At 36.3% G+C, this 103,953-nt stretch carries 94 protein-coding genes, 2 pseudogenes and 1 riboswitch (1 of these 97 cut by a window edge); of the genes and pseudogenes, 27 read left to right on the top strand and 69 right to left on the bottom strand.

Annotated features, from left to right (window positions below; genetic code table 11):
- Window positions 1-298 precede the first annotated feature (298 nt).
- The gene (locus ACN0U3_RS07160; protein WP_417265663.1) at window positions 299-2,554 is read right to left on the bottom strand and encodes a YfbK domain-containing protein; all 2,256 of its coding nucleotides are present in this window, start codon (window positions 2,552-2,554) and stop codon (window positions 299-301) included.
- Window positions 2,555-2,925: 371 nt separating this feature from the next.
- Here ACN0U3_RS07160 and mtaB point away from each other — a divergent pair, with 371 nt between their 5' ends.
- Both mtaB and ACN0U3_RS07150 read left to right on the top strand, forming a co-directional pair.
- Window positions 2,926-4,245, top strand: coding sequence for a tRNA (N(6)-L-threonylcarbamoyladenosine(37)-C(2))-methylthiotransferase MtaB (gene mtaB / locus ACN0U3_RS07155; protein WP_417265662.1), 1,320 nt, complete (start codon window positions 2,926-2,928; stop codon window positions 4,243-4,245).
- 154 nt (window positions 4,246-4,399) lie between these two features.
- Complete coding sequence (locus tag ACN0U3_RS07150) at window positions 4,400-6,226, top strand: T9SS type A sorting domain-containing protein (protein WP_417265661.1); 1,827 nt, start codon at window positions 4,400-4,402, stop codon at window positions 6,224-6,226.
- A 73-nt stretch (window positions 6,227-6,299) separates the two neighbouring features.
- On the opposite strand, the gene ACN0U3_RS07145 is transcribed toward ACN0U3_RS07150, so the two are convergent.
- The 6 genes from ACN0U3_RS07145 to ACN0U3_RS07120 form a co-directional block, all read right to left on the bottom strand.
- Window positions 6,300-7,067, bottom strand: coding sequence for an outer membrane beta-barrel protein (locus ACN0U3_RS07145; protein ID WP_299204068.1), 768 nt, complete (start codon window positions 7,065-7,067; stop codon window positions 6,300-6,302).
- Between the two features lie 2 nt (window positions 7,068-7,069).
- On the bottom strand, window positions 7,070-7,471 hold the full coding sequence (locus ACN0U3_RS07140) for a hypothetical protein (RefSeq protein WP_299204069.1): 402 nt from the start codon (window positions 7,469-7,471) through the stop codon (window positions 7,070-7,072).
- On the bottom strand, window positions 7,456-8,043 hold the full coding sequence (locus ACN0U3_RS07135) for a nitroreductase family protein (protein WP_299204071.1): 588 nt from the start codon (window positions 8,041-8,043) through the stop codon (window positions 7,456-7,458). The genes ACN0U3_RS07140 and ACN0U3_RS07135 overlap by 16 nt, the downstream gene beginning before the upstream one ends.
- Before the next feature lie 136 nt (window positions 8,044-8,179).
- Window positions 8,180-8,905: an ABC transporter ATP-binding protein gene (locus ACN0U3_RS07130; protein ID WP_417265660.1), complete on the bottom strand. Its 726-nt coding sequence runs from the start codon at window positions 8,903-8,905 to the stop codon at window positions 8,180-8,182.
- Window positions 8,905-9,903, bottom strand: coding sequence for a FecCD family ABC transporter permease (locus tag ACN0U3_RS07125; RefSeq protein WP_299204077.1), 999 nt, complete (start codon window positions 9,901-9,903; stop codon window positions 8,905-8,907). The genes ACN0U3_RS07130 and ACN0U3_RS07125 overlap by 1 nt, the downstream gene beginning before the upstream one ends.
- Window positions 9,904-10,025: 122 nt before the next feature.
- Window positions 10,026-11,141, bottom strand: coding sequence for an ABC transporter substrate-binding protein (locus ACN0U3_RS07120; protein ID WP_417265659.1), 1,116 nt, complete (start codon window positions 11,139-11,141; stop codon window positions 10,026-10,028).
- Between the two features lie 150 nt (window positions 11,142-11,291).
- Here ACN0U3_RS07120 and ACN0U3_RS07115 point away from each other — a divergent pair, with 150 nt between their 5' ends.
- The 6 genes from ACN0U3_RS07115 to ACN0U3_RS07090 all read left to right on the top strand — a co-directional run bounded on the left by ACN0U3_RS07115 (window position 11,292) and on the right by ACN0U3_RS07090 (window position 19,612).
- On the top strand, window positions 11,292-12,002 hold the full coding sequence (locus ACN0U3_RS07115) for a hypothetical protein (RefSeq protein WP_417265658.1): 711 nt from the start codon (window positions 11,292-11,294) through the stop codon (window positions 12,000-12,002).
- A 110-nt stretch (window positions 12,003-12,112) separates the two neighbouring features.
- Window positions 12,113-12,304, top strand: a riboswitch (cobalamin riboswitch).
- Between the two features lie 137 nt (window positions 12,305-12,441).
- Window positions 12,442-13,410: a DUF4465 domain-containing protein gene (locus tag ACN0U3_RS07110; protein WP_417265657.1), complete on the top strand. Its 969-nt coding sequence runs from the start codon at window positions 12,442-12,444 to the stop codon at window positions 13,408-13,410.
- A gap of 11 nt (window positions 13,411-13,421) precedes the next feature.
- The gene (locus ACN0U3_RS07105) at window positions 13,422-15,404 is read left to right on the top strand and encodes a TonB-dependent receptor (RefSeq protein WP_417265656.1); all 1,983 of its coding nucleotides are present in this window, start codon (window positions 13,422-13,424) and stop codon (window positions 15,402-15,404) included.
- Window positions 15,391-16,440, top strand: coding sequence for a YncE family protein (locus ACN0U3_RS07100; protein ID WP_417265655.1), 1,050 nt, complete (start codon window positions 15,391-15,393; stop codon window positions 16,438-16,440). Before ACN0U3_RS07105 ends, ACN0U3_RS07100 begins: the two co-directional genes overlap by 14 nt.
- Window positions 16,433-17,431 carry a T9SS type A sorting domain-containing protein gene (locus ACN0U3_RS07095; RefSeq protein ID WP_417265654.1) on the top strand — a complete coding sequence of 333 codons (999 nt, stop codon included), beginning with the start codon at window positions 16,433-16,435 and terminating at the stop codon, window positions 17,429-17,431. Before ACN0U3_RS07100 ends, ACN0U3_RS07095 begins: the two co-directional genes overlap by 8 nt.
- 138 nt (window positions 17,432-17,569) lie before the next feature.
- Window positions 17,570-19,612, top strand: coding sequence for an OmpA family protein (locus tag ACN0U3_RS07090; RefSeq protein ID WP_417265653.1), 2,043 nt, complete (start codon window positions 17,570-17,572; stop codon window positions 19,610-19,612).
- A gap of 2 nt (window positions 19,613-19,614) precedes the next feature.
- Here ACN0U3_RS07090 and ACN0U3_RS07085 read toward each other — a convergent pair whose 3' ends face one another.
- Complete coding sequence (locus ACN0U3_RS07085; RefSeq protein ID WP_417265652.1) at window positions 19,615-20,907, bottom strand: mechanosensitive ion channel family protein; 1,293 nt, start codon at window positions 20,905-20,907, stop codon at window positions 19,615-19,617.
- Between the two features lie 35 nt (window positions 20,908-20,942).
- Here ACN0U3_RS07085 and ACN0U3_RS07080 point away from each other — a divergent pair, with 35 nt between their 5' ends.
- A complete protein-coding gene (locus tag ACN0U3_RS07080) occupies window positions 20,943-21,497 on the top strand; it encodes a CPBP family intramembrane glutamic endopeptidase (protein ID WP_417265651.1) in 555 nt (184 codons plus the stop codon).
- Between the two features lies 1 nt (window position 21,498).
- Here ACN0U3_RS07080 and msrA read toward each other — a convergent pair whose 3' ends face one another.
- Both msrA and ACN0U3_RS07070 read right to left on the bottom strand, forming a co-directional pair.
- Complete coding sequence (msrA, locus tag ACN0U3_RS07075) at window positions 21,499-22,032, bottom strand: peptide-methionine (S)-S-oxide reductase MsrA (protein ID WP_417265650.1); 534 nt, start codon at window positions 22,030-22,032, stop codon at window positions 21,499-21,501.
- Between the two features lie 66 nt (window positions 22,033-22,098).
- On the bottom strand, window positions 22,099-23,382 hold the full coding sequence (locus ACN0U3_RS07070) for a tetratricopeptide repeat protein (RefSeq protein ID WP_417265649.1): 1,284 nt from the start codon (window positions 23,380-23,382) through the stop codon (window positions 22,099-22,101).
- Between the two features lie 207 nt (window positions 23,383-23,589).
- Between ACN0U3_RS07070 and pruA the strand changes: the two genes are divergently transcribed.
- Entirely contained in the window at window positions 23,590-25,218 is a 1,629-nt protein-coding gene (gene pruA, locus ACN0U3_RS07065; protein WP_299204112.1) for an L-glutamate gamma-semialdehyde dehydrogenase, read from the top strand.
- A gap of 155 nt (window positions 25,219-25,373) precedes the next feature.
- Window positions 25,374-25,661: a septum formation initiator family protein gene (locus ACN0U3_RS07060; RefSeq protein WP_299204115.1), complete on the top strand. Its 288-nt coding sequence runs from the start codon at window positions 25,374-25,376 to the stop codon at window positions 25,659-25,661.
- A gap of 66 nt (window positions 25,662-25,727) precedes the next feature.
- Here ACN0U3_RS07060 and ACN0U3_RS07055 read toward each other — a convergent pair whose 3' ends face one another.
- The 5 genes from ACN0U3_RS07055 to ACN0U3_RS07035 form a co-directional block, all read right to left on the bottom strand.
- Window positions 25,728-26,228, bottom strand: a complete 501-nt coding sequence (locus ACN0U3_RS07055; protein ID WP_417265648.1) for a hypothetical protein — start codon at window positions 26,226-26,228, stop codon at window positions 25,728-25,730.
- 9 nt (window positions 26,229-26,237) lie between these two features.
- A complete protein-coding gene (locus ACN0U3_RS07050) occupies window positions 26,238-27,518 on the bottom strand; it encodes a Glu/Leu/Phe/Val family dehydrogenase (protein WP_417265647.1) in 1,281 nt (426 codons plus the stop codon).
- A 221-nt stretch (window positions 27,519-27,739) separates the two neighbouring features.
- A complete protein-coding gene (locus ACN0U3_RS07045) occupies window positions 27,740-28,213 on the bottom strand; it encodes a nucleoside deaminase (protein ID WP_299204124.1) in 474 nt (157 codons plus the stop codon).
- A gap of 112 nt (window positions 28,214-28,325) precedes the next feature.
- A complete protein-coding gene (gene dnaJ, locus ACN0U3_RS07040; RefSeq protein WP_417265646.1) occupies window positions 28,326-29,447 on the bottom strand; it encodes a molecular chaperone DnaJ in 1,122 nt (373 codons plus the stop codon).
- Window positions 29,448-29,455: 8 nt separating this feature from the next.
- Window positions 29,456-30,022: a nucleotide exchange factor GrpE gene (locus tag ACN0U3_RS07035; RefSeq protein WP_299204130.1), complete on the bottom strand. Its 567-nt coding sequence runs from the start codon at window positions 30,020-30,022 to the stop codon at window positions 29,456-29,458.
- Window positions 30,023-30,207: 185 nt separating this feature from the next.
- On the opposite strand from ACN0U3_RS07035, the gene yaaA reads away from it, so the two are divergent.
- Window positions 30,208-30,972, top strand: a complete 765-nt coding sequence (yaaA, locus tag ACN0U3_RS07030; protein WP_417265645.1) for a peroxide stress protein YaaA — start codon at window positions 30,208-30,210, stop codon at window positions 30,970-30,972.
- Between the two features lie 502 nt (window positions 30,973-31,474).
- On the top strand, window positions 31,475-32,719 hold the full coding sequence (gene rocD / locus ACN0U3_RS07025) for an ornithine--oxo-acid transaminase (RefSeq protein WP_417265644.1): 1,245 nt from the start codon (window positions 31,475-31,477) through the stop codon (window positions 32,717-32,719).
- A 335-nt stretch (window positions 32,720-33,054) separates the two neighbouring features.
- On the opposite strand, the gene ACN0U3_RS07020 is transcribed toward rocD, so the two are convergent.
- The 5 genes from ACN0U3_RS07020 to ACN0U3_RS07000 form a co-directional block, all read right to left on the bottom strand.
- Window positions 33,055-35,307: a penicillin-binding protein 1A gene (locus tag ACN0U3_RS07020; RefSeq protein WP_417265643.1), complete on the bottom strand. Its 2,253-nt coding sequence runs from the start codon at window positions 35,305-35,307 to the stop codon at window positions 33,055-33,057.
- Between the two features lie 162 nt (window positions 35,308-35,469).
- Entirely contained in the window at window positions 35,470-36,942 is a 1,473-nt protein-coding gene (locus ACN0U3_RS07015) for a hypothetical protein (RefSeq protein WP_417265642.1), read from the bottom strand.
- Between the two features lie 196 nt (window positions 36,943-37,138).
- Window positions 37,139-38,221, bottom strand: a complete 1,083-nt coding sequence (locus tag ACN0U3_RS07010) for an NADH:flavin oxidoreductase (protein ID WP_417265641.1) — start codon at window positions 38,219-38,221, stop codon at window positions 37,139-37,141.
- A 145-nt stretch (window positions 38,222-38,366) separates the two neighbouring features.
- Window positions 38,367-38,675 (bottom strand): hypothetical protein, encoded by a 309-nt coding sequence (locus ACN0U3_RS07005; protein ID WP_299204150.1) that lies wholly within the window; start codon window positions 38,673-38,675, stop codon window positions 38,367-38,369.
- A gap of 234 nt (window positions 38,676-38,909) precedes the next feature.
- Window positions 38,910-39,617, bottom strand: a complete 708-nt coding sequence (locus tag ACN0U3_RS07000; RefSeq protein ID WP_417265664.1) for a DsbA family oxidoreductase — start codon at window positions 39,615-39,617, stop codon at window positions 38,910-38,912.
- A 460-nt stretch (window positions 39,618-40,077) separates the two neighbouring features.
- On the opposite strand from ACN0U3_RS07000, the gene ACN0U3_RS06995 reads away from it, so the two are divergent.
- The gene (locus ACN0U3_RS06995; protein WP_417265640.1) at window positions 40,078-40,464 is read left to right on the top strand and encodes a hypothetical protein; all 387 of its coding nucleotides are present in this window, start codon (window positions 40,078-40,080) and stop codon (window positions 40,462-40,464) included.
- On the opposite strand, the gene ACN0U3_RS06990 is transcribed toward ACN0U3_RS06995, so the two are convergent.
- The 9 genes from ACN0U3_RS06990 to ACN0U3_RS06950 all read right to left on the bottom strand — a co-directional run bounded on the left by ACN0U3_RS06990 (window position 40,429) and on the right by ACN0U3_RS06950 (window position 51,626).
- Window positions 40,429-40,923, bottom strand: a complete 495-nt coding sequence (locus ACN0U3_RS06990) for a MepB family protein (protein WP_417265639.1) — start codon at window positions 40,921-40,923, stop codon at window positions 40,429-40,431. The two genes, ACN0U3_RS06995 and ACN0U3_RS06990, sit on opposite strands and share 36 nt — an antisense overlap.
- Window positions 40,924-40,957: 34 nt before the next feature.
- On the bottom strand, window positions 40,958-41,461 hold the full coding sequence (locus tag ACN0U3_RS06985) for a hypothetical protein (protein ID WP_417265638.1): 504 nt from the start codon (window positions 41,459-41,461) through the stop codon (window positions 40,958-40,960).
- A 3-nt stretch (window positions 41,462-41,464) separates the two neighbouring features.
- Window positions 41,465-41,998: a hypothetical protein gene (locus tag ACN0U3_RS06980; protein WP_417265637.1), complete on the bottom strand. Its 534-nt coding sequence runs from the start codon at window positions 41,996-41,998 to the stop codon at window positions 41,465-41,467.
- A gap of 3 nt (window positions 41,999-42,001) precedes the next feature.
- Window positions 42,002-42,739 carry an AAA family ATPase gene (locus ACN0U3_RS06975; RefSeq protein ID WP_299204164.1) on the bottom strand — a complete coding sequence of 246 codons (738 nt, stop codon included), beginning with the start codon at window positions 42,737-42,739 and terminating at the stop codon, window positions 42,002-42,004.
- A gap of 869 nt (window positions 42,740-43,608) precedes the next feature.
- Window positions 43,609-45,012: a glycosyltransferase gene (locus ACN0U3_RS06970; protein WP_417265636.1), complete on the bottom strand. Its 1,404-nt coding sequence runs from the start codon at window positions 45,010-45,012 to the stop codon at window positions 43,609-43,611.
- 364 nt (window positions 45,013-45,376) lie between these two features.
- The gene (locus ACN0U3_RS06965) at window positions 45,377-46,753 is read right to left on the bottom strand and encodes an MFS transporter (protein ID WP_367182434.1); all 1,377 of its coding nucleotides are present in this window, start codon (window positions 46,751-46,753) and stop codon (window positions 45,377-45,379) included.
- Between the two features lie 9 nt (window positions 46,754-46,762).
- Complete coding sequence (locus tag ACN0U3_RS06960; protein WP_417265635.1) at window positions 46,763-48,766, bottom strand: alpha-ketoacid dehydrogenase subunit alpha/beta; 2,004 nt, start codon at window positions 48,764-48,766, stop codon at window positions 46,763-46,765.
- 227 nt (window positions 48,767-48,993) lie between these two features.
- Window positions 48,994-49,425, bottom strand: coding sequence for a lipocalin family protein (locus ACN0U3_RS06955; protein ID WP_417265634.1), 432 nt, complete (start codon window positions 49,423-49,425; stop codon window positions 48,994-48,996).
- A 269-nt stretch (window positions 49,426-49,694) separates the two neighbouring features.
- Window positions 49,695-51,626 (bottom strand): Na+/H+ antiporter NhaC family protein, encoded by a 1,932-nt coding sequence (locus tag ACN0U3_RS06950; protein WP_417265633.1) that lies wholly within the window; start codon window positions 51,624-51,626, stop codon window positions 49,695-49,697.
- A 141-nt stretch (window positions 51,627-51,767) separates the two neighbouring features.
- Here ACN0U3_RS06950 and guaB point away from each other — a divergent pair, with 141 nt between their 5' ends.
- From guaB to ACN0U3_RS06910, 8 genes are all read left to right on the top strand, one after another.
- Window positions 51,768-53,240 (top strand): IMP dehydrogenase, encoded by a 1,473-nt coding sequence (gene guaB, locus ACN0U3_RS06945; RefSeq protein ID WP_299204178.1) that lies wholly within the window; start codon window positions 51,768-51,770, stop codon window positions 53,238-53,240.
- A gap of 92 nt (window positions 53,241-53,332) precedes the next feature.
- Window positions 53,333-55,294: a peptidylprolyl isomerase gene (locus tag ACN0U3_RS06940; RefSeq protein WP_417265632.1), complete on the top strand. Its 1,962-nt coding sequence runs from the start codon at window positions 53,333-53,335 to the stop codon at window positions 55,292-55,294.
- Window positions 55,287-56,144 (top strand): hypothetical protein, encoded by an 858-nt coding sequence (locus ACN0U3_RS06935; RefSeq protein WP_417265631.1) that lies wholly within the window; start codon window positions 55,287-55,289, stop codon window positions 56,142-56,144. The genes ACN0U3_RS06940 and ACN0U3_RS06935 overlap by 8 nt, the downstream gene beginning before the upstream one ends.
- A complete protein-coding gene (locus tag ACN0U3_RS06930; RefSeq protein ID WP_417265630.1) occupies window positions 56,110-57,495 on the top strand; it encodes a peptidylprolyl isomerase in 1,386 nt (461 codons plus the stop codon). The genes ACN0U3_RS06935 and ACN0U3_RS06930 overlap by 35 nt, the downstream gene beginning before the upstream one ends.
- A 26-nt stretch (window positions 57,496-57,521) precedes the next feature.
- Window positions 57,522-58,475 (top strand): AAA family ATPase, encoded by a 954-nt coding sequence (locus tag ACN0U3_RS06925; protein WP_299204191.1) that lies wholly within the window; start codon window positions 57,522-57,524, stop codon window positions 58,473-58,475.
- Window positions 58,476-58,537: 62 nt separating this feature from the next.
- On the top strand, window positions 58,538-61,183 hold the full coding sequence (locus ACN0U3_RS06920; protein ID WP_417265629.1) for a TonB-dependent receptor: 2,646 nt from the start codon (window positions 58,538-58,540) through the stop codon (window positions 61,181-61,183).
- A gap of 182 nt (window positions 61,184-61,365) precedes the next feature.
- The gene (locus tag ACN0U3_RS06915) at window positions 61,366-62,232 is read left to right on the top strand and encodes a TolB family protein (RefSeq protein ID WP_417265628.1); all 867 of its coding nucleotides are present in this window, start codon (window positions 61,366-61,368) and stop codon (window positions 62,230-62,232) included.
- A gap of 27 nt (window positions 62,233-62,259) precedes the next feature.
- Window positions 62,260-64,251 (top strand): peptidoglycan DD-metalloendopeptidase family protein, encoded by a 1,992-nt coding sequence (locus ACN0U3_RS06910; RefSeq protein WP_417265627.1) that lies wholly within the window; start codon window positions 62,260-62,262, stop codon window positions 64,249-64,251.
- Window positions 64,252-64,635: 384 nt separating this feature from the next.
- On the opposite strand, the gene ACN0U3_RS06905 is transcribed toward ACN0U3_RS06910, so the two are convergent.
- The 3 genes from ACN0U3_RS06905 to ACN0U3_RS06895 all read right to left on the bottom strand — a co-directional run bounded on the left by ACN0U3_RS06905 (window position 64,636) and on the right by ACN0U3_RS06895 (window position 69,392).
- Window positions 64,636-64,851, bottom strand: a complete 216-nt coding sequence (locus ACN0U3_RS06905) for an RNA-binding S4 domain-containing protein (RefSeq protein WP_417265626.1) — start codon at window positions 64,849-64,851, stop codon at window positions 64,636-64,638.
- An 88-nt stretch (window positions 64,852-64,939) separates the two neighbouring features.
- A complete protein-coding gene (locus ACN0U3_RS06900; RefSeq protein ID WP_417265625.1) occupies window positions 64,940-67,555 on the bottom strand; it encodes an oligopeptide:H+ symporter in 2,616 nt (871 codons plus the stop codon).
- Between the two features lie 22 nt (window positions 67,556-67,577).
- Window positions 67,578-69,392 (bottom strand): peptide MFS transporter, encoded by a 1,815-nt coding sequence (locus ACN0U3_RS06895; RefSeq protein WP_367182435.1) that lies wholly within the window; start codon window positions 69,390-69,392, stop codon window positions 67,578-67,580.
- 198 nt (window positions 69,393-69,590) lie between these two features.
- Here ACN0U3_RS06895 and ACN0U3_RS06890 point away from each other — a divergent pair, with 198 nt between their 5' ends.
- Window positions 69,591-71,468 (top strand): M1 family metallopeptidase, encoded by a 1,878-nt coding sequence (locus ACN0U3_RS06890; protein WP_417265624.1) that lies wholly within the window; start codon window positions 69,591-69,593, stop codon window positions 71,466-71,468.
- Window positions 71,469-71,677: 209 nt separating this feature from the next.
- Here ACN0U3_RS06890 and ACN0U3_RS06885 read toward each other — a convergent pair whose 3' ends face one another.
- From ACN0U3_RS06885 to ACN0U3_RS06845, 9 genes and pseudogenes are all read right to left on the bottom strand, one after another.
- Window positions 71,678-72,118, bottom strand: coding sequence for a thioredoxin fold domain-containing protein (locus ACN0U3_RS06885; RefSeq protein WP_417265623.1), 441 nt, complete (start codon window positions 72,116-72,118; stop codon window positions 71,678-71,680).
- A gap of 147 nt (window positions 72,119-72,265) precedes the next feature.
- Window positions 72,266-74,566, bottom strand: coding sequence for a TonB-dependent receptor (locus tag ACN0U3_RS06880; protein WP_417265622.1), 2,301 nt, complete (start codon window positions 74,564-74,566; stop codon window positions 72,266-72,268).
- 257 nt (window positions 74,567-74,823) lie between these two features.
- A complete protein-coding gene (locus tag ACN0U3_RS06875) occupies window positions 74,824-75,450 on the bottom strand; it encodes a hypothetical protein (protein ID WP_299204218.1) in 627 nt (208 codons plus the stop codon).
- 241 nt (window positions 75,451-75,691) lie between these two features.
- Entirely contained in the window at window positions 75,692-76,333 is a 642-nt protein-coding gene (locus tag ACN0U3_RS06870) for a hypothetical protein (RefSeq protein WP_299204222.1), read from the bottom strand.
- Window positions 76,334-76,531: 198 nt separating this feature from the next.
- Window positions 76,532-82,480: an alpha-2-macroglobulin family protein gene (locus ACN0U3_RS06865; protein WP_417265621.1), complete on the bottom strand. Its 5,949-nt coding sequence runs from the start codon at window positions 82,478-82,480 to the stop codon at window positions 76,532-76,534.
- A gap of 110 nt (window positions 82,481-82,590) precedes the next feature.
- Complete coding sequence (gene yidD, locus ACN0U3_RS06860) at window positions 82,591-82,842, bottom strand: membrane protein insertion efficiency factor YidD (protein ID WP_417265620.1); 252 nt, start codon at window positions 82,840-82,842, stop codon at window positions 82,591-82,593.
- A gap of 369 nt (window positions 82,843-83,211) precedes the next feature.
- Window positions 83,212-83,274 (bottom strand): annotated as a pseudogene (gene yidD / locus ACN0U3_RS06855) (membrane protein insertion efficiency factor YidD); the annotation flags it as partial.
- 244 nt (window positions 83,275-83,518) lie between these two features.
- A pseudogene (yidD, locus tag ACN0U3_RS06850) lies at window positions 83,519-83,581 on the bottom strand (membrane protein insertion efficiency factor YidD); the annotation flags it as partial.
- A gap of 103 nt (window positions 83,582-83,684) precedes the next feature.
- Window positions 83,685-85,295: an FMN-binding glutamate synthase family protein gene (locus ACN0U3_RS06845; RefSeq protein WP_417265619.1), complete on the bottom strand. Its 1,611-nt coding sequence runs from the start codon at window positions 85,293-85,295 to the stop codon at window positions 83,685-83,687.
- Window positions 85,296-85,968: 673 nt separating this feature from the next.
- On the opposite strand from ACN0U3_RS06845, the gene rpsF reads away from it, so the two are divergent.
- Genes rpsF through rplI form a run of 3 tightly spaced genes read left to right on the top strand, consistent with a single transcriptional unit; the run spans window position 85,969 to window position 87,098 of the window.
- Complete coding sequence (gene rpsF / locus ACN0U3_RS06840) at window positions 85,969-86,328, top strand: 30S ribosomal protein S6 (RefSeq protein ID WP_299204231.1); 360 nt, start codon at window positions 85,969-85,971, stop codon at window positions 86,326-86,328.
- 31 nt (window positions 86,329-86,359) lie between these two features.
- Window positions 86,360-86,620, top strand: coding sequence for a 30S ribosomal protein S18 (rpsR, locus tag ACN0U3_RS06835; protein ID WP_299204234.1), 261 nt, complete (start codon window positions 86,360-86,362; stop codon window positions 86,618-86,620).
- 31 nt (window positions 86,621-86,651) lie between these two features.
- Window positions 86,652-87,098 carry a 50S ribosomal protein L9 gene (rplI, locus tag ACN0U3_RS06830; protein WP_417265618.1) on the top strand — a complete coding sequence of 149 codons (447 nt, stop codon included), beginning with the start codon at window positions 86,652-86,654 and terminating at the stop codon, window positions 87,096-87,098.
- A gap of 62 nt (window positions 87,099-87,160) precedes the next feature.
- Here rplI and ACN0U3_RS06825 read toward each other — a convergent pair whose 3' ends face one another.
- Together ACN0U3_RS06825 and ACN0U3_RS06820 are read right to left on the bottom strand one after the other, a co-directional pair.
- Window positions 87,161-87,640 (bottom strand): RNA methyltransferase, encoded by a 480-nt coding sequence (locus tag ACN0U3_RS06825; protein WP_417265617.1) that lies wholly within the window; start codon window positions 87,638-87,640, stop codon window positions 87,161-87,163.
- Window positions 87,641-87,666: 26 nt separating this feature from the next.
- A complete protein-coding gene (locus ACN0U3_RS06820) occupies window positions 87,667-88,074 on the bottom strand; it encodes a DoxX family protein (RefSeq protein WP_417265616.1) in 408 nt (135 codons plus the stop codon).
- A 151-nt stretch (window positions 88,075-88,225) separates the two neighbouring features.
- On the opposite strand from ACN0U3_RS06820, the gene ACN0U3_RS06815 reads away from it, so the two are divergent.
- Window positions 88,226-88,792: a hypothetical protein gene (locus tag ACN0U3_RS06815; RefSeq protein WP_417265615.1), complete on the top strand. Its 567-nt coding sequence runs from the start codon at window positions 88,226-88,228 to the stop codon at window positions 88,790-88,792.
- A gap of 81 nt (window positions 88,793-88,873) precedes the next feature.
- Here the strand turns inward: ACN0U3_RS06815 and ACN0U3_RS06810 are convergent, their stop codons facing one another.
- The 26 genes from ACN0U3_RS06810 to rplP form a co-directional block, all read right to left on the bottom strand.
- Window positions 88,874-89,488, bottom strand: a complete 615-nt coding sequence (locus ACN0U3_RS06810; protein ID WP_299204249.1) for a deoxynucleoside kinase — start codon at window positions 89,486-89,488, stop codon at window positions 88,874-88,876.
- Window positions 89,489-89,543: 55 nt separating this feature from the next.
- Window positions 89,544-90,362: a hypothetical protein gene (locus ACN0U3_RS06805; protein WP_417265614.1), complete on the bottom strand. Its 819-nt coding sequence runs from the start codon at window positions 90,360-90,362 to the stop codon at window positions 89,544-89,546.
- Entirely contained in the window at window positions 90,359-91,894 is a 1,536-nt protein-coding gene (locus ACN0U3_RS06800) for a GH3 auxin-responsive promoter family protein (protein ID WP_417265613.1), read from the bottom strand. Before ACN0U3_RS06800 ends, ACN0U3_RS06805 begins: the two co-directional genes overlap by 4 nt.
- Before the next feature lie 192 nt (window positions 91,895-92,086).
- Window positions 92,087-93,391: a ribosome biogenesis GTPase Der gene (gene der / locus ACN0U3_RS06795; RefSeq protein ID WP_417265612.1), complete on the bottom strand. Its 1,305-nt coding sequence runs from the start codon at window positions 93,389-93,391 to the stop codon at window positions 92,087-92,089.
- A 2-nt stretch (window positions 93,392-93,393) separates the two neighbouring features.
- Window positions 93,394-94,269, bottom strand: a complete 876-nt coding sequence (gene era, locus ACN0U3_RS06790) for a GTPase Era (RefSeq protein WP_417265611.1) — start codon at window positions 94,267-94,269, stop codon at window positions 93,394-93,396.
- A gap of 105 nt (window positions 94,270-94,374) precedes the next feature.
- The gene (gene rplQ / locus ACN0U3_RS06785) at window positions 94,375-94,995 is read right to left on the bottom strand and encodes a 50S ribosomal protein L17 (protein WP_417265610.1); all 621 of its coding nucleotides are present in this window, start codon (window positions 94,993-94,995) and stop codon (window positions 94,375-94,377) included.
- Between the two features lie 21 nt (window positions 94,996-95,016).
- A complete protein-coding gene (locus ACN0U3_RS06780) occupies window positions 95,017-96,009 on the bottom strand; it encodes a DNA-directed RNA polymerase subunit alpha (RefSeq protein WP_299204268.1) in 993 nt (330 codons plus the stop codon).
- Between the two features lie 16 nt (window positions 96,010-96,025).
- On the bottom strand, window positions 96,026-96,631 hold the full coding sequence (rpsD, locus tag ACN0U3_RS06775; protein WP_299204273.1) for a 30S ribosomal protein S4: 606 nt from the start codon (window positions 96,629-96,631) through the stop codon (window positions 96,026-96,028).
- 75 nt (window positions 96,632-96,706) lie between these two features.
- A complete protein-coding gene (gene rpsK / locus ACN0U3_RS06770; protein ID WP_299204275.1) occupies window positions 96,707-97,093 on the bottom strand; it encodes a 30S ribosomal protein S11 in 387 nt (128 codons plus the stop codon).
- Window positions 97,094-97,104: 11 nt separating this feature from the next.
- The gene (gene rpsM / locus ACN0U3_RS06765) at window positions 97,105-97,479 is read right to left on the bottom strand and encodes a 30S ribosomal protein S13 (RefSeq protein ID WP_299204278.1); all 375 of its coding nucleotides are present in this window, start codon (window positions 97,477-97,479) and stop codon (window positions 97,105-97,107) included.
- Between the two features lie 16 nt (window positions 97,480-97,495).
- Window positions 97,496-97,612 (bottom strand): type B 50S ribosomal protein L36, encoded by a 117-nt coding sequence (gene ykgO, locus ACN0U3_RS06760; protein ID WP_299204281.1) that lies wholly within the window; start codon window positions 97,610-97,612, stop codon window positions 97,496-97,498.
- Between the two features lie 36 nt (window positions 97,613-97,648).
- A complete protein-coding gene (gene infA / locus ACN0U3_RS06755) occupies window positions 97,649-97,867 on the bottom strand; it encodes a translation initiation factor IF-1 (RefSeq protein ID WP_299204284.1) in 219 nt (72 codons plus the stop codon).
- A gap of 10 nt (window positions 97,868-97,877) precedes the next feature.
- Window positions 97,878-99,182, bottom strand: coding sequence for a preprotein translocase subunit SecY (gene secY / locus ACN0U3_RS06750; RefSeq protein WP_299204287.1), 1,305 nt, complete (start codon window positions 99,180-99,182; stop codon window positions 97,878-97,880).
- Between the two features lie 26 nt (window positions 99,183-99,208).
- Window positions 99,209-99,655, bottom strand: coding sequence for a 50S ribosomal protein L15 (gene rplO / locus ACN0U3_RS06745; protein WP_299204290.1), 447 nt, complete (start codon window positions 99,653-99,655; stop codon window positions 99,209-99,211).
- 21 nt (window positions 99,656-99,676) lie between these two features.
- Window positions 99,677-99,859: a 50S ribosomal protein L30 gene (rpmD, locus tag ACN0U3_RS06740; RefSeq protein ID WP_299204293.1), complete on the bottom strand. Its 183-nt coding sequence runs from the start codon at window positions 99,857-99,859 to the stop codon at window positions 99,677-99,679.
- An 11-nt stretch (window positions 99,860-99,870) separates the two neighbouring features.
- Window positions 99,871-100,389, bottom strand: coding sequence for a 30S ribosomal protein S5 (gene rpsE, locus ACN0U3_RS06735; protein ID WP_299204296.1), 519 nt, complete (start codon window positions 100,387-100,389; stop codon window positions 99,871-99,873).
- Between the two features lie 5 nt (window positions 100,390-100,394).
- Window positions 100,395-100,748: a 50S ribosomal protein L18 gene (rplR, locus tag ACN0U3_RS06730; protein ID WP_299204299.1), complete on the bottom strand. Its 354-nt coding sequence runs from the start codon at window positions 100,746-100,748 to the stop codon at window positions 100,395-100,397.
- 20 nt (window positions 100,749-100,768) lie between these two features.
- Window positions 100,769-101,320, bottom strand: coding sequence for a 50S ribosomal protein L6 (gene rplF, locus ACN0U3_RS06725; RefSeq protein WP_299204302.1), 552 nt, complete (start codon window positions 101,318-101,320; stop codon window positions 100,769-100,771).
- A gap of 21 nt (window positions 101,321-101,341) precedes the next feature.
- Complete coding sequence (gene rpsH / locus ACN0U3_RS06720) at window positions 101,342-101,740, bottom strand: 30S ribosomal protein S8 (protein WP_299204305.1); 399 nt, start codon at window positions 101,738-101,740, stop codon at window positions 101,342-101,344.
- 18 nt (window positions 101,741-101,758) lie between these two features.
- Window positions 101,759-102,028 (bottom strand): 30S ribosomal protein S14, encoded by a 270-nt coding sequence (gene rpsN, locus ACN0U3_RS06715; RefSeq protein WP_299204308.1) that lies wholly within the window; start codon window positions 102,026-102,028, stop codon window positions 101,759-101,761.
- 1 nt (window position 102,029) lies between these two features.
- Window positions 102,030-102,584 carry a 50S ribosomal protein L5 gene (rplE, locus tag ACN0U3_RS06710; protein WP_417265609.1) on the bottom strand — a complete coding sequence of 185 codons (555 nt, stop codon included), beginning with the start codon at window positions 102,582-102,584 and terminating at the stop codon, window positions 102,030-102,032.
- Complete coding sequence (rplX, locus tag ACN0U3_RS06705; protein WP_299204314.1) at window positions 102,584-102,901, bottom strand: 50S ribosomal protein L24; 318 nt, start codon at window positions 102,899-102,901, stop codon at window positions 102,584-102,586. The genes rplE and rplX overlap by 1 nt, the downstream gene beginning before the upstream one ends.
- A gap of 12 nt (window positions 102,902-102,913) precedes the next feature.
- Window positions 102,914-103,282: a 50S ribosomal protein L14 gene (gene rplN, locus ACN0U3_RS06700; protein ID WP_299204316.1), complete on the bottom strand. Its 369-nt coding sequence runs from the start codon at window positions 103,280-103,282 to the stop codon at window positions 102,914-102,916.
- Window positions 103,283-103,292: 10 nt separating this feature from the next.
- Window positions 103,293-103,550, bottom strand: a complete 258-nt coding sequence (gene rpsQ, locus ACN0U3_RS06695; RefSeq protein ID WP_299204319.1) for a 30S ribosomal protein S17 — start codon at window positions 103,548-103,550, stop codon at window positions 103,293-103,295.
- A gap of 26 nt (window positions 103,551-103,576) precedes the next feature.
- The gene (gene rpmC, locus ACN0U3_RS06690) at window positions 103,577-103,771 is read right to left on the bottom strand and encodes a 50S ribosomal protein L29 (RefSeq protein ID WP_299204322.1); all 195 of its coding nucleotides are present in this window, start codon (window positions 103,769-103,771) and stop codon (window positions 103,577-103,579) included.
- 8 nt (window positions 103,772-103,779) lie between these two features.
- Window positions 103,780-103,953 carry the final stretch of a 50S ribosomal protein L16 gene (gene rplP, locus ACN0U3_RS06685; protein WP_299204324.1) on the bottom strand. 255 nt of this gene lie beyond the right edge of the window, so 174 of the gene's 429 nt are visible here — the last part of the coding sequence; its start codon lies off the right edge, out of view; its stop codon occupies window positions 103,780-103,782.

Raw genomic sequence — 103,953 nt, 5'->3', positions numbered from 1 at the left:
AAGCCTTTTTCTATTCTTTTTTTTGAAGGGCAAATCTAACTTTGCCTAACGTGCTAAAAACCTATTTGTTACATGATGAAAAAAAATGAAAGTTTTTCAAATAAAAACAAGCTCTGTAAGGTCGATAAAAAAGTCTAGTCTATATATTAAGGTATAAAACTCAAAAAGTCAATTACAGAAAGAAGGTAACTGCCTTCAATGATAAATAACTCAAGTTAATATTAGACATAGTCAAAAAAACCCGTAAACCATTGACTTGCGGAATTAAGAATGAATTATAGTTTATCGCTTAAAAAAATTAATCGTGATCATAGAGTTTAAGTATTAGTTTTTTCAACTCCACCTCTCTTTCCGTTCTTGCCACAAAGTTTTTAGCTTGTAATAGCAATACATCTTTCGTCAAATCACCTTTAAAAGCGGAATCACGCAACTCCAACCCTAAAGCAATAACAAGTTTAAGTAATTCAATGTCCTCCTTGGGTTGATTATTGAAAAGTTGGTAGTCTCTCTGAACACTAATTGAATCTTCGAACGGCTTGTAGCGCAATTTGACATGAGCAAGTTGTGAAGTCCCAAATCTCGGTCTTTGCTTAACAAAATGATTATCAACCGAAGTCGCTTCTCCTTTTTCTATTTCGAAAACAGCAGTTACATAATGTCCATACCCTAACTCGCCACCATCTTTACTATCATCTGTAAAATCTTCGGGTTTTAGGAGCCTATTTTCATAACCTATTAAACGGTAGTTAGAAACGAGTCTTGGATTAAACTCAACATTTAGTTTTACGTCACTTGCTAAGTTAATTAAATTACCTGTATTACTCAAAACATCATCCAAATCTTCTAAGAATTGAATGTAGAAATGATTTCCATCTCCTCTTTTAGCCAAAGTCTCCAATGTACTGCTCTTGTAATTCCCCATACCTACACCCAATGCCGTTAAATAAATTCCTTGACCTCGTTTTTCGGCAATATAGTTCTCTAAATCACCTGGACTATTGATTCCAACGTTAAAATCTCCATCTGTGGCGAGTATTATTCTGTTATTAAAAGCAGGATCAAAATTCAATTCAGCCTGATGGTAAGCTTCTTGTATTCCTCCAATGCCGTTTGTGCTACCTCCGGCCGTTAAACTCGACAGAGCATTTAAAATAACTTTTTTATTCTCACAACTTGTTGACTCAAGAACAACACCGCTTTGTCCCGAATACGTAACGATAGCAACTCGATCATTGGGTTTCAAGTCATCTACAAAATTGTAAAGTCCTTCTACGATTAAAGGAAGACGATTACTAGAATTCATAGAACCAGACACATCCAATAGAAAAACAAAATTGTGCGGCTTTCTAATACTATCAATGGGGAATTCTTTTGCTTTCAAATGAATTGTCACAAGTTCGTTAGTATTATTCCAACTGCATTCGGATCTTGAGAGTTCGACATTAAACAATTCACTTTCTGGAACCACTACATTTTTGTATTGAAATGCATTAATCATCTCTTCCAGTTTTATCGCATCACGCTGAATGGTCTTGCCCGTTTTTACTGAATACTTCAGATATTCCCAAGCTGCCTGATCAACGTCTAAGCCGAATGTAGCGTTTGGATGATTTAAAGTTGACAAGAACTCATTTTCGTAGATAGGTAGGAACTCATCATAATTGAACGTTTCTGTTCCATGTAAATCAAAGTCTAAAAAACTCCCAGAAACAGAAGATAAAGATTGAGTCTTGTAGTCCGAAACGCGTTTCATTTGAATCGACTTGGATTCAATGCTAATTACACCACCTGTCACATCTCCGTAATTCGCAGGAATAGATCCATTAAAAACAGTAATTTCACCGATATATGATTTTGGTAATTGAGAGGATCCAAGTATTTTAACCCCATCTACAAAATAGTGATTTGCATTTTCTCTTGCTCCTCGGAAACTCAATGCCGCTTCGTCTTCGTCAAAATACACTCCTCCAAGAGTTGTTGCCATCTTAGTGCTTGATCTTACAGGTGTTTTCGCAATATCCTCTCTGGTGATTATCTGTGATTGTGCGCCATAGTCTGTGTTTATCAAAGGCATGTTATAAGCAACAATCATCACCTCATCAAATTGTTGCACAGATGAATTAGTTGCACCTATAACATTATGAACTGGCTGAATTTTAGTTTGGTTTATCAAATTCATTCCTGACTTACCGTCAATTGAATTCTGAAAATGACTTGCGCTTAGTTGTTGAAGTTTCAAGTTTGAAGAATCTAACAACACGGTGTATTGGAACAACTGATTCACTTGGATAAAAACCTCTTGCTCTTCAACATGATTTTCAAACAAGAATATAATTTTTGCCAAGCCTGATTTCAAATCTTTGAAAAGCACTTTTCCATCCGTTTGCGTGATACCTTCCCTACACAAAGTGTCTTGAAAAACCTCTACTTTCAATCCTTCTATGGGTTGAAAGCTTTGTTTTACTTTGCACTTCAATAATAGGCTCCCTGTTTCTTGGGCATTAATTGTTATTGAACAGAGAAGGATTGCGAATAAAAGAATAAATTTCCCCATAATATTTGTTTTAATGAAGATGTTGCATACGATGAAATTCCATAAATTGTGTTAAACAATATTAAGAAATATGCGCTTAGACTAAAATGTATTTTTTGAAGTTTAGCCAACCAAATGAAGGGATTTAAGGACATGAATAACGAAGGTTCAATTGAATTTAACGGTTATTGTTGTAAGAATTGAAGGGCTTAGCTTGCTAAGTTTATTCTGTTTTGAATTCTTTTGATTAATTTTGTGGATTTACCGATAATAAGTTAATTGACGTCATCATAAAATCAGACTTCTTTTTAAACTTCCTAAAAGGTTTAGGGTCGGAAATATTCTTTATGCTAAGACGTCATTGGCATTAAAACATTTAAGTTGGTATTATTATGATACAATATAAAAAGGTAGCGTTTTATACATTAGGGTGCAAACTAAACTTTTCGGAGACCAGCACTATTGCGCGAAGCTTTGAAGATGCGGGGTATGCAAAAGTAGATTTTGATGATACGCCAGACATTTTTGTAATCAACACATGTTCTGTCACTGAAAATGCAGATAAAAAATGTGTTCAATTAGTAAAAAAAGCAAAAAAAGTCAATCCAGATAGCTACATCGTTATTATCGGTTGTTATGCTCAATTAAAACCTGAAGAGATTGCCAACATCTATGGCGTGAACATGGTTTTGGGTGCCAACGAAAAATTTGACATTGTCAATCATATCGAAAACAGTTTGGACACAGAAGGTGTTACTGTTGAATATGGTAAAATCAAAGAAGTACAAGATTTTAAACCTTCATTTTCTTATGGAGATCGAACAAGGTCATTCTTAAAAATACAAGATGGATGCGATTACTTTTGTACTTTCTGTACAATCCCATTGGCTCGTGGAAAAAGTAGAAACGCAACAATTGCTGAAACGGTTATAGAAGCAAATAAAGTAGCAGCAACAGAAATAAAAGAAATTGTTCTAACTGGAGTTAACATTGGTGACTTTGGTCAAGGTGGAGACGAGAACTTTTTTGAACTTATTAAAGAATTAGATAAGGTTGAGGGAATTGAACGTTTTAGAATTTCTTCCATTGAACCCAACTTGCTCAGCAATGAAATCATCGATTTTTGCTTAAAAGATTCAGCGCACTTTGTTCCTCATTTCCACATTCCTTTACAATCTGGATCTGATGAACTTTTAAAGAAAATGCGTCGTAAATATTTAAGCGCTACTTATACCAATCGTGTTGAGCAAATTAAAAGTATAGCTCCAGACGCTTGTATTGGCGTTGACGTTATTGTTGGTTTCCCTGGAGAAACAGAAGAGGCTTTTATGGAAACATACAACTACTTAAATGAATTGAATATTTCTTATTTGCATGTTTTCACCTATTCTGAAAGAGCAAATACAACTGCCAACAAAATGGGAGATGTGGTTCCAATGCATGTCAGAAAAGAAAGAAGTAAAATGCTGCGTATTTTATCAGAGAAAAAGAAACGCGCTTTTTATGAGTCTCAGGTGGGTAAAACTGGAACTGTGCTTTGGGAAAGTCAGAACGATAATGGATACATCAATGGTTTTACTGAAAACTACATAAAAGTTAAACATCCATACGATGAAAGTCTGGAGAACAAACTTCAAACAGTGAAGTATTTATCTATTGACAAAGATGGGTTGATGTTTGCTGAATTGGTTGAGGAGCAAGTGGTGGTATAAGTTATATTTAAACGCCACCCTTCTTTTAACTGCAATCTTTCGCTTGCTCGAGTGTGTTCAGAAAAGTGTGTAATTTGAAGGTTTAATAAACGTTAAGGCAACTCATAAAGCTTGCTCTGCGTTGTCTTTTTAAACAACTAAATAAATACTACTCATGAAACGTTTACTCATTTTATTATCAATTGCTTTTATTACCTCCCTAGCTTGGAGCCAATCAAATCCCAATCGGTGGATTCACAGTTATATTAAATTAAAAACCCATTGGGATCCTGCGCAGACATCAATTGAGGTCAGAACATGTATCAGGCAAGAAACAGTTCCTACAATGACTGCTCCAGGAGAGGGCTATTATCAAACTTTTGTAGACCCTGCGAATGTAACTTATTCCTTATCAATCAATGGTAGTTCTGTACCTTTTAGCGGAGCGGCTATTGAAACCAACTTTAATTTGGGGTCAACTGTTGCTGTGACATTGTTGGCTCAGGTGGCTGGTTTTCCAGACTATCAATTTGACGCAGACATTTTTATTGATCCAATAAATCCAACTATTACTTACACTACGATTCCTGACGCCTCAGTGTTCAATCTACCTGCTTCACTACTAAGAACAACTAAAGGAGATACTGGAGGGTGCGATGGAAAACTAAATTTGAATATCTCGGGAGGCTATCCTTTTTCAGGATCAAATCCTTATACTATTCATTATGAAGATGTGCCAAACTACCACTTAGATTCTCTCGATAATTTGTGTGCCGATAGTACAGTCGCATACAAGTGGGGCGACGATTTCTGGGGATGCAAAGGCAACTTCTGCGACTCTAATATATCAACAAACTGTACATCTGGAACCGCCTTCTGTAACAATGATGGATTTTTTTGTGACGAAATCACAATAGAAAGTAGAAGCTGCAATCTCAATGATTTTTCAGGAGGAATAATCTGTGAAGGAATGATCGTCGACTTTGAATTGGTCGCGGTACCAGGATCAAACACTTATTCATACTCTTATGCAGGATCTGGAAACTTTTCAGATGTAATGAATCCGTCTCATATTTCGACAACAGTCGCTTCCGTTCCTCCTTATTATTCTGCAACAGTAACCCACCTAGACGGGAGTGTTTTTGAATGCAACAGCCCTACAATGGTTGAGTCTGGTAGTCCTTACTTGTTTTTAAACAGCGATTCATTAACAGTATGTCTTGGTGACACTATAATATTTGAAGCAGGAGCTAATTGGTTTGTTGGTCCAACTGATAATTACACCTACTCACTTTATGGCAATCAATATAATAATAATGGTTTTGAAAGTATAATCATTGCAACAGACTCTATAGGTATTTTTAACCTAGAATTAACCGAAGTAACTTCAAGTAATGGATGTATCATTAATGGCGGCATATCTATTCCTTTCGAAGTTATAAATTGTGATACTTTAGAAAACCCAGTAGCTGAAATTAACTGTCTCAGCTCTAATGTTATTTGCATGGACAGTTGTATAACTTTCGAAAGCAATAGTGTATATGGTTCAGACCCTACTTTTAACTGGGATTTCGGAAATGGACAATTCAGTACAGCTGAGAACCCAAGTGAATCAATCTGTTATGCCGAAAGCGGTTATTACACTGTAGAATTAACCGTAACAGACAATAATGGAGAAGACACTCATTCTTATGCTTTACAAGTTCTAGATTGTAGCACATCTAGTCTTGCAGACAATAAGAAAAGCGTGATAGATTTCAATATTTATCCGAATCCAACAAATTCTGAGTTCACCATTTCAGTTGAAAGTGGTTTGCAGAACGAAACTTATGATGTATTTATTTATGACATTTTAGGCAATAGAATTAAATATAGAATTTACTCTCCATTCGATCAAAAGAAAGTATCCTTCAATTTAAGCAATTACTCCAATGGAATTTATTACGTAGAAGTTCAAAACAAAGAAAATAGCACCATTAAGAAAGTTGTACTAAACAAATAGACTCAACTTCTTTTGAATAAAGTTTATGAAATAGGCCGTTTTAATTAGCGGTCTATTTTTTTTTACTATATTCTTACTGCTCTATCGGCCCACCTTGAAACTGTGGTCCTTTCTTTACTTTATTATTAAAGAAGAAGTACTTAAGGTTTAAAGAGAATGTTGCTCCATCGATTAATCCATAAGCGACTAGACTATGGGTACCATAACGGTATTCTGAGGCAACAGCTAAAGTTGGTTTAAAAGGGATTCGAGCGGACATTCCTAGATAAAACGTCCCGCTTTTTTCTGTTCTGTACTCAAATCCTACATCTGCATTCGCATTAAAGTCAAAAAAAGATAACCGTCTACCTTCAAAGATAAACAAGTCCTTCCCGCCTCCGGGATTAATATGAGAACGAATATTCGAAGGATTATAATTAACCGATGCCCCACCACTTACATTCATGTACATTTGTTGTCCTAGTTTAACATAAACGAGAAAATTTAAAGGGATTTCAAAGCTCACATAACCTAAGTTATCGCTCCCAACAAGGTTTGAATCTGGGACTTCGTGATCAGCTCTATAATTTCTACGGTTGTAATTCAATCCTGTTTCTAAGGCCAATAATTCTGTTAACCCAATTCGAACAACACCACCATAAGAATAACCAAACGTTGGTGAAATAGTAGATTCGAAGTTCCCTTCCTTTATGGTAAAAGGTTTATCCCCTACCAGTCCAAATGGGATCAATGGTTTAAACTGTAAACCGAAAAAGTTTTCCGGTTTGGACCTATAGGATTGAGCGTTGGTAAATGTAAGCCCAACCAAAAAAAGGATGAATAAAAGGATATATTTTCTCAAGATTATTCTTGTATTTGCTGCATTTCATTTAGTTTTTCCTCTAAAGTAGGACTTGAACAATAACCCACGACTGCCAGAACCATAACTCCTAAGGAGAAAACTACTAACGACCACCTTAAAATTTTATTGCCAATAATAAAGTTTCTATTTCTTCCTTCTACGGCATAATTGATTTTTTCAACCTTAGAAAAATCCCTGTTGTGTATTCCAAAAAGCGTATAGTTTTTTCCACGTGTTTCCTCAACTGCTCGTTCAAACCAAATCTTTTGCTCTTTGAGGGATTCTTCAAAATCATCCGCTCGATTCTTATCGGCAAATCTAAACACAATGTAGTTTGGATCTGAAGGGTGGCGAACGTAATTCACCAATCCTAAATCGACAATATTCTCTACTTTTGTATCCATTCTGTTACATATTCAATGGGTTTACGCTGACCTTTTGGCCAATCTTCTCCTGGATAACCGATATAAAACAATCCTAGACAACGGTCTTTCTCGCCAATATCTAAAAAATCCTTCATATCGTCGGTATACACTAATTTTGGAGTCGACCAAAAACCTCCCAAGCCATACGCTGTTGCTGTTAAATGCATATTTTGAACCGCACAAGCCACTGCTGCAATCTCTTCGATTTCTGGAATTTTTTCAGAAGCTTGTCTTTCCATGCAAATAGCGATTACCGCTGATGCTTTAGCAGGACGAGTCGTGTTTCTTGCCAATTTGATTTCATGCACCTCTTCTGCTGGTGTATATTTGATATACAAATCTCGCATGAATTCACCTAAGCGGGTTTTCCCTTCATCCATAAAAACTTTAAATCTCCATGGCTGAGTCATTCCGTGCGTAGGGGCCCAAATTGCATTGTTTAACAACAACTCTATTTGCTCTTTGTGCACTTTACGATCACTAAAAAACTCAGGATAAATTGTTCTTCGGTCTCTGATGAGCTCGTTCACCTCGCTTAAATTGTATTTCATTTCCTTCTCTTTTTAACTGGTACAAAGATATTAGGAATATTGTGAGTATAAAACAAAAGGTGAATTCTATTTTATCCAACAATCTGAAAAAAAAAACAACTCGGTTGAAAAAGCGGTAAATCCATCCTCTAAACACTTAAAACACTTTCTTGATCACCTCATCCTTATCAAAAGGAGCGGTAAAATCTAACAGTATTTTATTTTTAGAATCAATTGCTACTACTCTATTGCAATATTCGAAACACAATTCTAAATCATGGGAGGAAATAAAAACGAGCTGTTCATTTTTAGTAGCGATTTCCTTTAGCAATTGAAGTACTTTTCTGCGGTTGTTGTAATCAAGAAAGGCAGTAGGTTCATCCAAAATCATGATGTCAGTCTCTTGGGCAAGCGCTTTACCAATCATGGCAACTTGACGTTCTCCATCACTTAAAAGCAAAGTATTTTTACTTACAAAAGAATCTAGACCTAATTGTGATATCACCCTTTTTACGACAGCATGATCTTTCTCCGTTAACTGATTCAACATATTGGTATAAGGAGCTCTTCCCATAGCGATCAAATCATAAACATTAAGGTGGTCTACCCCATTAAATTTTGAAGGAACAAAGCTCATTACTTTCACTTTATCTTCGCGGGTGATGCTGTTCCAATTAACGTTCTTATGATAAATTTCACCGCTTATAATTTTCTGTTCAGATAAAATGGAATTGAATAATGTTGTTTTTCCTGAACCGTTTGGTCCAATTACAGCAACAAAATCTCCCGGTTGAAAACTTAAATCTTCAGTAGTAAAAAGAACTCTTGAAGGCTTCCGCTTTCCACCTTTAAATCCGATATGTAAACCTTCAAACTTCAGCATTAGAATTTTCGCATTATTATCCACATGACTACTGGTGCACCGATTAAAGCGGTAAGTGCGTTCAAAGGCAAATTAAGGTAAGGCATCAACAATTGCATTGCGATGTCACAAATAACAATAAGTAAAGCCCCACCCAGAACACTTCCAATCATCAAATGATAATGGTTGGTCGTTTTATAAATCAGCTTCACCATATTTGGAACCACTAAACCAACAAAAGCTATAGGCCCACAAAACGCTGTAATTACTCCAGTGAGAATTGCTGTTGCAAGTACAATTAGAACCCTAACTTTCTTCACATTGATTCCCAGTAGAGAAGCGCTTTTATCTCCAAGCAATAATAAATTAAGGGGTTTAACCAATAACATGGAGAGCGCAATTCCCAAGAGTACAACAAAACTCAAAGTACTCAATTGATTATATTCAACACCTTGCAAAGACCCAAAACTCCAAAGCATAAAAGCTTTTAGGTTGTTGGGATCAGCATAAGCCTGAACGACATTCACCAATGCCCCTGTAAAACTTCCAAACATTATTCCTATGAGCAATAAAGAGACTTTATTTTTAACGTACAAAGAACTGAACAAGATAAATACCCCAGCACCAAACGCTCCAACCATTGCTGAAGTCACCAAGCCGACGTCGCTTCCAACAATATGGAAAGATGACATTGTACTCAAAGCGACCAGTAAAGAGGCACCTGAATTGATTCCTAACACGTATGGCCCAGCCAGCGGATTTTGGAATAAGGTCTGCATTAAAAGTCCTGATATCGACAAGGCTGCTCCCGCCAGCACTGCTGTAATCACACGTGGAAATCGAAATATACGTACCGTAACTTCATGGGTAGATGTTGCATCATAATTAAACAAACCGTTAAACAAGTCTTTTAAAGACACTGTATAACTTCCCAAGGTTAAATCATACAAAACCAACAGTAGAAGCGCTAAAAATAATAAGCTACTTGTTTTCCAATATGTTTTATTGACTGTCTGCATCGCAGGGCAAAGTTATCAAGCCCAAGCAAAAAAACCTTAGTTTGATAAATTATATTTTAAAATGACGAAAGCTTGTGAGTCAATAGCGGTTTAAAAACACCTTAAACGATCTGTTTCTTCAACTACTCGTCAGTCACAAGAGAATAGTAATTTAAGGTTCTATTCTCAAACAATAAAGGGTGAAATATCTTCCCTAGATCTTCCAACACCTTGTGCGGTTCTATTGGTGAGTTTTCCCAAAAGCAATTGGTTTTTTGGGTATAAGAATAAATTTTACCCGTTTTAACGGCCTTCATCAATTCAAACTTTTCACTTTGATTGAGCAGTTCAGTTTTTGTTGAAGCACTCGGATTCAACCACACTTCAGTGTCTTTATTGTCGGTGATCAATCTTTCAAGCGACAACATTAAACTCCCTGTACCACTAGTTTCAGAATAAATATAATTGATGTTGGCATCTTTAAACAGTTGAGCCATATAACTATCACCAGCGGGTACATTAAAAACATCTCCATAATAAGTTCCAGAAAAAGCACTAGCCCCTTTTTCTTCTTGACTTAACTTTTCCTGAATATCAAAATACTGTTTTTTGATTTCATCATAAATTGAATTGGCCTCCTGTTCTTTCTGAAACAAAACTCCAAACACCTTAATCCATTCTGCCCTTCCTAAAGGATGAGTTTCTTTCCATTCGTAGATAAGAAAAGTCTTTAAGTTCGCTTGCTCTAACTTACTTAGAATTGGAGCATGTAAGTTGAATCCAGAGTAAAGAACCACATCTGGGTTTGCCGACATAAAAGACTCGGCATCTGCAGATCCCATATCACCAACCTCAACAACATTAGCTTGACTCATCGGATGACAGAGGTATTTAAACCCAGACACCCCGCATACTTTATCGTCTACTGCTAATTTTCTCATCATTCCAATTTGAGTTGTCGACATAGCAACTACACGTTCAATATTGTGGGTGAATGAATTATACAAACCCTGCTCTTCTTTACCGATTTTATAATTTTGAATGACCTCCTTTGTTGTAGGATCCAGAATTAGTATTTCAGTAAAATTATTGTGATAAACAATTTGAAACGCTTCAGCAAATTCAATTTCCACGGTGTCTTTACTGATGAGACTTCCCACTTCTGCGAACTCTTTTTTGGTTTCTGCCTTACATGAAGATAGTCCGACAAACAATAACACCCCATAAAACAAGGTGAATAGAGAAGATTTTTTATTCATATTTATAACAATTAGTGAGCGTTGTTTCTCCTTAGAGGAATGCAACAAATTTAAAAAGGTTTAGATGTGCTTGGGCAATAAAAAATGTAAAAAGTCATAAAATAACTGAAAAAGAACTATTTTAGTACCGAACTTTTAACATTAAAATTTATGAAACACAATCTACTTAACATTACGGTAGCAGCACTATCAACACTATTTTCACTTGGTGCAGTAACAGGACAAACAACAATACTGGAACAAGACGGAGCCAATAATGAATTTGTCGTTGAGGACTGGACAACTAACGATCCGTTCTCGATAGTTGGTACAGACAAAGTAAATATCCAGACCAATGACGAAGGGATTCTTAGTATTTCGAACACATCAGCTTATACAAACATAAAAGTAGAGCTTCATTTTTCTCAGCCCAATTCTATTTCATTCAATATGGACATTAGCGGACCAAACGGTAATGAAGCAATGAATAGTATTATTTCAGATGCAACAGGAACACCTAACAAGGCGGTGGTTTCGTTTAATAATGAAACAGGTTTGGTTTTAGACGAAATGAAAATCAGTAATCCGTCAATGACAATGGGGATTATTTATTTGAAGATCACCGGTGAATTAGATGGAACAAATGCTATTGCAACAGAAGATTTTGATCTCTTCATGGTAAAAGTAAACCCTGAAAGCTTATTGATCCATACAGAGACAGAAGGGCAATTGAGCATCTACAACGATGCTGGGCAATTGACTTCCTCTCATCAAATATCCAAGGGTGAAAATACAATTGCGAATGCAAGTAAAGGGATTTCTTTCTTGGTATTTACCAACGCTAACAAAGAAGTACTGAGCAGAAAGAAAATCATGAGATAAGTAATTATTGTACTCATATATCATTAAAAAAAAGGATGTCTCTTAAAATCAAGGGCGTCCTTTTTTTTTTAGTTTTAATGATTTGTTTGTAATATCCAAAAATCCCCCTAATTTTGTACTACGTTTTAGAAGGTATGTGAAAATCATACGAAAGGAATCTTGTGAGAATCAAGAACTGTATCTGCAGCTGTATGCTTTATAAGTTCTTTTCTATAAGCCACTGACCCGTCACCTGATGGTTGGGAAGGCAGAAAAGAATAAAAAAGTAAGTCAGAAGACTTGTCTAAAACATGTTTAAGGAGACTTCAGAATAAAGTCGGACTTATCACCATACGGCATAAAAAAAATGCAGTATCGATATTTCTAATCTTTAAGGCTTTTTCAGCCTATTTGATGTCTTCATTTTATTAATTGTTTAATTCATTTAAAACCTTTAAAAATGAAGAAATTTTACTTTTTAGCAAGTGCGCTACTTGCTGTTACAACTCTAAAAGCGCAAACAACTGTTGATTTTGAAGATTTAACCCTCCCTTCTGCAGAGTCTTACTACAATGGTAGTGATGAAGCAGGTGAATTTACATCAGGTGGTGTTACCTTCGGTAATGCATACAATACCGAATGGAGTTCTTGGAGCGGATTTTCATATTCTAACATTACAGACAATACAACTGCTGGTTTTGCTAACCAGTACAGCGCTATTCCTGGAGTTGGTGTAAATAGTTCTGAGAATTATGCTGTTTATACAAATGGTGACACCCTTTATTTACCGGGTACACACGCCGACCTAATCAGTGTACAGTTGTCAAATACTACTTACGTCTATTTCTCAATGAAAGATGGTGATCAATTTGCAAAACAATTCGGAAGCCCAAATGGAGCTGACGGATCTCCTGACGGAACTGAAGGAGAAGACTTTTTCTTCGTTCGTATTTATGGACATGATGGTAGCGATGCACTAGTAGACTCTGTAGACTTTTATCTAGCTGATTATAGATTTGCAGATAATACAGAAGATTATATTGTTGATGCTTGGACAAATGTAGATCTTTCAACTTTAACAGGTGTAAGCTACTTAACATTTGATTTTCATTCTTCAGATGTTGGAGATTGGGGGATCAACACTCCACTATATTTTGCAATGGATGATTTCATTTACAAAAACACAACAGGTGTAGCACAAGAAGAAATAACGACTTTTGCAATGTATCCAAATCCAACGCAACAAACATTGAACATCAAAGGAGACACTGGTTCTTATGCCATCTACAATGTGAATGGTGAAATCGTAATGGATTTTGAGGTAAATGAATTGACTTCAATAGATGTATCTGGGTTAGGAATAGGTATTTACTTTGTAAAGAATATTTCAGAACCAACAAGCGCACCTAAAAAACTAATCATTCAATAAGAACTGTTTTGTTGAATAAAGGAACAAATAGCAGTTTTAAACATGTCGGTCTATCCTTCATGCTGCTTTTTGTTCCTTTATTTATTTGGAGTCAGCAAGACACAACATTATTTGAAGAAGTTACCATCAAAGGAAATCACCTAAAGGTAGACCAACACACAACATTGTCTAAAAAAGACATTCAACAACTGGCACCACATGATTTAGGCACTTTGTTACAATATGTAAACGGAGTAACCATTAAAAACTATGGTGGAATCGGTGGAATGAAAACGCTTTCTCATCGTGGATTAGGAGGTGAACACACCCAGCTTGTGATCGACGGAGTTCCTATCAATGACCCTCAAAATGGTCAAAGTAACCTTGGGAATATTCAACCCAACAATCTCCAAGAAGTTAAAGTCAGCCATCAAAATGCAAATGCGCTGGTTCCAGTTTCTAGTTTAATTAAAGGCAGCGCAATTCACTTAAAGACTTTCGACCAAAAGTTCTCTCCACATTTACTTTCTATACGCAGTAGTGTAATCATAGGTAGTTTTGGTCAAAAAGAAGCTTTTATTGCACTCAAAAATGGAGGTCAAAAATCTTTTTTAAGTTTAACTGGAAGTTTACGGACCTACGAAGGGAATTACCCTTATCAACTCCATTACGGGAATGAAGTAAAAACGACTTATAGAAGAAATAACAGTTTAAATGATTATCACTTCTCCCTTGGAGGAGGTTATAAATGGCGCCATAACTCAACTCACCATGTTCTAAAATTATCAGCCAAAACCAGTGGAATAGATCAAGAACTACCAGGTGCTGTTATTTATTATAACGACATGGCACAGGAAAGCCTTAAAACCAACAATTCAAGCGCAGGAATAAATTACAGTTTGCTTTCAAAAAAATTCAGTTTAAAAGCATTTGGACAATACGCCCATCGTTTTTTACACTATCATGACCCTACCTTTTTAAATAAGGAAGGATTTATTGACAACCAATACACTACCCACTCCACTATTGGAGGAATACATCTTCGTTATCAGTTCAAAGACTTCATTTTTCATGCAGGAAATGATATGGCTTACGATGTTCTCATGAGTTCACGCGACTTAGGGAATCCGACACGTCTCACTAATACAGCCATGTTAAAAGTGAAGTATCAAATGAAATACCTATCTGCAGAAGTGAGTGTTTTCAACCAATCTTTCCTCGACAAAAACAGTATTCAAGACCACCGCAATGATTACCATAAGTTCCATCCGCAACTGGCGCTTTTTACATCTGACAAACTTTTTTCAAACTTACAGTTGTTTGCCTGGTTTAAACCTTCTTCTCGTGCCCCTTCTTTTAATGAATTGTATTATTCACAAGTAGGCAACAAGGCGCTTTCTCCTGAAGAGTCTTCTCAAATAGACCTCGGATTCAAATACTATAAAACCATCAAAAGATTTGATTTTCAAGTGAACGGAAATTTATTCAAAAATGAAGTAAAGAATAAGATATTGGCGCTTCCAACTCAAAACCTCTTTGTTTGGTCAATTCAAAACATTGGTAAGGTCGATATTCTTGGTGGAGATCTTCATTTAGCAACACAGTTCAACATCAATAAAGATTGGAAAATCAATCTTCAAGTTGGAGCAAGTTATCAAAAAGCAATTGATATAAGTGATGAGAACGCCCCCACTTACAAACATCAAATTGCTTATACTCCATCACTAACGGGTAATGCAACTTTCAGCGCTACTTACAAAAAAATAGGATTACATCTTGCTGGATTATTCATTGGCGAAAGGTACAGTTTGAATGAAAACATTCAGAGTAACCGATTAGATCCTTACATCACTTTTGATGTTTCTGCCAACTATTCATTTAACATTCAACAGAAACACAGTTTAAAACTGCATGCAGGAATTAAAAATGTTGGAAATTCAGCATATAGCTTTATCCGTTACTATGTAATGCCGGGTAGAAATTACTTTATAAAATTAAGTTATGAATTCAATTAAATACATCCTTGTCGCTTTGGTATTCCTTACTGCTTGTAAAAAAGAAGAAGCAGAACCTCTTCCAGAAGGCGGATATTCGAATGGAATACTGGTTCTGAATGAAGGACTATTTCAACTCAACAACAGTTCGCTTTCTTGGATTGATTTAGAAACTGAAGATGTTAGACAAAATTTATTTCTCAACACCAACAATCGTCCTTTAGGGGACACTGGAAATGACATGATCCTCTACGGAAATAAGATCTACATCACTGTTACCGGTTCAAGCACTGTTGAAATCCTTGATAAAAGTTCTTTAAAAAGCATTAAGCAAATCCCCTTCAACTACAATGGCCAAGCACAAGAACCCAGAAACATTACAACACATCAGGGAAAGGTTTTTGTTTCAAGTTTTGATGGTTATGTAAGTGCGATTGATACCTCATCATTACAAATTACCAAGCGCATAAAAGTAGGAAGGAATCCAGAAGGGGTTTGTATTTCTAACAATTCACTTTTTGTGGCCAACTCTGGTGGTTTAGACAATGGAAATCCTGACACAACGGTATTTGAAATTGACTTAAGTAGCTTAGTAGTCGTGGATACCTTTGTTGTTGGAGCTAATCCAGGTTCAATTTGTGCTGATGATTACAACAATGTTTACGTTGTTAAACGTGGAGATTACGGAGCTAATCCTTCAGAAGTGGTAAGGATAAACACAGTAGATAAGTCGGTAGTCAACCTAGGTATTCCTGGAACGAGTTTAACGATGATTGACAATCAATTGTACATCAGTCACTACGATTATAACACAAGTTCTTCAGCAGTGGCGATTTACAATTGCTCAGATCAAACTATGCAGAATCCGAGCTTTATCAACAACCAAGACATTAGCACACTGTATGGTGTAAGCCCATATCAATCAAACCAACTTATTTGCTTTGATGCAATGAACTTTACCAACAGTGGTTATTTAAGGTTTTTTAATTCATCAGGACAATTAACGAATAGTATCAATGTGGGCTTAAACCCAAATTCAATCATACATTATGAATAAAATATTTACATTTCTTTTAGTAGGAACGAGTTCTCTGACTATGGCGCAATCATACGCCCCTTCGGCAGACCAAGCAGGGACAACAGCGATCAAGGCAGACAGTTCTATTTTTGTATCGTGGGCAACAGGCGTTGAAGTAAACAGAGGTTATATTAACATCAGTGACACCAATGCCGTAGCAGGAGGATCCAATAGAGCCAGTGCTGGAGAACCCCAAAACGCCATTGGACCATCCAATAATGCGATTGTTTCTTTAGGTGATTTAGGAGAGGCTATTTTAACATTTGACACTCCGATTACCAATGGAGATGGGCCTGATTTTGCGGTATTCGAAAATGGTTTCTCCCACACTTTCTTAGAGTTGGCACATGTTGAAGTTAGTTCTGACGGAATCCATTTCGTGCGTTTCCCTTCGCATTCAGAAACACAAACCGACACACAAATTGGTGGATTTGGAGCTGTTGACGCAAGTTATTTATATAATTTGGCGGGGAAATACAAAAGTGGTTTTGGAACTCCATTTGACTTAGAAGAATTGAAAAACGAGCAAGGACTTAATGTTAATCAAATCACTCATGTGAAAATCATTGATGTAGTTGGTTCACTTGGGAGCGAAGGCACAAAAGATGCTCAAAACAACATGATTAATGACCCTTTCCCTACTCCTTTTGCTTCAGGGGGATTCGATTTAGACGCCGTAGGTGTTATTCATGAATACGAAGATAGTGGTGAAACTACAGGCCTGAGCACTAATCAACATGAATTGTCTCTTCATATTTTCCCAAACCCAAGTACAGGAATCGTTAATATAAGAACAAATGGGGTTGGTGAGAAAAACATTCTTATCAGTAATAGTTTAGGTCAGAAAGTAAAGACAATTTCAGACGTTCAACCAAATGAAGTCATTCAAGTAGAATTACCAAAAGGAATTTACTTTATCCACATTGAAACACAATCAAAATTAGAGAGTCGAAAAGTGGTTGTTCGATAATTAACACAGTTAATTAAATTATACTACAAAAAAGCGTCATTCTTTAATGGCGCTTTTTTTGTCTTTAAGTGTAACTTTTACGAATAAATACCGTTATTTTATACTGTAATCCGTTATTGATCTTTTTACAAACAAAACATGAATAAACTCTATACTTTAACATCCCTAATCCTCTTTCTCCCTTTCATCAATTTCGCACAAGTAGAGGATGAATCTTGTATGCCGCCGAAAAAGAAAACTTTAAAGCTAATTGAAAAAGCCAAGGAACTAGAGCCTAGAGAAGCTTCTGTTTTATTTAACGACGCCATTGACGCAGAACCAGACAATGCTACTCCATATTTTGAATTTGGAACCTATGCTTACAACAAAGCAATGGACATATACAATCGAAATCCAGATCCAAAACAAGGAGACAATTATATGCGTGTGGCAGAAAAGCTTTTTATTCAAACCATTGATCGATGCACCGATTTTCATTCCGACTGTTATTATTACTTAGGAATTATCAACTATAGTTTTGGGAAGGAAAAAGAAGCGATGCGTTACTTCAAAGAGTTTCAACAATACAATCATTCAGAAATGAACAAGTTTGCGCATGACCATGAAAAACGATTACAGGATGTAGCGGAGGTTATTGCTAAATACGAAGAAGAACAGTCTTTTTATGAGAAAGAGGTTCCATTCTCTCCCAACAAAGTGAAAAATGTTAGTACTTCCAACAACGAGTATTTCCCTATGATTTCTCCTGATAACGAATTGATGTTTTACACCCGAATGGTAGACAGGACAGCCAAAGGAGATATCGTTTCCAATATTCGAGAAGAATTTACTTGGTCGAAACGCAAAGACATGAACAGTTTATTTGATGGTGGAAGACCTTTAGAAGCTCCCTTTAACGATGGGTATTTTGACAGCTACGGTGCTGCAACTCTATCTGTTGACAATAAGGAAATGATCATTTGCGCTTGTCGTGACGAACGCGTTAGGGGACAAATGTACAGAAACTGTGATTTATATGTTACCTATTATGAAAGAACGGGTGAAGGAGGGAATGACTACATCTGGTCGGAATTGAAAAACCTCGGTGATGGCATCAATACCAATGACGGTTGGGAAGGTCAACCTTCAATGTCTGCAGATGGAAATACTTTGTACTTTGCTGCCCATCGTCCAACAACACAAAACGATGATATTTTCTATTCAGAACGTTTGCCTGACGGAACTTGGGGACCAGCCCAACCTTTTCATGAAATTAACACACGCGGAAAAGACAAAAGTCCTTTCTTCCATCAAGACAGTGAAACCTTTTATTTCATATCAAGTGTATCTGACAATAGAAAAGGTTTAGGGGGAACAGATATATTTTACATGCGTAAAAACGAAGATGGGACTTGGTCTAAACCTAAAAACATTGGGTATCCAATCAATACAGAGGAAGATGAAATAGGTTTGTTTGTTTCGATAGATGGAAAAGAAGCTTTCTTTTCTTCACGTCAAAAAGGAGTGTGGGACATTTATTCATTTGAATTATATGAAGAAGCACGTCCAAAAGCAGTGGTTGTAGTAAAAGGGGAATTAACTGCCGACAGTAACGAACCTATTGAGGATGTAGAAATAGAAATCTCTTATTCTAATTCAGATAAAGTTGACAAAATTAAGGTGAACGGAAACGATGGAAAGTATGCTGCAGTTGTTAAAACCGAAGATCAAGAAGATGTCATGATCAATGTAAAAAAGGAAGGACATGCATTCGATTCTAAAATCATCACCAAAGAAGAATTGGCACAAGGTAAAACCATCAGGTCACAAAACATGGAGTTGAGAGAAATCAAAGTTGGGGAACCTTACACCATTAACGACATTCTTTACAACACTGCTTCAGACGAACTTTCAGAACGTGCGAAATTCATTTTAAAACAGTTTGGACGTTTCCTTAAAGAAAATGAAAGCATCAGTGTTATGATTCAAGGTCACACCGATAATGAAGGAAATGCTCAGAGCAACCTTGAACTTTCAGAACGAAGAGCTCAAGGTGTTAAGCAGTTCCTTATTGAATACGGAGTCCCAAAAAACAGACTTGAAGCCAAAGGGTATGGTCAAGAACAGCCAAAGGTTCCAAACACAAGTGCGGAAAACAAGCGGAAAAATCGTAGAACAGATTTTGTAATTCAAAAAATGTAAGCTTACGGCTTAAGGTTTAACATTCTTAAGTCTGAACCCGTAAGTTCTGCATGAATTTCCAATTCAAAACTCTCTACCACAGCGAAAAGGTGGTCAAATATATCTGCCATTACCACTTCGTATTCTGCCCAAACTTTGGTTTTGGAGAAACAATACAATTCTATTGGCAAACCTTTAGGGCTCGGTTGTAACTGTCTTACCATTAAAGACATTTCTTGATTCAGTTCATTATTATTTTCGAGGTAATACTGTACATAGTTTCTGAACAAACCTACGTTTGTTGGACGACGTGCGTTTAACTGATATTCGTCTACCAAGCCATGGGCTTTATTGTACTGCTCAACTTCCTTTTGTTGTTCTACAATAAAATCGGAAAGTAATTTCACCTTTGACAGTCGATGAATTAATTCGTCATCAGCAAATTTTATAGAATCAATCTTGATGTTAAGCGAACGTTTAATTCTTCTTCCTCCAGAATTAGCCATTCCTCTCCAGTTTTTAAAACTATCTGAAATAAAACTATACGTAGGTATGGTAGTGATGGTCATGTCAAAATTCTGAACCTTAACTGTAGTTAGATTGATTTCAATTACATCTCCATCTGCCCCATACTTTTCCATAGTAACCCAATCACCAATGCGCAACATATCGTTGGCTGAAATTTGGATACTTCCAACAAACCCAAGGATTGTATCTTTAAAAATCAACAATAGAATTGCTGTCATCGCTCCCAAAGAAGTCAAGAAGAACAATGGAGATTGGCCTGTCAATGCCGACAACATAATAATGATAAACACAATTGTTATGATCAACTTCACGGTCTGAATGTAAGCACCGATGGGTTTATCTTTAAAATACGGTTTATCCTCTAGCACAACACGCACAGCATTAAAGAACCTTCGAACACTGATGAGTATGACTAAAATAATAAGGAAGTCATTCAAACGGAGTGAGAGATCTAGTACTTTCGGATAAGAAACAAAAGTAATGGAGAAAAAGTAATCCAAAAAGAAGAGGGGTAAAATATGCGCAATTGATTTAAAGAATTTTTTCTCCACCAAGAGGTCATCAAATTTCGTTTTGCTTCTTAGGGCAATTGTTTTAATAACTGCGAGCAGAATCATCCTGGTAAGATACCATGTTAAAACAAATAAAACAATCAGTGCTCCCAACATGGCAAGCATCCAAAAGAATTTATGATTAACAAAGTCTGGATGAGATAATAATTCCTCAATCGGGGCTGATTTATCGATGGAATAAAATGTTTTAATCCAATTAAAAATTAACTCTTTCATGGTTTTAATTATTTTTAAGCAAAAGTAACAAATCTATGCGTCCTAAAGTACAATTCCACTTATTAAGCCTCGTCACTTTGTTGGTTTTTCCTGCAATTGGTTTGACTTTATTATGGATTTTTGAAGACATAGATTTACTTTCTGTTTTTGAACTTGAGCATTTTTTCAGTCCCTTGACCCTGCTCGGCTTGGAGTTCGGTTTCCTCTATGGTTTCGTTGTTATAGCAGTTTCACAACTGCCCATATTCGAAGAGCTTTCCTTGCATCAAGTTAACATGCTAAAGAATTTAAAGCTCAATTGGGCAGACATTATATTCATGTCATTTTGCGCTGGATTTGGAGAAGAAATACTTTTCCGTGCCGGGCTACAGACATGGTTTGGTCCTTGGCTCACTTCATTTATTTTTATCGCTGTTCATGGTTACTTTAGCCCAACATCATTAAAAAAGAACGCCCTCGGAATTCTTCTCTTTCCTTTTATTATTCTTTTGTCATTCGCCTATGAAATTTTCGGCTTATGGTTTTGCGTAGCCGCACATTTCTCCTATGACTTATTGATGTTTATGGGAGTCATGAAGGAAAGCAATTAGATTATTTCAGTCGATCAGCAAATGCAGCTTTGAACCTTTCCAGTTTTGGTCGAACCACTGCACAGCAATACCCCTGCTCTGGATTATTAAGGTAATAATCCTTGTGGTCTTGTTCAGCATCGTAATAACTTGTCAAAGGCGAGATTTCAGTTACTACTGGGTTTTCATAAGCTTTTGACTCATCAAGTTTTCTCTTGTACTCTTCAGCAAGTTTTCTTTGCTCTTCATCGTGGTAAAAAATCACAGATCGGTACTGTTCTCCCACATCATTACCTTGACGGTTTAAGGTTGTAGGATCATGAACAAACCAAAAGACCTCCAGTAGTTCTTCAAAGCTTACTAACGTATCATCATAAACAATTCGAACCACTTCAGCATGTCCAGTTCTTCCCTCACACACTTCTCGGTACGCTGGATTTTTGATGTGACCACCTGCATAGCCTGGTCCAACCTCTACTACTCCATTCAATGCGTCAAAGATAGCTTCAACACACCAAAAACATCCTGCTCCAAAAGTTGCTTGTTTTTCTGCCATAATAAGTTATTTCTTTACTCTATTAACAAAGTAAATCAACATTAGTTTAAAATAAAAATGAAGCGCTTATTTATTTTTGGACCTCTTAAGCAAGAAAATAAATGTCATGAACCCCAAAAAACATAAGACGGAAATTACGAGCCAATTATTGAATACCGATTCAATAGCACCAACTTTCGTTTCAAGTTCTTGTTCACGCATCCCTCCAATACTTATAGCCTCATTATAAGACTGTTCATAACTCATTTTTAGCGCTTTAAACTCCTCGGAAAATCTCTGCTTACTCAACTCTTCTTGAATATCAACTATTTGTTTTAAAACCAAAACATGTTCTTCATGCTTCTTTAAAGAATCGTATATACTACTGATTTGAACCAGCCCATCTTTTTGAAACAATAAGTTGTTCCCTTCTTTTGCCACATCAACTGAAAGCTGGTAATTGGTTAAAGCTGAATCTAACTTTCCAATTCCATAAAAATAATCTCCCAAATTGTAATAACCTTCAGAAATATAAAACAGGTTATTGTCTTTAATTCGATAAGACAAAGCGAGTCGGAAGTACTGCTCTGAACGATCATAATTCTCCGTATAAAACTCAACAATCGCCATATTGGTGTATCCATTAGCAACTGTTTTCATATTCCCAACGGTAAGTCCAACCTCCATGCTGTGGGTATAGCTCTCAATTGCTTTGGGGTAGTTTTGTTGGTCAAGATAAAGTTGCCCCAACAATCCATAAGCATTAGCACTTTTCATAGACAGTTCTAAGTCATAATCTTTAAGGTAAACAAAGTAAACATCAAGATTTTTCTTTGCTTCTTCATATTTTCCTTGCTGAACATATACCCTAGCTAGGTTGTAGAGCGGAACCATTCTGTGTCTAATATCCTCAATATTTTCGACAATTTTAGCGGATTTTTCATAATAGGCTTCTGCTAGATTCACCTTTCCTTGTAGATAAAAAGTATTTCCTAAAATGTTATAACATGAAGAAACCATTGTATCGTTTCTTACTTTACTGTAGTATTTCAGGGCGCTGTTTAGCTTATTGGTAGTTTGTTCAAACAAAGAGTTTTTTTGTAAATAAGGTGCCAATCCCCAATTGGCAAGCGCAATCGCATCTTCTCTGTTATTTTTCAATCCTTCTTCTTGAAGGTCTTTTGCATAGTAAAGAATGCTGTCATTATAATGACTCGTCAGCTCACTCGAGAACAAAAAGAACAAAGCGATTTTTTCATCAACAGTGGCGGTCTCATAATCATGTAAGTAGCCGTCAATTTCTACTTGGGCTTTAAGTTGTCCAAATGGAATAATTAACAACAGAAAAAATAAAGTTTGAATCCTCTTCATCTAAGTAAATTGTAGTGAAAACCAAAAGTATAAAATTTAAGCCTATATCACACAAAATCACCATTAATATCCAATGAAAATCAGATTTTTTTTAATCTGGGTTTTCTATTCGTCCGTCTTTGGTTTGCCTTCCAATAACAGTGATTTCTTTACACTTTGAAATGTAGAGATATATCGCTATTTTTGCACCAACAAAAAAGAATAATTATGGCAAATGCACACTTCAAAGTACCCAAAGCGGTAAACGAACCAGTTAATTCGTACGAACCGAATTCGGATGCGGTTAAATCCTTATTAGGAAAATATAAAGAAATGAATGATCAGGAACCAATCGAGGTTCCGATGTATATAGGTAACAAAGAAGTTACTACATCAAACAAAAGACCTTTAACTTCACCTCACGACCATCAAAAAGTTTTAGGTCACTATAACTACGGTGAAAAAGAGCATGTTGAACAAGCAATTGAAGCAGCTTTAGAAGCAAAAGCTAAATGGGCTAACCTTCCATGGGAAGAAAGAGCAAGTATTTTCTTAAAAGCAGCAGACTTAATCGCTGGTCCTTACCGTGATAAAATCAACGCAGCAACAATGTTAGGTCAATCGAAAAACGTATACCAAACAGAAATTGATGCAGCATGTGAAACGGCCGACTTTTTCCGTTTCAACGTTCAGTACATGTCTGAAATCTATGAAGATCAACCAGAGTCTTCACCAGGCGTATGGAACAGATTAGAGTGGCGTCCATTAGAAGGGTTTGTTTTGGCAATTACTCCATTTAATTTTACAGCAATTGCTGCCAACCTTCCATCTGCTCCGGCAATGTTAGGAAACGTGATTGTTTGGAAACCTGCAGAATCACAAATTTATTCTGCTAATGTTATAATGGAAGTATTTAAAGAAGCTGGAGTTCCTGATGGAGTTATCAACATGGTAACAACAGGAGGAGCAAACATCAGTGATGTTGTTTTCAAGCACAAAGAATTTGCGGGTCTACACTTCACAGGTTCAACAGGAGTTTTCCGTACACTTTGGAAAAACATTTCTAACAACATTGAAAAATACAGATCTTACCCAAGAATCGTAGGGGAAACTGGAGGAAAAGACTTTATCATGGTTCATCCATCAGCTAAAGCCCCTGAAGTTGCTACGGCAATTGCACGTGGCGCATTCGAATTCCAAGGTCAAAAATGTTCTGCTGCTTCTCGTGCATACATTCCAAGTAACTTATGGGAAGATGTTAAAGAAATCGTTATTGAACAAGTTAGTTCTTTCAAAATTGGATCTCCTGAGGACACAACAAACTTTGTTACTGCTGTAATTAATGAGAAAGCATTTGATAGCATCACTGCATATATCGATTACGCAAAAGAAAGTAAAGATGCTGAAATCATTCTTGGTGGTACTTACGACAAATCGGAGGGATACTTTGTTGACCCTACTGTTATTGTAACAAAAGACCCTAAGTTCAAAACAATGGTTGAAGAGATTTTTGGACCTGTAATTACAATATATGTTTACGACGAAAATAAATTTGATGAGACATTGACTTTATTGGATGAAACTTCTGAGTATGCGTTAACAGGTTCAATTATCAGTCAAGATCGTTATGCAATTAACCATGCATTGCGTAAATTAGAAAATGCTGCTGGAAACTTCTACATCAACGACAAACCAACAGGTGCTGTTGTAGGTCAACAACCATTTGGAGGTGCTCGTGGTTCTGGAACGAACGATAAAGCTGGTGCAAAACTAAACCTATTGCGTTGGGTTTCTGCACGTACAATTAAAGAAACATTTGTTCCGCCAACGGATTACAGATACCCGTTCATGGGATAATCAATTGATATTATTTCTTAAAAAGCCCAGGCAAATTTGTCTGGGCTTTTCTGTTAGAAAAAATTCATCTCCCATTGTCTTATCAACATCATTCGTTTTATAATTCTACACGCTTCAATCGATAAACCTGTCAATATTCCTTATCTTTGTTGTCTATGAAATGGTTAAAAGTTTTTAAAAACAAGTATATCCTGACCTTCACAATCTTTGTGTTGTATACTTTGTTTTTAGATGATGTAGATATTTTTAACGTAGTTAGACAAAAAGTTAAACTCAACAAGCTTGAACAAGAAAAGGTGGACTTGCTAGAAAAGTTTACTGAAACCAAGTTAACCTTAGAACAGTTGGACGATAACGAAGCACTGGAAAGATTTGCTCGAGAACAAAAGTTATTCAAGCGAGACAATGAAGACATTTTTGTGATTGTTCAAGAAGAAGAATAAAATAGAAAAAGACAAAAAGCGCAACATTCAGAAGAACATTGCGCTTTTAACTATTTTGACGCTGCATTAATCCAGCAAATCTTTGTGTACAACCTCTCCATTTTTCAACACTCTTGACCTTGAAAATAGCGCAATATATTCAGATTGAATTGGGTCTCCCATGTGAAAACGAATAAAGTTTACAAACTTATCTTTAAAGTTTCCAGTGCCATCATTAATTGCTTCAAAAGTGTACAAGTCAATATTCTTGTGCATAAACAACTTCAATTGTTCATGGTCCTTAAAGACATCAATATTAGCCACAATAATTTTCTTTGTTTCCGGTTGAATCGGTTCAGAAATTGGATTTTGGAAAAGAATTAAGTCAGCCGAAGCAATAATATCTTCACTATTGTCACGGATAAAACATCCTTCCAAAGCGTATTCATTATCGCTATATCCACATTCCATTCCTGCATTAGACTGAATGTAAACATCAACAAATTTACTGATGGTCTTTACATCATCAGGTGATGGCATAGCCGTTGTTGAGCATACATTTCCTTTTACAATTCCAATTTTATTCATATCATTTGCTTATGGGAACACTCCTCTTTCCTTATATGTCTGTTGAATTCTTTCCAAAGCTACACAATAAGCTCCTGTTCTCCAGTCCGTATTGTATTTATTTGCACTATATACCGTTTTTTCGAATGCTTCACCTAACTTTTCATCGATCATTTTTAAAACAGTGTCTATGTTATAGTTTTCACTGCGTTTATTTTGCAACCATTCATAATAACTTCCTGTAACACCACCCGCATTGCATAAAATGTCGGGCAAAATATCAATACCTCTTTCCAAAAGTATCTTTTCTCCTTCTGTATCAATAGGACCATTTGCTCCTTCAGCGATGAGCATTGCTTTTACTCCAGCTGCATTATCAATGGTAATTTGATTACTCAGTGCTGCCGGGATTAGAATATCACAATTGATATAGTAAAATTCTGAATTATCAATTTTTTGAGCATCAGGAAATCCTTTGATTACTCCATTGTGATTTCCAACATGGTTATGCAAAGCTTCGGCATCAATTCCTTCTTCATTAAAAATCGTTCCACTAGCATCTTGCACGGCGATCAACTTAGCACCTAATTCCATCATAAAATGAGAGGCCCAATATCCAACATTTCCGAAGCCTTGAACCGCAAAAGTCTTTCCTTGTAAGTTAACACCTTTTAATTTCGCCCAATATTTAATCGACGAGACAACACCGTACCCCGTTGCGCGATCTCTTCCTTTTAAACCTCCAGAGCCAATCGGTTTTCCGGTTACAACATGCAAGTTTAACATACGTGTTGAAGGCGACTTTGTAGAAGAAAAAGTATCGGCTATCCACGCCATAATTTGTGGATTGGTATTGACATCAGGTGCTGGAATATCTACATCAGGTCCAATATTCTCGCCCAACGCATAGGTAAATCTTCGTGTAATGCGTTCAAGTTCACCCATGGAGTACTTTTTAGGATCTATTGTTACTCCTCCTTTCCCTCCACCAAAAGGAAGTCCAGAGAGTGCTGTTTTCCATGTCATCCATATAGCTAAGGCTCTTGCCGTGTCAATATCCACTGCAGGATGAAAACGCAAACCTCCTTTATAAGGTCCTAGCGCATTGTTATGTTGAACACGGTAACCATTAAAAACTTCAATTGAGCCATCATCCATTTTAACTGGAAAATGTACACTAATTTCGCTGTTGGTAGAAGCAAGAATCTTTCGTATCCCCTTATCTAAATTCATTGTATCAGCAGCATGATTGAATTGTTTCATCACGTTTTCATACATGCTGGGTTTTTTCTTTTTCTCGATTGATTCCATAATCTTGTCAGTAAATAAATTTATCTTTAATCAAGAAACCTGCTTTATTACAACTAGCTTGACTCTCAAATATAAGATTTTGAAAATGCACTAAATAATTTTTTTTAAAGTATTTCCAATTTTCTACTTCCTTACTTTTACTTCTACCAAGCGATTCATAATCAACAAGGTAATACAAAACAAAAGGTAAACAACTAAAAATCAAAAATATAAAAGAAAGGCTAATACTCTGTCTTATCAGTTTTAGATTCCCAATCTTGAAATGCTACCAAAGCTTCATCCCTAAGAAACTGACTCGTTTTCACACGTCTTTTTTCTATCGGAACATTAATTTCATCATAGATAAAGGAATCATCAAAACCGATGTCAGCAGCATCCTTTTTCGTATTGGCAAAGTAAAGATTATCGAGTCTTGACCAATAAATTGCACCTAAACACATGGGGCAAGGTTCACACGAAGAGTAAATATCACATCCTACCAATTCAAAAGAATTGATGGCTTTACACGCCTTTCTGATCACATTCACTTCTGCATGTGCTGTAGGATCATTGTCAATTGTAACACTATTTGCGCTTTCCGCAATTATTTTTCCATCTTTTACAACTACTGCTCCGAAAGGCCCTCCCCCGTTAGCAACACTTTCCTTTGACAAATCAATTGCCCTTCTCATGTATTCTTTTTGCTTCTCATTCATTTGATTACTTTTTGTATAAATGTATAAAAACTATAGACATTAAAAAACCTCTAACATTAAAAAGTCCCAACATTACTGTCGGGACTTTTTAAAAATCATTCAAAGTATAAAACTAGTTACTAAACATATCTTTTACCCTTTGAAAGAAACCTTTTTCTTTTCCGTCTGGATTCGGTTGAAAGTTTTCACTTTCCCTTAACTTTTCGATAATTTCTTGCTCTTCTTTTGAAAGTTTTTGTGGCGTCCATACATTAATGTGTACAAATTGGTCTCCCATTCCATAGTTTTGGACGCTTGGTAACCCCTTTCCTTTTAAGCGCAACATTTTTCCACTTTGCGTACCTGGCTCAACCTTAATCCTCGCTCTACTTTTAATTGTCGGAACTTCGATGGTTGCCCCTAAAGCAGCATCTGCAAAATTAATGAATGCTTCATAATGCACATTTTGTCCATCACGACGCAATTCTTCATGCTCCAATACTTCAATAACTACAAGAAGGTCTCCAGGGATTCCATCAAATGGTCCAGCGTTTCCTTTACCACTGACAGAAAGCTGCATTCCATCTTCTACTCCTGAAGGGATATCTAGTTCGATAACTTCTTCTTTACGCTCTAGTCCTTGACTGTCAGCACCAGCAGGTTTTTTATCAATGATTTTACCTGTCCCCTGACAATTAGGACATGTTGAAGCAGTCTGCATTGCCCCTAAAAAAGTTTGGGTAACACGCTGAACACGTCCTGTTCCTTTACACGTTTGGCAATTTTTAAAAGTGACTCCAGTTGCGTTGACCAGCTTGTTTACACGAATTTTTTTCTTCACACCTTCCGCAACCTCGTCAAGTGTCAGTTTAATTTTCACACGTAGATTGGTACCTCTAGCAGTTCTTTGACGGGCACCCCCGCCGCCTCTTCTGCCACCTCCAAATCCACCGCCGAAGATGTCACCAAATTGAGAGAATATGTCATCCATATCCATCCCTCCGAATCCGCCTCCTCCAGCTGAACCATCAACACCAGCATGACCAAATTGATCATAGCGTTGTTTTTTCTGCTCATCTGACAAAACTTCATACGCTTCAGCTGCTTCTTTAAATCTCTCTTCAGCTGCTGAATCATCTGGGTTTTTATCCGGGTGATATTTTAACGCGAGTTTACGGTATGCTTTTTTTATTTCAGATGCAGAGGCAGATTTGCTTACACCTAATACTTCATAATAATCTCTTTTTTGACTCATAATATCGTTTATTGACCTACAACGACCTTAGCGTATCGCAGTACTTTGTCATTTAGAAAATATCCTTTCTCCACTACATCCACTACCTTTCCTTTCTGTTCTTTATCTACAGGAATATTGGTGATGGCTTCGTGGTGATCTATATCAAAATCTTCTCCTTTGCTATCCATCGGTTTCAACCCCTTAGCCACAAGAACGCTATTGAACTTATTGTAAATCAATTGGAAACCTTCTTTAATCGCTTCTGCGTCATCAGATGTTTCATTGTTGGAAATAGCACGTTCAAAATCATCAAGAATTGGAAGCATATCTTTAACGATACCTTCACTAGCATTCATAATTAAATCACCTTTTTCCTTAATCGTTCTTTTTCTGAAATTTTCAAAATCAGAATACAAGCGTAAATATTTATCGTTTAAACCCGCAATTTTGTTCTCCAACTGTTCTTCTTTCGACAACTCTGGAGTTTCAGCTTCTTCATTCTGAGTATCTTCAGCTTGCTCAGCTGTATTATTTACTTCTTCAGCCGCAAGATTTTCTTTATCTACAGCTTCTTCTTTATCTCGTTTTCCCATTTTCGTCATTTTTAAAACTACATCCCTTTACGCAAATTCATTGCCATTGTGCAGATCTAGACAATCTGTCATAACTTGATGCAAATAGCCGTAAAAGTGTCAGTTTTACAGGTCAAAAAGCTATGACATAAGTGCTTTTCAAGACCATTAAAAATTTGTATTTTTGAGCTTCAAAATTAAGTCCAATGAAAATATTATTATCTCCTGCCAAATCTTTAGATTATAGCCTTAATATAAAAACGCCAATTACAACAGAGGCGCATTTTTTAAACGAGGCAAATTATCTTGCCAAAAAGCTTCAAAAAATATCTAAAAAGGAACTGGGAAAACTCATGAAACTTTCAGAAAATTTGAGTGATTTAAATTATTCCCGTTACCAAGATTGGCAAGAACCTGTAACTTTGAACGAGCAAGCTCAACCTGCAGTTACTGTGTTTACTGGAGAAGTTTACAAAGGTCTTGACGCAGCGTCATTTACAGATCAAGACTTTATAAATGCGCAAAAAGACCTTATGATTCTATCGGGATTGTACGGAATATTAAAACCACTCGACTTAATGTATCCATACCGATTAGAAATGGGTACCCGATGGAATGTAACTCCAAAAACGAAAAACTTATATCAATATTGGGGAGCAAAACTCGCTGAGTTCATCAATGACGAAACAAAAAAAGACGAAGTGATTGTGAACTTGGCCTCCAACGAATATTTCAAAGCCGTTGACCAAAAGGTGTTAAAAAACAGGGTTATTACTCCAGTCTTTAAAGATTTAAAAGGAGATCAATTCAAAATCATCATGATGTATGCAAAGCATGCACGTGGGGCAATGGCAAGAGATATTATTCAAAATCAATATCAAAATATCGAAGACTTAAAAGGCTATAATGTTGACGGCTATTCCTATAATGAAGAGATGTCTACAGAGGATGAGTGGGTTTTTGTGAGGTAGAAATTTAATTACGAATTTTGAATTTTTCAATATAAAATCTTCATTTACGCCATGTGATTAGCGGAAAAGACATTAAAACCCAATTTTTAATGCCTCGAGATCTTTACCAATAATTAATTTAAGCTCTATTCCCTAGCAAATGGGTTGCGCTGTATTGGAACGCAGATGACACGGATGATTTGGGCTTACCCAGCAGAACTGCAAGCAACGCGGATAATCACGGAATTCTTACGTCATGGATCCTAAACATTGTCATATCTTGAAATTAATAATATACCTGTTTCATAAAACTCTGTTTTAATGGAGGATTGAAGATTAACTCTAAATTTATTGGTAAAGTATCGGATACGCATTTAATATTATTTGAGAGCAATAAAATATATTTTCTAACTCAGCTTGAACCCTGATTTCTTTTTTATTTCCCTTCCGTTTGGTTACATTTGCATAAGCATAGGCGTTTTGGACGATAAAGCGCTTCGAAATTGATAAAAACAACAAAAATATGAGTACAACAACAGAAAAATTATCTTCAGCAGACTTAATCAAGATGGAGGAAAAATACGGAGCGCACAACTATCATCCACTGCCAGTTGTTTTGGCAAAAGGAGAAGGTGTTCACGTATGGGATGTTGAAGGGAAACATTATTATGATTTTCTTTCAGCATATTCAGCGGTTAATCAAGGTCACTGTCACCCACATATTATTGGAGCACTAAAAGAGCAAGCAGAAACCTTAACGCTAACATCGCGTGCATTTTACAACGACACTTTAGGACCATTCGAAAAATACGTAACAGAATATTTCGGGTTTGACAAAGTTTTGGCCATGAATTCTGGTGCTGAAGCAGTAGAAACAGCAATCAAGATTTGTAGAAAATACGCCTATGAACGTAAAGGAATTGCAGAAAATCAGGCTAAAATCATCGTTTGTGACGATAATTTCCATGGAAGAACAACCACGATAATTTCTTTTTCGAATGACGAAAACGCGCGTAAGAACTTTGGTCCTTACACTCCTGGTTTTATCAAAATACCATACAACGATACTGAGGCATTAAAAAAAGCATTGCAAGAAGAAAATGTTGCAGGATTCTTAGTAGAACCCATTCAAGGTGAAGCAGGAGTTTTTGTTCCAGACGAAGGGTATTTGACAAAAGTACGTGAACTATGTTCTGAAGCAGGAGTACTTTTCATCGCCGACGAAGTTCAAACAGGAATCGCACGTACTGGTCAAATTTTGGCTTGCGACCATGAAAATGTTAAACCTGACATTTTAATTCTTGGGAAAGCAATTTCTGGTGGAGTTTATCCAGTTTCGGCTGTTTTGGCAGACGACGAGGTAATGGGGGTGATCCAACCAGGCCAACACGGATCTACGTTTGGAGGAAACCCAATGGCAGCAAAAGTTGCAGTGGCATCTTTAGAGGTTGTTGAAAATGAAAAACTTGCTGAAAACGCTGAGAAAATGGGGCAATTGTTCCGTAAGGAAATGAACCGTATAATTGACAACACAGACTTGGTTACAAAAGTACGTGGAAAAGGTTTATTGAATGCAATTTTAATCAATGACACTCCAGAAAGCACAACTGCCTGGGATTTATGCATGGCCATGAAAGAAAATGGATTAATCGCTAAACCAACGCATGGAAACATTATTCGTTTTGCACCACCATTGGTAATGAATGAAGAGCAAATGATGGAATGTGTAGCAATTATTGAAAAGACAATCACTGAATTTAAAAAATAATTCTAATTATAAACTTGCACAGTAAAAAAGCCAACATGACTGTTGGCTTTTTTTTGTGTATTGTTCTTTCTTGAGGTGGCGAAAAGAAAAACAGAATTATCGATTGAGTTCATAACCCCGAGTTGCCCTTCGCTTACACGAGGTTATCAACAGTTGACCCATTCTGGGTCGTGTGCAGCTTTACATGGCCTTAGACTGATTTTCAAATAATTAAAGCGAGAATCAATTTTCATGATTTATAACTTTCTTATGAGCAGGTATCAAAAGGAATTTCTTTTATGAAAGCGAAACTCTAGTCGGGTTAAATAATGACTTGACAGATCAATCTAGAGTCGTCAGTTTCTTCTTCTTTCCTTTCTTCTCTTTTCCCTTCGTTCTTTTCTTAAGCGCTTATCACGTGTAAACCAATTTTGCACTTTATCTACTACATTATTCTCCTTGAAGGATTCACAGTCTGGCATTTCATTTAAATGATGAGGAAACTTGAATTTACCATTGATGTATGGTTTGCACACTTCTTTACTTTTACATTCCTGCATGAAGTAGGCCCAAATTGGCAAGGCAGTTGCCGCTCCTTGACCATGTCGAATCGATTTAAAATGTACAGAAGGATTGTCAGCTCCTACCCAAGCACCGGCAACTAATTCCGGAGTAAAACCAATAAACCAACCATCCGCATGAGACTGCGTTGTTCCTGTTTTTCCTGCCATATCGAGGTTTAGTCCATACCTCGAGCGCAAGCGGTTGGCCGTTCCTTCGTTGACCGCACCCTTTAACATTTCCGTCATATAATAGGCTGTTTGTTGAGAAAACACACGCTTACCTTTGGTTTGCTTTGATTCGTAAATCACTTCTCCCTTGCGATTTTCTATACGGGAAATAAACACAGGAGCAACACTTTCGCCACCATTAGCAAAAGTACAGTAGGCCGTTACCATTTCGAGCAGGCTAATATCTGCAACTCCTAAAGCAATTGAAGGAACAGCAGGTATTTCACTATAAATCCCCATATCTCTAGCAGTCTGGACAACATTCTCAATTCCAGCTTCGAACAAAAGTTCAACTGAAATTACATTTACAGAATTGGCTAAAGCACCTTTAACTGAATATTTACCTTCATATTCATCTCCAGAATTTCGTGGTGACCAAGCTTCGAATTCATCGTATATTTTACGTTCATTAGAATAATAATCACAAGGTTCTACCCCTTGTTCTAGAGCCGTGGCATAAACAATAGGCTTAAAGGTACTACCAACTTGTCTTTTCGAAGTGACATGGTCATATTGAAAGTAACTGTAATCATTTCCACCAATCCATGCTTTGATCTCACCTGTATTGGGTTGCATGGCCAAGAAACCATTGTGCAAAATCTTCAAGTAATACTTTATAGAATCTAATGGCGAAAGATTTACTTTTTCTTCATTTTCCCAGTCGAAAATATTCATTGGAATTGGAGTGTCAAACACCTTGTTAATTTCATCTTCTCCTAGCCCTCTCTCTTTCAATTCCTTATAACGCGCAGATTTTTCTACCTCTCGGTTGACCAACTTTGTGTAAGCTGCCGAACTTTTAAAATGTCGATTAAACAAACTTTGCAAATTACGCATCTGTTTTTCAACAGCCACAATTGCATTCATTTGCATTTGACAGTTTATAGGCGTATAAATCTTTAATCCATCACGGTATATGTCGTAACTTTCACCGTTGTCTTTTTTTAAATCCTTCAATATTTTGCTACCTAACTCTTCAATTTGGACTAAAAAATAAGGGGCTATATCTCCATACCTTCCGGCATTTTTATAATTCAGATTTAATGGAATCTTTTTCAAAGAATCTCCAATTTCTTTTGAGACATAATTATTTTTCACCAAGTTATTCAATACAACATTTCTTCTCTTCAAAGACCTTGAAGGGTGAAGTCGGGGGTTGTATGCCGTTGGAGATTTCAACATTCCGATGAGGACTGCTGCTTCTTCAATTCGAATAGAATCAAGTGGTTTACTGTAAAAACGCATGGTCGCATTTTTAATCCCATAAGTGTCTTCTCCCACTGAAACGGTATTCAAATACAAGGCTAAAATTTCATCCTGTGAATACACGCTGTTTAAGCGAACCGCATGAATGGCTTCCTTGATTTTATTCACTGGCATACTGAGCACACCGTGATTTTCACGTTTAAACAAATTTTTGGCCAGCTGTTGTCCGATTGTACTTCCCCCACCAGAGCTCTTATCACCCATTAATAAGGTTTTGAAAAACACACGCATAAGTCCAATCGCATCTACTCCATTGTGCTCATAAAAACGAGCATCTTCAGTTGCAATTAAGGCTTCAACAACGACAGGTGGAATTTCTTCAAAAGCAACAGTACTTCTGTTTTCCCAATAATATTTCCCCAATATTTTTCCTTCCTCAGAAAGAACTTCTGAAGCAACATAACTTTGAATATTTTTCAATTCAGCTTTGGACTCTAGCTTTCCAAAAAGTCCAAAATAAACGCTAAAGATAAGAGCAACAGGAAGAATTACAGATAAATCTATAAGCAGAAGTACACCTTTAATGATCAATACTCTCTTTCTACTCTTCACGTTGACTCTTTTTTTAGGTTTCAAAAATACACAATCCAAGACATCTAAATAAAGTCTATGGACGTTTTAACCTATTTTATAAAACGGTATTGAATTCAACAATTCAGCTGCGGTAATTGACCATCAAATACAATTCAACAAATAAACGGAATCATGATGTTCTTAGTAGTTGTGCCTTTTAAGTGGGAAATCAAACGCTTCAGAGAGTTCAAGAAGACTTTTGTCATTCTCTCTAATTAAGATCATACTTGGATGTTCGTTAATCTGCTCAATATCGTATTCTTTTTGAAGAAGCTCAAAATGATCTGGATAAAAATTAAACAGTATTATATTCTTTCTGACCATATCTCTTTCCTTCTGAAAAATCCACGTTCTTCTTTCATATAAATTCATCGTGGATGAAACAGTATTCTCCTGAAGAATAGGACATCCGTAATTATAGAACTCCATACTTGGCACTCTATATTCCCAATTTGGAATAAACACAACTAAATCGACATTGTATTGACGGGTAATTTTTTCCATCTCAGCACAATCATCTATTAAATCATCCAATTTTTTAATTGCCACAGGTCCGTAATTTGTTTCTTCTGTATGCTTGTCAATTACAGCAGAGTAAGCAGTTGCTTTAATCAAAAAGACAAGCATTCCTAGAGACAGGATCATGACCCTCCATTTTTGCTCTGACAAGAACCCTTTTTTCAGCCATAAAAATGCCAAGCCTAAAAGTAAGGGCATGGCCAAAAACATTCTTGTAGAAGATAAAAATATGACACCTATATCATCATTGATTTTATTTACACCAAAAAGAAGGATGATGAAGATTACGGTGAGCAACAAACTAATTCCTTTTTTCCAATTCTGTTTAGTAATAATAATGGCCAAAATCAATAATAGGAGCAGAATCATCCAATGCGCAGGCCATATTACCGGCATGAGGTAACGGAAATACTGATCTAAATGAGAGATTCCCTCAAGCATAACTTCAAAGTCGAATTTGAGCTTCCACATTGAGTGCACCAAATACTCTGGTCGGTCCACATAAAACTGCTCCGAGAAATATTTAATGAGCAAAGCAGGAATTGACAGCACACCAAACACTAAATAAAAGGCAGGTTTTCTGTAGTTTTCAAACAGCAAGAACAAACATATTGGAAAAGACAGAACCAAGGAATTGGCATTAAAAATATAGCCAAAAGAAACGGCCAAGGCGGCAATAACAAAAGACCATAACTTAGTGGGATTTAACAGAGGATAAATCAGCAAAGAACAAAAGAACAAACCACTGGTAAATCCACGTGTAATTGAAGTTATAATATCGTATTCAACGGATAATGTTAGGGGAATAAATAGAAAAAGATAGGCTTCTATTCTTTTACCTCTTCGGAAAAGAACGGTTGAGATAAATAGAAATGGGAACACTCCCATGAGAGAAGAAACTACGGGTAAAGCAACATCAACAGGAACACCCCAATTAATTAAGGGCGCAGCTAGAATTGCTTCTAGCGCAAAGTTATAATCTTGTCCATAAAAAAATGGTTCATGAAAAATACCTTGAGCATAATCAACAGCTGCTTGCCAAAAGATAAGATCATCACTTCCTACATACTCTAGATTGAAAAGTTTCAGTATCAAAAACCGATTAACGAAAACCAAAATACCTAAAAGGTAAAAAGTTAGAATCTGTTGGTGTTTCTGATAAGTTGAAATGAACATAATGGTGCTTTCTATGCTTGCAGTTATTAAAGTAACTTACAGGCACATCTTTATTTGAGTAAATATAAAAATAAAACCATCATGATTACCAGAAATGTCATTCTTCAGGATTCGCCTAATCTTCAATTACAAACCCTTTCCAATTCCTCATGTACTGGATAAAATCTTTTCCTAAGCCTTCCTTTTTTAGATAATCTGGAGAAACTGGTGTTTTTACCGGTTCAAAATCTATATTATTCATTACTTTTTCGGGGAAATCATGATGGAGAATAGCAGAACGACCTATAGAAACGAAGTCAATTCCTGACTCCATTGCTTTTTTCACCTCATCTCCATTTCTAATTTTACCCGCAACTGTGAGCAGAACATTTTTATAATCTAATTCAGTAAAATGCGCCAGCAAGGACTTATTTTGATACTTTTCCTCTTCAGGTATTTTAAAAACATCCCATAAAGAAATGTCGAGAAAATCAATTATATCTTCTTCAATAAATCCTTTACAAACCTGCTTTACTTCATTCAAATCCATACCAAATCGTTCTGGAGAGAGCCTAACGCCTAACAAAAATTCTTTTCCGCATTGTTCTCTAATTTCTTGAACAATTTCAAACAAAAGTCGTGAACGATTTTCAAGGTTTCCACCATACTCATCAGTTCTATGGTTAAACTCAGAACTTAAGAATTGAGTTAATACATAACCATGAGCGCCGTGTACTTCTACCCCATCATATCCACATCTTTGCGCGCGTAAAGCCGCAGCTACAAAATCATTTTTAAGTTGTTTTACCTCTTCTGAACTTAAGGCACGAGCTCCACTTTTTTCATTATCCGAAGGACAAACAGGCGCCTCTCCAATCATTTCATAAGGCGTTCTCATTCCTGCATGATGCAACTGAACGACCGCTAGACTGCCATGAGATTTGATTTCAGCAACCAACCTTTTATGTCCCTCAATATGCAAGTCTGAAAAGATCCCTAACTGACCAGGAAATCCTTGACCTATCTTTTGAACATGTGCTGCACAGGTCATCACCAATCCGAACTGACCTTTCGCTCTCATTGTCAGCCAATGCAATTCATCTTCGGAAAGAGTTCCATCTTCATTGCTTTGAGTGTTCGTCATAGGAGCTAACATGAATTTATTTTTCATAGTTACACCACAAGGAAAAGTTAGGGGCGATTGAAGTTTATTTTTCATTCTGTTCATTTGATTAAAGTCACGTGAATAAATTAATTGAGATTCCTTAAAAAGGATCCCCTTAAATATAAAAACCATTCTCTAATAACTAGAGAATGGCCCTTAAAAGTTTTAAAACGCCCTCTTAATTAGAGGTCTGTTTCTACTATAAATTACAACCGATTTCACTTGCAGCATCAACCAAATCATCTTCGGTGTATTTTCCATCTGCAATAGCTTTGTCGATTTCCTTGTTGAACTTGTTGGTTTTCTCTTCAGCTATTTTAAGCTCTTCGCTATCCCCTTCAAGAAGTAAGGCATCTTCGGTTTCAAAAAGTTCACAAACACATTTTGCCGCTGAGGCCACATCGTTTGCATCACATTCTTTAACACTTTTTTCTGTTGTTTCTGCGGTACCTGAATCACAAGAAAACATAAGACTTGTGACAAATAATCCAATAAGTAGCTTTTTCATTTAATTTATTTTTTTAATGAGCCAACAATATACTAAAATGGAGAAAACATAGCGGATATAAATAGCTTTTATTCTAACACAATGACCAACAATTCCTCAGAGCAGTCTTTTTCAAAGCCTTATAGTATTAGAACTTTCTTCTTGAATAGTAAATAACAGAGATGCGTCAATCTCCATAAAAAAACCCGAAAACACATTACTTGCTTTCGGGTTTTTCAATAAATGATTCTAAATTTACTCACACGTTCCGTCTGGCGCACAACTTTGCCCCTCGGTAACCTTTAGTTTTATTTCAGGATTTTTTTCTCTCCACTCCGTATAGGCCTGGGTAAGACTTTCTAAAAACGCTTGAGCAGGTTGAGCTCCAGAAACAGCGTATTTTCTATCCAACACAAAGAAAGGAACACCTTGAACTCCAACTTGCCTTGCTTCTTGAATATCCGCTTTAACAAGTTCAGCATATTTTTCATCCTTCATTGCGGACTGAATTTCGTTCTCCTCCAAGCCAATTTCTTTACCTAAGGCAGTTAAAGTGGCTAAGTCTGCAATATTCTTCCCCTCTGTAAAGAAAGCTCGGAACAAAACTTCTTCCGCTTCATTTCCTAGACCTTTAATTTTGGCCAACTGCAATAATTTATGCGCACTCAAAGAATTCACCATTAAAGCTTTATCGAAGTTATACTCTAATCCTACTTGTTTTGCAGATTGGGTAACATTATCTAACATTCCTTTCACTTGTGCCCTAGGCATCCCTTTATTTTCAATCAGGTAATCCTCATAACTGTCTTTTGCTACTTCTGGAATAGAAGGATCCAATTGGAAACTTTTCCATACGACTTCTATATGCTCTTTATCTTTAAATTGCTCCAATGCAGTTTCGAAATTTCTTTTTCCGATATAGCAAAATGGACACATTACGTCACTCCATATTTCTACTTTCATTTTATTTTCCATATTTATTTCTTTCTTAATATTTATTGTTGCTTCTTGCGGCTCGTTAACTTTTTCATCTTGGGCACAGGAGTTTAAACCTATTCCGAAAACTGATAACAACCAAAAGGCTGAATGTGATATTAATTTACTCATTATTCGTTTTTTATTCAACTCGTTTTATATTCTATTCTTCAAACATAAAACAAATTGAAAGGATTTGTCCTATAGCTTTCCAATTGGAAACTACTAAAAAGTACGTTCTTCAAGATCACAATCAATCATTAAAACAATAAGTAATGCAATATGTTCAAAAGTCGAATCTTAAGCTAAGGATGGTTTTAAAAAAAACGAAAAATGTTAATTCACTCGCTTTCTTGGTTTTAATCAATTTCTTTCATTAACTACGCCTATTTTCAGAGGACTACCTATACTCCTCAAACCAATTATTTACTACTCAAAAATTAAAAAAATGAAGCGTTTAGTTTTATTGATCAGTGCTGTTGGAATGTTAAACTTTTCCTATGGACAGAATCATCAAATTTCTGCAGGTGCTGGACTTTTATCAACGAATGCCGCTTTTAGCATTCTTTCCAAAATAGGACAAAACTTTTCGGGAAGTGTGTTTAATGGAACCACAACAACCAACGGAAAATTTTTCGGGGAATTTCGTGGAACTTATGCCTACTCGCCTTTAAAATGGTTAGCAATAGGAACCACTTTTTCTTATGCCAACGCTAGTCATGACCTTGTCAAAAACAAAGTTATTGTTGGTTACCAAACTGTGAACTACTACACCCTTGGTCTAGAAGAAAGTCTTTTACTAAAATTCAGCAAACAAATGATTAAGCAGTTCTAAGTCTAGTGTTGACTCAAGCTCATAAAAATAATTCAACTGCCAAGCTTGCGTTGCTCTCGATTGTTTATTTTGTGGAATGTCCCATCGTGGATAAACACGAAAACCTCTTTTTCCTTCTTTTAAAGATGTTGAGATAATGCCTCGTTTCAACAGTTCAGATTTTGGAAAAATAAATTGACCCAATCGATGTTCTGATTGCACATTGATCATGTAGAAATCAACCTCATCATTATCAGAAAAAGGACATGTTATGCCTCTCGAATCCCTTTTCCAAAAAGTAACAAACTGACCGATTTTTTTAGGGGTTTTCTTGGCACTTCTTGAAATGATCTTTTTTCCGTTCAGTTCAAACTGACAAGCTTCATAAGCCTTACCTTCCTTTTCATTATTGTAATTTTCAAGAACAAGTGAACAAGGAATAAAAACTTGATTTTTAAAAGTGGAAAGGAGCTTATTCATTATTTTCTCTATTTGTATTTTAAGGAGATGGTAATTACCTACGTCTTCTCCGTAGAGTAGCATCACTCACCACGGGATTATACTTTACAAGTTGCTTATTATAAGCTAATACGAATTGTTCTGCAAATTTCATTGCTTTTTCTTTCTTCTCAAAGCTTTGTACTAAAACCTTTACACGGTGTGTTTCATTCAACATCACCACCTCATAATCATCATTGATAATTGTAGTCGACCGATTAGAGCGACTGTACAAAGTAGTACCTTTTCTACTTTTAAGCACAGTGAGGTATGGGAGTTGATCCAAAGGCTTCCAATCACCTCTTTTCAAACCAAGCACAGAACCATATTCACGAAACTCTTGGGTTTCATCATTAATTTGCAGTCCATAGGTGCTGGACCAAAAGAATGCTCCAATTGCCATGGCAACTATTCCAACAAGAAATAAATTAGCCAATAACAAAAGTCCAGCAAAAGAAATAACCCCACCAACTATTGCTACGGCGAATGGAAAAGACGATCCTATTTTAAATGTAGTCATTGATTAATGTTTTCGTTTGATTCGTTTAAAAAAAGGTAAAGCGATGATCAATAAAACAGTACAAAGAATCAAAACCCATTTTAAGGAAGTGAAAAAACTGGCAAAACGTACAACATTATTTAGCTTTTCTGGATAATGGTACAGCAATAAAACAATTCCTAAGTTCTCTAGGTAATCTGCAACAATAACAACCAGAGGAATCAAGGCAATAAAAACACGCTGAGAAACTTTAAACAAGAGTATCGAAAGCAACAAGCCATAAACCCAAGGATAGATCAGATCCAAAGTGAGTGTCCCCCAAAAGTATTCTTCCCTTTCTTCTGCTGAATAATTATCTAAAATCAAATAAGCATCATTAACAGCGTATGAAAATTGAGTGTCTAAAAGTGTATTGTCTGCATTGGTTGAATGAAATACTGGAAACAAAAAGAGATTGAAAAACATCACAATCACGAACAAGAAAAATATCGTCTTCCAAGTAGCATGTTTATTTAAAAACTGAGCAATAGTATGATTCTTTTTAACTCTATTGTTCATTCCTTATTTCGAATCTAATACTTGTTCTTGTAAGGACGCTTTCTTTTCTAATTGTTCAATTAAAATAGACTTGACAGAAGTTTGAATATAGTCTTTCGCTTCGGCAAAGGAAATTCCGTATTTACGAACTACCCCTTGCATTTCAGTTGGGAAATTCGACAGCAGTTTTTCGTAGTAAGCATCAAGGGTTTCTTGATTCGGCAAATCAAAGTTGATACGCAACTGAAACCTACGCAACAAAGCTGTATCTATAATTTCTGGGTGATTAGTCGCGCAAATTAACAAGGCGTCTTGTGGATAATAATCGATCAGTTGAATTATGGTATTTACCAACCTTCGCATTTCACCAACTTCTTTATCACTTGTGTCTCTGGCCTTTCCGATTTGGTCAAACTCATCTAAAAATAGAATAGATTTTGTGCGTCCTGCTTTGTCAAATACTTGTTTTATATTTTGAGCTGTTTCTCCAATTCTCGAGCAAACAATATTACTTAAGTTGAGAATGTAAATTGGTTTATTTAAAGCATTTGCAATTCCTTTGGCTGTAGTTGTTTTTCCACAACCTGAACTTCCTTGCAACAAGAGTTTGTTGTTTACAGGTAGATTATACTTCGTAAGTTCATCAACATACTTGTACTCTTTAATTAGTTGTTGAATGTTTTTTCGGTTCTCTTGATTTAAAAAAATATCATCTAAAGAAACTACTTCTTTATCTCGTATGAGCAAGTCGTGGATATTCATGTTTGAATTAAATTTGGATACAAAGATACGATAAGTAGGGTCAATTAGTGAAATTAGGAATTGAAAGAATTGCGAATACTTAATACGTGCGTTGTAATGGCACGCGGATGACGCAGATCTAGGAACGCGGATTTTTACGGATTTTTTTAAACCGCAAAGTCAACAGAGGCTGCGCAAAGTTTCGCAGAGAGTAAAGTACTTATTTAGGGAAGTACAAAGCACATAATTCATAATTCACTAATTCGTAATTCCCCAATTCGTAATTCGTAATTCGTAATTCGTAATTACTATCTTAATAGCTGTAATGGCACGCCGATGACGCGGATCTAGGAACGCGGATTTTACGGATTTTTTTGAACCGCAAAGTCCGCCAAGATTTCGCAGAGGGCGCAGAGGGCGTAGAGGGTAAACTACCTATTTAGGGAAGTACAAAGCACAATTCATAATTCACTAATTCGTAATTCGTAATTAACTTCGTTGAGGGCTAAAGCCGTTCGTAATTACTATATTAATAGCTGTATTGGCACGCCGATGACGCAGATCTAAGAACGCGGATTTTTACGGATTTTTTTGAACCGCAGAGTCCGCCAAGATTTCGCAGAGGGCGCAAAGTTTCGCAGAGAGTAAAGTACTTATTTAGGGAAGTACAAAGCACAACATTCATAATTCACTAATTCGTAATTCACTAATTCGTAATTCGTAATTAACTTCGTTGAGGGCTAAAGCCGTTCGTAATTACTATATTAATAGCTGTATTGGCACGCCGATAACGCAGATCGAGGAACGCGGATTTTTACGGATTTTTTTGAACCGCAGAGTCCGCCAAGATTTCGCAGAGAGTAAAGTACTTATTTAAGGAAGCACAACATTCATAACTCATAATTCATAACAGAGTCATCTGTAGGAATTGCCTCGTTTTGTTCTCTGGTCAACCACCCTCGTCTGTTGGCTGTTAGTATAGCGTAGGGCGTAATCCAAAAAAGAGTGAAAAAATAAAATAAATTATAGGTAAATATCCAAAGCGAGTTCATCTTGCTGTATTTAATTCCATAATAAAGTGCTGGAATGATGGAGAATAAAGCCACACTAATAATTGTTGAGCTAAGAAAAAGAAGTGGGTAAAAAACCAAACTCAGCACCATAACTATCAAGGCAGGATATGCAGAAATAATAGACATCCATTGATTTATCAATAAAATTCTAGGTTTGAGTTTATTCTCTTTTCTAAAATCAGAGAATGCAAATTTGGACATCATAATATTTTCCCTAACATTACTCCTTTCCCACCTGGTAAACATTTTTCTCAATATACCGTAGGTCTCTGGAATGTTTGTACAAACATGCGCATTACTTTGAAACAATGTATTGTAGCCCTGTTTTAGGATCATATTGGTCATTGCTCGATCTTCACCGATATCTGTTTGAACCCCAAGAAAGGTTTGATTCATCCAATCTTCCAAACAATGTATAACTGCTTCTTTTCGGTATGCTGAAAGTGCACCAGGCGTACAAAGCACAGTTTTCATTTGACCTTGAGCAGCACGAATAAATCCAAAACTAAATGCGAAACTAACATTCAACATTTTCGGAATAATTGCCTTCTTAAGGTTTTGGATTTTCACATTTCCAGCAACAGCGCCACAGTTTTCATCTACCACAAAAGGAGAGGCTAAATTTCTAAGTGTATCATCATAAATCAATGAATCACTATCAATTGTTACAATCACTTCTCCTTTCGCTAGGTTAATGCCTCTGTACAGCGCATGTCTTTTTCCTTTGTTTTCAGGCTGTTGATAAATGGATAGAAAATCACCCAATTCAGCCTTAGACTTTTTCATCCAATCCCAAGTATCGTCACCGCTCCCGTCATCAATAGCAATCAATTGAATTTTATCTTTTGGATAATCGCTTTGGGCAATGCTTTTTAGGGTATCGAAAACGAAAAACCCTTCGTTATATGCAGGAACGATGATTGTTAAAGTGGGCAATTCTTCATCCGTAACAGATGCTATCGGTTTGTACTTAAAGTAGTGATAAAGTAAAAACAAGAAGAAAAGCACTTTAGAGACTAAAACTGTCAGGGTGAAATAAAATAACATACTTCCCCAAAAAGAATTGAATTTGATGGCTTGTACTTCTTGAAATTGATGTTGTAAAAAATAAAGAAGAACACCAGCGCCAAAAATTAATACTAAAGTATTGATTAAAATACCATAATCTCGAAGTGATAAAAACGTATTCGTTTTTAAAGGTTTTGAACTTTCTTTTGTCATAATTGAATCTGTTGAAAAGTGTATAATAGTTTGTCGTCTTTTTCTTAGACACTATAAACATAAATCATAAAACTCAATCATATCAAGGCTTATAACAAATATTGGCAGCTTATAACATTCCTTAACTATATTCAGATTGCTGGCAAACACATGAAGAACTTAGAGGGTTTTCTGGCCTAAAACATCTTTATAATAATTGTTTGATGTCGGTAAATTCGCAACAAAACAAACCGCAACTAAATAACAATAAGACAGTTGCCATTTTGTAATTAAACATTTTCACTTGTGAGAATTGCGGAGGCATTCAAGAAAAATAACAAAGTGCAGCTCCAGTGCAAAACAGTGTAAGCATGTGGGTTAAGATCTACTCCCCACGCGCTTCTTTTTCAGCAAGTTTTCTCAATCTACTTTCGCTCAATACGCGTCTTCCTTTAGCTGATTCTTTACGGGGGACAAATATCAATAAGACCAATCCAATTGCAAAGAAAGCAACGATAGAAAGTACAGAAGCCCTAAGGTTTCCTGTTAACGCCTCCATTAATCCAAAGAAGAAAAGTCCCAAAACGATTCCTAACTTTTCAGCTACATCGTAGAAAGAGAAGTAAGAAGCATGATCTTCTGTAGTAGGCAAGAACTTGGAATAAGTTGAACGAGAAAGCGCTTGTACTCCACCCATCACCAATCCTATTCCAGCAGCTAAGAAATAAAACTCAATTGGTTTATGGATCCAATATGCCCAGATACAAAGTAACATCCACCCTACCACCACAACAATCAAAGTTTTCAGGTTTCCTATTAAACCAGAAATAAATGACATCAGATATGCCCCAGCAGCACCTAGAATTTGAATTAACAAAATGGCTACAATTAGACTACTGTCACCACCACCTTCTCCCCAATTGATTTCTTTTTTGGCAAAGACCACCGCCATTAACATAACAGTTTGTACTCCTGTATTAAAAAAGAAAAAAGACATCAAGAACCTTTTAAGTCTTTTGGTTTGACGGAATTCGTTAAAAACACGTTTTAACTCAGTAACTCCTTTAAATATATAGCCTGAACTTACCTCTCGTTTATATACGTTATGCGGCAAACGACGGAATGTAAATTGAGCAAACCCCATCCACCAAAGTCCGACAAGAATAAAGCTATACTTTGTGAAGGAAGCATCCCCCAACATAATAATTGCCAAACAAATCACCAATAAAATCATACTTCCAAAATACCCCATAGAGAATCCACGGGCAGAAATATTATCATGGTCCTTGGGTTCTGCAATTTCGGGTAAAAAGGCGTTGTAGAATACTAAACTGTTCCAAAACCCTATACTGGCCAAGAAAATGGATAGCATTCCCCATTCTATGTTTGCGGGATTAAACCAAAACAATGAAATACTGGAAAGCGCTCCGAGGTAACAAAAGAACTGCATAAAGCGTTTTTTATTTCCAGAAACGTCGGCAATCCCCGATAAAATAGGAGACAAAATACTGACTAACAAAAAGGATACTGCCAAGACGTACGAAAACAAAACAGAGTTAGATAAAGTATATCCAAAGAACTCTACCATTACATTTTCATCTGGCAGCAACTGCTTACGACCTACACTTTTTAGGTAGTGACTTTCCGTGACATTGGCATAAAAAACTGGAAATATTGCGGAGGAAATGACTAAATTGTATACTGAATTCGCCCAGTCATAAAAAATCCATCCTTTTATTACACGCTTATTTCCTTTTTCCATCGGGTGTATTTAGTAATTTAATAATTCTTTCAAAACGGTTTCAAATCTAGCATTTGCCAAGAAGTTCTTTTCTAAATCAGCTTCAAAAGGAATGGGTGTATTCAAAGAAGCAACCCTGCGAATTGGTGCGTCTAAGTATTCAAAACAAGCTTCGTTTAGTTGAGTCACTAATTCAGCGCCTATACCACCGATTTCAACGTCTTCATGCAAAACAATAACTTTTCCCGTCTTTTTTACAGAAGCGATTACAGTTTCCATATCTAAAGGTGCTAGTGTTCTTAAATCAATTAAATCTGCAGAAATTGAAGCGTCTTTTTCCAATGTTTCAAGCGCCCAATGAACACCTAATCCATAAGTTACAATCGTCACATCCTCTCCTTCTTTAATCACTGCTGCTTTCCCAATTTCAGTGGTGTAGTAATCATCATAAACGTCTTCCCTCAAGCTACGGTAAAGGAACTTATGTTCGAAGAACAATACTGGGTTTGGATCTTCAATAGCTGCCGATAAAAGTCCTTTCGCATCTCCAGGAAAGGCTGGATAAACGATTTTCAATCCAGGTGTATGGAAAAACCATGCTTCTGTACTTTGCGAATGGAAAGGCCCGGCTGCAACTCCTGCTCCTGTTGGCATTCTCACAACAACATCAGCATTTTGCCCCCAACGCCAGTGTAATTTCGCAAGGTTATTCACGATTTGATTAAAACCAACCGATACAAAATCAGAGAATTGCATTTCAACCATGGCTTTCATACCCGCGATAGACAAGCCTAATCCAGCTCCAATAATTGCAGACTCACACAATGGTGTATTGCGTACACGGTCTTTTCCAAATTGCTCTACAAAACCTTCGGTAACTTTAAAAACACCTCCGTAATCGGCAATATCTTGTCCCATGAGAACAAGTTCTGGATAACGTTCCATAGATTGTCTCAAACCATCAGAAATGGCATCAACCAATCTTTTTTCGCTTTTGTTTTCGCTTTCAGGCGCAACAACAACTTGATTGTGTTCCTTAAATAAATCTTTTATTTCAGTTGCAGTATCAGGAACAATTTTCGGTTCTTCTCCTGCAATGTCTAATCCGTTTTGGATTTCTTCTTTAATGTCCTTTTTGAATTCAGCAATCATTTCCTCTGTCAACAATCCTTCTTCTTTTAAGAACAGTTCAAAATTCACCACAGGATCTTTCTTGTTCCATTCTTCTTGGATTCCTTCAGGATAGTATTTTGTCCCTGATGCTTCTTCATGGCCTCTCATTCTGAAGGTCAAACATTCCAATAAGAATGGTCTTGGACGTTCACGAATAGATTCTGCGATTTGTTTTACAGAGTTAATGACTTCAAGAATATTGTTTCCATCGATTTGGAAAGCATCCATTCCATAACCAATTCCTTTATCAATAAATTGCTTGCAACGGAACTGTTCATTACTTGGAGTAGATAATCCCCACTGGTTGTTCTCAATGGTAAAAATAACAGGCAACTGCCACACTGCGGCAACATTTAAGGCTTCATGAAAATCTCCTTCACTTGCTCCTCCATCACCTGAGAAAACCAATGTTGCTTTTTCTTCTTTTTTTAACAATGAAGAAAGTGCAATCCCATCGGCAATTCCTAATTGCGGTCCTAGGTGAGAAATCATTCCCACAATATTGTAATCCATTGTTCCGAAATGGAAAGAACGGTCACGCCCTTTTGTAAAACCTGACATTTTCCCTTGGAATTGAGCAAAGAGTCGATTCAGAGGAATGTCACGTGTGGTAAAAACACCTAAGTTTCTATGCATTGGAAGTATCACTTCTTCCTTATTCATGGCCATGGTTGTTCCGACGCTAATTGCTTCTTGTCCCCAACCTGAGAACCACTTTGAAATTTTACCTTGTCTCAAGAGAATTAACATTTTCTCTTCAATCAGACGAGGTTTTAGAATGCGTTTGTATATATCAACGAGCTCGTTATCTGAAAAATTTGAACGGTCGTAATCAATGTTTCGTTGGGTTAACGTTTCCATGGTCTATTTTATCTTCTATTTTTAGATAAACAAACTTAATATTAATCTAGCATTAATAACTAAAATAATTTTAAAAACATCAACAACATATAGTAACTAACAGCAAAATCATTAACGATCATCTTAATATCGTTTCGATTTAAGCTTTTGTCAGAATGGACGTTTGAAGGATATAATTAGAGACCTTATATGATTCTTCTGAGAAAACCTTCTTCACCTAGTAAACCCTACTCTTCTATTTTTTTATACCTAACATACATCCACTTGTCACTACCCGGTCTAGGTCTTAAACCTAAAATCAATTGATCTCCATCTACTTTGTGAAGCAACATCGGTTTAGAAACATCTGATTTACTTAGAATTATTTGATTCTCATCTAATTTCCAATCATATTCTTTTCGGCTTTCAGCACATTCACTTGAATAAAAGACCTCAAATGCTTTCCCCCCTTCTTTAAAAACCACATGGTCTTTTGTTTCGCAATCAGGATTTTTAGGTTTGTGAGGCATAAGCCACCCTTCTCCATTATCCCCCATTAAGGTACCTTCAATTTCCCATACTCCGGTAAGCTTTGCAATGTTTGACTCCTGTGACAACAGTTGAGTAACATTAAGTAAAACTGCTGTAGTAAAGATAATCACTAATTTACTTCTCCTCATATCATGTTATTTAATAATTCATAAAACAAAGCTTATACAACAGCATATACGATTCAATATACGCTTGTTTTTAGCTTTACAATTCCAAAACAAAAATACTTTAGATAAAGAGTAAAGTAAATAGGGGTTTACCCTATAATTTAACGAATCTTGAAGCTACAGAAGTAAAAGAAAAGAAGTAATTACACATTCATAATCAACAACGCTCAACAAAGATTATAATTGATGTTTTTTCTCCCTTATTATTCATTAGAAAGTAAACAAAAACGCTATTGTTTCTTTCCTACAAAGTGAACTACAAGAAAAAGTAATCCAACCCCTACACCAAATGCCACGAGATTTGGCACACCTAGAGCCGTTGGAATCACACCCACACCCAGGGCCACCGAACCTACAATTAAAGCATAAGGCATTTGGGTCTTCACATGTTGAATATGATCACACGAAGTTGCTAAACTACTCAGTATTGTCGTGTCAGAAATAGGTGAACAATGGTCTCCAAGTACTGCACCTGCCAATACAGAAGCAATGGTATTGTACATTATGGCCATTTCGGAATAATTGGGATCCGCTGCTGCTACAGCAAATGATAATGGAATCACAAGTGGATACATCAAGGCCATTGTACTCCATGAGGAACCTGTTGAAAAGGCAATAAATGCAGACAAAACAAAAGTCAAGGCTGGAATCACCCAGACATGTGAAAAGTCATTTCCGAAAAAGGCTTTTAAATATTCTGCTGTACTTAGGCTTTCTGTTACTCCCGCCAAGGACCACGCTAAAATTAAAATCACTACCGCTGGCATCATTGTATTGACACCCACTAGAACAGCATCCATCACTTCTTTGAGTGACATTATTCTTTGGGCTACTGTTAAAACAATTGCTGCTGTCAATCCGGCCATGGATGACCACAACAAAGCGACATAAGAATCTGCATTTCCAATTACAATTCCGAGTTTCCTAAAAAAACCAACTTCATCTCCTCCTTCTGTTCCAATCGCAGCCCAAGTTCCCTGACTCAAGTCTATTCCTCCAGCAAGTAAATCTGCATGAGAGGTCGACAAACCTGTTATGAGTAGACCTAAAAAAGTTCCTGAAATCACGATAAAAACAGGTATGATTGCATTATAAGCTTTGATTTTTGCATTCTTTACAGGATTGAATTCTTCCAACTCTCTATTGGTTACTGTATCTCCGATTACACCTTCTTCTAAAGTTCGTTTTTCTGCGGAATACATCGGACCAAAATCACGTTGTTTGTACAAAATAAAAAAGACAAAAAACAAGGTAAAAACAGGATAAAAAGAATAGGCTAAAGAATTCATAAAAACACCATAAGCACTCTCGGTAATGGTAACTCCTTGCTGCAACTCAATTTTCGCAAGTCCATCTGTAATGTAGGTCAACTCTGCACCAATCCATGTCGTGATAAATGCTACAGCAGCCACAGGAGCAGCAGTAGAATCAACAATATAGGCCAATTTTTCTCTAGAGATCTTCAAGCGATCTGTAATGGGACGCATAGTATTTCCGACCACCAAAGTATTGGCATAATCATCAAAAAATATGGCCAGCCCCAAAAAGTAAGTCGTCAACATTCCAGACCTGCGGTTGGTAGCATATTTAATCAATCGATTCACAACCCCTTGCATTCCTCCATTTTTGGAAATCACTGCGACAATAGAACCTATCAACACCGAAAACAAAATGACCGAAGCATGACCGGGATCGAGTAATGCATTCAATATATAGTGATCTAGGACTGTAAAAAAGGCAGCGAAAATTCCTGATATTCCTCCTCCATAAAACCCAATGGTTGCTGCACCAATAAAGATCCCAATAAACAAAGCTGAAAGCACTTCCTTTAATATCAACGCCAAAAGAATAGCAATCAACGGAGGCAAAAGTGACAACCACCCCGGAATCACCATCGGTTGATCATATTCTACATTGGCATTCTCGAAATGGATATTGTTGTTTGGTAGTGACACGATCATGACATAGTGCTCCCCTGTTTTACTCAACGGAACAGTGTCTTTATTCAGGATGAGATAGTCCAGTTCAACATCAGATTGCACTTGCACATCTGTTGGCACATTTTTCAAAAGCACTTCAGGAAAAACAACCTGCTGACTATAAGTAGATTGACCAGCAATCATTCCGAAGAAAAATAGAAGTACAGCAAAGTGTTTCAGCATGTGTTTTTATAGTTTTAGACCTCGAATATAAGAATAATGAGTGTTTAACAGATTTTATCAATATAAAAACATCAAAAAAAGTGAGTTCTTTTTAATTTTTATTACTTTTGCGTGAATTTATTTACATAAAAATAGGTTCACATGGCATTCCGAGATATAAGTAAAGTAAGAGAAGGATTAACATTTGATGATATACTTCTTGTTCCAGCACACTCAAAAGTGCTTCCCCGAAACGTAGTTCTAAAAAGTAAAATCACTAAAAACATTAGTGTAAATACGCCAGTCGTATCTGCAGCAATGGACACCGTAACAGAATCAAGCATGGCGATTGCTATTGCTAGAACGGGTGGTATTGGAGTGATTCACAAAAACATGAGCATCGAGCTTCAAGCTTTGGAGGTGCGCAAAGTAAAGCGTTCTGAGAGCGGGATGATTATCGACCCCATTATTTTGAGAGAAGACGCATTGGTTAAAGATGCGCTCAACCTGATGAAAGAAAATAAAATTGGAGGTATTCCTGTCGTTGATCAAAACAAAGTGTTGAAAGGTATTGTCACCAACCGTGACTTGCGTTTTGAAAAAATAAAAGACCGTCCAATCGTTGAAGTAATGACTAAAGACAATTTAGTAGTGACCAATGAGGCGACAGACCTAATGACCGCTGAAGGTATTTTACAGCAACATAAAATTGAAAAACTACCGGTAGTAGACAAAGACAATAAATTGATTGGCTTAATTACCTACCGAGACATTATAAAGGTCAAGGAACACCCTTACTCATGTAAAGATCAATTCGGTCGTTTACGTGTAGCAGCCGCAGTTGGTGTTACCGATGACACCTTAGAAAGAGTGGATGCTTTGGTGAATGCTGGAGTTGACGCTATCGTTATTGACACAGCTCATGGACATACGGAAGGAGTAGTAGAGAAACTAAAAGCAGTAAAAGCTAAGCATGACTCCATCGATGTAATTGTTGGAAACGTTGCTACTGCAGCTGCCGCAAAATTCTTAGCCGATGCAGGTGCGGACGCAGTAAAAGTAGGAATTGGTCCAGGTTCAATTTGTACAACGCGAATTATTGCAGGTGTTGGTGTCCCTCAGATTACTGCAATCAATGATGTTGCTGGCGCACTTCAAGGAACAGGTATTCCTGTAATTGCTGATGGTGGAATTCGTTATACTGGTGATATCGTTAAAGCAATTGCTGCTGGAGCAGACATCGTAATGGTTGGATCAATGTTCGCAGGAACAGAAGAATCCCCTGGAGATACAATTATTTACCAAGGAAGAAAATTCAAAGCCTACCGTGGTATGGGTTCTATCGAGGCCATGGAAAAAGGTTCAAAAGACCGTTACTTCCAAGATTCTGAAGACGACAGTAAAAAACTAGTTCCAGAAGGAATTTCAGGCCGTGTTCCTTATAAAGGAAATTTAGAAGAAGTTGTTTACCAAGTTGTAGGTGGACTTAGAGCTGGAATGGGGTATTGTGGTGCAGCAACAATAGAAGATTTGCAAGGTGCAGAGTTTATTCGCATAACTAATGCAGGAATGACAGAATCTCACCCACATGATGTTGCCATCACTAGAGAAGCTCCTAATTACAGCTTCAAATAGTCGAGAGGCAATATTTTCTTGGAATTACGGTTTAACCTTAAATTAGATTATTAATTTCGTAAACGTTTTAATAAATTAAAGTATTGAGTATTATGAATTTTAAATTGAATTTATTGCTATTTGCTTCATTGCTGTTTTTTGCTTTTAATGGATTTAGCCAAAAAGACCCTACAGTAATGTCGATTAATGGTGAACCTGTTACGAAAAGTGAATTTTTACAAGTTTACTTGAAGAACAATGAAGATCCTAAATACGATAAAGAGACTTTAGATGAATACATGGAATTGTATAAAAAATTCAAGCTGAAAGTTGCAGAAGCAGAAGCTTTAGGATATGACACAATTCCGTCTTTAGTAAGAGAATTAAATGGGTACAAAGAGCAATTGGCTCAACCTTATTTAATTGATACAAAGAAAACCAATGAATTAATTAATGAGGCTTATGAAAGAATGAAATACGAAATTAGGGCTTCTCATATATTGGTGAATGTTTCAGCAGACGCTTCTCCTGCAGACACATTGAAGGCATACAACAGAGCTTTGACATTGATGAACCGTATTAAAGAAGGTGAAGATTTTGGAACTGTAGCTAGTGGACCTCGTGGATCTGACGACCCCTCAGCAAAAGAAAACAAAGGTGACTTAGGATATTTCACTGCCTTCCAAATGGTATATCCATTCGAAACTGCAGCTTACAACACTCCAATTGGAGAAGTATCAATGCCGATTCGTACCAACTTTGGATACCATGTAATAAAAGTGTTTGACAAGCGTATTGCAAGAGGTACCATTACAACCGCTCATATTATGGTTGTTTTCAATAAAAACGCTAGTCGTTCGGAAAAAGAAAATGCAGAAAAGAAAATCAATGAAATCCATGAAAAGTTAAAAAGCGGCGAATCGTTTGCAAAACTAGCTCGACTGTATTCTGACGATCAAGGTTCAAAAGCAAAAGGTGGAAAATTACCTCCTTTTGGTTCGGGAACAAACCAAAGAATGGTAACTGAGTTTGAAGATGCTGCATTTGCTTTAGCAAACGATGGTGATTATTCCGAACCTTTCGAAACAGCTTATGGTTACCATATTGTTCAACGAATTGAATACAAACCTTTAGGTACTTTAGCTGAGTTAAAACCACAGATTCAACAAAAATTAAATCGCGGTGACCGAGCTCAGCTTTCAGAAAAAGCATTTATTGCCAAACTCAAAAATGAAAATAAGTTTGTTGATAAAAGCGATAAAAGATTAGCGTGGTTTTATGAAAACATCGACAGTACTGTTTTCAAGAAAAACTTTAAAGCGCCTGAGTTGAAAAAGAACAAATGGATGTTCAAATACAACAAAACGAAGTATGACATGCAATCTTTTCTTGACTTCATTACGAATCACAAGAATAAAAAGCCAATGGCCATTGAAGCATATGTCAATGAAAAGTACCAACAATGGGAAGCTGAATCGATCATGAATGACGAGAAAAGCAAGCTCCAAGAAAAGTACCCAGCTTACAAATCATTGCTTCAAGAATACCACGATGGAGTCCTTTTATACGAAATCATGAAAGATAAAGTTTGGGACAAAGCCATTCAAGATTCTGTTGGACTTCAAACTTATTTTGAAAACAATATTGATCAGTATCAGTGGCCGGAAAGAGTTCATGCTGACATCTATTCTTCTGACAAAGAGGAAATGATTTTGGAAGCACAGTTATTGGTCGCAATGGACACTGTAAAAATGAGTGACATTGTAAGCAAAGTTAACACAGATTCGCAATTGAATTTAGAAGGTGAGAAAGGAAAGTATGTTCAGTCAGAACACCCAGTCTTAAAAAATCAAGATTTAAAGCTTGGAGTAAACGAGGTGTTTAAAAAAGGGGATAAGTACTACCTTGTGGTTATCCAAGAAATCCTTCCTGCAGGACCAAAATCAATTACAGAAGCACGTGGTGCAGCAATTCAAGATTATCAAGCACATTTAGAAACGCAATGGTTAAACGAATTGAAGAAAAAACACACCATTGTTGTCAATGAAGAAGTATTATATAAAATAGGTGAATAAGATCGTTTCATATAAATTGAAGAAGGTTGTTCTATGGAGCAGCCTTTTTCTGTTTTTATTCTCTTGCTCTGGTAATCGAGATAAAAAAATCTGCCAAGTTGGGGAGCACATTCTTTACGCATCAGAATTAGAGGTCAGAAAAGAGCTGTTTTTTCCTCACCTAAACGATGAAGAAGCAAAGAAAAAAGCAATTGAACAGTGGATAGAACAACAAGGTGTCAAGTTAGAAATAGAGAGTGTCTCACCTAAAGTTAAAGTTGCCCATGAATTGAGCATTGAAGATGAACTCATGCAGTTAAACTTGTTTGAATTAGAGAACCAATTCATCACTAAGCATCTAGACTCAATCATTAGCGATCAAGAAATTCAAGACTATTACGAAAGCCACAGGGAGAATTACAAAGCAGAGTCTTACATTGTACGCGCACTTTACATCAAGGTTCCAGATACAGTTGCAGGCGTCTTAAATATAGATGAACATTACTTGTTAAAGAATGATAAAGATCTAGAGGAAATAAAAAAATATGCAAATCTTTACGCCAGCGGATTTTACTTCGAGCAAGAACGTTGGATTTATTTTGATGATTTAGTGAGGGAAATACCTATTTCAACAGATACTAAAGATGATTTAATCAAAAGACGTGGCGAAGCTATTTTTAAAGATAATGGTGAGACTCATTACATAAATGTACTTGATTTCAGAACAAAATCTATATCTTCACCGATGGAAGTAGAACGCGCTGGAATTCGCCGTCACATTTTAAAAAGAAGGGTGAATAATTTACGCAGCACAGCAAAAGAAACAATATTAGAAAATGTTAAAGAAAAATATACAGTTACTTATTTTTAGTTTTGGGATAATACTTGCAGGAAATGCTCAAATCATTACCGACAAGCAAGGTTCTTCATCTGGATCAGGCAGTGTTATTGATGAGATTATTGCTCAAGTTGGTGACCTACCCGTTTTACGTTCTGACCTTGAAGCTCAGAAAGCACAACTACAGGGAGAAGGGATGACCGTAGATGAAACGACTTCCTGCACTATTTTGGAAGAGTTGCTTTATCAAAACCTTCTACTTAATCAAGCTAAACTAGACAGTATCGATATTTCAGACGGTCAAGTCAATGCGGAAATGGAAAACCGTTTACGTTCAATAGAACAACAAATCGGAAGTAGAGAGAAACTTGAATCTTTTTATGGCAAAACATACACTCAAATTAAAGAAGAATTCCGTGAGGTTATTCGTGACCGAATGATGTCTCAAGAAATGGAAAGACAAATTATTGCTGATGTTGAAGTGAGTCCAAATGAAGTAAAGACCTTTTTTGAATCAATTCCAGAAGACAGTATTCCTTTAATCAACGAGAAAATTGCTATTCAACAAATTGTTATTTTCCCGAAAATCACCCAAGCTAGCAGAAATGCTGTTATTGAAAAACTAAGCCGTTGGAGACAAGACATAATAGACGGAAACCGTTCATTTTCAGCAGTTGCAACCATTCATTCTGAAGACTTAGGAAGTGCAAAACAAGGGGGTAGAATTGAAGCCACACGAGGAATGATGGTTAAACCTTTTGAAGCCGCAGCATTTGCATTAGAACCAGGAGGGGTTTCTGATGTTGTAGAAACACAATACGGTTATCATATTATTCAATTAGAGTCAAGAAAAGGAGATGATTATGTTGTTCGTCATATATTATTGTCACCTGAAATCGGTCGTCAAGAACTCACTGATGCAGCAACACTAATGGATGAATGTTATGCACGTTTAAAAAAACATGAAATTACTTGGGACGAAGCTGTGAAAGAATATTCGGAAGATGATGACACACGTCAAAATCAAGGTTCAGTTTCTAACCCATATACCGGAGATATGTATTGGGATGTTGCCAACATCAACCAGATTGATCCTCAGATTTTTGGATTGGTCAATGGACTAGAAACTGGAGAAATTTCTAATCCGGCGATGTATTCTGATATGCGAACAAGAAGAGATGGAGTTCGAATTGTACGTATTAAGAACAGAACTGAACCACACAAAGCCAACTTAAAAGATGATTATAACTTCATCAAAAAGGCAGCTGAGAACAATAAAAAAGAAAAAATTATTACAGAATGGGTAAACGGTAAAATAGGGAGAACCTATGTTCGTTTTGATGAACAATTTTCGAATTGCAATTTTCATTACCGTTGGAAATAAATGAAAACCATTAAATCTGCACTATTATGTCAAACGTAAAAGAATTAGATCAACTCGTTGATAAATATAAGTTACTTAAAAAAGAAATTCATAAAATCATAGTTGGACAAGAAGAGGTTGTTGATCAAGTTTTGATTTCAATGTTTTCGAGAGGACATTGTCTTTTAGTAGGTGTGCCAGGATTAGCCAAAACTCTCCTTGTCAACACCATTGCACAATCTTTGGGTTTAAGTTTTAACCGTATCCAATTTACCCCTGATTTAATGCCATCAGATATTGTTGGTGCAGAAATACTCAATGAAAATCGTGCTTTTCAATTTGTAAAGGGTCCACTTTTCAATAACATTGTATTGGCGGATGAGATTAACCGTACTCCACCAAAAACACAATCAGCTCTATTGGAAGCAATGCAAGAAAGAACTGTTACGGCGGCAGGTCAAACTTATCCTTTGCCTAAACCATTTTTTGTCTTAGCCACGCAAAATCCTATTGAACAAGAAGGAACGTATCCATTGCCAGAAGCACAACTTGACCGTTTCATGTTCAACATTTGGGTAGATTATCCAACATTTGAAGAAGAAATGTCAATCGTTAAGGCCACAACTCAAGATATTAAAATCTCTATTCAGCAAATAATGAGCAGCGAGGAGATTATACGTTTTCAAGCACTGATTCGTGAAATCCCGGTAGCTGATAATGTATTAGAGTATGCCGTTAAGTTGGTAGGAAGAACACGTATTAATGATGTTTCAGCCCCCCAACTAACTAAAGATTTCATCACATGGGGTGCAGGACCTAGAGCCTCTCAATACTTAATTATTGGTGCTAAATGTCATGCCGCATTGAAAGGGAAGTATGCGCCCGACATTGAAGATGTTCAAGCTGTAGCAAAACCCATATTGCGACACCGTCTGGTAAGAAATTACAAAGCTGAAGCTGAAGGATATTCGATGGATAAAATCATTGAAGAATTGTTATAATATTTCAACTTAGATATACCATTTTCTATTTCTCTTCGTTATTGGCAGCAAACAAATTATCCATGAGGGTTTTTAGCACTTTTATTTTATTTACAATACTCACCGTTCAAGCCTTGGCTCAACATGGAACCATCACAGGTAAAATTGTAGATAAATCAAATAGTGGATTCCCTGAGATATCAATTGTATTAGAGAGCGATAAATCAATACGTACAAGAACTAATTTAGATGGTGTTTTTGAACTTAAAGCTCCAGTCGGATTCCAAACCATCATTATTCAATTTGATGATGAAGTTCAAAAAAGAAGTATTACTGTTGTAGAAAACGAAACCCGAAGCATTGATAAAGTTAAACTGAATGTCCAATTCATCTCAGGATTTGACGTAACGGCAAAGGGTAAAGATAACAGCATTAATGATTTACCCATGATGGAACTCGGAGCTATTCCGGCTCCAGGTGGTGGAGTAGAAAAATATATCACACTGACCACTGCGGCAACTTCGAACAATGAATTGACCAATAATTATAATGTACGTGGTGGTAGTTATGACGAAAACCTTGTTTATGTTAATGGATTCGAAATTTACCGTCCTTTCCTAACACGAAGTGGTCAACAAGAAGGCATGAGCTTCATTAATCCAAACCTTGTGCAAAGCATTGCTTTTAGTGCAGGGGGATTTACTTCAAATTACGGAGACCGACTGAGTTCTGTACTGGATATTACTTACCGCACTCCTACCCGATTCAGAGGTTCATTAGACGCCTCTTTTCTTGGGGTTTCAATTCATGCCGAAGACAAAGTTAACGCGCGATTCAATTATACTGTTGCTGGACGCTATCAAGATCAAGGATATCTTTTAAATGCTCTACCGATCAAAGGAGCTTACAAACCCAAATTTTATGACTTCCAGTTGTTGACTAATTTTGCCATTAAAGAAAATTTAGTCTGGAGCGTTTTGGGACACTTCTCTTCTAATGACTATCTTTTTTCTCCCGTATCTCAAGAAACAAAATTTGGTACCGTTAGTCAACCACTCAGCTTTAAAGTTTATTTCGAAGGTCAAGAAGTGACCCGTTTCCAAACCATTACAGGTGCAACATCCTTAAAATGGGATGTCAATAAAAGAACTAATTTAGCCATGTATGCTAAGGTATTCAATACAGACGAAAGAGAAACTTTTGATATTCTGGGAGAATACTTCATCAATGAATTAGGTAAAGATCCAGCCCAAGAAGAATATGGAGATTCTGTTGGGACAATTGGAATTGGGGCGTACCTTGACCATTCAAGAAACAGATTACAAGCCACTATTTACTCATTGCGTCATGAAGGGAGTTATCAGGTTTTAAAATTAACAGAGGATGGATTAGATTATTATAAAAAAGGAAAGATCGACTGGGGAGTTTCTGCGCAATATGAAGAGTTTAATGATGTCATCAGCGAATGGGGACTCATTGATTCTGCAGGTTACAGTTTACCCCAAAACAATCCTAATGAAATCATCCTCAACAGTTCAATAAAGGCGAAAAATCAATTATCCACTTTTAGAACCAGTGGATACCTTCAATACAGTCAAGCTTTTGACTACTACAAACATGATTATCCTGTTGCCGTAACAGTTCGGTCAAAAGACTCTTTAGGGAACAAGACCAAATACATACATCAGGATACCGTTGAAAACTCAAGGTCTCAACTTTCATTCAATACAGGAGTTAGAACTGGATACACTGCCTTCAACAATGAGTTTTACATAACTCCCCGGGCAATGCTAAGTTATTATCCAAGAAGATATTATGTAAATTCAAATGGCGCATTAAAGAAACGCTATGTCCGCTTGCATGCCAGTTCAGGTTTGTATTATCAACCTCCTTTCTACAGAGAATTAAGGCGCTTTGACGGTTCTGTTAATCCAGCAACCAAAAGTCAAAAGTCATTTCACTTTGTTGCAGGAGCCGATTATGCCTTCGAAATGTGGGAACGCAATACCCCATTTAAAATGACTGGTGAAGTTTTTTATAAATATATGTGGGATGTAAACCCATACAGTATTGACAATGTGCGCACACGTTATTATGCCGAAAACATTGCTGTAGGCCATTCTTACGGATTAGACCTTAATCTTCATGGTGAATTTATTGACGGGGTACAGTCTTTCTTCAAGATAGGACTTCTGAGGAGCATTGAAGATTTGAACAATGATGATTATTATACCTACATTAATTCAGATGGTGATGAAATTATTCCTGGTTATACTTTCAATAATACGCCCGTAGATAGTACACTTAATTCGCCTGGGTTTATTCCTAAACCAACCGACCAATGGTTTACATTTGCAACATTAGTCCAAGACAGAATGCCTGGAGTTGAGCAATTCACAGCACAATTAGGATTTCAATTTGGTTCAAAACTACCTTATGGCCCTCCAGGGAATATTCGTTACCAAGATACTTTACGTCAAAAAGCATATTTTCGTGTGGACATTGGTTTTGGGTATGATTTCCTCTATAAAAAACCCAACAAGGAGGACCGCATAAAAATATTTAGACCCTTTACGGACATACAGTTGAACTTTGAAATCTTCAATATACTAGGCATTAAAAACGTACTATCGCAACAATGGATTCAAGACACAGAAGGTCGCCATATCGCCATCCCAAACCACCTTACTCACAGAAGATTTAACCTGAAATTAATTCTCCGTTGGTAACTCCTCATCCTGAGAAAATTAGACTTACTTTAAATTGAAGCTTTTGTTAGAAATTGATTTCGAATCATTTTTAACAAATATATTTGTTTCTATAAATAAAAAAGTTGTAAATTTAACGAATAAAGCTTTTTGCTTTAAATTAAACACACTACAACTTAGGTTAAAATTTAATTTTCACTACTATGAAAAAGTCTACACTACTCATTACTGCAGGACTTATTGCAGTTGGAGTTATTTCGTTTATTGTCTCAAACAATAACAATGCACAATCCACAAATAATGATCCATCTGTTTCCGACAGTGTGACTATTGAAGAAACTGCTGTCTTACAAACAGAGTCTGCATCTTCAGCTGTTCATTCGGTTTCTCCATATGAGATCATCTATCAACATAATGATAAAAGGTTTCGCATCAATCCAAAAGAAACTGGTGTTTACCACCCCTTTCTTCTTCCAAATGAATCTGAACTGGAGTTGATAGAAATGGAGAAAAGATTCACCACAAGTGTAATTCCAAAAGAGGTGCTGGATGCATTACCACTTTCAAAAGACATGCTGTTTTATATGGGGCTGCAATCAAATCTAGACCCTAACCTTTGGGTTTATACCGAACGCAAGGACGAAGACACATTATTCAATGTACGCTTGTATAATCTTTCGACGAAAGAAAGTAAAATCCTCTTCAACCAGGCTTCTAGTCCAAATCAAAAATATGGATTCAAACCACTTATCTTTAGTCCTGACAATAAGCGTGTTTATTTCGAAGCTTTTGTATTTGATAGTTATTTGAACAATGAAGAATTATGGGAATTGGATTTAAACACATTAGCATTTCGCGAAATCAACATCCATTCTTTCTATACCAGCTCACCAAAAATGTCACCTGATGGAAAGTTCTTTGCTTATCCAGCAGCTTCGCAACCGAACAATGTGCATGTCAGTCCAAATCAATTGTTTCTCTTCAATATAGAAACAGAGGAAGAAAGTAGAATAATAGCAGATGAAAATGGATTTATCGGATTGATCGGTTGGTCGGAAGCTAAGCAATAAGCATATACTAATTTAAAACAGATCATTATGAAATCTAAAATACAATTGATTCTTTGTTTGTTCATGCTGCAATTCTTTGCACTTGAAGTATATGGCCAAGGATTTAAACTACCATGGAACAGTGGTGTTAGTCATTACGTATCAAGAACGGGTTCTCCAGCACCTACAGGTCCGACAGGATCCAGTTGTGGCCCAAATTCAGTCTATAATTACACTGCACATGGTTATGTAGCCATCGACTTTGACACGCCCAACAATGTTTACGATCCCGTTCGTGCAGTTAAGGCAGGAGTTGTTGTTTTTGCAGGGTGGAATGGTGGATATGGTAACCTTGTTCGGGTTCGACATTCTGATGGAACACAAACTTATTATGCACACAACGATGCGATTTTTGTTTCAACAGGTCAGTCAGTTCAGCAAGGATGTATCCTAGCCGATGGAGGAGACACGGGAAACTCATTTGGTGACCACATTCATTTTGAATGGAGAGACGTTGGTGGGGTACCATTTTCAGACAACCGATATCCAAGTTTTTTAGAATGTTCATGTAAAGTTAAAGCAAAATACTGCTATACTTCTACCAACAGCAATGGAGCTTGTACAGGAACACCGTGTACAGCACCAACAAATGACGACTGTAGTGATGCAACAACAATAATATCGAATGGACCAATATTATCGGGTACTGTAAAATGTGGCACAGGGTCGTTTGGTGCCAATCAATGTGATGGATGTAATTGTTCATCTCCTGACGATTTAGATGTTTACTTTAAGTTTGTTGCACAAGCGACAAGTCATACTGTCACATTATCCAACTATGCCAGTAATTTTGATGGAGTTATTGAACTCAGGTCAGGATGTTCACTAGGAACAAATTTAGGTTGTTATGACCCAAGCGGTGTACCCAATTCAATCTCTAGAACCTTCAATGGATTAACAGTAGGACAAACTTATTATGTTCGCATATTTGAATGGGATAACATCAATACACCACCAAGCTCACCAACATTTAAAGTGAAAGTCACACACATTTGTCCATTGCCCGGAAATATTCAAAATATTTCAGGAAACACAAACATTTGTTCCAACACTACGCAAACCTACTCCGTTGCAGCGGTTTCAAACGCAACAAGTTATACTTGGACGCTACCTTCAGGATGGACAGGGACTTCAACGAGTAATTCAATTACGGTAAATGTGGGGAATAATGGTGGACAGATTTCTGTAAAAGCAAACAATAATTGTGGAAGTAGTGATCTTGTCACAAAACAAATTGACGTGTCCATAATGCCAAGTATTCCGAGTGCAATAGCAGGAAAAAGCACTTTATGTGAGGGGCCATCTCAAGAAAATTATTCGATTAGTCCGGTAAGCGGTGCAACAAGTTTTACATGGACATTACCTTCAGGTTGGACAGGAAGTTCTAATTCAACACTCATTTCTGCTACGACAGATGGAACAGGAGGAACCATAAAAGTAAAGGCCAATAGTGGTTGCGGAAGTGGTCCAGAAAGAACATTAGAGGTCACCGCAATAAACTTAGACAATACGGTCAATTATATCAATGGTGAACTTACAGCTAACGCAGCTGGAGCAAGTTATCAATGGATTGATTGCAGCACAAATTATCCAATAAATGGGGCTACAAACCAAAGTTTCATACCAAATCAAATTGGAGATTACGCTGTAGTGCTCACGATGGGGAATTGTATTGACACTTCGGCATGTGTTTCAGTTTCAGATTTAGGACTCACCTATTCTGATCAAACGATACAATTAATCGCTTATCCTAATCCCACAAGAAATACAGTTTCTATTGCTGGAAAAGGCCTAAATAATGAAAAACACCACATCAGATTTACTAATGTTCAAGGTCAAGTGTTTATTCATGAGGAATTTAGTATCAACAATAACAAACTCGATGCGCAATTTGACATCAGAAAATTACCCAGTGGATTATACTTTATCTCAATCAGCTCTGGCACACTTAAACATGTGTTTAAACTTGAAAAGATTTAAAGGCATAAGTCTGAAATAAGGATATGGTTTAGACCCCTTTTGCTTCGATAAAGATTTAACTTCGAAGCAAAAGGTGTTTTTTCGTTCTAGAATAAAAAAGCCTTTGGTGTCTCGTCCAAAGGCTTCTTGCGCTTTAAATTATGAAAAAAGCAATCTGATAGCAGGCATGATTGGAAATTTATACTCTACATTAAAAGAACAATCGATCCTACACCTCAAAGATAGATAAGATAAAAAGAAGTTATACAAGGGTTTTCCCTAGAAAAGTATACACTTTTGATTTTAAAGCAATTAATCTAAAACTTTTACAACAAAAAAACTTCAGCGATTTTGTCTAAAGGTTGTTCATCACAATTTGATATAAAATTGGTTTCACTTTGTGGCTTAGAGGATAGTTATTTTTATTTGCCCCTCTACTTCTAACACATCACCTTTTCGGATTTTAGCTCGTTTACGTGTTTCTACTTCACCCTCACGCACTACGCCACCATCGTCAACAATCATCTTGGCGTGCCCTCCAGTTTGGGCAACACCAATAGCTTTCAACAATTGTAAAAGTTCAATATACTCCCCTTCGAGATTAAATTCAATAGCTTCCATAAAATCAATTTATCATTTTGATGTAAAACTAAAAACCGATGAAATAGTTCACCGGTTTTCAGAAAATCAATTATTGTTATGACGGGAATTATTTTACACCGTGCATTAATTTCTTCAACAATGGGTTAAGCACTGCAATCAGTACACCTGCAACAACAGGGATAATTGTAAAGATCAAGAAGAAGAAAGAAATACTGTATTCCTCTTGAATTTCGTCTACCATTCCACCCATAGAGGCGGCAATTTTATTTCCAATTGCAATGGCCAAGTACCACATTCCAAACATCAAGGCAATCATTCTAGCCGGAACAAGTTTACTTACGTACGAAAGCCCTACTGGAGATAAGAAGAGTTCTCCAAGTGTATGGAAGAAGTAAGCTAGAATTAACCAGACCATACTAACACGAACAATACCCGCTTCAGTTCCTTGAGGAATAAAGCTTGAACCATAAGCCAACACAGCAAATCCGATTCCCATTACGATTAATCCTAAAGAGTACTTCATCGCCGCAGAAGGATTGTATTTACTTTCCCACCATTTTGAGAAGAAAGAGGCGAAAGCAATAATGAAGAATGAGTTCAGAATACTGAACCAAGAAACAGTAATTTCGACTTCATTATCTTTAATTTCAGACACACTAGCTTGAATAATTTTAGATGATTTTTCAGCTTTTACATAATCCTCGGCAAGCTTATCTTCTTTTTCTCCATCTAAGTAAACAAACTTACCAAGCTCAACATGAGTTGCGACATTATCTCCAACTTTAAGCTCTTCATTTGTAGAGAAAAACAATGGTTTATTCACTGTTTCTTCCCCACTAAGTAAAGGACGTGCTTCAGAAACTGGTTGATATACAATCGTTTGCTTCCCAACAAGAACTGTATCTATACTCACTGAAATTTCACCATTTGCGTTTTCAACAATTTCACCATACGCAAAACGAACTGGCTCTATTTCACTTTTTTGATCACGTTGAACAGCGACTTCGCTATTTTCCTTCACCGATCCAGGGGCGTCTAATAAATACGCTGCTTCGGCACCTAATGATAGTTTTGCATTGGTGTTGTTAGACATAAATGGTGCAGAAAGATAAGTCTTTTCATCAGCCTCTGCTTCTCCCTTTTTCTTGTAAATCGGGAAGTTTTGTTGACTACGCACTGCAGTTACATCCAATTTAAAATGTGTTGAATCTGCATTTTTAACATTTCCTAAAGCAAAGTGTAAATCTTCTCTTTCTTCTTGGTAGTTCACTACTACTTTGTTGTTTTTAACCGTATCTAAAGAGACATAATCACCTTCACCAAGTCTTACAGCAACAAGGCTTCCTACCTTAAAGTGGTCATTATTGCTTGCATTGGAAACTTCATCATTTGAAAATGCTTCATAAACATATTCTCCTTTTTCGTTTGCAATTTGTTCAACAGGTACAGCGGCATATTGCGCTTCGTATGAAACTGTATTAAAGTCTCTTGCCAGCATCCATATTACGATACCCCAAACCAAGGAGAAACACAAGGCCAAAACGACGTTACTTCCTGGAATCTTTTTGAAAGATTTTTTATTCAACAAGTACAATACCCAAGTAATGATCATTAATGGGATAATCGTCAACAAAGTATTTACGATATTAAAAATCAATGCTGAGTTTCCTGTCAAGACCCTATCGGTATAATCTCTTGCGAAAATTACCATAGAAGTTGCCGCTTGTTCAAAAGGGATAAAGAACAATACGGTAAAGAATGCAAAGATGATCACTGCAATCATTCGGTCTCTGATGACTTTTTCATACCTTCTAATACGTGTTATTATAAGGTAAAGGAATAAAAGAAGACCTCCTAGTACAATTACCAAAGGCCCAGATAAAGTGTCTTTTGACAAGAAGAATTCTTCTGGCAATAAATTAACCTCACCAATTTTAGAAACCGGGTCATTAATTAGATAAAGCAAACCAATAATAGCAGTAACAACGATTAATACTTTATCAACCATTGTAAATTTGTTCTCTTTGTAATCTTTTACTTCAGCTGCTTTTTCTTCTTTAGTTTGACGCACAGGAGGTGCTCCAATCTTACCAAAGAGAGGTTTAGCCAATAAGAACTGTACTGTTCCGAAAAGCATAAAGATACCGGCTAATCCGAATCCCCAAGACCACCCTACACGTTCAGCAAGGTACCCACAAAGCATCATCCCGAAAAATGCACCTGCGTTAACTCCCATGTAGAAAATAGTATAAGCACCATCCTTTTTTTCTGGGAGGTAAGTATACATTTCAGAAATAATTGAAGTGATATTAGGCTTAAAGAAACCAGTACCTAGTACCAAAAGGGCCAATCCCATATAAAGAGAGAATTCAGTTTCGAATGCCATAGAAGCATGACCTGCAGTCATGATTACACAACCAATCAATACTGCCCAACGGTATCCAGTAAATTTATCAGCGATAACTCCTCCAAGTATTGGTGTTAGATAAAGCAAACCGGCATAAGTTCCGAAAAGTGCACCAGCATTTTCTGCGGTCCATTCCCAACCCGGATTACTACCGATAACAGCCATTGTAAGGAAGTTTATCAATAATACCCTCATTCCATAGAATGAGAATCTTTCCCACATTTCAGTAAAGAAAAGTACAAATAAACCAGCTGGGTGGCCTAAAACTTTACTCTTAAAAAACTCATCGTGTTGAGTTGTATCTACATTTGCCATAATTGTATACCGTATTTAACTTTTATCCTTTTATTTCAGTATCCGCTATTTCATAACCTTCTGCCTCTAAGCCTTCAACTTCTTTATCCTCCGCACCGTGTGTTAATTTCTTAAGCTTGTTGAGGAATAAAATCAGTAAAAGACCAAAGCTTACCGTAAAAATAGTTAGCCATAAGAAGGTCTTATATTCTTGTTCATTTTGTTGTTCTTCTACAACAAAGGTTACAGTATAATTTTTACCATCACCCTTGTTTTCAGTCGCTTTCACAGCGTCTTGATCTTTTTCGAACTGCAACCTTGCATGATAACGGTTCTCTTGATCCACATTGTGTTCTGCCAAGTATTCTTTTAACTCTGTTTTTCTTTCATCATCTAAGGAGAACAAACCTGTAACCTCCTTTTTCGATTTGTAGTCCGCAAACTTAATTTCTCCATCTTGCAAGAAAAGACTTGTTTTAATCTCGAAGTTTTTGTCTTGCGTAATTGGATAATCATAAATCGTCATTTCTTTATTATTGTCATCACGCACCTTCATAGAATCTTTTGTAATAAAAGGAGTTAATTCATCCATTTCATATACAAGATCACCGTTGTAAGGAGTAAGTTGAGATGACTCTCCAATACTTCCTGCCAGTTTGTTTCCAAAACCAGAAGCTGCGAAGAAAATACCCATCATGATAGAGGCATACTTTAATGGTGCTAGTTTCGTAATAAAAGACAAAGAAACAGGGGAAGTAGACAATTCACCAATGGTATGGAATAGATAAGCGAGGAAAATCCAGAACATTGCTGCTTTTCCAAAAGTTTCAGAAGCTGCTTCTTTAGAAGCAAACATCATAAATACATATCCTAATCCCATGATAATTGTACCAATGGCCATTTTAAAAAGAGAAGATGATTCTCTTCCTTTTTTCTTCCACCACACCCAGAATCCACCGATTACGGTACCAAATATGATAATGTATGCCGCATTCAAAGACTGAAACACTGCTGCTGGAATTTCTTCTAACCAACTTAAACCAATAGTTCTGTCAATTTTTGTATCTGTATAAAGATTCATCAACCCTCCGGCTTGTTCGAAAGCACCCCAGAAAACAATAACAATAAGGAATGAAATCAAAAGAACAATAACTCTGTCTTTTTCGATTTTTGTTAAAGGACGTTTAGCAGCAGCTTTCATTTCAGGAGTTGCTTTGTCTCCACCTGTAAATTCACCCACTCCAACAAGGTATTTTTGTCCCCACATGTATACTGCTTGACCTAATAACATACCGATTCCAGCCAATCCGAATCCGTAGTGCCATCCATAAATATGTGCCACCATACCTACAGTAATACTTGCTAAAAATGCTCCAATGTTAATTCCAATATAGAAAATAGTAAACCCACTATCTCTTCTGATGTCACCTTCTTCGTAAAGTCCACCAACCATCGTAGAAATATTTGGTTTTAATCCACCAACTCCTAAGATAATGAAAGCCAATCCTGTGAAAAACGCCCAATCTTGAGGAATTGCAAGTACTCCGTGACCAATACACAAAAGAATACCACCCCACATCACTGTTTTCTTAGGCCCTAAGAATTTGTCGGCTACCCAACCTCCAGGGATTGATGCCACATAGACCAACATTGTATACCAACCGTAAAGCCAAATTCCGTCTTTACTGCTCCATCCTAATCCTGGATCTGCTGCTGTCGCAGAGGCTACAATATATAAAGTAAGAATACCACGCATTCCATAATAAGAGAAGCGTTCCCACATTTCAGTAAAGAACAAAATGAACAACCCAATTGGATGTCCCATAACCTCCCTTTTCACACTACTGTCTAAACTCATAATTGATACTTTACGATTTGGGTGGTGAAAATAATTAAAAAAAGTGAGCCTTTGCTAAAATACGTTAATTTGTTTAACACAAAATAAATAATCGTTTGATTTGGCGGACTTAACGATAATTCTACGTGATTCGGCAATTTATTTAAGAATTACAGGAATAAAGTTTTAGTTTTACACTCTGAAAATGGTAAAAATATTATGATAAAAAGATTAATTCCTGCTTTTATTGCTATCACATTATTCTCATGTGAACAGGTCGAAACACCTCAAAATGAGGAACAAAAACCAAGTGCAACCATCAAAAACCATAGCTATGGCAACATTGATGAAATCAGTACAAACCACTTGCATCTAGAGCTGAATGTTGATTTTGAAAACAAATCTCTGGCGGGTGTTGCTCGACACACAATGGACAACAAAGGAGCTGATAAGGCTGTTTTTGACATTAAAAAGATCAATATTGAAAAAGTTACTTTAGGTAAAAAAGGCGCTGAAACAGAAACTACATTCACCATCGGTCAATACGACTCATTGCTGGGAGCTCCACTAATTGTTGACCTTAGTTCGGAAGACCTATTTGTTAATATTTATTACTCCACTCAAAAAGATGCAGATGCTTTAGATTGGCTTCCTGCCGAATTAACAGGTAGTAAAAAATATCCTTTTTTATATACACAAGGACAAGCCATCTTAACAAGAACATGGATTCCTGTGCAGGACACTCCAGAAAATAGGTTTACTTATTCTGCTGATTTAAAAGTTCCAAGTGAATTATTGGCTTTAATGAGTGCTACAAATCCTACCGAAAATAATGAAACAGGTGAATATTCATTCGAAATGAAACAACCTATCCCGTCTTATTTACTAGCACTTGCAGTTGGGGAATTAGATTACAGACAACTGAGCGACAACTCTGGGGTTTATGCTGAACCACATTTAATTGATGCCGCCGAAGCTGAATTCAAAGACATTCCAAAAATGATTGATGCAGCCGAAGGACTTTATGGAGAATATTTATGGGATGTTTACGATGTTATTATTCTTCCTTACTCTTTCCCATTTGGAGGAATGGAAAATCCAAGGCTAACATTCTTAACACCTACCTTAATTGCTGGAGATGGAAGTTTGGTGAGTACTGTTGCGCATGAATTAGCACATTCATGGTCAGGAAACCTAGTAACCAACGCAAGTTGGAATGACTTCTGGCTAAACGAAGGCTTTACTGTTTATTTCGAGAATAGAATTATGGAGGAAGTATATGGTAAAGAAATCGCCGACATGTTGGCCATGATTGAATTTCAAGAACTTAAGAGGAGTGTTGATGATTTAATGGCTGAAGGTCGCGAAAAAGATACCTATCTTAAATTGGATTTGCACGGTAGAGACCCTGACGATGGTATGACTGACATTGCCTATGTCAAAGGAGCATTTTTCTTAAAGACGATTGAAGAAAAAGTAGGAAGAGAGAAATTTGATGTATTCTTAAACGCTTATTTTAAAGCACACGAATTTAAAACTTTAACAACAGAAAAATTTGTAGAATACATCAATGAAAACTTATTCGAAAAAGAAAACATTGAATTCAATCTTAACGAATGGATTTATGGGGAGGGAATCCCATCTAACGTGATCCAACTAAATTCTGACCGTTTTGTTGTAGCACAAGAACTTGCTCAAGAAGTAAAAGACGGAAATAAATTACCTACTGATTTAAAGCGCAGTGATAAAATCACCCAAGAATGGTTAGCCTTTATTCGCGCATTTGATGGTGAGCTTTCAAAAGAACAAATGATCATGGTCGATGAGCAGCTGAACTTTAAGAACAGTGGCAATTCAGAAATCATGTCTGAATGGTTTGTACTCGGAATCAAAAATGATTACAAAGAAATTCGTCCTGAAATAAAAGCTTTCTTGAAAAAAGTAGGTAGGAGAAAGTTTTTGGAGCCACTCTATACGACTCTTGCGAAAACTGAGGAAACACTAGAATGGGGTAAAGAAGTCTACAAAGAAGCTCGACCTTACTACCATGCTGTATCATTCCACACAATTGATAAAATATTAGGCGTAAATCACTAATCCGGATTTAAAAACAATGGCCTGTCTTGAAAAATCAAGGCAGGCTTTTTTATTTGTAAAGATTTATAACCTAAGAATCAAATAAGACAGCGCTAAATTGTTACGTACACTAAACCTTATTTTCAGGATTATTGCCCCCTACTTTTTGAAACAAAAAAAAGAATTTTTCATTGAGAATGACTCCGATGATACATGTTTAGCGTTTAATTCTAAAGCAGAAGAACCTCATCCAAAACAGTCTTCAACTCTTCTCTGGTGATGAAACTATTGTTCTTGTACACCACACTATTTCCCACCATAATCACAGTACTTGGAAAAGCCACTGTCCCGTCTTTTTTGGCCAACTGCATAGCCAATTGATGTTTTCCTTCGTTTACTCCAGAGGCTTCATAAACATAACGCTTTCCTTTAAATACGATGTCATCAGTACCCTCAGCATTCAGCAGAACTAAATAGTATTTTTCATTCAATAGTTCAGAAATATCCTGGCTTTTCAGCACCTTGTTTTCCATGGCTAAACATATTGAACACCAGTCAGTATTAATGAAGAAAACTACAGGTCGTTTTTCGGTATACTGCAGACTATCTAAATCATTTGCAGAATATGTATTCAATTGGGCAAATGATTGTGACGCCAGAAATAAAACCATAAATAAAGTAAGCCTCCTCATAGTAATTTAAACAAGTGCAAAAACATAAGTTAAAAGTAAAAAAAAGAATCCTCAAAAGCGAACTTTATAAAAGTAAGCCTTTGAGGAAACAAAACAGATTTATTAAAACATTGCTACAAAAGAAACTTACTGGATTGTGTAGCGCAACCCTACAAAACCTCTAACCCCCTGGTTCGCACCATAGATATAATCAGGATCGAACTTTAAGGCATACGGATTATCGGGTGTAGCTAAAATATCTCCATTCCCATCATACTGTACGTTTTGATCAAAAGGATCATCCGTTCTAGCAATAATGAAGGGATTTTCTTTATTGGGTGTCCAGTTCAAAAGGTTCTTTACTCCACCGAAGATTTCCAATCCATTTTTAAATACTTTTGTTATTTGAATATTCTGAATACTATAAGGTTTTGACTCTCCCATCCTAGGGTCTAAATCACTAATTAAAGGCAGAACCATCGGTCCATATAAATTACCTGTATATTCTAATTTCATTCCAACAGAAGCAAAATCATACCCTAAATTCCATGTCATGGTATAGGTTTCTTGGAATTCTTGACGAATACGCTCCCCACCCTCAACACTAGACACATCCATAATTGTCCCTCCTACTCTAGCATTAAAATGTTGATAACGAGCATCTAGATTCAATGATATTCCTTTAGACTCAGCATAACCATCAAGGTTATCATAAATAATTAGATTTGGGTCTGTTTCATAATCTGGAATAATTTTATTATCAAAATAAGTATAGAACACAGAAGCATCGATATTCAAGAACAGCCCATTGTCGAAACTTAATTTCCTAACGTAATTAATGTTTCCATTCCAAGAGGTTTCCGGATTTAGGTCAGACAGAAACACGACGTCTCTTGCCCCTGTCAATGCCGCGTGATCTTCTGTAAAAACATTAGCTACTCTATATCCAGACCCGGCACTTAAACGCAAGGTGTTTAATTTATTCCTTGATGTCCATTTATAGTTGATTCTGGGTGTAAAAATATCTCCATGCAGTGAGTTATAATCATATCTCAACCCCATTAAAAGGGTTTGCTGTGGTGCAAACTTCCATTCATCTTGAAGGAAAATTCCTGGCAAATAGATTGCTGAAGGATCATTCACTATTTCACCATTCACCTTCTTTTCTGTTGCAGTGGTATTGTCATCATAAAAAGTATAACGCAATGCAGCACCTGCCAATAAATTATGTCTACCTAGCTTTTTATCCCAAGTAAACTGACCAAAACCAATGTTTTGTACCGCATCATAAACCTCATCGCCATACCTCGAGTTTTGATCATGTCCATTAGCACTAAACATAAACATCACTTTCTCCTTTAATGGCAATTGATAATTCCCCAACAACTCCCACCGACTCGTATAAATAGTTTCTGCATAAATTGAATCAGAACCCCTATATTCAGGTGTCCAATTCATGTCACCTCCCCATCTATCTTCATATACATATCTACCTGTTAAAGTAAAAACCCTACCTTCTTTTCTTTTAAAGTTCCATTTATTGAAAATTGAGATCCTGTCTTGCAAAGTAATGTCTGTAAACCCATCATTGTTGTTATCAATCGGATTGCTATAATTAAAGTAGTTTACCCCAAGTAAGGTAGAAACTTTTTCACCAAAATTAGCACGATAACCAACATCAGCATTAACTTCTCCCCAAGAAGTTCCGAAAGCTTCTGCATAAAATAGAGGTGCTTGATCTGGTGATTTAGTAATGACATTAATCAGTCCGCCAACCGCTTCTGACCCATACAATGTTGAAGCAGGACCTTTTACAATTTCAACCCTTTCAATTAAAGCTTGTGGAATACCATTTAAACCATAAACAGTTGAAAGACCACTTACGATTGGCATTCCATCAATTAAAATCATTGTATACGGACCTTCTAATCCATTAATATGTATATCACCTGTATTACAAACACTGCAATTTACGCTAGGTTTAACTCCATTCACTTGTCCTAGCGATTCAAAAATGGACGGCGCAGGATTAGACCTAAAAAACTCTTTAGAGTATACTTCAATGGGCACTGGACTATCAGATTTTCGAACCGTTCTCATTGTTCCTGATACCACAACCTCCTCAAATGAAGTAGCGATGGCTTCTAACTCAAAACTAACCGTTATTGGATTATTGTCTTTTAGTTCCACAGCAATAGTATCATTATGAAAATCCGTAGACCGAGAAATTAATTGGTAAGAACCTTTTGGTAACCCTGAAATTGTGAACTCACCAGCAGCATTAGAGGTAGCTCCTTTATTCATTCCATCTACAACGATGTCAATCCATGCTAAGCGCTCTCCCTCATCGCTTTGAACGACCCCCATTATTGTGGTTTGTGAAAAAACTATTCCTGAAGAGACAGAGATAAACAATGCTAAAATAACTCGTTGTATGTTTTTATTCATCCTATGAAATTTATATTTTCGGCAAATATATTGTTTTTATTTAGGCAAGGCTAAATATTTCTTAAGGTTTTACAAAAACACCTAAAAACAAACCAAAACACATTTGTACAACCGTAGGATTGTCAACAAGTTAGTGCGTCAACACAAATATAATGACGTGAAGAAAAGTTACGACTTGACGAAGTTAAAGTTAAAAAGACAGCCTTTACATCAAGTTAGAAAGGCAATAAAAAAGGGAAAAAATGCAAGACAACTCCCTACCATTCAGGAAGAGTATATCTGTAAGCAAACAAAACACGTCCAACAAAGATTCTACTTGGACTAATCAAATCAAAAAATCCATTCAAGGTAAAATCAAGTTCATTATTTACATCAGCGAATATCCCAATGCTATGAGATGAATTAAATTTATAGAAAGCTTGCAAACGATAAGCCACAAGTGGAGTAAAAATAAGCGTTGTATACTCAGTATGACTAAAGACATCCCCCGTCTCAGTATTCCGATTTTCAAAAGTCATTTCTTGGTAATTAATGTGTGGAGTAATCATGAACGATAAATCAACTTTTTCTCTTCGCACGATATGAACACCTAATTGAACACCACCCGTTACAGCCTCTAGTTTATGCCAGTTTTCTACTTTTCCAACTGCATTATTAGTTCTAATATATGGTGTTCTGTCTGTAATTAAATTTACTCCAAATACAAAACGATTTGGGAACTGTGCTTGATAACCAACAGAAACTGAAGCTCCCTTACTATTATGGAGACCTTTTTGCATATACATACCACCAGACAAAGAAAAAGCATCCTTGACTTGCAAAACTTTTTGAGAAAAAAATGAATTAACAAATACAAGGCTTAATAAAAGTAGAAGATGTTTCATAAATAGTATTTTTCAAATAACGAAAATAGTCTTTATTTAGAATTAGAGAAAGAAAATGGGATATAAGTAAGAAACGCGTAGGAAAAGCTTATTTTTTTGTTCGGCTTTATTTTCGATTTAGTTAGTATAATTAGAAAGCCGTTGAAACGGCTATAAAATAGAGCCAAAGAAATCTATTGAATGCGGGATGAATCCCGCATCAATAGAATGCTAGTTTTAATTACTTTATCTTCCCTATTAATTAAGAAGACGGAAGTGTAAAACGATAAGAAAACATTGCACGAGCTACTCCTAAAAGAACATTTCCGAATAAATCATACAACTCAATATCAAAGTTAAAATCGGTAGCTAGTCCAATAGAATGTAATTGATTGAACTTATAATAAAAATCAAAACGCCAAGCAGCAAAAGGTACAAATAAGTATCTACTTTTGTATTTTAAAAGTTCTGTTTCATTGTTGTGCAAAGTGTGTTTTTTGACGATGTATTTCTGCAGGTTGACATGAGGAACAATGAGTACAGATAGGTCAAAGTGTTTTTTTCTAAGAACATTCACCCCTAATTGTACTCCCAATGAAATTCCACTAAGCCTTCCTATATTTGAAACGTTTGGATCCCAACTGTGTTCCTTTTTAAAAAAGGATTGATCTGATAAAAGCTCAGCACCAAGAACAAATCGTTTAGGGAAACTAATTTGATAAACTAAGCTCGAAGTTATACCAGAGTAATCATAAGACGGTTGTGATAGGTCAAAAATGTTTGTTTGCCCAAATATGCCTGCTGCTAGATAAAAAGAATGTTTTGACCTCTGTTTTTCCTCACTCTTTTGAGCAAAAAATGAAAAAGTGACGATCAATGCAATACTCAATAAGAAACACTTCATAGTAGTACAATTCATAACCAATATAATTTGAATTTACGACAAAACATTAATATCACAATGCCGATAAAAAACAAATATGAAATCCCTCTTTGTTTTCTATTCTAAAAAAAGCTTTAAATAGCAATAAAGCAAATCCCAAAAAAACTATTGAATACGAGACAAATCCCGCATCAACAGAAAGTCAAATAGCACCATAAACTACCTCCCTATCCTCACCTCCATTGTTCTACTATTCCCTGAAAACTTCGGGGCGTAATGACATTGGATTTCCGCAACTCCACTATTAAAGTTTCCGCTGTGTGTTGCATAAACGGTATAAGTCAGTTTATAAGTCCCTTTCGGCATATAATCCACAAAGTAATCCATCGATACGTCCTTTGAACTTTGATAATAAGACAAGCCAGCATCATACATATAACCACTTGTAGTCTGAACGGGTTCAAATCCTGCAGGACGTAAATCTTTGATGTGCACAAATTCTAAATCGCGATCTACAGTAACAATCAGCTCAATTTCAATTTTATCTCCTATTTTAAATGTAGAATCAATGATTCCTGTTTCCGCTTTTTCTCCTGGAACTACTCGACGGTAGGTTTTACGAATACTCATGGATTGGTTATTACTGCTCTTGATTTTTGACAGCTCATCAGTATACTGCCAATACATATTCAGTACACCAGGCGCTTCTGTAAAACGTTCAACCTCAACTTCACCAAGGTTTGTAGTAATCTCACCTCCTGTCCACTTATTTTTTACCTGACCTAACCCTGGAGTCCATTCCACCTCTACTTCATTGGCTTTTGATGTTGATGCATAGACGAGTTGCTGACTTCCGACTTTAATACTTGGTTGTTTAGAAGAGCTTAAATAATCTTTCCCTGTTAGCAAAACAGCATAAACAGCATCTGCAGTTGAAACACCCGTTTCCCACGCATTTCCTTCTTTATTTAGAATTAGCCATAAACGCATATCATCCATCATATCCTCTGGCGCATCCATTTCCTTAAAGAAGGAAATTATCATTGCTTGACTACCTATGTTATTTTGATACCAATAGTATCCTGCGTTTTCCACCCAGTACATACCCAAGTGTGTGTTTTTCTTTGCTCTATCCTTTAAAGAAGCATAAATCAGTTGTGCTTCCTTATCCATGTTTTTACTTTCGAAATAAATTCCTATTATCGCCTGTTCGTATGGACTAAAACGCGTCCATTCTTTTTTCAACTTCGTTTGATAATAGTTTATAACCTCATCTATTTGTGCTGATTGCTTACTATTAAAGAAGGTTCTAGAATACAACCAATACATATCCATTGCTGATACCGTATATCCCTTCTTATCCTTAATACGCTTATTGTATTTCTCAACATGATATTCTGCTAGAAAACGTTCAGCATTTTGGATTAAGGCATTTTCTTCTTTAATGGAAATCCCCAATCTTTCTAACTGTCCAAATCGCGTCAAAACATTTTGGGTAATGTAAGCATTTGACTTTCCACCACCGAACCATCCAAATCCTCCATCCCTGTTCTGAGCTTTCTTTAACTCGTGCAAAAGACTGTGTTGATTATTTTGCAATTGATTCAATTCGAACAGCTGTGCTATTCTTCTGCGCTGTTCGGTTTCATTTTTAGCCTCCATAACCCAAGGTGTTTCTTTCAAAAGAATTGTTTTTAATTCTTCATTCTTCTCTAATTCAGATAGAAAAACCTCAGGGGTTTTAGCTTTCCATTGTTTAAATATTGCTTCAATTTGTGGATTGCTGTTCACAATATGCTTTGCAATAGCATTGGCGTAATAGCTATTCGCTAAAGCAGTTGCGCTTTGATCATTTACTTTACTTAAATACGGTAAAGCCATCACCGCATTCCAAGCCAAATTATCAGTGTATTCAACGGTGAAAGACTTATTGTCTAAAGTGGTTGAATTTTGGTTTTTAAAGGCCTCGAATTCATGGCTTGTTTTTCCCGGGTTACGCAATAAAACATGATCTGTTTCTGTAATCAAAACACGGTTACTTAAAACAGGAATTACATTGCGCTCTCCATCACTATAGCTTTCATTAGAAGCTGTAATTGTATATTGAATCACTTCTTGATTACCGATATTCATGTTCCACACGACTTCTTCAGAAGCTCCAGCCGCAATGGTCACCATTTTACTTAAAGGCTGACGACCAATTAAATTTAAGGCCCCACCATTAATCGGGTTTTCTAATTTCAAGAACACCTCAACGGTTTGTTCCTCTTTTGTTAAGTTCACCACTTTTGCAGAAAAATCTATTGCATCGCCTTGTCTTACAAAACGTGGTGTATTTGCAGTTACCATCAACTCTTTTTGAGCAACAATTTCTTTTTGGAAAGTTCCAATTTGCATTTCTTGATTATGGCTTAACATCAACAATTTCCATTTCGTCAATGATTCCGGCAAAGTAAAGTTCAATACATATTCATTAGCATCGTTTGAATAAATTGTGGGATAGAAGAATGCCGTTTCGTTGAAATTACTTCTTGGATTAATGGGCTCAGGCTTTGTCTTGTCCTCTTCTGTTTTCTTAACAGACTCAACACTTTCTGCATCACTTCCTGCACCAGAACCTGATCCTTCAGTAACGAACGCCACCTCTTCCATCTCACCAACATCGGCTTGACTACTAATAGCAGAGCGACTTTTTGAAAGGTATAGTTCATCGCCATAATTGACAATTTCATAAGATGGAGGACTTAAAAGCTTCTTGTACTTCATATTTTCTCCAGTAAGAACACTTCTTAGCGTCCAACTCACACCTCCGCTTCCAAAACTCGAGGTATTTCTGCTCCAATTATTACTCCAGTTGCTGTACTGCCCCCTCCCGTAATAAGGGAAAAAGCCCCAACCATGTCCTCTAAACTGATCCAATGAAGCATCATAAAGCGTTGCAGCTAACTCTGCATTTACCATTTCGTTATTTTCATCTTGAACCGTAAAACTCCATCGCTCTTTTTGACCAGGAGTTAATTGATCCCTAAAAGTTGATGTTTTGATTTTTAGCTGCTTATTACTGAACGGAACCCTCACATTTTGAGATGCCGTGTAAAAAACACCGTTGTTCAACAACACTACATTATAGGTTAGAACACCTCGATCTTCTTCTTGAACTGTATAACATTGTGAATGTCTATGTTTTAAGTCCACCCATTCCTGACGGATTAATTTATCCTTTCTATAAAAAGAAATTAAGGCTTTACTATTCTTAAAAGAAGAGCCCACTTGGAAATCGACAGATTCCCCGACCTTCACTTCATCATCAGAAACAAAAGTCCACAAAGCAGTATGCACTGGCAAATCTTTTTCTGTCACATCAATCACTTCTATGTCATGAGTTGCTTTAATACTATCACCGGAGGGCGTTAACACATATAGTTTCACGCTATAGTGACCCTGTTTATTATTGACCCACTCATTCAATTGCAAAGTATCACCAGTGGTAAAAGAAATTCTTTTAATCAACTTCTCTTTTTGGGAATGATTTTGGAATGAATTCAACATCATGTTAGGAAATAAAGCAGCCCATTCTTCCTCTTTAAACTGAGTATCTTCTGCATTTTCCCATAGACGATTTAAGAATTCATCATCCGATACTTTTTGATATACTTCTAATTTTCCAGTGTAAACTTCTTGTTTTTCACCTGCCAAATTGACCACTTCGATAAGCGCCGTTTCTTTTTCATGGGTAAAGAATCGATTAACTGCATTCACTTGTAAGGACAACCCTACTTTACTCAAATTAAGCGATAAAGTTTGTTCATGAGTCTCTCCTGAAAGATCAGTAACCTTAACCCTTACTTCATAATTATAATAAGCATTAGCTACTGCATTAGGATCTTCCTCAGCAAAGAAATCAATTTTAAAATCTCCATTGACGTTTGATTTCACCTCTCCTTCTTTCAACAAATCTCCAGAAAAAGGTGAGTAATAAAACCTCCAGTAACGATTCCATTTTCTATAAATGGTATAACTTACTTGGGCATTAGCAATAGGAAATCCAGCAAAAGCCTTGGCATTTCCAACAACTGAAACAGTATCATTCAACTTCGCTTCTTTTGTTGGCTGATTCAACTTTACTTCAAAAGTTGGACGTTTATATTCTTCAACAATAAACTGAGTGCTTGAAGTAAGTGAATTAGTGAATAAACCATCCATGCTGGCCACCAAAGAAAAGCTACCTAAAGGAGTTGAGCTCGGCAATTGAATACTTCCATCAATACTTCCAAACTCATTACTGGTGAATGTAGATTTATAAATTTCTTGATACGAAGCATCCCTTAAGGTTATTGTGATTTTCTTTTTTGCTGTAGCTTTAAATTCGTTCTCCATTCCTTCAAAGGCAATTCCTTTAAAGTATACAGTTTGTCCAGGTCGATAGACAGATCGATCCGTCAGCAACTCTATCCTGTTTTGCTTTACGTCCTTCCCAGATTTGTAAGCATACTCTCCACCATAAAGGAATGAGCCCTTGTATTCAACAGAATAAAACAACCTTCCATTGTCTCTAATAGGATGTGAAAACAGACCATTTTTATCTGTTGTTCCTTTCTTTATCAACTGAGGTTCATTTCCTCTTCGGTAGTTATGTTTATACAATTGAACTTCGGCACCTTCTAAGGGTTTACCTGTAGACTGGTCAAGGACAAGCATTGTATATTCGCCATTTATTGTTGAGCTAGTAGTACTAATTGTAGAGATCGTGAAAGCCTTAGAAATCACTTTTTCTGCATTCCACAATTTGTTATCTTTGGCCAACTCGAAAAGTGATTGGCCCTCTTTTGTGGCCACAATAAAATACTGGCCTGGAGTTGAAAATCCATCTAACAACAACTCTAAACTTCGTTCTTGAAATAACTTTTCATCTTTTAAATCAAGAGACAAAGTTCTTTCTAGCGTTAAGTTTTCTTCAAGCAAGTAGTTTTGAAATGAAGAGTATTGAACAAAATCGAAATCTTTTATTTTATATATACGAATCACATGAGCTGAATAGTTCCTTGACTCAATCAATAATGGAATTTTTATGTTTGGCCTTACTACATTCGGTAAAGTCAAATTGATTTCCTGATTATTGATCACAGTAATTAAAGTGTGAATTTCATGTTTAAAATCATTATTCGGAAACAACTTCATTTCGACCGTTAATTGTTCATGGGCTTCCTTAATTAAAGGTTCGAGTTCTGGATGTCTTGCATAATGGTAAGCTTTTCCTTTGTTGTATTTACTTTTCGCAATTTCAAATAAGAATTTTGAACGGGCTGAACTAGTACTAAAACTATTGAATTGATTCTGCCATGCTAGCTCTACCTCCTTTGTATTGTGAAATGACTTTTTTAAATAGTGTAGACGTTGGTAGACAGCTGTACTTAGGTAATTCGGATGGTTTTGATTATTCAATTCAAGCTGTTGATACAACCTAAGAATTGCTCCTGTTAACTGATGTTCTTGCAAATTGAGTTGAGTAAACGCAGAAGAAAGTCCATACCATTCTTTTTGATCTGAAGTTAGGTGCTTTAAAGTTCCTCCATGTTGAATCACAGAAGATTCATATAGATTAATTAGTTGATACGCCAAATAATCGGAAAGGGTACGATGAATAAAAAGGCTATCGTCATTCATGGATAGCACTCTGCGATAAGGCTGGAAATCGTAAGCTGTTAAAGAATTCAACTGATTTTCTAACCCCTCAATGTGCTTCAATACAAATTCGAATCGAACAGAGTCTTCATTAAGGTTAATAGAATCGTAAACATCGAGGTGTGTTCTGCTCAACCATTGATAATTATTGAAAGCTACTTCTTGAAGCATCTGAAGTTCAGCAATAGAATTTGAGGGCTTTGGAAAGTCCTGCACTCTATTAAACACTTTGAAGTACAATGCTGCACGCTCCTCTTTATCCAATGGAGCCAAAACTTTTTTAAAATAAGGAACAGCTTCTAAAAGCGTAGGATGATCTTCATCCTTTTTCGCTTTTTCGATTACCGCCCACAATTCTGATTGAGCTGCATTGGGTTGTCTAATTTCAAGCAAACTATCTACTTTCTTTAGTGGTTTTTCATGCTGACTGAAAGAAGCAAAAGAAATTAGAAGGCTAAAAAGGCAAACGAAATGTTGAATATTCATATTGTATCTTTAAAATGAGTTATCGTTGAGATGCAAAGAAAGTACCAATTACATAATCAATTACGAATTACGAATTACGAATTTTAAAGTTACGAATTATTGATCTTCTTTCAATCTTTGGTTTTATCTTTTCGTGGCACAGGATCATCTCCGAAACCTCCCCAAGGATGACAAGAGCCTATTCTTTTTATCGCCATCCAACCACCTCTAAAGACTCCCCATTCTTTAATTGCATCCACTGAATATTGAGAACAAGTTGGATTGTACCGACAATTCGCAGGAAATATCGGACTAATGATGTATTGATACAATCGAATCAATAGTATAAAAGGAAATCGTATAATTTTTTTGATTACTTCCACGGTATAAAATTACGGATTTTATTGGAAGAAAATCAAAGAAAGTAATGCTTTTGATTGTCAACATACTTAAACTATAATCTCAATTTCGTAGTATGTTTAAAAGTAAAAAAGGCCTCCCTAATCATAGAAAGACCTATATCATCTGTAATTGAAGCTTTAATTGATTTCGCCTCAAGACTCTTCTCTCACACTCAATACTGAAAATTTCATAAATTACATTAGCGACAGCTACAGTAACTATGATTTTTTAGCCCTCTGAACTCATTAATCCTTAAACTCAACTTTCATTTGAAACAAGATCATCACCAAAACCGCTCCGTGGATAACAAGGGCCTACTCTTTTAAACACCCAACCTCCTTAACGACTCCCTATTCTTTTATAGCATCAGCAGAATACTGGGAACACGTTGGATTGTACCGACAATTCGCAGCGGAGTATCGAACTGCTAATAAATCTTACTCTTTAATTGATTTCGCCTCAAGACTCTTCTCTCACACTCAATACTGAAAATTTCATAAATTACATTAGCGACAGCTACAGTAACTATGATTTTTTAGCCCTCTGAACTCATTAATCCTTAAACTCAACTTTCATTTGAAACAAGATCATCACCAAAACCGCTCCGTGGATAACAAGGGCCTACTCTTTTAAACACCCAACCTCCTTAACGACTCCCTATTCTTTTATAGCATCAGCAGAATACTGGGAACACGTTGGATTGTACCGACAATTCGCAGCGGAGTATCGAACTGCTAATAAATCTTACACTATAATTGATTTCGCCTCAAGACTCTTCTCTCACACTCAATACTGAAAATTTCATAAATTACATTAGCGACAGCTATTGTAATTTATGAAATTTTATTCCCCAGCTTTCCATATCAGCATTAATAAAGTCTAGTTTGTACTTTAAAGGAATACCAGATTCTTCAAGCATTGAACCTGGTTCAATGGAAGGGAACAGTTCTTCATAAGTAATCATCTCATTTAAAGAAACACGGCGGTAAATATGTGAACGCGTTAAGTTTTTGGTTACATCTAATCCTGAGGCACCTAATAATTCAACATAATTCTTCACCATTTTACTATGGTATTCAGCAACACGTGTTTTCTTATCTTTCACATCTAGACCAACAGTCAACTTCGGATCTTGAGTTGCAACACCTGTCGGACAAGTATTTGTATTACACAATAATGCTTGAATACACCCCACAGCCATCATCATTGCACGTGCCTGGTAGCATGAGTCAGCGCCCAAAGCCATAGCCCTAGCCACGTGGAATGCTGAACTTACTTTTCCTGAAGCAATAATTTTAATGTGTTTGCGAATGTCTAGTCCGGTTAATATATTATGAACAAAATCTAAACCGTCAATTAAAGGGGCACCAACATAGTTACTAAATTCAGGCGGCGCTGCTCCAGTACCTCCTTCTCCTCCATCTACGGCGATATAATCTGGATAAATATCTAAATGAATCATCGCTTTACAAATCGCAATAAACTCACTCTTATGTCCAATACATAATTTAAACCCTACAGGTTTTCCTCCAGACAAATCCCTTAATTTTTTAATGAATTGAATCATCTCCAAAGGCGTATCAAAAGCGGAGTGGAAAGGAGGTGAAGCCACAAGAGTATGCGGTTTAATGTGACGAATTCGTGCGATTTCCTCTGTATTTTTGGATGCAGGTAGAATTCCTCCATGTCCAGGCTTAGCCCCTTGAGACAATTTCAACTCTATCATTTTCACACTAGGCGTCTTTGATTTCTCAGCAAACAGTTCCGGATTAAAGTTACCTTCTTCGTCTCTACATCCGAAGTATCCTGTACCAATTTGCCAGATAATATCTCCTCCATGTTTTAAGTGGTAATCACTCAGCCCTCCTTCACCCGTGTTGTGTGCGAAGTTTCCGATTTTTGCACCACCATTCAAAGCTTCAATGGCGTTAGAACTTAAAGATCCAAAACTCATTGCAGAAATATTTAAGATACTTGCTGAGTATGGTTGTTTACAATCTTTATTACCAATCATCACCCTAGGGTCATGATTTAAAGTATCAAATGCTTTCGGAGCAACAGAGTGACACATCCATTCATATCCTTCTGCATACAAATCCAATTGTGTTCCGAAAGGAATTGTATCACGAACATTTTTAGCACGCTGGTATACCGATGAGCGGTCTAATCTATTGAATGGGCGTCCATCAATATCCGACTCAATAAAATACTGATACATTTTTGGTCTCAGTTCTTCCATAACATACCTCAAGCGACCAACTACAGGGTAGATTCTTCGGATTGCGTGTTTCTTTTGGAACATATCGACATACCCCATGATGGTGAGTAACAACACCAATCCAACCAACACATACCAATACATGCTTAAGTAGATAGAAAGCGCAAGTGAAGCGCCTAATAACAACGTACTCGTGATTACAAAATTTCTTCTCATTTTACTACACCTTAATGTTGAGTTTAAAAGCGAAATTTACATTTTTTATTGACTTAATCAAACAGCTCATAAGACTAATGCTCTAATTTATTTCTTATTCTCTGTACAAGAGAGCATTTAGTTTATTCGCGTTATTAAAGTCATTAGCACAAAATATAAAAACCTTAGCTCACACAATATTATTTATGTTAGAACAAAGATGAGTTATTTGATTCAAAAAAGCCACTATTTTATTGAGAGATTATTGGAATGACATAACAAAAAGAGAAATACAATTAAATAGACGAAAAAATGTATTAAAAACACCATATTTCATAGTCCCAACTAATCATATCAAAGAAGTTCTGAATCCGCAATTAAAATCAAATCTTCTACAATCAAAACACCACATCTAAAACGTAAGCATCTAATTCACAACAGACTAACAATGAAGTTAAATAAATTTGAGCAGACTTCTATTTTGGCTATATTATTTTTTTTGGGGTTTTAATTTCCTATTCTACTCATAGAGAAAACAATAAATTGAACAAGCAATAGATTTCTCAAAGCTATTCAACTTGTTATCCTTAAAGGTTTTAGCCTACAGCCTAACACCCACAAACAAAATAATCAAAAAAGCATTGATTAAAAGATTTTTGATTATCTTTGTGCCCTTAATTAAAACAATAATAATATGAATAACTACGAGACTGTTTTCATTTTAACTCCCGTTTTGTCAGAAGATCAGACAAAGGAAGCAGTAAAGAAGTTTGAAGAAGAGATTAAATCTCTTGGCGGAAAACTAACTAATTCTGAGTCTTGGGGCTTGAAAAAATTGGCTTATCCAATTCAGAAAAAAACAACTGGATTTTATTTTCTTTTAGAATTTGAAGGAGAAGGAAACTTAGTATCTGAATTAGAGGTGACTTTCAAACGTGATGAGCGTGTAATGCGTTTCTTAACTGTAAAAATGGACAAGCACCACAAAGAGTGGGCTGAAAAAAGAAAGTCAAGAATGAAAAGTGCTAAACCTGCAAAGGCTGAAGCAAAGTAATTAAAGTAAAGAACCAAAAAAAATTACAATTATGGCACAAGATGTAAGATATTTATCGCCGGTAAACATTGACATTAAAAAAGATAAATACTGTCGTTTTCAGAAAAGCGGAATTAAATTCGTTGACTATAAAGACGCAGACTTTTTATTGAAACTTTTAAACGAACAAGGTAAAATTTTACCACGTCGTATAACAGGAACTTCTGCTAAGTTTCAAAGTAGAGTTAACAAGGCTGTTAAACGTGCTCGTCACATTGCGATTCTTCCATATGTAGGAGACCAATTAAGATAAGCCTATTTATTAACACATTAATAAGACAATAATGGAAATCATATTAAAGAAGAATGTCGATAAGCTAGGTTACAAAGACGATATCGTTGACGTAAAGCCTGGTTATGCGCTTAACTTTTTAATTCCACAAGGATATGGAACTGTTGCTACAAAGTCAGCAAAAAAAGCGCACGAAGAAGTTTTGAGACAACGTTCTCACAAAGAAGTAAAAATCAAAGAGGAAGCTCAAGAATTAGCGAAGAAAATCGAAGGTGTTACCATCAAGATTGGAGCTAAAGTTGGAGAAAACGGACGTATCTTCGGATCTGTTAACACTATTCAGTTATCTGAAATGTTAAAAGCTGAAGGTGTTGAAGTAGATAGAAGATCTTTGAAAATTGTAGAAGAGCCAATTAAAGAAGTGGGAACTTATACAGGAGTAGCAAACCTTCACAAAGAGGTTTCTGCTGAATTCAAATTTGAAGTTATCGAAGAGTAAATCTTTGCACTCAATATTTTAAAACCGTTCTTACTAAATGTCTGAACGGTTTTTTTTATGACCTACTTTTTAAATTGGGGCATTCGCGTCGGTAATTTGGAAACCCTATCATACATTACGATACTACCCGCTACAGCGACATTCAAAGAGTTTGTACCTGGCAGTTGCACGATTTCATGGCACTTATCCAAAACCTCAGAAGGCAAACCGTTATCTTCTGCTCCTAACAAATAAACTGCTCTTGGGGTATGTTGATATTCACTTAACATTTCAGCTCTGTCGTCTAACTCTACCCCCACTAATCTACTATTGTAGGGAATGTGTTTGTAAAAGTCTTCAAAATCTTCGTAATGAAATAATGGAATTTCACGCCAAGATTTCAACACATCTGAAGCTTGTTTTTTATAGCTTTTCCCTATGGTAAATATGTAAGACGCTCCAAGAATATGAGCAGACCTCCATAAAGTTCCAATATTATATCCCCTTTTAAATTGCATTATTCCAATACCGAAGTAATTGGCATCTTCTGATCTGACTTCCATGGTAACTTATTAGATAGTAATGCGAATTAACGCTTAATAATATGATCAACAGAAAAACGTCCTGGCCCGATAAATAGTAATCCTACAAAGCCTGCAAGATACAGTAAAGACAACTCTATTCTTCCAAAAGGATCTCCGCTATGAACAATAAATGCCGCCACAGCCATGGTCGCAATCAAAGGAATTAATGCCAGTCGTGTAAACAACCCAACAGTTACCAATAAGGCGCACAATACCTCAGCAAAAACAGCCATTCCAATAGACAAAGTCACACCGATACCTAGTGGATCCGGAAAATTGATTTCTCCGCTTCCAAAAAGAACATTCATCTTTCCTAAACCATGACCATAAAACATAGAAAGCCCCATAACCAATCTCAACACTAAGGCATTAACATCCTTACCATAAGCCCATTCCTTTGTCAATCTTTTCATCCTTTGTCAATTTAATTATATTTCATAAACACAGTGTTTACTTTGTAAATATAAAGATAAATCTAAAACCTAACTCGTGTTTAACAATTAGTCCTACTGAAAATAGGGGATAAAGTATACTTATCCTTAACTTTGCAAAAAAGATTTTAAAATGGCATCAGCAGAAAGAGCAGAAGAACGTAAAGCAAAAATAAAAGCGATACTTAAGGACATAAATACAGGGGAAGAAAAGAAGATTATTGACGGACTTAAAGCCCTAAAAGTCAATGGAGATGACAATGTTATCGCTCCAATTATTGATGTATGGAAAAAAGGCGTTTCTCCTAAGGCAGAAAAAGAAATCATTGCATTTATTGGGGATATAAAATCCTCCTCAAGTGCGCAATCCATAATGGACGTTCTTTTGGATGACGACTACCAAGAAGTTCACATGCCTCTATTAACCACCATTTGGAACAGTAAAGTCGATTATTCGGAATACATTGTAGACTTTGTATCTATTGCAGTTCACAACGACTTTATGGTTGCTTTAGAATGTTTAACCATTATTGAAAATATGGAAGGTCCATTTGAGGAACACCACATTTTAGATGCTGAGATTATTTTGAGAGAGTTCGCTGAAAATCATAATGAAAACAAGACAGAAGACGAAAAGAAAGTTGCTATGATTCTTGAAATTTCGAATCTATTAAAAACTTTTGATAGTCAAACGATGTAAAAAATATTAACCCATAAAAAAAGCCTCGTAATTTTGAGGCTTTTTATTTTAATTCTGAGTGTTCACTCAAATATTCTTATTTTAGAACAAACCATGTATTTCTGCGTCAATTGCTGAAATGATTTTCCCTAAGTCTTCTGGGTTCTCGTGATAGTTATTATTGTCCACATCAATGATCAGCATTTTCCCTTTATCATAAGTACTGATCCAAGCTTCATAACGTTCATTCAACCTTTTTAGGTAGTCTAATCGAATTGATTCTTCGTATTCTCGTCCTCTTTGTTGAATTTGATTGACCAATGTCGGCACACTTGCTCTAAGGTAAATTAAAAGATCAGGAGAAGAGACAAAGGATTCGATCAAATTAAAAAGTGAGAAATAATTCTCAAAATCACGGGTGGTCATCAATCCCATAGAATGAAGATTTGGTGCAAAAATATAAGCATCCTCATAAATTGTTCTGTCTTGAATGACTACCTTATCGGTTTGTTGAATTTCTTGTATTTGCGTAAATCGGCTATTTAGGTAATACACTTGAAGGTTAAAAGACCATCGTTGCATATCTTCATAGAAATCATTTAAATATGGATTTTGAGATACATTCTCATAATGTGTTTCCCAACCATAGTGCTTAGCTAAAAGCTCTGTTAAGGTTGTTTTTCCCGATCCGATATTACCAGCAACAGCGATATGCATAATTCTACTTATTTAATGATGGACTAAAATACAAATATTGTTTATAATTCTTCGTTTACTTCTCTTGAAATAAAGAATATTTCTTCACACCTGTTTTATCTTTAAAATAGACCGCATCTCCAAACACTCGGAAATCCTCGACACCTTTTATTGGTAATGATATAGTCAGCTCAGCTCCAGTTCTTCGATGTACCCTCATCAATTCATTTTTACGCAATAAATAAATGTGATTTTCAGTAGGATAAATTTGTAAAACTTTTGGAAAGTCATATTTACGCAACAAACTACCGTAGTAATCAAAAATAAAAACACCGCTTCCTTTATAGAAAAGAAGGAGTTGGTTTTGGCTCTCTACAATCGAGGTGGGGAAACTTTCTAATGTTATTGCCGACAAGTTAGAAATCTCAGTATTTTTCACACTTGATTTAATCCCTTCAAATCTAAACAGTCTTGCATCTTGCTCATCATATATCCAAAATCGGTTAGGATGGTCAGAATAACAAGCTTGAGTGGCATAATCAACACTTAATGACGAAAGATCCACCTTTCCCTCTTGAAAGGTTAAAGTATTGTCTACGAAAACTAACATTTGTTGATTTTCAGAAAACAACAAGGTTTTTAAGGAGTGTCGTGCATCAATTTTCGAAATATCTCCGAATTCTTTTTTGCTTTGTGTGAAAACCACTTGGAAATTTGTGTCTAATTTATGTAAGCTACCTTTACTTGAAACGATTAATTCTTCTAGCGGATTAATGTCCCATGCTTCGATATTTGGATGCGCATAACTATTCAATAACTTCCAAGAATAGTCTTGTCCAAACGAGTAAAAACTTGAATACAACACAAGGACTAAATAAATGCTCAGCAACTTCATGATTGTTTTATATCAATAACTGTGCTATGTTTCAACTTTAAAATATCCTCAACGATACTTCGGTCATTAGATAATCTCGGTACCTTATGTTGTCCTCCCAATTTGTTTTTACTTTTCAGCCAATCATCAAATAAATTCGTTCTTGCTTTATGAACGACAGGGAAGTTCAAGGTCAAATCACTAGTTCTTTTCGCATCGTAATCGGAGTTAACTTCTCTCAAGCTTTTGTCCAACAATTTTGAAAACACGGCCATATCTTCTGGTTCTTTTGTGAATTCAACAATCCATTCATGCCCGCCTTGTTTACCTTCTTCCATATAAACAGGACAAGCGGTATAGTCTTTTAAAAGTGAATTTGTTTGTTCACAAGCTTGTTTAATTGCTGAATCAGAATTGTCAACAATTAGCTCTTCACCAAAGACATTGATATAGTGCTTCGTTCGACCAGAAACGATAACACGATATGGTTTTACACTTGTAAAACGAACAGTATCGCCAACGATATATCGCCAAAGTCCACCATTAGTCGAAATCACCATAGCATAGTTTTCACCAACCTTAACATCTTTAATTCCAACTACCTTTTCTGATTTTGTACCTTTATACTCGGACATGGGAATAAATTCAAAGAATATTCCATAATCCAACATCAACAATAAGTCTCCTCCGATTTCATCTTGAATTCCAAAAAAACCTTCAGAAGCATTATAAGATTCAATATAATGCATATCATCATGAGGAATAATTTTTCTGAATTCTTTTTCATAGGGTTTAAAGCTCACTCCTCCATGCATCAGAAGTTCAAGATTTGGCCAGACTTCACGAATATCTTTTTTTCCTTTTTTTTCTAGAATTCGGTTCAATAACACTAAGGTCCAACTGGGCACTCCTGAAATACTAGAAACATCCTCATCCATAGTTTCTTCAGCAAGCTTTTCAATTTTCTCTTCCCATTCACTCATCAATGCAGTTTCTCGAGAGGGAATACGCTTTATTTCAACCCACCAAGGCAAGTTTTTTAAAATTATAGAAGATAAATCACCCGTATAACTATCTGGCCTAAGTGTATTTTGTTCTGCAGTACCTCCAACAACAAGGTGTTTACCTTTATACAATTTTGTACTTGGAAAGTGGGAATAATAAATGGCCAATAAATCTTTACCTCCTTTATAATGACAATCTTCAAGTGAATCTTTTGTTACGGGAATAAACTTACTTCGATCAGATGTTGTTCCAGAAGACTTAGCAAACCATAATGTTTCACCTGGCCAAAGAATATCAGTTTCACCATTTACAGCTCGTGTTACCCAGTCTTTTACATCATCATAATCTTGGAGAGGAACATTACGTTTAAAGTCCTCATAATTTTCAATGTCACCGAAGTTATACTTTTGACCGAACTCTGTCCTTCGTCCGTTTAAGATAAGACGTTCAAACCATTCTTTTTGAACCTCCACAGGATGTTTTCTAAAGAGTTCAATTTGATGAATTCTTTTCTTAATAATCCAACCAAAAATAGCATTAAATGGCATAAGTTTCTTTTTATTTCTTGGATGAATATACGAAGATGCTTGAAAAAAAATAAGAATAATCGTAAAACATTACAACCCTTTATGATTTTCTTACGTCTATACAGTGGGTTTATTATGATTTAAGTTTATGGTTTATGGTAAAAATGGTTGAGGACATAAGTCTTCAACCATTTTTTTTAAATTTTATAGGACTTATTTTTTTCTTACGAAGATCCTCACAGGAACCCCTTCAAAGTCAAAATGGTGTCTTATTTTGTTTTCTAGGAAACGTTTATAACTATCCGGAATATATTGTGGTAAATTACTATAAAAAGCAAATGCAGGGGCGTGTGTTGGAAGTTGGGTAATGTATTTAATATTGACATACTTTCCTTTCAGTGATGGTGGTGGAAAGCGGTCAATTTCTTCTTGCATTACGGTGTTTAACACCGAGGTTTGAATCTTCTTTACACGATTGTTGTATACCTTCATTGCAACTTCTAGCGCCTTATGAATTCGTTGTTTGGTAATTGCAGAAGTGAATAAGATCGGAACATCATTAAAAGGAGCCAATTGAGCACGAATTTTTTCTTCGTATTCTTTAGTTGTCATGGTATCTTTTTCAATTAAGTCCCATTTATTGACAAGTACTACGATTCCTTTATGGTTTTTTTCGCACATATAGTATATATGCAGATCTTGTTTTTGAATACCTTCAGTTGCATCGATCATAAAGATACATACATCAGAACTTTCAATTGTACGCACAGATCTTAAGACAGAATAATATTCAATATCTTCATTGACTTTAGCTCGTTTTCTAATTCCAGCAGTATCAATCAACAAAAAATCAAATCCATAAGCAGAATAACGTGTATTTACGGCATCACGAGTTGTCCCTGAAATAGGGGTTACGATATTTCTATCCTCACCGATCAAAGCGTTGGCCAAAGAAGATTTCCCCACATTTGGTTTACCAACAATTGCGAATCTAGGTAGGTCACTTTCAGATTCAATTGTTTTAGTTTTAAATTCTTTTACAATATCATCTAACAATTCTCCAGTACCCGAACCACTTGCTGCAGCAATATCATAAACATCTCCTAATCCAAAAGACCAAAACTCAGATGATAATCCGACCCTTGCAGTATTGTCTACTTTGTTTGCTGCAGTAAATATTTTCTTATTTGAAGAACGGAGTAATTTCGCTACTTTATCATCAAGATCAGTTGCACCTGTTGTAACATCTACAACAAAAACGATAACACTCGCTTCTTCTATAGCAATTTCAACCTGTTTTCTAATTTCACTTTCAAAAACATCATCAGATCCTTTCACGTATCCCCCAGTATCGATCACAGAATACTCATACCCTATCCATTCTCCTTTCCCGTATATTCTATCACGCGTTACACCACTCATCTCCTCAACGATGGCATTTCTTGATTCTGTTAAACGATTAAAAAGAGTTGACTTTCCAACATTAGGACGACCAACGATTGCAACTATATTACTCATAACTAATATCCGTATTTTTTAAGTTTCCATTCATTATTACGCCAATCTTTATCGACTTTAACAAAAGTTTCTAAGAAAACATGCTTATCCACAAATTTTTCGATGTCCTTTCGGCTATCGATTCCGATATATTTAAGCTGTCTTCCTTTTGCACCAATTATAATTCCTTTTTGAGAATCTCTTTCAACAATAATGTTTGCTCTAATTCTTATGATGTCAGGCTCTTCGATATATTCAACAACCTCAACCTGGCATGCGTATGGCACTTCTTTTTTTAGGTTTAGGAAGATTTTCTCACGAATAATTTCAGAAATAAAGAAACGCATTGGGCGATCAGAAATAGCATCCTTGTCAAAGAAGGCTGGAGAATCTGGTAAATGCTCTAAAATAAGATCAAGAATAGGCTCTACGTTAAAATTGTGTAAAGCTGAAACAGGCAGAACCGTAGCATTAGGTAGTTCTTTTTTCCAATATGCTATTCTATCTCCCACTACATCCTGGTCTCTTAGGTCTACTTTATTGATCAGGCAGATTACTGGGACTTTCAATGATTTAATTTTCTCTAAGGTTTCTTTGTGGTTCATGGTGTCCTCGAAGACATCAGTAATAAACAGAAGAACATCAGCATCACGAAGAGAAGTGTCTACATATTTCATCATAGCATCGTGTAATTCATACGCTGAATTCACCACACCAGGAGTATCTGAAAATACAATTTGATAATTTTCATGATTAAGAATCCCTCTGATTCTATGCCGTGTAGTTTGAGCTTTCGAGGTAACAATAGAAAGTTTTTCACCCAACAAGCGATTCATTAAGGTAGACTTACCTACATTTGGACTACCAACAATATTAACAAAACCAGATTTATGATTCATTCTCAAATATATTTAAAGCACAAAATTGCAAAATAAATAGTTATAAATAAAAAAAGAGGCTGCCTAAAGTTATGACAGCCTCGTAATAATTTATAACAATGAAGATTATTTCTCTTCTTTATCGTCTTTTTTATCCTCTTTTTTAGGAGTTTCCTTTTTTTCTTCAGCTTTTTTAGGAGCTTCTTTTTTTGCTTTAGGCTCTGCTTTTTTAGCAGTTTCCTTTTTGGCTTTAGGCGCTTCCTCTTTTGCTTCCGATTTAGTTTCTTCCTTTGCTGCTCCTTCAGTTGCAGTAGTTTCAGCTTTAGCTGTACCACCACCTCTTCTTGAACGACGCGTTTTCTTTTCTTTTGGTTCTTTGGTCATCAACTCGTTGAAGTCAACCAATTCGATCATACACATCTCAGCATTATCACCCAATCTAGTTCCTGTACGAATTATACGTAAGTATCCACCTGGACGATCAGCAATTTTTGGAGCAACCTCGCGGAATAGCTCAGTAATCGCATCTTTACTTTGAAGGTAGCTAAATACTACACGACGTGAGTGCGTTGAATCCGTTTTTGCTTTAGTAAGCAATGGTTCTAAATAAACGCGAAGTGCTTTTGCTTTAGCTACAGTTGTATTGATTCTTTTATGTTCGATTAAGGAGCACGCCATGTTGGCAAGCATTGCTTTTCTATGCGCAGATTTTCTCCCTAAACTATTTGTTTTTTTACCGTGTCTCATTTTAAAGTCTTATATCAGTTTTTACTCTTTGTCTAATTTATATTTAGACGTATTCATTCCAAACGACAATCCTTTAGCCTCAACTAGGTCTTCAAGTTCGGTAAGGGATTTTTTACCAAAGTTTCTGAACTTCAATAAGTCGTTTTTATTATAGACTACTAGATCACCTAAAGTATCAACATCCGCTGCTTTCAAACAGTTCAATGCACGAACAGATAAATCCAGATCAATTAGTTTCGTTTTCAACAATTGACGCATGTGTAGCGATGTCTCGTCGAATTCTTCAGTTTCAGATTTAATTTCACTATCTAAAGTGATGCGCTCATCAGAGAACAGCATAAAGTGGTGAATTAAAATCTTTGCAGCTTCCTGTAATGCATCTTTTGGATGAATAGAACCATCTGTAACGATGTCAAAGATTAATTTTTCATAATCTGTTTTTTGTTCTACACGGAAGTTTTCAACAGTATATTTTACGTTTTTAATAGGCGTAAAAATAGAGTCGATAAAAATTGTTCCGAACGGAGAGTTTGCAGTTTTGTTTTCCTCTGCAGGAACATAACCACGTCCTTTAATAATTTTAAGCTCAATGTCTAACTTCACAGAAGTATCCATATTGCAAAGTACTAAATCAGGATTAAGCACTTGGAATCCAGTTGTGAATTTCCCAATATCACCCGCCGTAAAAGTATCTTGTCCTCCTACAGAGATAATAACAGTTTCTTCATCTTGGTCTTCGATTTGTTGTTTAAAACGAACTTGCTTAAGATTAAGGACTATCTCAGTTACATCCTCAACTACACCTTTGATAGTAGAAAACTCATGGTCAACTCCTTCAATTCTTATTGAAGATATTGCGAAACCCTCTAATGAAGAAAGTAATATACGTCTTAAAGCGTTTCCAACGGTAATCCCATAACCCGGTTCCAATGGACGGAACTCGAATTGTCCAACGTGATCGTCAGACTCAATCATGATTACCTTGTCCGGCTTTTGAAAATCTAAAATAGCCATAATAATATATTAGTTTTTATTTAGAATATAATTCTACAATCAGTTGTTCCTTGATGTTTTCAGGGATCATTTCTCTTGAAGGAGTATTTAACATAGTACCCGACATTGTAGAAGGGTTCCAATTCAACCAATCGTAATCTGTTGTTCTAGAGGCAATAGAATTAGTAATCGCTTCTAAAGATTTAGATTTCTCACGCACACCAACAACATCTCCTTCACGAAGTGAATAAGACGGAATGTTTACAACTTTACCATTAACGGTTATGTGTTTATGAGAAACAAATTGACGTGCAGCACTACGCGTAGGAGCAATTCCCAAGCGATAAACTGTGTTGTCTAAACGAGACTCACAAAGAATCAAAAGGTTTTCACCAGTAATTCCTTTCATTGCAGAAGCTTTCTTAAAAAGGTTCAAGAACTGACGTTCAAGAATACCATAAGTGTACTTTGCTTTTTGTTTTTCGGTCAACTGAATAGAATATTCAGATTGTTTACCTCTTCTTTTGTTTGGTCCGTGTTGTCCCGGTCCATAACTTCTTTTTTCCAGTGCTTTATCTGGGCCAAAAATTGGTTCTCTAAATCTACGAGCAATTTTCGACTTTGGTCCTGTATATCTTGCCATACTATTATATTATAATTGGGGAACTGAGAATTAAGGCATCTTCCTTCGTCAGTGGGTTTCCCCGGTGTTTAAAAATTATACTCTTCTACGTTTTGGTGGGCGACAACCATTATGAGGTAATGGAGTAACATCATTGATTTCTGTTACTTCAATTCCTGAGTTATGAATTGCACGTATAGCTGATTCTCTACCAGAACCTGGGCCTTTTACGAACACTTTCACCTTACGTAATCCGAAGTCATGCGCTTCTCTAGCACACTCCTCAGCAGCAACTTGTGCAGCATAAGGGGTGTTCTTTTTAGAACCTTTGAAGCCCATTTTTCCTGCTGAAGACCAAGATATTACTTGTCCTTGAGCATTGGTTAAAGATACAATGACATTGTTGAAGGTAGCTTGAATATGCGCTTCACCAACAGCATCTACTTTAACATTTTTCTTCTTCTTTTGATTAGACTTTGCCATATTAATAACTATTATTTAGTTGCTTTTTTCTTGTTTGCAACAGTTTTTCTTCTACCTTTTCTTGTTCTAGAGTTGTTTTTGGTACGTTGTCCACGTAGAGGCAATCCAGATCTATGTCTAACTCCTCTGTAACATCCGATGTCCATTAAACGTTTAATGTTTAATTGTACTTCTGAACGTAAAGCACCTTCCACTTTAATTTCGTTAATAGTATTACGAATCAAACCAATTTGATCATCGTTCCATTCTGAAACTTTGATGTTCTCATCAATACCATTAGCCTTTAAGATTTCTTTTGCTCTGCTACGTCCAATTCCAAAGATGTATGTTAATCCAATAACACCTCTTTTGTTTTTTGGTAGGTCTATTCCTGCAATTCTCGCCATAACTTATTCTATTAGCTTATCCTTGTCTTTGTTTAAACTTAGGATTTTTTTTGTTTATAACGTAAACTCTTCCTTTTCGTTTTACGATAATGCAATCTTCTGATCGCTTTTTAACTGAAGCTCTTACTTTCATTTTACTTACTATTTACACGTTCTATATAACGTACTCTTATTTATATCTAAATGTTATTCTTCCTTTTGTTAAATCATAAGGAGACATTTCTACTTTAACACGGTCTCCAGGAAGAATCTTAATGTAGTACATTCTCATCTTTCCAGAAATGTGCGCGGTAATTACATGTCCATTTTCTAATTCAACTCTAAACATTGCATTAGATAATGAATCTATAATTGTTCCGTCTTGTTCTATCGATTGTGTTTTTGCCATAATACTTTTATTACATTCCAGACATTTCGCCTTGCGTACGACGTCCTCTAATTTTAGTTCCTTCCATTAATCCATCGTAATGACGATTTAAGAGATAAGACTCAATTTGTTGTAAAGTATCCAACACAACTCCGACCATAATTAATAACGATGTTCCTCCGAAAAACAGAGCAAATCCATCACCTACACCAAACTGTACAGCTATTGCAGGGATAATCGCAATTAATGCTAAGAATACAGAACCAGGTAAGGTAATCTTAGACACTAAATTATCGATATAATTTGCTGTTTCATCGCCAGGTCTTACTCCAGGAATAAATCCTCCATTACGTTTCATGTCATCAGCCATCTTCTTAGGGTTGATCATGATTGCCGTATAGAAATAAGTAAATACGATAATCAGAACAAATAATACTAGATTATACCAGAATCCAAAAATTCCGAACTGTTTTTCAATAAACATAACTGGAACCGTCATGATTGCTTGCGCAAAAATGATTGGCATTACACCCGAAGCATTTACCTTAATCGGCAAATAAGAACGAGCACCTTGTGCGTCAACTGCACCACCTCTAGCTCCGGCAACACGCTTTGCATAATTCATAGGGATTTTTCTTACCCCCTGAACTACTAAAACGGTAGCCATAACGATGAGCATGAAAACGATAACTTCGATAATTACAATTAAGAAAGAATGTTGTGCTGTCTCCGCCACAAAAGATTGTGGTAGACGCGCTATAATTCCAACTGTAATTAACAAAGAGATACCATTTCCAACACCTTTATCGGTGATACGTTCACCAAGCCAAACAGCGAACATTGCTCCGGCAACAAGTACCAAAACAGACTGCGTCCACCATAATGGAGAATCGATAAATTGTTCAGGTATAGCATTTTTACCAGCAACATACAACGATAAATAACCTGGAGCTTGAACAGCACAGATTATAATTGTAAGTATACGGGTATAATTGTTGATTTTCTTTTGACCACTTTCCCCTTCTTGCTGCATTTTTTGAACAGCTGGTACAGCCATTCCCATCAATTGCATAATAATCGATGCAGAAATGTAAGGCATAATACCTAAGGCAAGGAAAGAAGCATTCGTAAATCCTCCTCCTGACAACAGACCAAGTAAACCTTCAATAGTTCCGGCTTCGGCACCATCAGTAGCTAGCTTAGAACTATCAACACCTGGTAAAACAATAAACGATCCGATTCGAAAAACGAGAATTAGGGAAAAGGTTATCAATAACCTTTTCCTTAGTTCTTCAACTTTCCAAATATTACTTATATTTTCTATTAGTTTCTTCATCTGGGTAAAATAGTTTGCAAATTTAATTAGATTTCTGAACAATCACCACCTTTTGCTTCAATATCTGCTTTTGCAGATGCAGAAAACTTGTGTGCAGAAACGCTAATTTTTGCTGTCAGTTCACCTCTTCCAAGGATTTTAACTAATTCTCTATTCCCTAATAAACCATTTTCACGTAGTACATCAGGATTGATTTCAGTAAGGTTTTTACGGTCCACTAAGGTTTGAATAACATCAAGATTAACTGCTTTATATTCAACTCTATTGATGTTCGTAAATCCGTATTTTGGAACACGTCTTTGTAGTGGCATTTGTCCACCTTCGAAACCAATTTTCTTACTATAACCAGATCTAGATTTAGCTCCTTTATGTCCACGCGTTGCTGTACCACCGTAACCAGAACCCTGACCACGACCGATACGACGGTGACTATGAGTAGAACCCTTCGCTGGTTTTAAATTATTTAGACTCATTGCTTTTTAATTTTAAGATTTTTACTCAACTACTTCAACTAAATGTTGAACTTTAGCAACCATACCCAAAATTTGAGGAGTTGCCTCTTTTTCAACGATATGATTCATTTTACGTAGTCCTAATGCTTTAACCGTGTCTTTTTGACGTTGTGTTCGGTTAATAGCACTTCTTACAAGTTTAATTTTAATTGTCTTATTTGCCATTATAAATTATATTAACCGTTAAACACTTGTTCCATCGTAATCCCACGTTGTTTTGCTACAGACAAAGCATCCCTCATTTGAGCAAGTGCATCGATTGTAGCTTTAACCACGTTTGCTGGATTTGATGATCCTTGAGATTTAGCCAAAACATTATGTACTCCAGCGCTTTCCAATACAGCACGCATTGCACCACCGGCAATTACACCTGTACCTTCAGAAGCTGGTTTGAGTAAAACTCTTGCTCCACTATATTTACCTTTCTGTGTGTGAGGCACAGTCCCGTTAATAATTGGAACTTGGATTAGGTTCTTTTTCGCATCATCAATTCCTTTAGAAATTGCTTCAGTTACTTCATTTGCTTTACCTAAACCTTGGCCAACGATTCCGTTTTCATTTCCAACCACTACGATTGCAGAGAAACTGAATGTACGACCCCCTTTAGTTACTTTAGTAACCCTGTTAATTCCAACTAACTTGTCTACAAGTTCTAAGTCAGCTGGTTTAACTCTATTATTAATTTTTGCTGCCATTTTTATTAAAGTTTTAATCCACCTTCTCTTGCTCCGTCAGCAAGCGATTTCACTCTACCATGATATAAATAACCATTACGGTCAAACTTCACAGCTTCGATATTGGCCTTAATTGCTTTTTCAGCGATTAATTTACCTACGAATTTAGCTTGTTCGATTTTCGGAAGGTTTTCACATTCTTTCACTCCTTGAGACGATGCAGAAACTAGAGTTTCTCCTTTCAAGTCATTAATTACTTGTGCGTAAATTTGTTTGTTACTTCTATACACAGTAAGTCTTGGAAGTGTCTCAGTACCCGTTAAATTCTTACGGATTCTTTTCTTAATTTTAGCTCTTCTAGCTATTTTACTAAATGCCATTTTTACTTATGTTATTAAGGTTATTTACCTGCCGCTTTACCAGCTTTTCTTCTTACATACTCACCTTGTAAGCGAATACCTTTACCTTTATAAGGTTCAGGTTTACGGAAGGAACGAATTTTGGCAGCTACGTGTCCTAACAGTTGTTTATCAGAAGACTCTAATGTTACAACTGGTGCTTTACCTTTAGCGGTTTCTGCAGTTACCTTAATTTCATCAGGTATTTGGAAAACAATAGGGTGAGAGTGTCCAACAGACAAAGTCAAAATTTGACCTTGTGCATCAGCTCTAAAACCAACTCCTATTACTTCTAATACCTTTTTGTACCCTTCCGTTACGCCTTCAATCATATTACCAACTAACGCTCTATATAGACCGTGTTTAGCTCTATGATCAGGTGCGTCCGATGCGCGGTTGAATGTAATTACTCCATCTTCAATTACTATTGTGATTGCAGGATCAAACTCTTGTGTGAGTGTTCCTTTTGCACCTTTCACTGAAATGAGGTTTCCATCCATTTTAATTTCTACTCCACTCGGGATGCTTATTGGGGATTTACCTATCCTTGACATTGCTAATTATTACTTTATAAATTAATAAACGTAACAAAGAACTTCACCACCTACTTTTTCAACTCTTGCTTCTTTATCTGTCATCAAACCTTTTGATGTTGAGATAATCGCAATACCTAGTCCGTTAAGTACACGTGGCAATTCTTTTGAATTACTATACTTTCTTAATCCTGGTGAAGATACACGCTCTAACTTAGTTATCGCTGGAACCTTCGTTGAAGGATTATATTTAAGTGCAATTTTAATTACTCCTTGTTTGTCATCCTCTTCTACTTTGTAGTTTGCGATGTACCCTTTTTCAAAAAGGATTTTCGCCATTGCTACCTTCGTTTTCGAAGAAGGAATTTCAACAATTTTCTTGTTTACACTGCTCGCATTTCTTATGCGAGTCAAAAAATCTGCTATTGGATCTGTATTCATATCTTTACTTACTATAGATTACCAACTTGCTTTTTTAATTCCTGGTATTTTACCAGAAAGTGCCATTTCTCTAAATGTCACCCTTGAAAGCCCAAATTGTCTCATATACCCTCTTGGACGACCTGTTAAATTACAACGATTATGTAACCTCACAGCCGCAGAGTTTTTTGGCAATTTTTGAAGTCCTTCCCAGTCTCCAGCATCCTTAAGCGCTTTACGCTTATCCGCATACTTCTCAACTAAGGCTTGTCTTTTGCGCTCACGCGCTTTCATTGATTCTTTAGCCATACTATTGTTTTTTTGTGAATGGGAACTTAAAAGCATCTAATAATGCCTTTGCTTCTTCATCACTATCCGTTGATGTAACGAAAGTGATATCCATTCCTAAAATTTTATTTACTTTATCTATGTCGATTTCTGGAAAAATAATATGTTCTTTTACCCCCATATTAAAGTTTCCACGTCCATCGAATCCCTTTGCAGGAACTCCTTTAAAGTCACGTGTACGAGGAAGAGCGATTGAGATCAATCGATCTAAAAATTCATACATGTTATCTCCACGAAGAGTTACTTTAGTTCCAATCGGCATTCCTTTTCTTAACTTAAAGTTAGAAACGTCTTTCTTTGAAACTGTAGCAATTGGTTTTTGACCTGTAATTGCTGTAATATCTTCGATAGCACCATCGATAATTTTCTTGTCTGCTACTGCTTCTCCAATTCCTTGAGAGATAATAATTTTCTCAATTTTTGGTACACGCATTACAGATTTAAATCCGAATTGCTTTTGCAAAGTAGGAACTACTTCCTCCTGGTACTGTTTTCTAAGTCTTGGTATGTAACTCATTACTTAATTTCTTCTCCTGATTTCTTAGCGTATCGAACTAGCTTTCCATCCTTGTTTAACTTACGACCAATTTTAGTTGGTTCTCCGTTAACTACAAGCATGAGGTTGGAAATGTGCAGACTCGCTTCTTTCTCCACAATACCACCTTGAGGATTTGCTGCGTCTGGCTTTGCATGACGTTTAACAACGTTTGCTCCTTCCACGATCGCACGATCCTTTTTTCTGTCTATTGAAAGAACTTTTCCTTCTTGACCTCGGTGTACTCCGCTAATGATCTTAACGGTGTCACCTACTTTAATGTGTAATTTCTTTTGCATGATGTTACGATTTTAAAGCACTTCAGGTGCTAATGAAACAATTTTCATGTAATTGTTATCACGCAGCTCCCTTGCTACTGGTCCAAAAATACGAGTTCCTCTCATTTCGTCCGCTTGGTTCAAGAGAACCACAGCATTATCATCGAAGCGAATATAAGAACCGTCAGGACGACGGATTTCTTTTTTCGTTCTTACTACCACAGCCTTGGCTACTTGTCCTTTTTTGACGTTACCAGAGGGCATTGCGCTCTTGACAGAAACCACTATTTTATCTCCAATAGAAGCGTAACGACGTTTTGTACCTCCGAGAACTCGGATACACAATACTTCTTTCGCTCCACTATTGTCGGCAACTGCAAGTCTTGATTCTTGTTGTATCATTTCTTAATGATTATTTAGCTCTTTCTAAAATTTCTACTACTCTCCAATTCTTTGTCTTAGACAAAGGTCGGCACTCACGAATTGTAACAGTATCTCCTACGTTACAATCATTTTTTTCATCGTGGGCCACAAATTTAGTAGATTTTTTTATGAATTTACCATATTTCTGATGTTTTACTTTTCTTTCTACTGTAATAACGATTGATTTATCCATCGCATCGCTAGTTACAACACCAGTTCTTTCTTTTCTTAAATGTTGATTTTCCATATCAAGGCATTTTCTAAATTGCCAGCTTACGCTTGGCTGTTTCTTTTAGTCAACTCCGTATTCAATCTAGCGATTGTCTTTCTCAACGATTTAATTTGAAGTGGATTTTCTAAAGGAGACACTTTGTGTGTCAAGATTAGTTTTTCCAATTGCTCTGTTGAGTTATCAAGACGATCTTTAAGATCTTCTAGGGATAATTGAGTGATTTCTTCTTGTTTCATTTGTTTTTTTATTTACCTGGGATTACATAATCGTTACGTGTAACGAATTTACATTTTACAGGAAGCTTTTGAGCTGCCAAACGAAGCGCTTCTTTAGCTACTTCATAAGGAACACCATCTGCTTCGAATAAAATTCGTCCTGGTTTAACAACAGCAACCCAGTGACTTGGAGCACCTTTACC

Source organism: Brumimicrobium sp. (genome assembly GCF_048268645.1).
In the GTDB taxonomy this organism is placed as follows: Bacteria; Bacteroidota; Bacteroidia; order Flavobacteriales_D; family Crocinitomicaceae; genus Brumimicrobium; species Brumimicrobium ulvae.
Note: the sequence above shows the minus strand (reverse complement) of the source record. Positions and strands in the feature narration are given on the sequence as shown.

Excerpts from the sequence above, each read along its gene's own strand:
- ACN0U3_RS07160 (WP_417265663.1), bottom strand. The coding sequence starts at position 2,554 with ATGGGGAAATTTATTCTTTTATTCGCAATCCTTCTCTGTTCAATAACA.
- mtaB (WP_417265662.1), top strand. The coding sequence starts at position 2,926 with ATGATACAATATAAAAAGGTAGCGTTTTATACATTAGGGTGCAAACTA.
- ACN0U3_RS07150 (WP_417265661.1), top strand. The coding sequence starts at position 4,400 with ATGAAACGTTTACTCATTTTATTATCAATTGCTTTTATTACCTCCCTA.
- ACN0U3_RS07140 (WP_299204069.1), bottom strand. The coding sequence starts at position 7,471 with ATGGATACAAAAGTAGAGAATATTGTCGATTTAGGATTGGTGAATTAC.
- ACN0U3_RS07135 (WP_299204071.1), bottom strand. The coding sequence starts at position 8,043 with ATGAAATACAATTTAAGCGAGGTGAACGAGCTCATCAGAGACCGAAGA.
- ACN0U3_RS07130 (WP_417265660.1), bottom strand. The coding sequence starts at position 8,905 with ATGCTGAAGTTTGAAGGTTTACATATCGGATTTAAAGGTGGAAAGCGG.
- ACN0U3_RS07125 (WP_299204077.1), bottom strand. The coding sequence starts at position 9,903 with ATGCAGACAGTCAATAAAACATATTGGAAAACAAGTAGCTTATTATTT.
- ACN0U3_RS07120 (WP_417265659.1), bottom strand. The coding sequence starts at position 11,141 with ATGAATAAAAAATCTTCTCTATTCACCTTGTTTTATGGGGTGTTATTG.
- ACN0U3_RS07115 (WP_417265658.1), top strand. The coding sequence starts at position 11,292 with ATGAAACACAATCTACTTAACATTACGGTAGCAGCACTATCAACACTA.
- ACN0U3_RS07110 (WP_417265657.1), top strand. The coding sequence starts at position 12,442 with ATGAAGAAATTTTACTTTTTAGCAAGTGCGCTACTTGCTGTTACAACT.
- ACN0U3_RS07100 (WP_417265655.1), top strand. The coding sequence starts at position 15,391 with ATGAATTCAATTAAATACATCCTTGTCGCTTTGGTATTCCTTACTGCT.
- ACN0U3_RS07095 (WP_417265654.1), top strand. The coding sequence starts at position 16,433 with ATGAATAAAATATTTACATTTCTTTTAGTAGGAACGAGTTCTCTGACT.
- ACN0U3_RS07090 (WP_417265653.1), top strand. The coding sequence starts at position 17,570 with ATGAATAAACTCTATACTTTAACATCCCTAATCCTCTTTCTCCCTTTC.
- ACN0U3_RS07085 (WP_417265652.1), bottom strand. The coding sequence starts at position 20,907 with ATGAAAGAGTTAATTTTTAATTGGATTAAAACATTTTATTCCATCGAT.
- ACN0U3_RS07080 (WP_417265651.1), top strand. The coding sequence starts at position 20,943 with ATGCGTCCTAAAGTACAATTCCACTTATTAAGCCTCGTCACTTTGTTG.
- msrA (WP_417265650.1), bottom strand. The coding sequence starts at position 22,032 with ATGGCAGAAAAACAAGCAACTTTTGGAGCAGGATGTTTTTGGTGTGTT.
- ACN0U3_RS07070 (WP_417265649.1), bottom strand. The coding sequence starts at position 23,382 with ATGAAGAGGATTCAAACTTTATTTTTTCTGTTGTTAATTATTCCATTT.
- pruA (WP_299204112.1), top strand. The coding sequence starts at position 23,590 with ATGGCAAATGCACACTTCAAAGTACCCAAAGCGGTAAACGAACCAGTT.
- ACN0U3_RS07060 (WP_299204115.1), top strand. The coding sequence starts at position 25,374 with ATGAAATGGTTAAAAGTTTTTAAAAACAAGTATATCCTGACCTTCACA.
- ACN0U3_RS07055 (WP_417265648.1), bottom strand. The coding sequence starts at position 26,228 with ATGAATAAAATTGGAATTGTAAAAGGAAATGTATGCTCAACAACGGCT.
- ACN0U3_RS07050 (WP_417265647.1), bottom strand. The coding sequence starts at position 27,518 with ATGGAATCAATCGAGAAAAAGAAAAAACCCAGCATGTATGAAAACGTG.
- ACN0U3_RS07045 (WP_299204124.1), bottom strand. The coding sequence starts at position 28,213 with ATGAATGAGAAGCAAAAAGAATACATGAGAAGGGCAATTGATTTGTCA.
- dnaJ (WP_417265646.1), bottom strand. The coding sequence starts at position 29,447 with ATGAGTCAAAAAAGAGATTATTATGAAGTATTAGGTGTAAGCAAATCT.
- ACN0U3_RS07035 (WP_299204130.1), bottom strand. The coding sequence starts at position 30,022 with ATGGGAAAACGAGATAAAGAAGAAGCTGTAGATAAAGAAAATCTTGCG.
- yaaA (WP_417265645.1), top strand. The coding sequence starts at position 30,208 with ATGAAAATATTATTATCTCCTGCCAAATCTTTAGATTATAGCCTTAAT.
- rocD (WP_417265644.1), top strand. The coding sequence starts at position 31,475 with ATGAGTACAACAACAGAAAAATTATCTTCAGCAGACTTAATCAAGATG.
- ACN0U3_RS07010 (WP_417265641.1), bottom strand. The coding sequence starts at position 38,221 with ATGAAAAATAAACTTCAATCGCCCCTAACTTTTCCTTGTGGTGTAACT.
- ACN0U3_RS07005 (WP_299204150.1), bottom strand. The coding sequence starts at position 38,675 with ATGAAAAAGCTACTTATTGGATTATTTGTCACAAGTCTTATGTTTTCT.
- ACN0U3_RS07000 (WP_417265664.1), bottom strand. The coding sequence starts at position 39,617 with ATGAAAGTAGAAATATGGAGTGACGTAATGTGTCCATTTTGCTATATC.
- ACN0U3_RS06995 (WP_417265640.1), top strand. The coding sequence starts at position 40,078 with ATGAAGCGTTTAGTTTTATTGATCAGTGCTGTTGGAATGTTAAACTTT.
- ACN0U3_RS06990 (WP_417265639.1), bottom strand. The coding sequence starts at position 40,923 with ATGAATAAGCTCCTTTCCACTTTTAAAAATCAAGTTTTTATTCCTTGT.
- ACN0U3_RS06985 (WP_417265638.1), bottom strand. The coding sequence starts at position 41,461 with ATGACTACATTTAAAATAGGATCGTCTTTTCCATTCGCCGTAGCAATA.
- ACN0U3_RS06980 (WP_417265637.1), bottom strand. The coding sequence starts at position 41,998 with ATGAACAATAGAGTTAAAAAGAATCATACTATTGCTCAGTTTTTAAAT.
- ACN0U3_RS06975 (WP_299204164.1), bottom strand. The coding sequence starts at position 42,739 with ATGAATATCCACGACTTGCTCATACGAGATAAAGAAGTAGTTTCTTTA.
- ACN0U3_RS06970 (WP_417265636.1), bottom strand. The coding sequence starts at position 45,012 with ATGACAAAAGAAAGTTCAAAACCTTTAAAAACGAATACGTTTTTATCA.
- ACN0U3_RS06965 (WP_367182434.1), bottom strand. The coding sequence starts at position 46,753 with ATGGAAAAAGGAAATAAGCGTGTAATAAAAGGATGGATTTTTTATGAC.
- ACN0U3_RS06960 (WP_417265635.1), bottom strand. The coding sequence starts at position 48,766 with ATGGAAACGTTAACCCAACGAAACATTGATTACGACCGTTCAAATTTT.
- ACN0U3_RS06955 (WP_417265634.1), bottom strand. The coding sequence starts at position 49,425 with ATGAGGAGAAGTAAATTAGTGATTATCTTTACTACAGCAGTTTTACTT.
- ACN0U3_RS06950 (WP_417265633.1), bottom strand. The coding sequence starts at position 51,626 with ATGCTGAAACACTTTGCTGTACTTCTATTTTTCTTCGGAATGATTGCT.
- guaB (WP_299204178.1), top strand. The coding sequence starts at position 51,768 with ATGGCATTCCGAGATATAAGTAAAGTAAGAGAAGGATTAACATTTGAT.
- ACN0U3_RS06940 (WP_417265632.1), top strand. The coding sequence starts at position 53,333 with ATGAATTTTAAATTGAATTTATTGCTATTTGCTTCATTGCTGTTTTTT.
- ACN0U3_RS06930 (WP_417265630.1), top strand. The coding sequence starts at position 56,110 with ATGTTAAAGAAAAATATACAGTTACTTATTTTTAGTTTTGGGATAATA.
- ACN0U3_RS06925 (WP_299204191.1), top strand. The coding sequence starts at position 57,522 with ATGTCAAACGTAAAAGAATTAGATCAACTCGTTGATAAATATAAGTTA.
- ACN0U3_RS06920 (WP_417265629.1), top strand. The coding sequence starts at position 58,538 with ATGAGGGTTTTTAGCACTTTTATTTTATTTACAATACTCACCGTTCAA.
- ACN0U3_RS06915 (WP_417265628.1), top strand. The coding sequence starts at position 61,366 with ATGAAAAAGTCTACACTACTCATTACTGCAGGACTTATTGCAGTTGGA.
- ACN0U3_RS06910 (WP_417265627.1), top strand. The coding sequence starts at position 62,260 with ATGAAATCTAAAATACAATTGATTCTTTGTTTGTTCATGCTGCAATTC.
- ACN0U3_RS06905 (WP_417265626.1), bottom strand. The coding sequence starts at position 64,851 with ATGGAAGCTATTGAATTTAATCTCGAAGGGGAGTATATTGAACTTTTA.
- ACN0U3_RS06900 (WP_417265625.1), bottom strand. The coding sequence starts at position 67,555 with ATGGCAAATGTAGATACAACTCAACACGATGAGTTTTTTAAGAGTAAA.
- ACN0U3_RS06895 (WP_367182435.1), bottom strand. The coding sequence starts at position 69,392 with ATGAGTTTAGACAGTAGTGTGAAAAGGGAGGTTATGGGACATCCAATT.
- ACN0U3_RS06890 (WP_417265624.1), top strand. The coding sequence starts at position 69,591 with ATGATAAAAAGATTAATTCCTGCTTTTATTGCTATCACATTATTCTCA.
- ACN0U3_RS06885 (WP_417265623.1), bottom strand. The coding sequence starts at position 72,118 with ATGGTTTTATTTCTGGCGTCACAATCATTTGCCCAATTGAATACATAT.
- ACN0U3_RS06880 (WP_417265622.1), bottom strand. The coding sequence starts at position 74,566 with ATGAATAAAAACATACAACGAGTTATTTTAGCATTGTTTATCTCTGTC.
- ACN0U3_RS06875 (WP_299204218.1), bottom strand. The coding sequence starts at position 75,450 with ATGAAACATCTTCTACTTTTATTAAGCCTTGTATTTGTTAATTCATTT.
- ACN0U3_RS06870 (WP_299204222.1), bottom strand. The coding sequence starts at position 76,333 with ATGAAGTGTTTCTTATTGAGTATTGCATTGATCGTCACTTTTTCATTT.
- ACN0U3_RS06865 (WP_417265621.1), bottom strand. The coding sequence starts at position 82,480 with ATGAATATTCAACATTTCGTTTGCCTTTTTAGCCTTCTAATTTCTTTT.
- ACN0U3_RS06845 (WP_417265619.1), bottom strand. The coding sequence starts at position 85,295 with ATGAGAAGAAATTTTGTAATCACGAGTACGTTGTTATTAGGCGCTTCA.
- rpsF (WP_299204231.1), top strand. The coding sequence starts at position 85,969 with ATGAATAACTACGAGACTGTTTTCATTTTAACTCCCGTTTTGTCAGAA.
- rpsR (WP_299204234.1), top strand. The coding sequence starts at position 86,360 with ATGGCACAAGATGTAAGATATTTATCGCCGGTAAACATTGACATTAAA.
- rplI (WP_417265618.1), top strand. The coding sequence starts at position 86,652 with ATGGAAATCATATTAAAGAAGAATGTCGATAAGCTAGGTTACAAAGAC.
- ACN0U3_RS06825 (WP_417265617.1), bottom strand. The coding sequence starts at position 87,640 with ATGGAAGTCAGATCAGAAGATGCCAATTACTTCGGTATTGGAATAATG.
- ACN0U3_RS06820 (WP_417265616.1), bottom strand. The coding sequence starts at position 88,074 with ATGAAAAGATTGACAAAGGAATGGGCTTATGGTAAGGATGTTAATGCC.
- ACN0U3_RS06815 (WP_417265615.1), top strand. The coding sequence starts at position 88,226 with ATGGCATCAGCAGAAAGAGCAGAAGAACGTAAAGCAAAAATAAAAGCG.
- ACN0U3_RS06810 (WP_299204249.1), bottom strand. The coding sequence starts at position 89,488 with ATGCATATCGCTGTTGCTGGTAATATCGGATCGGGAAAAACAACCTTA.
- ACN0U3_RS06805 (WP_417265614.1), bottom strand. The coding sequence starts at position 90,362 with ATGAAGTTGCTGAGCATTTATTTAGTCCTTGTGTTGTATTCAAGTTTT.
- ACN0U3_RS06800 (WP_417265613.1), bottom strand. The coding sequence starts at position 91,894 with ATGCCATTTAATGCTATTTTTGGTTGGATTATTAAGAAAAGAATTCAT.
- der (WP_417265612.1), bottom strand. The coding sequence starts at position 93,391 with ATGAGTAATATAGTTGCAATCGTTGGTCGTCCTAATGTTGGAAAGTCA.
- era (WP_417265611.1), bottom strand. The coding sequence starts at position 94,269 with ATGAATCATAAATCTGGTTTTGTTAATATTGTTGGTAGTCCAAATGTA.
- rplQ (WP_417265610.1), bottom strand. The coding sequence starts at position 94,995 with ATGAGACACGGTAAAAAAACAAATAGTTTAGGGAGAAAATCTGCGCAT.
- ACN0U3_RS06780 (WP_299204268.1), bottom strand. The coding sequence starts at position 96,009 with ATGGCTATTTTAGATTTTCAAAAGCCGGACAAGGTAATCATGATTGAG.
- rpsD (WP_299204273.1), bottom strand. The coding sequence starts at position 96,631 with ATGGCAAGATATACAGGACCAAAGTCGAAAATTGCTCGTAGATTTAGA.
- rpsK (WP_299204275.1), bottom strand. The coding sequence starts at position 97,093 with ATGGCAAAGTCTAATCAAAAGAAGAAGAAAAATGTTAAAGTAGATGCT.
- rpsM (WP_299204278.1), bottom strand. The coding sequence starts at position 97,479 with ATGGCGAGAATTGCAGGAATAGACCTACCAAAAAACAAAAGAGGTGTT.
- ykgO (WP_299204281.1), bottom strand. The coding sequence starts at position 97,612 with ATGAAAGTAAGAGCTTCAGTTAAAAAGCGATCAGAAGATTGCATTATC.
- infA (WP_299204284.1), bottom strand. The coding sequence starts at position 97,867 with ATGGCAAAAACACAATCGATAGAACAAGACGGAACAATTATAGATTCA.
- secY (WP_299204287.1), bottom strand. The coding sequence starts at position 99,182 with ATGAAGAAACTAATAGAAAATATAAGTAATATTTGGAAAGTTGAAGAA.
- rplO (WP_299204290.1), bottom strand. The coding sequence starts at position 99,655 with ATGAGTCTAAATAATTTAAAACCAGCGAAGGGTTCTACTCATAGTCAC.
- rpmD (WP_299204293.1), bottom strand. The coding sequence starts at position 99,859 with ATGGCAAATAAGACAATTAAAATTAAACTTGTAAGAAGTGCTATTAAC.
- rpsE (WP_299204296.1), bottom strand. The coding sequence starts at position 100,389 with ATGGCAGCAAAAATTAATAATAGAGTTAAACCAGCTGACTTAGAACTT.
- rplR (WP_299204299.1), bottom strand. The coding sequence starts at position 100,748 with ATGGCATTTAGTAAAATAGCTAGAAGAGCTAAAATTAAGAAAAGAATC.
- rplF (WP_299204302.1), bottom strand. The coding sequence starts at position 101,320 with ATGTCAAGGATAGGTAAATCCCCAATAAGCATCCCGAGTGGAGTAGAA.
- rpsH (WP_299204305.1), bottom strand. The coding sequence starts at position 101,740 with ATGAATACAGATCCAATAGCAGATTTTTTGACTCGCATAAGAAATGCG.
- rpsN (WP_299204308.1), bottom strand. The coding sequence starts at position 102,028 with ATGGCTAAAGAATCAATGAAAGCGCGTGAGCGCAAAAGACAAGCCTTA.
- rplE (WP_417265609.1), bottom strand. The coding sequence starts at position 102,584 with ATGAGTTACATACCAAGACTTAGAAAACAGTACCAGGAGGAAGTAGTT.
- rplX (WP_299204314.1), bottom strand. The coding sequence starts at position 102,901 with ATGCAAAAGAAATTACACATTAAAGTAGGTGACACCGTTAAGATCATT.
- rplN (WP_299204316.1), bottom strand. The coding sequence starts at position 103,282 with ATGATACAACAAGAATCAAGACTTGCAGTTGCCGACAATAGTGGAGCG.
- rpsQ (WP_299204319.1), bottom strand. The coding sequence starts at position 103,550 with ATGGAAAATCAACATTTAAGAAAAGAAAGAACTGGTGTTGTAACTAGC.
- rpmC (WP_299204322.1), bottom strand. The coding sequence starts at position 103,771 with ATGAAACAAGAAGAAATCACTCAATTATCCCTAGAAGATCTTAAAGAT.